101 protein-coding genes (1 of these 101 running past the window's edge) are annotated in these 115,343 nt (G+C 45.7%); 55 read left to right on the top strand and 46 right to left on the bottom strand.

Annotation, left to right across the window (positions count from 1 at the left end):
- The 5 genes from H579_RS0118700 to H579_RS0118720 form a co-directional block, all read left to right on the top strand.
- The coding region (locus H579_RS0118700) for an IS3 family transposase (protein WP_028301918.1) at window positions 1-299 on the top strand (299 nt) is incomplete at its 5' end.
- Between the two features lie 19 nt (window positions 300-318).
- Entirely contained in the window at window positions 319-522 is a 204-nt protein-coding gene (locus H579_RS0118705) for a hypothetical protein (RefSeq protein WP_028301919.1), read from the top strand.
- Window positions 515-2,368 (top strand): UvrD-helicase domain-containing protein, encoded by a 1,854-nt coding sequence (locus H579_RS0118710; protein ID WP_028301920.1) that lies wholly within the window; start codon window positions 515-517, stop codon window positions 2,366-2,368. Before H579_RS0118705 ends, H579_RS0118710 begins: the two co-directional genes overlap by 8 nt.
- Before the next feature lie 145 nt (window positions 2,369-2,513).
- Window positions 2,514-3,143: a DUF4145 domain-containing protein gene (locus H579_RS29750; protein ID WP_028301921.1), complete on the top strand. Its 630-nt coding sequence runs from the start codon at window positions 2,514-2,516 to the stop codon at window positions 3,141-3,143.
- A gap of 97 nt (window positions 3,144-3,240) precedes the next feature.
- Window positions 3,241-4,155 carry a restriction endonuclease gene (locus H579_RS0118720; RefSeq protein WP_211224755.1) on the top strand — a complete coding sequence of 305 codons (915 nt, stop codon included), beginning with the start codon at window positions 3,241-3,243 and terminating at the stop codon, window positions 4,153-4,155.
- A gap of 137 nt (window positions 4,156-4,292) precedes the next feature.
- Here H579_RS0118720 and H579_RS28770 read toward each other — a convergent pair whose 3' ends face one another.
- Complete coding sequence (locus tag H579_RS28770) at window positions 4,293-4,577, bottom strand: group II intron maturase-specific domain-containing protein (protein ID WP_245583308.1); 285 nt, start codon at window positions 4,575-4,577, stop codon at window positions 4,293-4,295.
- 166 nt (window positions 4,578-4,743) lie between these two features.
- Here H579_RS28770 and H579_RS0118725 point away from each other — a divergent pair, with 166 nt between their 5' ends.
- Window positions 4,744-5,103 carry a VOC family protein gene (locus tag H579_RS0118725; RefSeq protein ID WP_028301923.1) on the top strand — a complete coding sequence of 120 codons (360 nt, stop codon included), beginning with the start codon at window positions 4,744-4,746 and terminating at the stop codon, window positions 5,101-5,103.
- A gap of 151 nt (window positions 5,104-5,254) precedes the next feature.
- On the opposite strand, the gene H579_RS0118730 is transcribed toward H579_RS0118725, so the two are convergent.
- The 4 genes from H579_RS0118730 to H579_RS0118745 all read right to left on the bottom strand — a co-directional run bounded on the left by H579_RS0118730 (window position 5,255) and on the right by H579_RS0118745 (window position 7,210).
- A complete protein-coding gene (locus H579_RS0118730) occupies window positions 5,255-5,725 on the bottom strand; it encodes an RES family NAD+ phosphorylase (protein WP_028301924.1) in 471 nt (156 codons plus the stop codon).
- Window positions 5,725-6,177: a type II RES/Xre toxin-antitoxin system antitoxin gene (parS, locus tag H579_RS0118735; protein ID WP_028301925.1), complete on the bottom strand. Its 453-nt coding sequence runs from the start codon at window positions 6,175-6,177 to the stop codon at window positions 5,725-5,727. The genes H579_RS0118730 and parS overlap by 1 nt, the downstream gene beginning before the upstream one ends.
- Window positions 6,178-6,650: 473 nt before the next feature.
- On the bottom strand, window positions 6,651-6,929 hold the full coding sequence (locus H579_RS0118740; RefSeq protein WP_028301926.1) for a type II toxin-antitoxin system RelE/ParE family toxin: 279 nt from the start codon (window positions 6,927-6,929) through the stop codon (window positions 6,651-6,653).
- On the bottom strand, window positions 6,926-7,210 hold the full coding sequence (locus H579_RS0118745) for a type II toxin-antitoxin system RelB/DinJ family antitoxin (RefSeq protein WP_028301927.1): 285 nt from the start codon (window positions 7,208-7,210) through the stop codon (window positions 6,926-6,928). Before H579_RS0118745 ends, H579_RS0118740 begins: the two co-directional genes overlap by 4 nt.
- Window positions 7,211-7,439: 229 nt before the next feature.
- Between H579_RS0118745 and H579_RS0118750 the strand changes: the two genes are divergently transcribed.
- Window positions 7,440-7,922 carry an FKBP-type peptidyl-prolyl cis-trans isomerase gene (locus H579_RS0118750; protein WP_028301928.1) on the top strand — a complete coding sequence of 161 codons (483 nt, stop codon included), beginning with the start codon at window positions 7,440-7,442 and terminating at the stop codon, window positions 7,920-7,922.
- A 180-nt stretch (window positions 7,923-8,102) separates the two neighbouring features.
- Here the strand turns inward: H579_RS0118750 and H579_RS0118755 are convergent, their stop codons facing one another.
- Window positions 8,103-8,795 (bottom strand): TorF family putative porin, encoded by a 693-nt coding sequence (locus H579_RS0118755; RefSeq protein WP_245583309.1) that lies wholly within the window; start codon window positions 8,793-8,795, stop codon window positions 8,103-8,105.
- A 208-nt stretch (window positions 8,796-9,003) separates the two neighbouring features.
- On the bottom strand, window positions 9,004-9,933 hold the full coding sequence (locus H579_RS0118760; RefSeq protein WP_028301930.1) for an AraC family transcriptional regulator: 930 nt from the start codon (window positions 9,931-9,933) through the stop codon (window positions 9,004-9,006).
- Between the two features lie 142 nt (window positions 9,934-10,075).
- On the opposite strand from H579_RS0118760, the gene H579_RS26570 reads away from it, so the two are divergent.
- The gene (locus tag H579_RS26570) at window positions 10,076-10,375 is read left to right on the top strand and encodes a glutaredoxin family protein (RefSeq protein ID WP_051227902.1); all 300 of its coding nucleotides are present in this window, start codon (window positions 10,076-10,078) and stop codon (window positions 10,373-10,375) included.
- Between the two features lie 97 nt (window positions 10,376-10,472).
- Window positions 10,473-11,138, top strand: coding sequence for a cupin domain-containing protein (locus H579_RS0118770; protein WP_028301931.1), 666 nt, complete (start codon window positions 10,473-10,475; stop codon window positions 11,136-11,138).
- Window positions 11,139-11,199: 61 nt separating this feature from the next.
- On the opposite strand, the gene H579_RS0118775 is transcribed toward H579_RS0118770, so the two are convergent.
- Window positions 11,200-12,783, bottom strand: a complete 1,584-nt coding sequence (locus tag H579_RS0118775) for an ATP-binding protein (RefSeq protein WP_028301932.1) — start codon at window positions 12,781-12,783, stop codon at window positions 11,200-11,202.
- Between the two features lie 451 nt (window positions 12,784-13,234).
- Here H579_RS0118775 and H579_RS0118785 point away from each other — a divergent pair, with 451 nt between their 5' ends.
- Complete coding sequence (locus H579_RS0118785) at window positions 13,235-14,488, top strand: HDOD domain-containing protein (RefSeq protein WP_028301933.1); 1,254 nt, start codon at window positions 13,235-13,237, stop codon at window positions 14,486-14,488.
- Window positions 14,489-14,643: 155 nt separating this feature from the next.
- Complete coding sequence (locus H579_RS0118790) at window positions 14,644-14,994, top strand: RidA family protein (protein WP_028301934.1); 351 nt, start codon at window positions 14,644-14,646, stop codon at window positions 14,992-14,994.
- 230 nt (window positions 14,995-15,224) lie between these two features.
- Here H579_RS0118790 and H579_RS26575 read toward each other — a convergent pair whose 3' ends face one another.
- Entirely contained in the window at window positions 15,225-15,701 is a 477-nt protein-coding gene (locus H579_RS26575; protein ID WP_051227904.1) for a DUF3010 family protein, read from the bottom strand.
- Between the two features lie 473 nt (window positions 15,702-16,174).
- Here H579_RS26575 and nudC point away from each other — a divergent pair, with 473 nt between their 5' ends.
- Entirely contained in the window at window positions 16,175-16,990 is an 816-nt protein-coding gene (nudC, locus tag H579_RS26580; protein ID WP_051227906.1) for an NAD(+) diphosphatase, read from the top strand.
- A gap of 183 nt (window positions 16,991-17,173) precedes the next feature.
- On the opposite strand, the gene H579_RS0118805 is transcribed toward nudC, so the two are convergent.
- Entirely contained in the window at window positions 17,174-18,304 is a 1,131-nt protein-coding gene (locus H579_RS0118805) for an HD-GYP domain-containing protein (RefSeq protein ID WP_051227908.1), read from the bottom strand.
- A gap of 344 nt (window positions 18,305-18,648) precedes the next feature.
- Here H579_RS0118805 and H579_RS0118810 point away from each other — a divergent pair, with 344 nt between their 5' ends.
- Both H579_RS0118810 and H579_RS0118815 read left to right on the top strand, forming a co-directional pair.
- Window positions 18,649-20,031, top strand: coding sequence for an SLC5/6 family protein (locus H579_RS0118810; protein ID WP_028301936.1), 1,383 nt, complete (start codon window positions 18,649-18,651; stop codon window positions 20,029-20,031).
- Window positions 20,032-20,040: 9 nt separating this feature from the next.
- A complete protein-coding gene (locus tag H579_RS0118815; RefSeq protein ID WP_028301937.1) occupies window positions 20,041-20,949 on the top strand; it encodes a metallophosphoesterase family protein in 909 nt (302 codons plus the stop codon).
- A gap of 191 nt (window positions 20,950-21,140) precedes the next feature.
- Here the strand turns inward: H579_RS0118815 and H579_RS0118820 are convergent, their stop codons facing one another.
- Window positions 21,141-23,138 carry an exoribonuclease II gene (locus H579_RS0118820; RefSeq protein ID WP_028301938.1) on the bottom strand — a complete coding sequence of 666 codons (1,998 nt, stop codon included), beginning with the start codon at window positions 23,136-23,138 and terminating at the stop codon, window positions 21,141-21,143.
- A 370-nt stretch (window positions 23,139-23,508) separates the two neighbouring features.
- Here H579_RS0118820 and rraA point away from each other — a divergent pair, with 370 nt between their 5' ends.
- From rraA to H579_RS0118875, 9 genes are all read left to right on the top strand, one after another.
- A complete protein-coding gene (gene rraA, locus H579_RS0118830) occupies window positions 23,509-24,000 on the top strand; it encodes a ribonuclease E activity regulator RraA (RefSeq protein WP_028301940.1) in 492 nt (163 codons plus the stop codon).
- 403 nt (window positions 24,001-24,403) lie between these two features.
- Entirely contained in the window at window positions 24,404-24,670 is a 267-nt protein-coding gene (locus H579_RS0118835) for a hypothetical protein (protein WP_028301941.1), read from the top strand.
- A 323-nt stretch (window positions 24,671-24,993) separates the two neighbouring features.
- Complete coding sequence (locus H579_RS0118845; RefSeq protein ID WP_157834662.1) at window positions 24,994-25,596, top strand: TolC family protein; 603 nt, start codon at window positions 24,994-24,996, stop codon at window positions 25,594-25,596.
- Between the two features lie 38 nt (window positions 25,597-25,634).
- The gene (locus H579_RS0118850) at window positions 25,635-26,468 is read left to right on the top strand and encodes a TolC family protein (RefSeq protein WP_028301944.1); all 834 of its coding nucleotides are present in this window, start codon (window positions 25,635-25,637) and stop codon (window positions 26,466-26,468) included.
- Between the two features lie 142 nt (window positions 26,469-26,610).
- Window positions 26,611-27,807 (top strand): efflux RND transporter periplasmic adaptor subunit, encoded by a 1,197-nt coding sequence (locus H579_RS26585; protein ID WP_051227910.1) that lies wholly within the window; start codon window positions 26,611-26,613, stop codon window positions 27,805-27,807.
- Window positions 27,804-30,899 (top strand): efflux RND transporter permease subunit, encoded by a 3,096-nt coding sequence (locus H579_RS0118860; RefSeq protein WP_028301945.1) that lies wholly within the window; start codon window positions 27,804-27,806, stop codon window positions 30,897-30,899. The genes H579_RS26585 and H579_RS0118860 overlap by 4 nt, the downstream gene beginning before the upstream one ends.
- Before the next feature lie 227 nt (window positions 30,900-31,126).
- On the top strand, window positions 31,127-32,035 hold the full coding sequence (locus tag H579_RS0118865; RefSeq protein ID WP_028301946.1) for an NAD(P)-dependent oxidoreductase: 909 nt from the start codon (window positions 31,127-31,129) through the stop codon (window positions 32,033-32,035).
- Window positions 32,036-32,201: 166 nt separating this feature from the next.
- Window positions 32,202-33,464, top strand: a complete 1,263-nt coding sequence (locus H579_RS26590) for an SLC13 family permease (RefSeq protein ID WP_051227912.1) — start codon at window positions 32,202-32,204, stop codon at window positions 33,462-33,464.
- Between the two features lie 236 nt (window positions 33,465-33,700).
- A complete protein-coding gene (locus H579_RS0118875) occupies window positions 33,701-35,629 on the top strand; it encodes a B12-binding domain-containing radical SAM protein (protein WP_028301947.1) in 1,929 nt (642 codons plus the stop codon).
- A gap of 123 nt (window positions 35,630-35,752) precedes the next feature.
- Here H579_RS0118875 and H579_RS29220 read toward each other — a convergent pair whose 3' ends face one another.
- Window positions 35,753-36,010: a YkgJ family cysteine cluster protein gene (locus H579_RS29220; protein WP_425411358.1), complete on the bottom strand. Its 258-nt coding sequence runs from the start codon at window positions 36,008-36,010 to the stop codon at window positions 35,753-35,755.
- A gap of 250 nt (window positions 36,011-36,260) precedes the next feature.
- On the opposite strand from H579_RS29220, the gene H579_RS0118885 reads away from it, so the two are divergent.
- Complete coding sequence (locus tag H579_RS0118885) at window positions 36,261-36,545, top strand: peptidylprolyl isomerase (protein ID WP_028301949.1); 285 nt, start codon at window positions 36,261-36,263, stop codon at window positions 36,543-36,545.
- A 173-nt stretch (window positions 36,546-36,718) separates the two neighbouring features.
- On the opposite strand, the gene H579_RS0118890 is transcribed toward H579_RS0118885, so the two are convergent.
- The 4 genes from H579_RS0118890 to H579_RS0118905 all read right to left on the bottom strand — a co-directional run bounded on the left by H579_RS0118890 (window position 36,719) and on the right by H579_RS0118905 (window position 42,561).
- A complete protein-coding gene (locus H579_RS0118890) occupies window positions 36,719-37,057 on the bottom strand; it encodes a HopJ type III effector protein (protein ID WP_028301950.1) in 339 nt (112 codons plus the stop codon).
- 72 nt (window positions 37,058-37,129) lie between these two features.
- Window positions 37,130-38,755, bottom strand: coding sequence for a two-component system response regulator (locus H579_RS28140; protein WP_157834663.1), 1,626 nt, complete (start codon window positions 38,753-38,755; stop codon window positions 37,130-37,132).
- A 4-nt stretch (window positions 38,756-38,759) separates the two neighbouring features.
- Window positions 38,760-41,624, bottom strand: coding sequence for a hybrid sensor histidine kinase/response regulator (locus H579_RS0118900; RefSeq protein WP_028301951.1), 2,865 nt, complete (start codon window positions 41,622-41,624; stop codon window positions 38,760-38,762).
- Window positions 41,625-41,748: 124 nt separating this feature from the next.
- Complete coding sequence (locus tag H579_RS0118905; RefSeq protein WP_028301952.1) at window positions 41,749-42,561, bottom strand: phosphate/phosphite/phosphonate ABC transporter substrate-binding protein; 813 nt, start codon at window positions 42,559-42,561, stop codon at window positions 41,749-41,751.
- 355 nt (window positions 42,562-42,916) lie between these two features.
- On the opposite strand from H579_RS0118905, the gene H579_RS0118910 reads away from it, so the two are divergent.
- From H579_RS0118910 to H579_RS0118925, 4 genes are all read left to right on the top strand, one after another.
- On the top strand, window positions 42,917-43,267 hold the full coding sequence (locus H579_RS0118910; protein ID WP_028301953.1) for a c-type cytochrome: 351 nt from the start codon (window positions 42,917-42,919) through the stop codon (window positions 43,265-43,267).
- Between the two features lie 127 nt (window positions 43,268-43,394).
- Window positions 43,395-43,868 (top strand): DUF2947 domain-containing protein, encoded by a 474-nt coding sequence (locus H579_RS0118915; RefSeq protein WP_028301954.1) that lies wholly within the window; start codon window positions 43,395-43,397, stop codon window positions 43,866-43,868.
- A gap of 64 nt (window positions 43,869-43,932) precedes the next feature.
- The gene (gene sbcD, locus H579_RS0118920) at window positions 43,933-45,300 is read left to right on the top strand and encodes an exonuclease subunit SbcD (protein WP_028301955.1); all 1,368 of its coding nucleotides are present in this window, start codon (window positions 43,933-43,935) and stop codon (window positions 45,298-45,300) included.
- Window positions 45,301-45,403: 103 nt separating this feature from the next.
- Window positions 45,404-49,093 (top strand): AAA family ATPase, encoded by a 3,690-nt coding sequence (locus H579_RS0118925; RefSeq protein WP_028301956.1) that lies wholly within the window; start codon window positions 45,404-45,406, stop codon window positions 49,091-49,093.
- Between the two features lie 39 nt (window positions 49,094-49,132).
- Here the strand turns inward: H579_RS0118925 and H579_RS28145 are convergent, their stop codons facing one another.
- The gene (locus H579_RS28145) at window positions 49,133-50,851 is read right to left on the bottom strand and encodes a transporter substrate-binding domain-containing protein (protein ID WP_028301957.1); all 1,719 of its coding nucleotides are present in this window, start codon (window positions 50,849-50,851) and stop codon (window positions 49,133-49,135) included.
- Between the two features lie 415 nt (window positions 50,852-51,266).
- Entirely contained in the window at window positions 51,267-53,777 is a 2,511-nt protein-coding gene (gene hrpB / locus H579_RS0118935; RefSeq protein ID WP_028301958.1) for an ATP-dependent helicase HrpB, read from the bottom strand.
- Between the two features lie 233 nt (window positions 53,778-54,010).
- Between hrpB and H579_RS0118940 the strand changes: the two genes are divergently transcribed.
- From H579_RS0118940 to H579_RS0118990, 11 genes are all read left to right on the top strand, one after another.
- The gene (locus H579_RS0118940; RefSeq protein ID WP_051227917.1) at window positions 54,011-56,038 is read left to right on the top strand and encodes a transglycosylase SLT domain-containing protein; all 2,028 of its coding nucleotides are present in this window, start codon (window positions 54,011-54,013) and stop codon (window positions 56,036-56,038) included.
- Between the two features lie 151 nt (window positions 56,039-56,189).
- The gene (locus tag H579_RS28150) at window positions 56,190-56,846 is read left to right on the top strand and encodes a lytic transglycosylase domain-containing protein (protein WP_051227920.1); all 657 of its coding nucleotides are present in this window, start codon (window positions 56,190-56,192) and stop codon (window positions 56,844-56,846) included.
- Window positions 56,847-57,397: 551 nt separating this feature from the next.
- Window positions 57,398-58,333 carry a 1,2-phenylacetyl-CoA epoxidase subunit PaaA gene (gene paaA, locus H579_RS0118950; protein WP_028301960.1) on the top strand — a complete coding sequence of 312 codons (936 nt, stop codon included), beginning with the start codon at window positions 57,398-57,400 and terminating at the stop codon, window positions 58,331-58,333.
- Window positions 58,334-58,344: 11 nt separating this feature from the next.
- Window positions 58,345-58,635 carry a 1,2-phenylacetyl-CoA epoxidase subunit PaaB gene (gene paaB / locus H579_RS0118955; protein WP_028301961.1) on the top strand — a complete coding sequence of 97 codons (291 nt, stop codon included), beginning with the start codon at window positions 58,345-58,347 and terminating at the stop codon, window positions 58,633-58,635.
- A 27-nt stretch (window positions 58,636-58,662) separates the two neighbouring features.
- A complete protein-coding gene (gene paaC, locus H579_RS0118960) occupies window positions 58,663-59,427 on the top strand; it encodes a 1,2-phenylacetyl-CoA epoxidase subunit PaaC (protein ID WP_028301962.1) in 765 nt (254 codons plus the stop codon).
- A gap of 31 nt (window positions 59,428-59,458) precedes the next feature.
- Window positions 59,459-59,998, top strand: coding sequence for a 1,2-phenylacetyl-CoA epoxidase subunit PaaD (gene paaD, locus H579_RS0118965; protein ID WP_028301963.1), 540 nt, complete (start codon window positions 59,459-59,461; stop codon window positions 59,996-59,998).
- A gap of 78 nt (window positions 59,999-60,076) precedes the next feature.
- Window positions 60,077-61,174, top strand: coding sequence for a 1,2-phenylacetyl-CoA epoxidase subunit PaaE (gene paaE, locus H579_RS0118970; protein ID WP_028301964.1), 1,098 nt, complete (start codon window positions 60,077-60,079; stop codon window positions 61,172-61,174).
- 409 nt (window positions 61,175-61,583) lie between these two features.
- Window positions 61,584-62,072 carry a hypothetical protein gene (locus H579_RS0118975; RefSeq protein WP_028301965.1) on the top strand — a complete coding sequence of 163 codons (489 nt, stop codon included), beginning with the start codon at window positions 61,584-61,586 and terminating at the stop codon, window positions 62,070-62,072.
- A gap of 222 nt (window positions 62,073-62,294) precedes the next feature.
- A complete protein-coding gene (locus H579_RS0118980; protein WP_028301966.1) occupies window positions 62,295-62,765 on the top strand; it encodes a DM13 domain-containing protein in 471 nt (156 codons plus the stop codon).
- 183 nt (window positions 62,766-62,948) lie between these two features.
- Window positions 62,949-64,379 (top strand): coniferyl aldehyde dehydrogenase, encoded by a 1,431-nt coding sequence (locus H579_RS0118985; protein ID WP_051227923.1) that lies wholly within the window; start codon window positions 62,949-62,951, stop codon window positions 64,377-64,379.
- 247 nt (window positions 64,380-64,626) lie between these two features.
- Window positions 64,627-64,851 carry a ParD-like family protein gene (locus H579_RS0118990; protein ID WP_028301968.1) on the top strand — a complete coding sequence of 75 codons (225 nt, stop codon included), beginning with the start codon at window positions 64,627-64,629 and terminating at the stop codon, window positions 64,849-64,851.
- A 160-nt stretch (window positions 64,852-65,011) separates the two neighbouring features.
- On the opposite strand, the gene H579_RS0118995 is transcribed toward H579_RS0118990, so the two are convergent.
- Together H579_RS0118995 and H579_RS0119000 are read right to left on the bottom strand one after the other, a co-directional pair.
- Entirely contained in the window at window positions 65,012-66,994 is a 1,983-nt protein-coding gene (locus H579_RS0118995) for a hypothetical protein (RefSeq protein ID WP_028301969.1), read from the bottom strand.
- A 150-nt stretch (window positions 66,995-67,144) separates the two neighbouring features.
- Window positions 67,145-67,978, bottom strand: coding sequence for a 6-carboxytetrahydropterin synthase (locus H579_RS0119000; RefSeq protein WP_028301970.1), 834 nt, complete (start codon window positions 67,976-67,978; stop codon window positions 67,145-67,147).
- 234 nt (window positions 67,979-68,212) lie between these two features.
- Between H579_RS0119000 and H579_RS26610 the strand changes: the two genes are divergently transcribed.
- The 7 genes from H579_RS26610 to H579_RS0119035 all read left to right on the top strand — a co-directional run bounded on the left by H579_RS26610 (window position 68,213) and on the right by H579_RS0119035 (window position 73,309).
- Window positions 68,213-69,298 (top strand): metal ABC transporter solute-binding protein, Zn/Mn family, encoded by a 1,086-nt coding sequence (locus H579_RS26610; protein WP_051227926.1) that lies wholly within the window; start codon window positions 68,213-68,215, stop codon window positions 69,296-69,298.
- Entirely contained in the window at window positions 69,298-70,044 is a 747-nt protein-coding gene (locus tag H579_RS0119010; protein ID WP_036566827.1) for a metal ABC transporter ATP-binding protein, read from the top strand. The genes H579_RS26610 and H579_RS0119010 overlap by 1 nt, the downstream gene beginning before the upstream one ends.
- A 119-nt stretch (window positions 70,045-70,163) precedes the next feature.
- Window positions 70,164-71,009, top strand: a complete 846-nt coding sequence (locus H579_RS0119015) for a metal ABC transporter permease (protein ID WP_028301972.1) — start codon at window positions 70,164-70,166, stop codon at window positions 71,007-71,009.
- A 179-nt stretch (window positions 71,010-71,188) separates the two neighbouring features.
- The gene (hisI, locus tag H579_RS0119020) at window positions 71,189-71,632 is read left to right on the top strand and encodes a phosphoribosyl-AMP cyclohydrolase (RefSeq protein ID WP_028301973.1); all 444 of its coding nucleotides are present in this window, start codon (window positions 71,189-71,191) and stop codon (window positions 71,630-71,632) included.
- 214 nt (window positions 71,633-71,846) lie between these two features.
- The gene (yidD, locus tag H579_RS30005) at window positions 71,847-72,281 is read left to right on the top strand and encodes a membrane protein insertion efficiency factor YidD (RefSeq protein WP_084624230.1); all 435 of its coding nucleotides are present in this window, start codon (window positions 71,847-71,849) and stop codon (window positions 72,279-72,281) included.
- Window positions 72,268-72,702, top strand: a complete 435-nt coding sequence (locus H579_RS26620) for a DUF1289 domain-containing protein (protein WP_036566829.1) — start codon at window positions 72,268-72,270, stop codon at window positions 72,700-72,702. The genes yidD and H579_RS26620 overlap by 14 nt, the downstream gene beginning before the upstream one ends.
- Window positions 72,703-72,715: 13 nt before the next feature.
- Window positions 72,716-73,309 carry a MiaE family protein gene (locus H579_RS0119035; protein WP_051228026.1) on the top strand — a complete coding sequence of 198 codons (594 nt, stop codon included), beginning with the start codon at window positions 72,716-72,718 and terminating at the stop codon, window positions 73,307-73,309.
- 110 nt (window positions 73,310-73,419) lie between these two features.
- On the opposite strand, the gene H579_RS0119040 is transcribed toward H579_RS0119035, so the two are convergent.
- From H579_RS0119040 to H579_RS0119050, 3 genes are all read right to left on the bottom strand, one after another.
- Window positions 73,420-73,836, bottom strand: coding sequence for a SufE family protein (locus tag H579_RS0119040; protein ID WP_028301975.1), 417 nt, complete (start codon window positions 73,834-73,836; stop codon window positions 73,420-73,422).
- 77 nt (window positions 73,837-73,913) lie between these two features.
- Window positions 73,914-75,119 (bottom strand): M20 aminoacylase family protein, encoded by a 1,206-nt coding sequence (locus H579_RS0119045; protein WP_084624232.1) that lies wholly within the window; start codon window positions 75,117-75,119, stop codon window positions 73,914-73,916.
- Window positions 75,119-76,447, bottom strand: coding sequence for a tyrosine-type recombinase/integrase (locus tag H579_RS0119050; protein ID WP_051227929.1), 1,329 nt, complete (start codon window positions 76,445-76,447; stop codon window positions 75,119-75,121). Before H579_RS0119050 ends, H579_RS0119045 begins: the two co-directional genes overlap by 1 nt.
- A gap of 382 nt (window positions 76,448-76,829) precedes the next feature.
- On the opposite strand from H579_RS0119050, the gene H579_RS0119055 reads away from it, so the two are divergent.
- Window positions 76,830-77,840: a DNA-binding protein gene (locus tag H579_RS0119055; RefSeq protein ID WP_028301978.1), complete on the top strand. Its 1,011-nt coding sequence runs from the start codon at window positions 76,830-76,832 to the stop codon at window positions 77,838-77,840.
- A gap of 124 nt (window positions 77,841-77,964) precedes the next feature.
- Here H579_RS0119055 and H579_RS26625 read toward each other — a convergent pair whose 3' ends face one another.
- From H579_RS26625 to H579_RS0119080, 5 genes are all read right to left on the bottom strand, one after another.
- Window positions 77,965-79,026, bottom strand: a complete 1,062-nt coding sequence (locus tag H579_RS26625) for a DUF2157 domain-containing protein (protein WP_051227932.1) — start codon at window positions 79,024-79,026, stop codon at window positions 77,965-77,967.
- 76 nt (window positions 79,027-79,102) lie between these two features.
- Window positions 79,103-79,789 (bottom strand): DUF2161 domain-containing phosphodiesterase, encoded by a 687-nt coding sequence (locus tag H579_RS0119065; RefSeq protein WP_036566833.1) that lies wholly within the window; start codon window positions 79,787-79,789, stop codon window positions 79,103-79,105.
- Window positions 79,790-79,867: 78 nt separating this feature from the next.
- A complete protein-coding gene (locus H579_RS0119070; RefSeq protein ID WP_028301980.1) occupies window positions 79,868-80,602 on the bottom strand; it encodes a pseudouridine synthase in 735 nt (244 codons plus the stop codon).
- 134 nt (window positions 80,603-80,736) lie between these two features.
- Window positions 80,737-82,326: an ABC-F family ATPase gene (locus tag H579_RS0119075; protein ID WP_028301981.1), complete on the bottom strand. Its 1,590-nt coding sequence runs from the start codon at window positions 82,324-82,326 to the stop codon at window positions 80,737-80,739.
- Between the two features lie 220 nt (window positions 82,327-82,546).
- Window positions 82,547-83,380 carry a substrate-binding periplasmic protein gene (locus H579_RS0119080; protein ID WP_028301982.1) on the bottom strand — a complete coding sequence of 278 codons (834 nt, stop codon included), beginning with the start codon at window positions 83,378-83,380 and terminating at the stop codon, window positions 82,547-82,549.
- A gap of 206 nt (window positions 83,381-83,586) precedes the next feature.
- Here H579_RS0119080 and H579_RS0119085 point away from each other — a divergent pair, with 206 nt between their 5' ends.
- Entirely contained in the window at window positions 83,587-84,885 is a 1,299-nt protein-coding gene (locus H579_RS0119085) for a pyridoxal phosphate-dependent aminotransferase (RefSeq protein WP_028301983.1), read from the top strand.
- Between the two features lie 54 nt (window positions 84,886-84,939).
- Here the strand turns inward: H579_RS0119085 and H579_RS0119090 are convergent, their stop codons facing one another.
- Window positions 84,940-86,922 carry a RecQ family ATP-dependent DNA helicase gene (locus tag H579_RS0119090; protein WP_245583310.1) on the bottom strand — a complete coding sequence of 661 codons (1,983 nt, stop codon included), beginning with the start codon at window positions 86,920-86,922 and terminating at the stop codon, window positions 84,940-84,942.
- A 265-nt stretch (window positions 86,923-87,187) separates the two neighbouring features.
- Here H579_RS0119090 and H579_RS28155 point away from each other — a divergent pair, with 265 nt between their 5' ends.
- Window positions 87,188-89,674 (top strand): putative bifunctional diguanylate cyclase/phosphodiesterase, encoded by a 2,487-nt coding sequence (locus H579_RS28155; RefSeq protein ID WP_051227935.1) that lies wholly within the window; start codon window positions 87,188-87,190, stop codon window positions 89,672-89,674.
- 209 nt (window positions 89,675-89,883) lie between these two features.
- Here the strand turns inward: H579_RS28155 and H579_RS0119100 are convergent, their stop codons facing one another.
- From H579_RS0119100 to H579_RS0119110, 3 genes are all read right to left on the bottom strand, one after another.
- Window positions 89,884-90,924 carry a site-2 protease family protein gene (locus tag H579_RS0119100; protein ID WP_157834664.1) on the bottom strand — a complete coding sequence of 347 codons (1,041 nt, stop codon included), beginning with the start codon at window positions 90,922-90,924 and terminating at the stop codon, window positions 89,884-89,886.
- Between the two features lie 161 nt (window positions 90,925-91,085).
- A complete protein-coding gene (locus H579_RS26635) occupies window positions 91,086-93,155 on the bottom strand; it encodes an ATP-binding protein (protein WP_084624234.1) in 2,070 nt (689 codons plus the stop codon).
- Window positions 93,145-93,768 (bottom strand): heme NO-binding domain-containing protein, encoded by a 624-nt coding sequence (locus H579_RS0119110; protein WP_157834665.1) that lies wholly within the window; start codon window positions 93,766-93,768, stop codon window positions 93,145-93,147. Before H579_RS0119110 ends, H579_RS26635 begins: the two co-directional genes overlap by 11 nt.
- Window positions 93,769-93,972: 204 nt before the next feature.
- Between H579_RS0119110 and H579_RS0119115 the strand changes: the two genes are divergently transcribed.
- Window positions 93,973-95,058, top strand: a complete 1,086-nt coding sequence (locus tag H579_RS0119115; protein ID WP_028301987.1) for a methyl-accepting chemotaxis protein — start codon at window positions 93,973-93,975, stop codon at window positions 95,056-95,058.
- Between the two features lie 270 nt (window positions 95,059-95,328).
- Window positions 95,329-95,814, top strand: coding sequence for a GAF domain-containing protein (locus tag H579_RS0119120; RefSeq protein ID WP_028301988.1), 486 nt, complete (start codon window positions 95,329-95,331; stop codon window positions 95,812-95,814).
- A 160-nt stretch (window positions 95,815-95,974) separates the two neighbouring features.
- Here H579_RS0119120 and H579_RS0119125 read toward each other — a convergent pair whose 3' ends face one another.
- On the bottom strand, window positions 95,975-96,607 hold the full coding sequence (locus H579_RS0119125) for a hypothetical protein (protein ID WP_157834666.1): 633 nt from the start codon (window positions 96,605-96,607) through the stop codon (window positions 95,975-95,977).
- A gap of 296 nt (window positions 96,608-96,903) precedes the next feature.
- On the opposite strand from H579_RS0119125, the gene H579_RS0119130 reads away from it, so the two are divergent.
- Window positions 96,904-97,824 carry a DMT family transporter gene (locus H579_RS0119130; protein WP_028301990.1) on the top strand — a complete coding sequence of 307 codons (921 nt, stop codon included), beginning with the start codon at window positions 96,904-96,906 and terminating at the stop codon, window positions 97,822-97,824.
- A gap of 173 nt (window positions 97,825-97,997) precedes the next feature.
- Window positions 97,998-99,059 (top strand): hypothetical protein, encoded by a 1,062-nt coding sequence (locus H579_RS0119135; RefSeq protein ID WP_211224757.1) that lies wholly within the window; start codon window positions 97,998-98,000, stop codon window positions 99,057-99,059.
- 118 nt (window positions 99,060-99,177) lie between these two features.
- Here the strand turns inward: H579_RS0119135 and H579_RS0119140 are convergent, their stop codons facing one another.
- Complete coding sequence (locus tag H579_RS0119140; protein ID WP_051227941.1) at window positions 99,178-100,395, bottom strand: MFS transporter; 1,218 nt, start codon at window positions 100,393-100,395, stop codon at window positions 99,178-99,180.
- Window positions 100,396-100,514: 119 nt separating this feature from the next.
- On the opposite strand from H579_RS0119140, the gene soxR reads away from it, so the two are divergent.
- The gene (soxR, locus tag H579_RS0119145; RefSeq protein ID WP_084624236.1) at window positions 100,515-101,021 is read left to right on the top strand and encodes a redox-sensitive transcriptional activator SoxR; all 507 of its coding nucleotides are present in this window, start codon (window positions 100,515-100,517) and stop codon (window positions 101,019-101,021) included.
- Window positions 101,022-101,120: 99 nt separating this feature from the next.
- The gene (locus tag H579_RS0119150) at window positions 101,121-101,636 is read left to right on the top strand and encodes a deoxycytidylate deaminase (protein WP_028301994.1); all 516 of its coding nucleotides are present in this window, start codon (window positions 101,121-101,123) and stop codon (window positions 101,634-101,636) included.
- A gap of 18 nt (window positions 101,637-101,654) precedes the next feature.
- Here the strand turns inward: H579_RS0119150 and H579_RS0119155 are convergent, their stop codons facing one another.
- The 12 genes from H579_RS0119155 to pbpC form a co-directional block, all read right to left on the bottom strand.
- Entirely contained in the window at window positions 101,655-102,743 is a 1,089-nt protein-coding gene (locus H579_RS0119155) for a protein-glutamate methylesterase/protein-glutamine glutaminase (RefSeq protein ID WP_028301995.1), read from the bottom strand.
- A gap of 174 nt (window positions 102,744-102,917) precedes the next feature.
- Window positions 102,918-103,520 carry a chemotaxis protein CheD gene (locus tag H579_RS0119160; RefSeq protein ID WP_028301996.1) on the bottom strand — a complete coding sequence of 201 codons (603 nt, stop codon included), beginning with the start codon at window positions 103,518-103,520 and terminating at the stop codon, window positions 102,918-102,920.
- Window positions 103,517-104,380, bottom strand: a complete 864-nt coding sequence (locus H579_RS0119165) for a CheR family methyltransferase (protein WP_084624237.1) — start codon at window positions 104,378-104,380, stop codon at window positions 103,517-103,519. The genes H579_RS0119160 and H579_RS0119165 overlap by 4 nt, the downstream gene beginning before the upstream one ends.
- 119 nt (window positions 104,381-104,499) lie before the next feature.
- The gene (locus H579_RS0119175; RefSeq protein WP_211224758.1) at window positions 104,500-105,057 is read right to left on the bottom strand and encodes a chemotaxis protein CheW; all 558 of its coding nucleotides are present in this window, start codon (window positions 105,055-105,057) and stop codon (window positions 104,500-104,502) included.
- A gap of 29 nt (window positions 105,058-105,086) precedes the next feature.
- Window positions 105,087-107,303 (bottom strand): chemotaxis protein CheA, encoded by a 2,217-nt coding sequence (locus H579_RS0119180; protein ID WP_028301999.1) that lies wholly within the window; start codon window positions 107,301-107,303, stop codon window positions 105,087-105,089.
- Entirely contained in the window at window positions 107,303-107,629 is a 327-nt protein-coding gene (locus tag H579_RS0119185) for an STAS domain-containing protein (RefSeq protein WP_028302000.1), read from the bottom strand. The genes H579_RS0119180 and H579_RS0119185 overlap by 1 nt, the downstream gene beginning before the upstream one ends.
- Window positions 107,630-107,730: 101 nt before the next feature.
- Window positions 107,731-108,099, bottom strand: coding sequence for a response regulator (locus H579_RS0119190; protein WP_028302001.1), 369 nt, complete (start codon window positions 108,097-108,099; stop codon window positions 107,731-107,733).
- A 114-nt stretch (window positions 108,100-108,213) separates the two neighbouring features.
- Window positions 108,214-109,380 carry a methyl-accepting chemotaxis protein gene (locus tag H579_RS0119195; protein WP_028302002.1) on the bottom strand — a complete coding sequence of 389 codons (1,167 nt, stop codon included), beginning with the start codon at window positions 109,378-109,380 and terminating at the stop codon, window positions 108,214-108,216.
- Window positions 109,381-109,468: 88 nt separating this feature from the next.
- Entirely contained in the window at window positions 109,469-109,999 is a 531-nt protein-coding gene (locus H579_RS0119200; protein WP_028302003.1) for a chemotaxis protein CheW, read from the bottom strand.
- A gap of 66 nt (window positions 110,000-110,065) precedes the next feature.
- The gene (locus H579_RS0119205; RefSeq protein ID WP_028302004.1) at window positions 110,066-112,012 is read right to left on the bottom strand and encodes a methyl-accepting chemotaxis protein; all 1,947 of its coding nucleotides are present in this window, start codon (window positions 112,010-112,012) and stop codon (window positions 110,066-110,068) included.
- 150 nt (window positions 112,013-112,162) lie between these two features.
- Entirely contained in the window at window positions 112,163-114,289 is a 2,127-nt protein-coding gene (locus H579_RS28160) for a HAMP domain-containing methyl-accepting chemotaxis protein (protein ID WP_051227944.1), read from the bottom strand.
- Between the two features lie 249 nt (window positions 114,290-114,538).
- Window positions 114,539-115,343, bottom strand: the end of a protein-coding gene (pbpC, locus tag H579_RS26645) for a penicillin-binding protein 1C (protein WP_051227946.1). It continues 1,601 nt past the right edge of the window; only the last 805 of its 2,406 coding nucleotides appear in the window; its start codon lies off the right edge, out of view — the gene reads right to left on this strand; it ends in the stop codon at window positions 114,539-114,541.

Below are 115,343 nucleotides of genomic sequence, written 5' to 3' on the forward strand. Positions count from 1 at the left end.
ATCAGGGATCACAGTATGCCAGTCATGCGTACCGAAGGCTGATAGATAAGAATGGTTTTACAGGCAGTATGAGTCGTAAGGGGAACTGCTGGGATAATGCTGTTGCTGAGAGTTTCTTCGGCACATTGAAGCAGGAGCGGGTACAGTGGTGTCATTATCAAACCCGGCAAGAAGCCATAGCGGATATACGGGAGTATATCGTAATGTATTACAACGAAAAGCGACTTCACTCATATCTGGGTTATATGAGCCCTAATGACTGTGAACGGGAATTTTATCGACTACAGGAAGTCGCTTAACTGGACTGGTAGTATTTGCTTGACCACGTCACTTTACTCTGATGAAGAGTTAAAAAAATATCGCTATCTATTTTGCACCAAAAGCAAAGTTGCCTCACACTATCAGGCAATGGCAGATATATTAGAGCTTGATGGGGATGATATTGAGGCAGAATGCCCTGATTTTATAAAACGGCTTATCGAGAAGTGCTCTGTTCTATTGCGAGGAACAGAAGATGAGTAAATATCTATCTGCTGAATTTTGGGAGCCGAGCGACGGTTTCATAACAACGAAGACAGCAGAAAAAATTATCAAAGAAAATCAGAAAAACTTATCCATCCTTGCAGGCCCTGGCGCAGGGAAAACCGAGCTTTTAGCACAACGCGCAAACTTTTTATTACAAACTGGGGCATGCAAATCGCCTCAAAGAATATTAGCTTTGAGCTTTAAAGTGGATGCTGCTGCCAACATTAAAAACAGGGTAGATTTGCGTTGCGGCAAAGAATTGGCTCGCAGATTTGATTCATCGACATTCGATGCATTCTTCATCTCTGTTGCCCGCAGGTTTTCATCACTTTTGCCTGATTGGGTTGAGATGCAGGCAGACTTTGACGTCTATCCTTTTGATAGAAACTGGTGGGATGATTATGAGCGGACAGAATTGGGAGGCCAGCCCTGTAAGTACAGAAGCACCTTCAGAAATCCCGACTTACATTCTCCTTTGGATTTAAGTGACGAACCTGACGATGCAATGGTAAAAGTATGGGATTATTGTGCTGAAAATAAAATTGCCGACTATCCTATGTGCCGTTCTATGGCTTTTACCATCATTAAAAACCATAGTCAAGTAAGAAGCCTGATTTTATCGACGTATAAATATCTTTTTCTTGATGAGTTTCAGGACACGACGGACCCGCAATATGCTTTTGTGAAGGCTATTTTCAGAGATAGTGGCACTATAATTACAGCGGTCGGGGACACAAACCAAATGATAATGGGGTGGGCCGGGGCCAATCCTAAAAATTTTGAAAATTTTAAGAAAGATTTCAATTCAGAAATAATCCCATTGGCGGTTAATCATCGTTCCAATTCCAAAATTGTTGATCTTATAAATCATGTTATCAAAGACCTTACCCCTCCTAGTGAAGAGCCAATAATCTATGAAGGAACCAGAAAGGATCCGCCTCCTGCTCAATGTATGGGAGCAAAAGACTTTGATGATGCAGAAAGTGAGGCCGAGTATATTTCCAAATATATTAATTTTCTTATGAGCAAAACCCCCTCTTTGTTACCAAGTGATTTTGTTCTTATTTTGAGGCAGAAAGCTCAGGATTATTTTGACCAAGCAAACGAAACCTTTCAAAACAACGGTCTCAATCTTCGCAATGAAGATGCATTAGTAGTTAAAAATGGTGTCAAAATACAAGACCTTATGTCAGAACCTCTCTCCATTCTTTGGATTCTTCTCATAAGATATAAAACGGGATTTATAAACTACACTCAGGAAAAAGAACTTGAGAGAGTTGCTTCATATTTAACAGGATATGATTTAGATCAGGATCGAGATTATAAGAAGTTAAGAAAATACATTGCAGATTTAGCATCATGTATTGATCTTTCTAATCCTATAGAGAATGCCGTAGCCAAAATTGTAAAAACTGTCGGCAAAGCGAAGATAAAAGCTATTTTTCCTCAATATAGGTCACAGCACCTAAACAAAGTAGGCAAATCCTTCTGCCTTCTTTTCCAAGATGCGCTTGATAAAAACCCAAAAGATATAAAGCAAGCAATAGAAAACTATGAGGGAACAAATCAGGTCAAACTAATGACCATCCATAAAAGCAAAGGGTTGGAGTTTGATACAGTATTTTTCGTTGATTTCCATGATGATTCTTGGTGGGGCTTGCGTCAGGCGATACAACGAAAAAATGAAGAAAAACAAAGAGAGGAAAAAAACTCATTCTTTGTTGGTCTTTCACGAGCAGAAGAACGGCTCTTTTTTACTAAAAGCAAAGGAAGCTGGCCTCCAGTTATTACTGGACTGCTAAAGGGTTCGAGTTTGGTTGTTAGTATGCCAGATTTAGCATGAATATTCGATCCTGACCGAATTTGGACACAGAGATAATGATGCATATTACGTATAACAAGCGCAAGCACTCGGAACAATTTTCCACTTCGCTCCAAATTGTCCAGTGTTGCGAGCGTTAAGTGTCAAACCCACCCTGAGAGGAATGATGAGCAAATACTATCCACCGACTTTTAAAGAGAAAAAATTCCACTGCATTCTGTGTGGTGTGTACGCGCAGCAAAGCTGGATCGATTTAAAGTGGAGCAACTATCAGGGGACCTATAGCACGGACTTTACCTTTAGTCATTGCTCACACTGCGGTAAGAATTCGTATTGGCACAATGATCGAATGATAGTTCCCTCTGAAGCGCCTGTACCTCCTCCACACTTGGACCTACCAGAAACTTGCACCTCTGAATATGAAGAAGCTAGAGATATCGTCGCTCGCTCGCCACGTGCAGCTGCTGCACTTCTTCGTTTGTGTGTACAAAAGCTAATGGTAGAACTTGGAGAAAAAGGGAAGAATATAAACGACGATATTGGAGAGCTGGTTAAAAAAGGTTTACCGGTAGAAGTTCAGCAAGCTTTAGATTACTGCAGGGTCATCGGAAATAATGGCGTGCACCCTGGTGAAATTGAATTAACCGATAACCCTGAAATTGCTCATAGCTTATTTGAAATGGTTAATTTTATTGTAGAAGACCGAATAGCGAGACCTAAAAAGGTTGCCGAGCTTTACGGTAAACTACCACAAGGTGCTCTCAATGCAGTTGAAAAGCGAGATGCTGAGTCATAGAACACTTAACAAGCGCAAGCACACGGAACAATTTTCAGCTGCGCTTCAAATTGTCCGGTGTTGCGGGCGTTATGCAAAACCAGAAAGGATGTGAAATTTGGCAGCAAAAATTACTCCTAGATTGATAGAGCTTACGTACGAAGCTGCTTTGAAGTCTTATTGGCGCAAGAACGCGTTGAGAAAATTTCTCCGTGCATCACATGTGTCGGAGAGCTTTTTAGCCTCGTGGGCAGAAGCAGAATCTAAGCGTGATTTGCTAGATAGAATGTTTCTGACTCTGCAAAAAACTGATAAAGGTAAAGCTGTTATTTATCAGATGGCGAGGAACTTGTCGGAGCAGCGTACGTTTCCTGATCTTCGGAACTGGGAAGACTCCGATCAAAAAATACAGGATGCTCACAAGGCCGTACAGGAGTTAAAGCACTATCTTAGAGAGCAGGATGAAGAAATAAAAAGTGAAAGGGATAGAGCCGAAGCGCAGCAAAGGGCGCGTGAAGAGCGCGAGAAAATACAACGATCATTAACAGATAAAGCAAAACTACAGCAAGAACTTGATGCTATGCATACAAAAATCGGAACCCAGGAAGGGGGTTACGAATTTGAGGATTGGTTCTACAGAATGCTGGATTATTGCGAGATAACTAATAGAAAGCCTTACAAGACTGGTGGGCGGCAAATAGATGGGTCTATGACATTAGATGGTACGACTTATTTGGTGGAGCTAAAATTTCAAAAAGACCAGGCCGGTGCCCCGGATGTTGATTCCTTAAAGGCTAAAGTGAGCAAAATGGCTGACAACACAATGGGTGTCATGCTAACAATGTCAGGATACAGCAGCGTAGCTATATCAGATGCATCGGGGAATAAAACAACAATTCTTTTACTCGATGCTAGTCATTTGTACCTGTTTTTGTCTGGATCAATGAGTTTTAACGACATACTTTCAAGGGTTCGGCGTCATGCATCCCAGACTGGTGAAGCATACTTACCAGTAAACAAATTCAGCGGATAGCAGTGCATAATCGGGTAGCCGAGGGTATCTAGCCCTCAGCCCCCACAACACCCTGCATGCGGGTCCGCACAGGGCGTTTCACTCAGGATAGTGAAGTTTAATCCAACCATCTCGTAGCGAGTAAAGTCCCTCGGATTTCAGGTAGCCCAAGGACAGGGCCTGATTAATCCCCGGAGTTTTGCGCTACGCCACGGTCCTTTGCTGGTCATGCCACGCGCAACTGCGGCTTGAACATGGACACCAAGCTTCATCAGATTCCTTACTTTGGTACGTGGTTTTCGCCATTGACGCCAATAAGCCATCCTTACTCTGCGTCGTATCCAGTGATCCAGATCGACACAGCGCTGATAGCCATTGGCGATACCAAAATAATTAATCCAGCCACGTAGATACTGACTGATTTTGAAGAGCTGATATCGCATTGACACACCCAGTTACGGCTCGTTAAATGTCGAACCCGCTGTTTAAAGTTCTCCAGCGTTTTCGGGTGTCACTGAATGCGCTACACTCGAACAATTTTACGCCGTGCTCCAAACTGCCGGTGAATGTGGCGTTATGCGCTAATTGGAAAAATGACAGGAGTTAACAATGAATCAGCATGAAAAGCTTAATTATGTAGAATTTGCAGCGAAAGACTTAGAGTCAACGAAAGCATTCTTTTCAAAGGTTTTTGGCTGGAGCTTTGTTGACTATGGCCCTGAATATTCAGCATTTTCCAATCAGGGTTTAGACGGTGGTTTCTTTCAATCAGACTCTTGCAGCCAGACACAAACGGGTGGGGCTCTTTTGGTCTTCTACAGCGCAGATATAGAGTCTACATTGGATAAAGTTGTGAACAATGGCGGCGATATTATCCGTCCAATCTTTGAGTTTCCTGGTGGTTGTCGTTTTCATTTTGTAGAGCCAAGTGGTAATGAATTTGCTGTTTGGTCTGAAGCACGCGCATAACAAGGTATTCGAGAGGTACTCATGCCGCGTGGCATGTTTAGTTTGCGCTGATTTCAGTGGTGAAAGCGGTCTGCGCAAACTTGGTTTATGCGGCGTTCATCCCTTAACTCGGCGTTAGGGCTTATATAGAGTTGGCGATGATCCTACGTAGCTATTTGAAAATTCTTGGATCAAAGTCAAACTCTAGTTTTTCATGATTCTTAAAGCTTTTTTCCATCGCTGGATGGTTGGGATTAACGACGTAGTTGTTGTCTCTTGGGGAGATTGTTGATGGAACTTGTAGGGCGGCATATTGAGGCTCTACTGCATTTAGAAATTCATCACCAATTTCCTGTGTTTCTTCACCAGCGGGAATATTTCTCCATGTTGCAGGTAGGTCTTCTTCATCCAGTTTTACGATAAGCTCGTCTGGCACATCTATGCGATAAAGATCGTATTGATCAACAATGTTCGGGTCGTTATGGACATGAACAAACACTTCCAGTGAGCATAAGGACTCTGATTCTGCGAAATATAGAGCCTCTGTACCCTTGGAGTTCCACCGGCCGCCGTACAGTTTTGCTCCCTCGGGGCTGAAGGGCGTATCTGCAAATTTTTTCTGAGTTAAACGGTAAAGCTTCATTATGAGAAAACTCCGTGCTCAACTCTGCCGATAAGATCTTTTACAATTTCAAAGTCCACGGTAGTCGACACCATATCCAGTGGTCTCTTGCCACCTAAACCATAGACGCTCTCACGTATCCATTCTAAAGCTCTTTTCTCGTCATTAAACAGGTCGGTAGCAAGCTTAATAAGCATCGCTAATCTATAAATGGCATCGCTTTCTTGAGTGCTAAAGCGCTCTCCATTTTTAAGTCGGCGTTTGATCGTGCTAACGGGAATATGAGTGACGTTATGAAACTCACTTTGAGATAGCTTTGTTCTTTCTATAATGTTGCGGTATACCTGTGGCTTAAACCCTTGGTGTACAGCGTCTGTTCGTGCTGTTTTTGCGTCTTCAATCCCAAGGCTAAACCAGAAATTTGTTTTGTTGCCTCGTTTAGGCTTAAAACTTTTTAATTCGGCTGTAGCCATAGCAAGTCTCCAGTTTTTAGCTCATTTGACCTTGTCATGTTGGCTCAAATGGGCTGGTCATGCAACTGCCGCTTGAACATGAACACCAGGCTTCATCATTTTGTTTATCAGCTCGCAGTTTTACTACTGGTTTCCTCCAGATCTTCTTTAACGGGCTTTCTTTACCAGCCCGCTGTGTCAGGATAGTTGTCCAATAAACCTGTACTGAATAAAAATGAACAGTGGGCGGTAGTTTTCAAGATAGTTGTCCAATAAGTCGAATAGATAAGTCAGCGAATGCTTCAATCTGTTGCCTATTCATATCTGCCTATCCTTAGCCATTACTGGTTCAAATGATAGGCAGCTACACAGTTTTATCTACAGTCTCGTACCTGACCGCATACACTCAGCTCGCTTTGTGCTGTACTCTACGCTAGCACAAAACAGCTCCACTCCAGAGGCGTCTGAGCAAGGACTTTACCCATAAAACCCAACTATTCAGCCGGAAATTTTTGTTTTTGATGAAGAACTCGCATTATTCGAATAACTGAACCTTCAACCGAATAAGATACGATCATGGATATTTCAGGGATAATTAACAGCCTGCCGCGAATACCATCACGTTGAACACCCATTAACGGTTGCTCTAATAAATGCTCAACTTTCTGCTCAATAAGGTCGTCTGTTTTTTCAGCAGCCGCGGGATTGAAGTCATAGAGAAACTCAAAAATTTTCTCCCGATCATTTAGTGATTCTTCTTCCCATAGAATCATATTTGTCCTTGTCTTCGAATTTTTGCTTTACGCTCTGCCATTCTATTTTTGGCTTTATCATGTTCTACAAATACCGATGCTCCTGAGTCAAGCTTCTCAAAGGCAAGGTTAACTTGCTCTGTAAGCCAAGAGTCATGAGACAATACTTTGCGCTGTTGCTCGGCAAGCTGCTCAGTCAGTTCACGGCATGCGTCGCTTATTGTGCGGCCTTGGCTTTCAGCCATAATTTGGGCTAAACGCTTAGTCTCTTCGTCAATGCGAAACTGGATTCTGGTATCCATAGTCAGCTCCTAATACTGTGTGTACAAATGTTAGCACTGGGTATGTATAAGGGCAACTAACGAACGGCTAGAGGAGTTGGCTCACGTGGCCGTTTTAATATGCGTTGGGTTAGTGCGGAAACCCTTAACGCAGGATTGTCGTCAAAATGTAAAAGTGTGGGACAAACGGGCCATTGTGGGATAATCTTCTGGAAAAATAGAAGATAACCCCTTGAATTGTGGAGTAGTTATGCCAATCTCCGATGATATGGTTGTACAGTTTTTCTACACGGTAAAAGATGAGAATGGTCAGGCTTTAGAGTCTAATGTCGGTGATGAGCCTGTGGCCTATCTGCATGGTCATAAGAATATGATGCCGGGTGTTGAAAAGGCGCTGGCTGGTCGTGAAACGGGTGAAAGCTTTTCTGTGACTTTGCCACCTGAAGAGACCTACGGTAAGCGTGTGGAAGGCAGCGAGCAGCGTGTACCTGTAAAACATCTGATGGGGGCTAAGAAGTGGAAGCCGGGTATGATGGCGGTTATTCAAACGGAGCAGGGCCAGCGTCAGGTGACTATTTTGAAGGTGGGTAAGTTTATGGCGACGATTGATACCAATCACCCTATGGCGGGTAAAACGCTGACGTTTGAGTTGCAGGTGGGTGATGTGCGTGATGCGACGGCGGAAGAGAAGGCCCATGGTCATGCTCACGGTATTGGTGGCCATCATCACTGATTGGTAGGTGGCGCTTTGACTTGCGATGTTTATCTGAAGTGTGGTGTTGTGATCACTTGAGATAAAAAAGCCGCCTGAATCTACAGGCGGCAATGCGAAACATAAGTGAGTCACGATTGAAACATCAGCCCTGTCATGCTGAAGAGTAGAGTGGACAGGGCTGAGATAGCGCTGAAAGGATTATAGAGATCGGGAAACGGATAGGATCAGGGTGTCATCATTACGGAATGCGCCTTTGTCTGTCTCATCTGCGTCATCGATATTGTTGATCAGGTATGAAGCGGTAAGATCCATACCGGCCACTGAACCGGAGACGGAGATGGATGCGTCCTGATAGTCGTCGATATCGGCTTTACCCCAGTAATCACCAAAAGAGTGGCCTACGTGCAGATCAACAGAGATATCGTCGTTGACGGCAAGGCTGTAGTCTAATGCGATGTATTGGGCGGACTCATCCAGATTGGCGTAGTCGTTTGAGTAGGCAAAAGTGGCCGACAGATCGCCGTAGTAAAGCCCTGCGATAATCTCTGCGTAGTCTGCATCGGCAGCGTCATACCCTGGATAGGTGTAGTAGTTGAAAGAGACGTCGTAGCTCAGATCGTCGTTGATATCTGCGCCGTAACCGATGTAGTAATCGATTTCCAGGTTAGCATCGTCACCCCAATCAACGTTACTGCCCCAGGCACCGATATAAACACCGTTATCAAAAGCCGCATCAAGGCTGCCTTGGATCGCTGCATCACCGGAGGTTTGAGAGATACCACGGGAACGATAGTCTGTGGTGAACCCTACGGTACCAGACATCTCAGCAGCTTGTGCTCCTGTTACTGCAAAAGCCAGGGCCAGACCGGAAAGGGTTTGCTTCATATTCATGCTTATTCCTCATTGTTATTATTCAACCGAGGACCTTATTCTCTGTTGCAGCGCGAGAGTTGGGTATATCCCTCAGGAGGTATCCCTCAGTGGGTAGAACTGAAAGTCCCAGGTAAACATGTCGTAAATAAGCAAGTGTCAGAGCAAACTCCCTTTAATGGCTTATAAAAAGAGCTTATGACTAAAATATGACGACATTCAGTAATATCTACTTGCCCTGACGGCGAATAAATCCCGGCGTTTGTTCAAAATGCTGTTTAAAAGCTTTACTAAAAGCGGATTCGGAGGAGTAACCGGATGATTCTGCGATGGTAAACATACTGTCGTCACCCTGCTGCAAACGTTGCTTGGCCTTTTGCATGCGCCAATCAACTAAGTAGCTTTTAGGTGGCATGCCTACCATTGCGGAGAATTTTTCGGTAAAGGCGGTGCGTGATAGTGCCAGTTCACTGGCCAGGCGTTCTACATTCCAGTAAGCCTCTTCATCCCCATGGATCAGGTTCAGTGCCAGGCCGATTTGGGGATCAGCCAGGGCGGAGATATAGCCCAGATTGCCCTTGTGCTGATTCATATAAAAGCGGATCAGCTGAATAAAGAGGACTTCGGTCAGTCTATCGACCATGACAGATGAACCCGGTGATGCAGTATGAGATTCATTGGCCAATACCATAGCGATGGTTCTTAACCAGTCCAGATCGGGTGTTTCAGATGCTTTAATATGAATAAAGCAGGGCAGGTCTTTTAGGAATGGATGGTCAAGGGAAAAATCGTAGTTAAAAGAACCGCACAACAAGGTGTGAGTCACAGGATGCAGATCATGAGGAGAGAAAGGGTTGCTACCGGATTGTATCTGTTCCACCACTTGCTGAGCAGGCAGGCGATGACTTCTGGAGTGAGAGCCGATCCAGTGGGCGCAGCCGGTAGGGAAGGCGACGATATCGCCCTGATCCAGATGCAAGGGTTGGCTTTCATGGTGCTGCTGCAACCAGCAGCGTCCCCGAACAACCACATGGAATAAACCGTTTTGGTTATAGTCGATCTCCATGCCCCAGGGAGAAGCAAAATCGGAACAGAAATAGCTATCTCCTTTAAGACGTATGGTTTTTAATACATCCGCAAGTGCATCACTCTGCTCCATCGCTGTCTCCTTTGTATATGGGTTGTACAGAGTAGTTTAACCTGATGTTTTGAACAAAATGACAATTATGGTCAACAAAAAATCATATTTTGTTCGCTAAAACCCCGGCATAATATCAGCATTCGTTAAAGGAAGTAGATTTATGAGTACATTAGACCAACTTACCCCTGAAACAGTTGCCGGTTTTTCTTTATATCACTATGACTCTTGCCCATTCTGCGTGATGACGCGCCGGGTGATTGATCAGACAGCATTGGATATTGAGCTGAGAAATATTCAACTGAATCCGGAGCATCGCGCTGAGCTGATGAAAAATGGCGGTAAGTCTCAGGTGCCTTGCCTGCGCATCGATATGAAAGATGGCCGTAGTGGCTGGTTGTATGAGTCAACGGATATTATGCACTTTGTGCGTGACTATGCTGACAAGTTCCAAGCGGCATAAGCTGGCTTGATTACGCGCTTGATTTTGTGATTGATAGATATCCGGGTTCAATCCGTAACCTGGATATTGAGATAATGCCTATGTCAGAGGTTGTTTGATGCTTAATATGGATTTCAGTAAAAGAGTGGTGCTTGATACCCGAGATCAGAATTGGGTCGCCAGTCCGATGGCTGGAGTCTGGCGAAAACCTCTGGCGCGGGAAGAGGCCGAGCGGGGTCATGCTACCAGCATTGTTCGTTATGAGCCCGGAGCCCGTTTTTCACCCCATGATCATCCTAAGGGTGAAGAGATTCTGGTATTAGAGGGCACTTTTTCTGACGAAAGTGGCGATTATCCTGCGGGTTCTTATTTTCGCAATCCAGAAGGGTTTCGTCATGGCCCTTTCAGTGAAGAGGGCTGCATTATTCTGGTCAAACTCCACCAGTTTCAGCCGGATGATAGCGAACATGTCTGTATTGATACGCAGATTAATGGGCTTGGTTCCTGTGATTTTGGGGGATCTGACTCAGCTGAGCGCCAGCGAATACCTTTGCATCGTCATAATCAAGAGCGTGTTGCCCTGGAGTTCTGGCCAGCAGGTACCGAACAGGATGCGGCAGAGTTATCTGGTGGTGAAGAGCTCTACATCATAAAAGGGGAGTTGATTGATGATGCGGGGCGTTATACCGAAGGCCATTGGGTGAGAAACCCTATAGGTTTTCAGTGTGGAGCCCGTAAAGTTGAGCAAGATACCCTGTTTTGGCGTAAAACAGGGCACCTGTAAGCGGGCTGGCTAAGGGCGTTTAAAGCCAGGTTTTACTCACTGAACAAAAAAGCCCGGCTGATCAGGAAAGAGAAGGGGACGGCTCAAGTGGCTCCCAATCCATCTGAACCAGTCTGCGTTCATGGCTGTTAAAGATCAGCCCCACATAAAATACCGTTTTACCGGAATGGCGGTATTTTTCCCCATAAGCTTTTTCCTTAAGTTGCACCAAAGCCGGATTGGGTTCAAAAGGCGTAAACTCTTTTCTTTCATCCCGCTTGAATTCCATCACGTAAATATAATCCCCCAGCATTACCGTCATATCGATCTGTACTCTGTTTCTGGTTGATTCAGGAATAACTGTTGCGTTGATATTGGAGAAAAAAGCATAGGCAACCGAGGTGTAAAAGCCTTTAAACTCTTCAATGATCTGAAGCTTATAACTGCGCCAGGGGATCAGGTCAAAAATATAGATCAGCTCATGTTTTAAGGCGGGAAGGTCACCATCGCTTAATGCCCGATAGAGGTTTTGACGCAGTGTTTTGCTTTCCTCTTCGATACTGGCATAACCGGCAATCAGTTGATTGCCCAATGCACTGCGCACATCACGGTTAGGGATTTTAAGCTTGTAGCTTTGTTCGCCCAGTTCATCGGTGTAAACCTTATCAAGAGCCAAATAACCTTTTTGGAACATCAGGGTGACGGGGTTGATATGCTCAACGTCAAATGAGTCTAAGATATCGTCACTGACCTCCAGCTGTTCAAAATCAGGCAGGAAATAGCGATGTCGTTGCAGCAAGCGCAGTAAAAAGGAGGGTCTTCCGGTTTCAAACCAGTAACTGCGGTATTGTTTGTCTTTCGCTGCAAATAACATCACAGCGTAAGGGTTGAAGATCTCTGTACCAAGGAACTGGTAGCCGCCGTACCAATCTCTGAGTTGCTGCCAGTCAACGCCAGAGAGGTGTTCTGCCATCTGGGTTTCAAGTTCTACCTGAGTAAAACCACAAATATCGGAAAAACGTTGGTCCAGTGATATATCCACCAGTTGGTTAATCCCACTAAAGAGCTTCACCTTGGTTGACTTGGTGATACCCGTCATAAAGATAAAGTGGATATGAGCATCCTGAGCTTTCAGGACGGAATAGAGGCCTTTAAGGCCAGATAAGATTCCATTGGCTGACTTGGGGGTGTTTAAGTTATCCAGAATATTCCTGTCGTATTCATCCAGCAGAACAACCACTTTCTGCTGGTAATGATGGTGCGTTTCCCTGATGAGTTGCTCGAAATAGTTGATGCTGTCCTCACAGGGGGCGAACTCAAGTCCCAGACGCTGTTGGTTATTGGCCAGCAACTGGTGCATACGGCGATCCAGTTCTTCACGGTTGGAGACACTGCCTGAAGAAAAGTCGAGTTTGATAACCGGGTACTTAGTCAGCCAGTCCCATTTGTTCGCGATATAAAGCCCCTCAAACAGAGCTTGGTTACCCTCAAATAGTTGTTGCATGGTATCCAGTAATAAGCTTTTGCCAAAACGTCCGGGGCGAGACAGGAAGTTGGCCTTGGCAGATTGCACCATGCGTAAAATATGCTCGGTTTTATCGATGTAGAGGTAATTGTTCTCACGAATTTCTGCAAAGGTTTCAATGGCAAGGGGGAGCTTTTTCATAACAGTAATCCGTTGTGGCGGTTTTGATTTAGTGTAGTCAAAACCTGGCCTCGGGTAGGATCATTAAGAGGAATATTGAGTTGTCTTAAATTTATATAAATTAGCCTGATTTTGTTAATTTATTGGAGTGACAGTAAGAATATTCTGATAAATATGCTGCAAATCACTAATATCAAAGGCGTTTCTGTCGTTTTTGCTTTGCTCGCTATAGGGGGGGAACGCTATAATAAAGCCGACAATAAGCTTCGTAATGTCAGCAGGCTTCACTCCTGTCAGGGACGATGGCAAGCTTGTTTCGACCTGAAGGGATAAGTCAAAACGTGGCATATTGAATTAGGACGTTTTAGCACAATGTTTAATTTTGTTTCTCACGCAATTGACCGGCCAATGCTATGCTGTCCCTTCAGAACTACTGTTGTGATTGAGTTTTGGCATCAAGCGGATTGATATAATGGCCATAGAACCAAATACACTGGCTCCTGAAGTATTAGCCAAGTTCCCTGTTTTTGCAGAACTGCCTGAGGAACAGCGTATTTTCCTTAGCTATAATTTACAGTTGCTAAGAATAAACGCCGGACAGCGTATTATCAGTAGTCCAGTTCATGACCATCTTGAGTTCTTTGTTGTATCGGGTTCATTGGCTATTGAACTAAACGCAGGGGAGCAGAGAAGGGTTGCCGCAGACAGTGAGCTTAGCTCTATTCAATTTGAGCAGTTTGATAGTGGTTTTGAAATAGTTGCCATCGAAGATACAGAATACTTTTCGGTACATAACGAGTTGCTGGAGCTGTTGCATGGGCGTGATGATAAGTCATCTGAGCATTACCTTACGATCCAGGCAGGCAGCGACAGCCACGAGATTGTGCATGACTTCTATCAATCACTGGCCAAAAACAGGGTTACCTTACCCAGCTTGCCGGAACTGGTCAAAAAAATCAGTCATCTGATGAGTGATGATAAGTTGGGGGCTAACAAGCTGTCCCAGCTGATCGCCTCTGATGCTAATATCACTGCCCGTTTGCTGCGTATGGCAAACAGTCCTTTCTACCGTGGTTTAATTGAGATTACCCAGCTCAGTGATGCCATCACACGGTTGGGGTTAACAACTACCCGCCATTTAATTACGGCGTTTACAGTAAAAGATGCTACTGATAGCCAGTTGCCTAACTGGATTAAAAAACGTCAATTAAAGAGTTGGAAGAATAGTATTCAGTTAGGCGCGTTATGCTACGTTCTGGCAAAACAATGTGATCGCCTGGTGCCTGAAGAAGCGATGTTAGCAGGCTTATTGCACAATATTGGTGAACTGCCGTTATTGAATTTTGCCGCGGAGCACCCTTATCTTGAACGTGAACCTGAAATTCTGGATGAGATACTGGCCGATGCGAGTAGTCGGGTAGGGGCTATTATTTTGCATAAGTGGAACTTGCCGAAAGCTTTGGTTACGGCAGTTCAACACAGTGATACCTGGTTCTTTGAGCCCTATGAAAGTAAACCTACCTTAACCGATGTGTTGATTGTTGCTCGTCTTTACAGTTTGACTATGCATAAGAGTGGTGTGCACTGCAGTAGTTTACCTACATTTGACCAATTACCTTCCTACCGCAAGCTCTGTTCAGGGCAGATGGACCCGGATGCGACTATTTCTATTCTGGAAAATGCCCGTGAGCAGGTGGCTGAAATGAAAGCGCTGCTTAATAGCTAAGCAGTGTTTTACAATTTACTTTTTGCCTTTGGTCAGATGAATAAACCTTTATTTTCTTTAAATTCAATATCATAGCCTGATTTTTACTCTTAATTCAGAATAGAGTTTGTTCTGGTCTTGCTAAAATATGGTTTTTCATCTTTTCGGAGTTAGATATGACTATTGAGCGTATTGAAGTAGGTCAGCGTATGAGCCGCATCGTAAAACACAATGGTACGATTTACCTGTGTGGCCAAGTTGCTGCTGATGCAAGTGCAGATATTGCTGAACAGACACGCACAACCCTGGAAAAGGTTGAAAAACTGCTTGAACAGGCGGGTTCTGACAAAGAGCATATTTTGTCTGTGACTGTTTATGTGCGCGATATGAAAGATTTTGCTGCAATGAACGAAGTATGGGATGCCTGGGTACCGGAAGGTTTTGCTCCAGCCCGTGCCTGTGTTGAAGCTCGCATGGCTCGCCCTGAGCTGTTGGTTGAAATGACTGTAGTTGCGGCCGAGAAGTAATACGCCAGCCCTGCAGTATCATACGACATCGTTAAGCCCTGGCTGTTTTTGATGATGCCAGGGTTTGTTTGATGGCACCAGGGTTTAATTACCTTTTATTAAGACCGTTTTTACAGATCCCGCTACAGGATATCGTGACAGATATTGATATAAAGACGCGTTGATCAGCTGTCATAACAAAAGGGGCCAATCAGAATTCCGACTGGCCCTGTACGCATTGTTAGGCGTTGTTAATCTTTGCTACCCCAAGGGTTTTCCTCAGGCCTACTGCCCTTTGCTTTTTCAGGCTGGCTTAAAAAAGCAAAAGCCGTGGTAAATGCTGGCTCCTGGAACTGTTTCAGGCCCGTTTCACGAAAATCAATTGGCAGCGGCGTTTTCTTCAACTGCTCCTTGATGGCACTAGGCGTCAGGATCGTCACATCCACATCAGTCAAAGCCAGAAGAGCACCTTCCATCTTAAAGCCTACGGCACCACCGGCAAACTTGCCTTTATGTGGGCGTTGACGAATGACCACATGATCAACTTTATAGTCTTGCATCAGTTTGGCAAAGGCTTGCTGAAAATAGCGCATCTGATGCTGGTCGTCACTGTCCTTAATAGTAAAGCGGACCTGGCGGCAATCAGGAATGTCAAACAGCTCGCCTGACTTGGCTAATAAACTGATTAAAGCTTCACTGCCTTTTAGTTCTACACCACAAACTCTCATAACTCACCTTCACACTAAATGAGCGCGTATTATAAACAGAAATCCACTGTCTCGCAGGGTTTAAATCATGCCACATCATTATAGCCACCATATTATTCGCTTTGCGTATCAATGTTTTTACGGGAGCCATTTCTATCCAAGATTTTCGGATCTTTGTGATTGGGTGGCGAGTCACTGGGAAGGCTGTTGCGGGAGGATTGAAAAGGTATTGTGGGACGGTTTTGGTTTAGACGGTTATAATGGCTTTAATGTGTCAGTGTCAGCAGTGGAGTAAAATGATCATCCTCCTTAGCGGGTTACATGGGCGGGTTACATGGGCGGATCATTAGTGCCGCAGTTTTTCGGCATTTTGACTTAGCCACTGGGCTCTAGACACAAGCATCGGTATCTGAATCAAGGACCAAGCTCCCATCCTGCGAGATGAGGCTTTATCTATGTTGATCAGGCCAGATTTTATGATTTAGGAGAGCAAAATGGTTTGGAATCGCCACTGCAGCACTGATCAACTACCGGCCAATTGTCAGTTATTGATTTTTGTCGGTCATGATCTTGTTATCAATGAAGCTAAAGCCCCCTTGTTATCAGCCGCTGAGATGGCCGCTACGTTACCCGATGAACAGTGGCGCTATGTGTCAACTCTTGAGGGTATCCCTGTTTATGCCAGCCGGGGCGGGCAGTGGGTGCACTGGCTGAGCGAACATAATGAGTTCGGTCTGATTAATTTCCGCGCTTTACTGATGGATCTGGGGCGGGTGATGTTTGAGTTAATAGCCAGTGCCAGCCAGTTGTTGACCTGGGAGCAGGAACACAACTTCTGCTGTCGCTGTGGTTGTAAAACACGTATTCACCCTGAAGAGAACGCCATGTGCTGTGATGCTTGTGGTTATCGCCAATATCCTAGAATTAATCCCTGCGTTATTGTACTGATCACGCAGGGCGATAAGGTGTTGCTGGCAAGAAACAGTAACTTCAAAGCAGGTTATTTCAGTTGTATTGCGGGGTTTATCGAACCCGGTGAAACAGCTGAGCAGGCGGTGCATCGTGAAGTGGAGGAGGAGATCGGTGTTCAGGTGGATAATATCCGCTACTTCTCCAGCCAGAGCTGGCCTTTCCCTCATTCTCTGATGCTGGGTTATATTTGTGACTATGCAGGTGGTGAGATTCGGGTTGATGGTAAAGAGATTGTTGAAGCGCGCTGGGGGCGTCTAGAAGACTTCCCTTTAAGACCCGGTGAATTTGCTATTTCCGGTCAGTTGATGAAAGCGTTTGAACATTCTCTGCAGCAATAATTTTTTATGAAAAGCCTGTAATAAAGCGCTGGTCGCTTGATAGGTCTTACGGGGTTGTCGGGGAGGCGGTGCTATCTGCCACCACACAGCCTGTGTTAGAGTGCCCGAATAAACACCACCCAAGGCGGTGATGGTTTATTCGGGAAAGCTGGTTGCGGACATCTGTCTCTGATTTGTAAACGACTATTCTTCTACTGTGTTCTCATCGCTATAGCGGGTTGCAATAGCTTTAACCTCTTCTTCTACTGCCAGGAACGCCGCAACAATACGGGGATCAAAATGGCTGCCGCTGCCATCCCTAATAATTGAAACAGCTTTATCATGAGGGAAAGCCGGTTTATAGACCCGTTTCGAAATCAAAGCATCATACACATCTGCGACAGCCATTAGTCGTGCAGACAGTGGGATATCATCACCTTTTAAGCCTTCTGGATAACCGCTGCCATCCCACTTTTCATGATGGTAATTGGCAATTTCGCGGGCGAAGTGCAGGAAGGATTGACCACCTAAAACGTCATGAATGGCTTCACCCAGTTCACTCTCAGCTTTTTCAATGGCCAAGCCACCCAGTTGGGCATGGGTTTTCATAACCACGAATTCATCATCATCCAGCTTACCCGGTTTCAGCAGAATATTATCTGCAATACCTACCTTGCCAATATCATGTAGGGGGGCTGACTTATAAAGCAGATCAATAACACGGTCACTGTCGAGGGCTTCTTTAAAATCATCATGATGACGTAGGGTTTCTGCCAACAATTTTACGTAGTTTTGAGTACGACGGATATGATTACCCGTTTCGTTATCACGGGTCTCCGCCAGGGAGGCCATCGCTAAAGTGGTAATATCCTGAGTGAGCTGAATTTCCAGTGTCCTTTGACGTACAGCATACTCTAACGCCAGATTTTGTTCCTGCAGCGCTTGTCGCGCCTTTGACAAATTAAGATGAGTGGCAATTCGGGCCTTTGTAATTGCAGGTGAGATAGGCTTGTTAATGTAGTCAACGGCTCCGACCTTAAAACCTTCTGACTCATCTGCTTCCTCCCCCATGGCGGTGACAAAAATGACAGGTATCGGATTTGTCAAAGGGTTACTTTTTAGTAGTCGACAGACTTCCAATCCATTCATTTCAGGCATCATTACGTCAAGCAGAATCAGGTCAGGTAAAGGACCTTTCTCTATTCGTCCCAGTGCTTGTGCCCCGGACTTGGCAACGAAGGTTTTATAATCATTACTGAGTAATCCGACTAGCACATTAAGATTAAGAGGCTCGTCGTCCACAATTAAAATAGTCGCTTGTTTTTCCTGATCCATTCGTTCCACTCCGTGCAGTTATAAGAGCTAAAAGGTCTCAAGCAGCAGTACAGTTGATTCTAGTTCAATAAGGCCATTGCTTTAATAATACATTAATTATTAAGCTCGTCCTGAAAGAGTTCGTCAAATCCAAATCACGTTTCGATACGTGCACAGTGATAATAGGGTTCAATCAGCTGGAATCATGTAATCACGCTAAATTTACCATGCTATATAATACATCAAAAATACCTGTTTCGAATGTGATTTATTTTGCATCCAACCCAATACTCTTTGCGTACTAGAGGTTAGAGGGCACACCAGAATGCCCAAAAATATCAATCTGTTACGTCTGGAGTGACTCTATGGATTATCAGCTGTCCATTCTTGTAGCCTTTGTTGCTTTACTTTCTGTACTTTTATCTCCCAGAGCAAGAGGGGTTAACGAGTTTTTTCGTGGTGAATCAAACAAAGGCGAGCAACCGAGTCTGTTGACGCTAACTTTTTCTCAGGTCACCACTTGGATCTTTGCCCGTTCACTAATGAATGCTGCTATTCTGGGATTCTATTACGGTATTTGGGGAACTCTCGCTTACGCGGCTTACTATTTATCCTTTTTTACCGGTGCCAAAATTATTGATCGTCTCCGCTTTGAGCTGGGCTACGGTAGTGTGCAGGCGTTTTTGTCTGATCGTTTTGGCTGCTGGGGCACGCGCTGCTATAACCTGATAATCGGTGTGCGGCTGGTGAGTGAGGTTTTTGCCAACCTGTTGGTTATTGGCATTCTGTTTGGCGCAGCAGGAACAGGTTCTTACACGTTGGCTGTGGTAGGGCTGGCATTGATTACCCTGGCCTATTCTATGCTCGGGGGACTACACGCATCTCTGCGTACAGATCTGTTCCAGATGATTATTTTCCTGGCTGTTCTGGGGCTGCTATTGGTTATGGCCCTGTCTTCCGGTGGTATGACCACAGAGATTTTTGCTTTTAAGCCATTTGATATTACAGAGCCAGGGCCGGTTTTATTGCTGGTTGCACTGTTACAGGTTTGGAGTTATCCGATGCACGATCCGGTCATGATGGATCGTGGTTTTCTGGCCGACCGGGAGACAACCCGTAAAAGTTTTCTGTATGCAGGCTGGATCAGTATTATCTGTATCACCGTTTTTGGTTTACTGGGTGTGATGGCTGGGGCTGGCGCCTTGGAAGGCGAGAATATGAATCAGGCTCTGACTCGTATTCTGGGTGAACTGCCAATGCTACTGTTTAGTGCTTCTCTCGTCATTTCTGCCATGTCTACTTTGGACAGTACTTTATCCAGTTCAGCTAAACTTATGGTTGTAGACATGAAGATCATGCAGCCAAATTTAGCTAATGGCCGCATGGTGATGGCTCTGTTCATGTTGTCCGGTGTGCTCTGCGTATTCTGGGGTAACAAGGATCTGTTCAGCGCTGTGGCGGTAAGTGGCACTGCATCTATGTACCTGGCCCCGGTGATTTTCTTCTCACTATGGCAAAATAAAAAAGAGATTCCGGTGTGGAGCTATACGGCCAGTTTTATTCTGGCGCTGACCGGTGCGGCGCTCTATTTTACGGAATCCTCGGGTTACAGCGCATTATTGGGCGATGCTCATAAATACACCAAACTGTTATGGATCTCAGCCACGGTTATGGTCGTTGGTTGCGCCCTGTTCTGGCTGGGTGACAAGCAAAACCAGAAAGTGAGCGCTGATATGGTTACCGATTAAGGACAAATGATGGATTTAGGTAAACAGGACAAACCGCTGCTGATCTTTGGTGGCCCGTATAGCAACCTGCAAGCGACTCAAGCGATGCGACTTGAGGCTGAAAGGTTGGCTATTCCACCAGAGCGGGTAATCTGCACGGGAGATTTAGTGGCTTACTGTGGGGATGCGGAGAAAACAGTTGATCTGATACGAGAGTGGGGCATCCATGTTGTTATGGGAAACTGTGAAGAGTCTCTTGCTGCTGATGCAGATGACTGTGGGTGCGGTTTTGATGACAACACAGCTTGTTCTCTGTTATCTATCACTTGGTATCGCCATGCTCAACAGCAGATGCGCAAAGAGCAGAAGCAGTGGATGGCTGACCTGCCAACAAGCATCAGTTTTGAGTTGGCCGGTAAACGCTGCCGTGTCATTCATGGCGGATTAGAGAGTATTAATCAATTTGTCTTTGCCAGTACTGAAGATAAAGAGAAAGCGCGCCAGTTTATTGCCAGTGGTACCGATGTACTGATTGGTGGCCATAGCGGTTTACCTTTTGGGCACTCTGTACCTCTGCAATCAGAGTCTCAGATGGGTTTTTGGTTAAACGCCGGTGTGATTGGTATGCCCGCTAATGATGGCACGGTTAACACTTGGTATATGGTGCTTACGCCTGATACACAGCCGGATTCGAATACAAAAGATGTGGTCGCTGACACAAAACCTTCTCATAAGGCTGATATTAAATTTGACGTAAATTGGTATCCGTTAAATTATGATTATCTGGCAGCACAGTCTGCAATGGATAAAGCGGGTTTACCACCAGATTATCGTCAGGCACTGGGAACTGGGTTATGGCCAAGCCTTGATATTTTACCGGAGCAGGAAAAGTCTGAGATGGGCAAAACATTACAGCTTGATCGTTTGCAAGTCTATTGAGGAAAAGCGAGCCAGGTTTTGTAACTAAGGTTTTATAGCTAAGGTTTAAAACTAAAAAGCCACTGTAATCTTGATCAGGATTACAGTGGCCAGTTTTTCTCATGGGAAAATGGTTAATGCAGGTGCCTAAAACAGCAAACTCTTATCCAAATTGGCGTATGTAGGCGTATGCCGCTATTTTCCCTCTCTGTTTATTCCGCAGCCGGTGCTTTTTCTGCTTCTGCATTCGCCGCTTCAGCGTTTAATGGTTGCGCTGGTTTTGCCAGTAGACTTCTTCTTTCTTCATCAACCTTTATCAACTGAACCTGGATCTTATCACCCAGACGATAGCGCACTTCACCCTGAACAAACACCTGACCGGAGTTGTTATCCAGTGTCATCTCTTTACGCTCTTTGTGGATCATACTGCCAGGGATAAAGGGTGATGCACCATTTTCCAGCAGGCGTACGCGCATACCGCCACGGCTGATATCAAAGATTTCAGCTTCAAACAGAGTCTCTTCCTCCACCGCCGGTTTCAGGAACTGACAGTACAGCCAGTTGTTAGTGTCTCGTTCTGCCAGGCGGCTGAACATGCGTTGCTGATCCATCTGTTCCAGCAGAGCATCGCTCAGACTCTCGGTATTCAGTGCGGATGCATCCGTCAGGGCTTGCTTGATCAGGCGATGATTAACCATATCGCTGTATTTTCGGATAGGGGAGGTCCAGGTCGCGTAACCTTCCAGGCCCATTCCGTAATGAGGTGCCGGTTTGGTGCTGGTTTCTACATAGGCCTGATAGCGGCGCAAACGGGAATCCAGCCAGGTGTTCTCTTCTGCAATCAGCTGACGACGGAAAGCTGAAAAGCCGCTCAGTTCACCTAACTGTTCAGCCGTTACTTCATAACCCTGATCAGTAGCTACCTGTGCCGCTTCTTCACGTTTTTCAACTTCATAACCGATATGGGTGTTGTACAGGCCAACCCCAAAAGGAGCAAGGAAACGTGCAGCACAAATATTCGCCAGTACCATCGCTTCTTCAACCATCTTATGGGCGATACGGCGCTGATCAGCAAAAATCGCGACTACTTTACCCGTTTCGTCCAGCTTAAAGCGATAATCAGGGCGATCAGGGAAGATCACTGCATTGTTTCGACGCCAGTTCATGCTGGCTTCAGCCAATTCTTTCAGCGCTTGTAGTGGAGCCAGTAGCTGCTGATCGTGGCCGATCTCTTCTTCCTGTTCGAACCAGTTCGAGATCTCTTCGTAGGTCAACTTGGCTTTTGACTCGATCCAGGCAGTGAAAAACACAGGCTCACCGGCCAGATGACCGTCAGAACCGATATGCACCTTACAGCACAGAGCTGCACGTTTCACACCAGACTGGAGCGAGCACAGCTCATCACTGAGTACACGCGGCAGCATAGGGATATTACGGCCAGGCAGATAAGTGGTGTAACCCCTGGATTTAGCGATGTTATCTACTTCACTGTCTTCCGCGATATAGGCGGTGGGATCTGCAATGGCTACAGTCAGCATCCAGCCGCCATCTTTATGCTTTTCTGCATAAAGAGCATCGTCCATATCTTTGGTGGTGGCACTGTCGATAGTGAATAGAGGCAGATCAGTCAGATCCTGGCGGGGCTGAGAATCAGGCAGTTGCTCAAAGCTTTCCTGTTCAATGATAGGGGCACTTTCAGGCAGATTATGTCGGGCAAGAGAAACTAACCAGGATTGGTCAGGAGAGTCTGCAGTACATATCTTACGGATAACCTCTGTTTTAAAGCGGCCATCCTTTAAGCCGTGCTGTTTCAGCTCTGCAACGACCCAATCGCCCTCTTTCAGATCAGCTTTGCTAACGTCAGCTGCTGTGGCAGCAGGTAAGGAACGTTTGATCTGAGGCAGATCCGGTTGTACCTGCAGTTTATCTTTAAAGAACGTAACACGGGCGATAAAGCGATCCAGATTGGTTTCTACCAGTGAATCCAGTTCGACAAACTCCTTGTCACCATCTTTGTTCAGGGTGGCAACTACACGATCACCGTGCAGTACTTTTTTCATCTGTGGAGGCGGAACAAAGTGTGATTTTCCTTTGTCCGTTTCCAGAAAGCCAAAGCTCTTTTCAGTAGCCTTGATAGAACCCTCAATCTTAGGGGCAGATTCGTGCAGCTCTTTTTTTAGCTGTTTCAGTAATTCTAGATTCTGTTGCATTTGGATCGCATTAAATGTGGTCTATTTTGGCGCTGATGATAGTAGTGTTGAGTGACAAAACCAATAATTTTTCTTGGTTAAGTGTCGATAGATGAAACACTTTGGGCCTGAAAACTGCTTTTTCATCATAGAGTTGAGCTTTTTATTGGACAACTATCTTGAAAACTACCGGGTGATTTCCGCTCATCCATTGGTGCTGGCTTTTACCTTAGAAGCAGTGACCCAAATGATAAGCTATGTGACAATGCATGAGCACGCGGTAATCGGGTATTGGCGCAAGTTTATTGTAATAGTCCTTAGATTACTGATAGTTATAATTCTGTGAAAGTCCGGCACAGACTGCCGCAGAAGACAAAAATGGAGTCAAAAAATGAAATTAGTAACACCTGATCTGTGTGATGCGTACCCGGAGCTGGTTCAGGCGGTAGAGCCTATGTTTTCTAACTACGGTGGTGTGGATTCTTTTGGCGGAGAGATCGTAACCGTTAAATGCTTTGAAGATAACTCTAAAGTAAAAGAGCTGGTAGATGAGCCCGGTAATGGCAAGGTGATGGTGGTCGATGCCGGTGGGTCTTTCCGTTGCGCAATGCTGGGCGATATGCTCGCCGAAAAAGCGGTAAAAAATGGTTGGGCCGGTATTATCATGTACGGTTGTGTGCGTGATGTGGATGTTTTGGCTGAACTGGAACTGGGTGTTCAGGCTCTGGGCTCTCATCCCATGAAGAGTTTGAAAAAAGGTATCGGCGAAGTGGGTATCGATGTGACCTTCGGTGGGGTGACTTTCCGTCAGGGCCAATATGTTTATGCTGATAATAACGGTGTGATTACTTCTCCTGAGCCGTTGAAAATGCCAGAAGAGTAAGTGAGAGCGAGTGTAAGATAAGAGCATTTGCTCCCGAGCAATTATGAACACGGCTTTAACACTAGGCACTGACACAAGCACAAGCACAAATATATTTTGATATTTACCCTTATCCTATCCGGGCACTGGCCGGATAGGATAGATATTAGGGTAGAAATATTTATGTAGGTGTGCCTTGCAGTTATCCGGGTTAACTGGGCTTGGTAGCCAAGATAATCGGGAGAGGGCGGCCTTCACTGTAGAAGCCGCCTTTTTCTAAAGCTTTCCAGCCAGATAGCCCAGGTTATTGATAGTCATACTTTTTGACGTGTGAAGTGTTTGCTTGCTTCTTGTTTTTCCGCATTGCAATAAATATTCAATATTGAAGACTTAAGCTTCCTCTTAATCAATAAGAGGGATTCGTATGAACAGCGTAAATCAAGCCTGGGGGCAGGGCCGCCCAGTGGCAGACTCAGATATCCAGCACCATCAAGGTAAAATTTTGAGCGAAACATCTGCACTGGCAATCAGCACTGCTTTGGCATCGACTGCTATTAGTGCAATTTATACATCCTACAATGCTGCGGCCATCCGGTTACAAGCCAATGTTATGATGCAGGTTACTGCGATTGAGGCTTTTCATAAGATGATGGAGGTCACTGTAAATAGCCAGGTGTTGCCAAGAGACTGATACCATCAACAGGTGTGGAAGTGGCTCAACCTGTGTGGTTCTGGTTGAGTTCACTGAATCAGTTAAACTGAATTTCTTAATGCGCCAAAAAAGTTATAAATTTCTGCACTTTTTCTCATCCCTAAAGTCTATTTATGCGTACTCTCTAATGGTAAAAACATCTTTTTCACTGCATTTCACTATAATGGTGGAGTCACAGAAAATGAGTTATTTTGCTAATGATTTCAAACCTGTAAAAAAACTGTAAATCTGCTATCTGCCCTTTTAAGAGTACTTTATGATAGCGACTATGATTATTCTAAAAAGATATTCCGGAGTCGGGATTGAGTGATTTAACTGCAAAAATCAGAATGCTGGTTGCTGGCCTTTTAGGTCTGGGGTTGGTGGGGTGTTCGTTATATCACAGAGGCGAAAATGATTCTGATGATAGCAGTGTCAGGAGCAATCAGCACTCAGAGGTTGCCGCTGATACAGTTCAGGAAAAATCGCCTGTTCGGACGAAGGCTTTATCTGATCAACAAGCTGCCGTTTATCAAACCGTAGCGGGGAATCAACCCGCGCAAGATATTGATCATCCCTTATTTACTACGGAACAGACCCGCTGGATTTTCATGTTTAATGATCCGGCACTGGTCGAGTTAGTAGAAAAAGCTCTGGAGCACAATGCTTCTTTGCTGGCACAAGCGGCCCGGGTAAAGAGTTTGGAAGATCAGGCCAGAGCCGCTCGCGTTAAAATGTACCCTTCCCTGTCACTGGGACTCAATCAAAACCCCAATACAGCACGATCCCTGGCATCTCCAGAAGAACTATCTCAAACGGCTAAACTTGAACTTCAGCGCTGGCAAGCATTAAGTGACGAAACACAAGCTCTTAGCCTGGCCTTTGCCAGGGAAAAAACGCTTTTTCTCAACAGGCGCTACATCTGACAAAAACTGTCGCGACAGCCTGGTATAAGCTGAATTATTTGCGCAAGCAATCAGAGCTGGTACAACAAAGAATTGATACCCTAAAGAATGCGTTACGGGTTGTAGAGCAGGGCATCAGTTCCGAACAGTATAGTTCTCTTAATCTGGCGCAAAGACAGGAAGCTTTATCAGAAGGGCAGGGGCATATGCAGTTTCTGCAGCAGTTGATTACTGAGCAGGTTGTGCTATTGCAGTCGTTGACCGGTGTAACGCTCGATCAAAAACAATTGGCAATGCCAATGCTGCCTGCACTTAATGAATTACACTCTTTTTCTTCATTGTTACTGGCTCAGCAACCGCAGTTACAGGACCACTGGCTAACGTTGCTGCAGCATTATCCTGAACGTGCAATCGTTAATAAAGAATATTTTCCTGTTCAGGTTTTCTCTCTTGGCGAGCCTCCTGCCGATAAGACGATTGACACACTTGATAACGCATTATCGACCTCAATAATGCCAGCTTCTGCTTTACTGAGTAATGAGGTCAATAAGAAGTACCTTATTTCCGAGCAGGAAAGAAAATATCAAAGTAAATTGTCTGATACAGTTAATAAAATCAACACGTTGCTAGGTGATGAAACAGCTATGACCAGACAAATTGAAACAGGGCTGCAGAAACTGTCTGAGCTGAGAGAAAATACCCAAAAAGTACTGAGACAGTACACAGTGGGACAGATTAGTCTTCAGCAACTCCTGAATAGTCAGAAAGAGATGTTGGATCATGAAGCCAATATCTTATTTTCGAGGCATCAGCAACTGCAGAACAGAGTTATTTTAAATAGTTTGGTGGGGGGGTTACCCACACAGACTATTCGCTCAAACCAGGCATTATAGTAGTGAGCCGCTAACCCCTTTGCCATTATGCTCCAGGTGGTGTACCCAGGTAAGCCAATATAAATGAAAGCTTAAAGTATGTTTATTTGGCCTACCGCTGCCACAGCTCAAATACCGTCTGTCGATTAAAAATGGAAGACCTATGTTAAAAAAGATATTACCCGTTGTTGTCTTAGCGGCTTTGATTGCACTGGCATGGGCGGTCACAAATAATCCCCCGGAAGTGAACAGGCAGCATAAAAAGCCCCAAGCGACCATGACAGTGAACACCCTGTCGTTACAAGTCGAAAATTATCAAATTAAAGTACGCCGTACGGGGCAGGTCCAGGCCAGCTTAATGAGCCAGTTAGTGAGCCAGGCCAATGGTCAGATCGTTTGGGTCAGCGACAGTTTTACCACGGGAGCATCTTTTAAATCAGGAGACTTTTTAATCCAGCTGGATGATAGTGAATATCGCAATGAGGTCGCTATACAGCAAGCGGCTCTCACTGAAGCATTGCAAGCCTTAGAGGAGGAAAACGCCCAGGTTGAGCAGGCGTTACGGGCCTGGAAAATATCGGGACGTTCCGGTGAGCCTAATGACAGAGTAAAACGGGTCCCCCAATTAAAGGCCGCACAGGCAAAAGTTAAATCCGCCCAGGCTAGTCTCCGTCGTGCTAATGAAAATCTGCAGAAAACAAAGATTAAAGCACCATTTGATGGAAAAATTGTCAGTACCAATGCGAATCTTGGACAATACATCAATAGCGGCAGCTTATTGGCGCAATTGATATCCGATCAGCCCCCGGAGCTACGGATTGCGATCAATCAACGGGAATTAAACTATATTGACCTGCCAATTGATGGCCGACCTGGAGCTATGATTCAACTGTTACAAACAGATAATTATTTCAATAACAAACAGAGCGGTATTACAGGGCGTATCACTCATGTGGAAACAGGAGTTAATGCCGCAACCCAGCAACTAATCGCGCTGGCTCAGTTAGACAGCCATGTTGCATTACTACCGGGCCAGTACGTGCAAAGTGAAATTATCGGGCGTGAGTTGCAAGGTGTTTTGGTTATTCCCAATAATGCCATTTATCAGGGCAGTTATGTCTATCTTGTGATTGATGGAGTTTTACAGCGTCGAAATATTACTTTGGGCTGGCAGGATGAGAATAATACAGTTATTGATTCAGGACTTAATGCAGGTGAACAGCTTGTAGTGACACCATTAGGTCAGATTACTTCAGGGACTCCAGTTAAAACTCAGCAGCTAGCGAATCAATCAAGGAAAGCTGTTGGACAGGTAGAGACGCCTGCTGATAAGGCGCGTCAACAGGAGACTGAGGCATGATCGCTTGGTTTGCCCGTAATCATGTTGCGGCTAACATATTAATGGTTTCGATCTTTATTGCGGGTCTGTTTTCCCTGAGCCAAAAAGTGCCGTTGGAAGTTTTCCCTTCCATAGAATTTGATATGGTCAGTGTTTCTGTCTCTATGCGAGGAGCAAGCCCTCAGGATATGGAGCAGGGCGTCGCCATCCTGCTGGAGCAGGCTATTGAAGATCTTGATGGTTTAGAAAAAGTTGTAAGTCGTTCTGTCGAAGGCCTTGCCACTTTAAATATCGATATCAGTGATGGCCATGATGCCAAAGAGATACTGACAGATATTAAAAACCGTATTGATGCTATCAGCAATCTGCCGTTAGCTGCTGATAGACCTGTTGTGTCTTTATCTCAACGCCGCCGTGAGGTGATATCGGTAGTGGTTGCAGGTGAAGTGAGCGAGTTGGAAATTCGCCAGAAAGCAGAACAGGTAAGAGATGAGTTGGTCAGTCGACCGGGAATTTCCCAGGTTGATCTTGACGGTGTACGCAATTATGAAATTGCGATTGAAGTCTCTCAGTTTAAGCTTCAGCAGTATCAAATGACCTTGCAGGATGTTAGTACTGCGGTAAAGAACGAGTCATCGGATCTGACTGCGGGTAATCTTAGAACCAGCGGTAGTGATATTTTGATCAGCTCCCGGGGACAACGCTATAGTCGACCTGAGTTTGAAGATATTGTCGTTAAAGCCAGCAGTGATGGGGGCATCGTCCGCCTGAAAGATATTGCTGTTGTACACGACGGTTTTGAGGAAACGCCATTACGGACCCGTTTTAATGGTAAGCCTGCTGCTATGATCGATGTATACCGTATTGGCCAGGAGAGTGCGATCTCAGTGGCAGATCAGGTTAAACAATATATTCAGGAACAGCAGGGTAATTTGCCCCAGGGCATGGAGCTTAGTTATTGGGACGATGATTCAGAAATTGTTAAGAAACGTCTCAATACCTTGTTGGTTAACGCTGCTCAGGGTGGGGTCTTGGTGTTGGCTCTATTAGCGTTATTTTTACGACCAGCCATCGCTTTTTGGGTATTTATCGGGATTCCAATCAGCTTTATGGGAGCCTTTGTGTTTATGCCATTGCTAGGCATAAGCCTGAATATTGTCAGCCTCTTTGGCTTTATTCTCGTGCTCGGTATTGTGGTCGATGATGCCATTGTCACGGGTGAGAATGTATATCGCCATTTAAGACAGGCTGAATCCGGCCTGGATGCTGCGGTAAGAGGCACCCAGGAAGTAGCTGTCCCTGTAACTTTTGGTGTACTGACAACCGTTGTTGCTTTTTTGCCGCTGGCTTTTATCGAAGGGCACAGAGGTGCAATCTTTGGTCAGATTCCTGCGGTAATTATTCCTGTATTGCTATTGTCCCTGGTAGAATCCAAGTTTGTTCTACCTGCACACCTGAAATATATCAAACTCCGCCATGAGAAAAATGATCAGGGTCGCCTGGAAAAACTGCAGGAAGCTTTTGCTGATGGTTTTGAGCGTATCATTCTTGACTATTATCGCCCTTTACTCAAAGTTACTCTGCGTTATCGTTATACGGCATTGGCTGTCTCGATTGGGATCTTGATCATCATTCTGGCCGCGTTAAGTTCCGGTTGGATGCGTTTTATCTTTTTTCCAAAAGTCCCCAGTGAAACCGCCCGGGTTACGGTCACCATGCCGTCAGGGACGGCTTTTGAGGTCACGGATCAGTTTGTCTTGCATATCACGGAAAAGGCTCAGCAGTTGCAAGAGAAATATCGTGATGCTGAAAGCGGTAAAAGCGTTATTCAACATATCTTTGCCACTACTGGTTCGGCGGGTAGCTCTTCGAATATTGGCCGGGTACGTTTTGAAATCACCCCGGCTGAGGAAAGGGAACTTGATATCACCAGTATTCAGTTAGTCAATGAATGGCGTAAGCTAATCGGTCCTGTTCCGGGTGCTGAATCACTTGCTTTTAGAGCAGAAATAGGGCGCTCCAGTGATCCCGTTGATATCCAGTTATCGGGTAATGATCTTAAGGTGCTGGAAGAGGTGTCAGAACAGGTTAAGAAGCGTTTAGCAACTTACCCTTATATCTTTGATATTACAGATAGTCTGGCCGATGGCAAACAAGAGCTGAGAGTAGAATTGAAACCTCAGGCCTACCTGTTAGGCCTGAATCGCACTCAGGTCGTACAGCAGTTACAACAGGCTTATTTAGGGATTGAGGTTCAGCGTATTCAAAGAGGCCGGGAGGAGATCAAGGTATTAGTACGTTTACCCGGCGAGGAGCGTGATTCCGAGGTCGAATTAAAAGACTTCGTGATTTTCAATAACGAAGGGCAAGGGGTGCCTCTTGATCATATCGCTTGGTTGAAACCGGCGAAGAGCCCTTCCGCGATCTACCGTATAGGCGGTTTCCGTACACTGAATGTTACTGCAGATCTGGATAAATCCACCGCTAATACTACAGTATTAACAAAAGACCTGAGAGAATATCTGGACCAGTTAACCCAACAGTATCCATCAGTCAGCTATGAACTGGAGGGGGAAGCCAAAGAGCAGGATCAATCTTTCGGCTCTCTGTTTTGGGGGCTTTTATTGGTACTGGGGGCGATCTATACACTCCTGGCGATCCCTTTTGCCAGCTATATGCAGCCGTTTATTGTGATGTCAGTGATTCCTTTTGGCTTGATTGGTGCCGTCATTGGTCACTGGATAATGGGTATGCCTCTTACCATTATGAGTGTGATGGGTTTGTTGGCGCTTACGGGTGTTGTCGTAAACGATAGCTTGGTTCTGGTCGACTTTGTCAATAAAACCCGGGGGCGGATGGATTTGAAACGTGCTTTGTTAACCGCTGCTCCAGCCCGTTTCAGACCTGTAATGCTGACATCAATGACCACGTTTATCGGTTTGATGCCTTTGCTGTTTGAAAAATCCACCCGGGCACAGTTTTTAATTCCAATGGCTGTATCGCTGGGATTTGGGATTTTGTTTGCTACACTGATAACATTGCTCTTGATTCCTGTGAATTACATGATTCTGGAAGATATCAAGGCTTTGAAAAATAAGCTATTTGCAAACTAAGTAATAAAAAAGACATACTGTAGCGACTTATAAGTCAACTTAACTAAAATTGTGTATACCAAACATTTCTATTTGTCGATGTTACAAATGCTAATATTTAAACTCAGAGAGGTGATCCATAGTTAAGTATCAGGCGGGGCGGATCAGAGGGAGTTCTGCCCTGTTTATGCAAGATAGCTGTTGGCAGGAGGCCATTAGTTATGCATAAGGATCGGTAAGATAAAATAATGAGAATATTGCTTTCTACTCCTGAAATGGATCAGGGTGCATACTTGGCTGCTTTGCAAAAATATTGCCCATATGCAGATATTCGAGTTTGGCAGGATGTTGTCGAGACAAACTGGCAGGCAGAGTATGCACTGGTTTGGAAACCAGAAAATGAGCTATTCCAGCACCAACAATCATTGGTTGCTGTTTTTAATCTCGGGGCAGGAATTGATGCCCTGGAAAAACTCAAGGATTTACCACAGGACGTCCCTTTATATAAGCTGCGTGAAGCAGGCATGGGCCAGTGGATGCTGGAATATGTGCTTTACGGTTTAATTCACTTTGGTCGCCACTTTGACCGTTATCATCGTCATCAAACGGCTGGTCGCTGGGAACCGAAAAACACCAGAAGTTTACGCGAGAAACGTATTGGTATCTTAGGGCTTGGTCCTCTGGGGCAGTATGTCGCTAATAGCTTGCACGATATGGGCTATAACATTGCGGGTTGGAGCCGCAGTCTGAAGAATGATCTGCCCTTTCCTCAATCCACCGGTCTGGAATCCCTGAATGGTTTTTTAGCGCAAAGTCATTTTCTGGTGAATTTACTACCCGCAACAGATGAAACCTTTCATATTCTTAACGCAGATCGTTTGATGCGCTTACCCCGTGATGCAGTGGTGATCAGCTGTGGCCGTGGCAGTATTTTCGATGAACACGCACTATTACTTCAGCTTCAAACCCATCACTTAAGAGGAGCTTTGTTGGATGTATTTGAGCATGAGCCTCTACCCATAGAACATCCATTCTGGAAGCAGGATAATATTATCGTAACCCCTCATATTGCCGCTCCCACACAAGCGGATGATGCCATTAAACAGGTTTTAGCGGATATTTTAGATATTGAGCTGGGAGGCGATCAGTTGTACTGATATTGAGACGATTACTTCAAAATAGACTTACACAGGATTACCGGTTTAATTAATTTAGCCATAAAATATCACAGTTCTGACATTAGTTTTTTTATAGAATCCCCCCAAATCCTGGGGGGATTTTTATTTCTGAATTCTCAGATCGTTTTCAAATTAAGGAAAAGTTATGTTAGAGCCAGTGACACTTGGCTGTTTAATTCTTTTGATTGTGGCTGCCCTTTGGGTCACGGAGTGGATTCACGTCAGCCTGACAGCACTCTTAGTACCTGTGCTGGCAATTATGAGCGGGATCTTCGATGTTAAACAGGCTTTCAGTGCCTTTGCTAATCCTATTATCTTTATTTTTTTAGGGGGCTTTGCGCTGTCAGCAGCCTTACACAAGCAGGGACTGGATGAACGCATCGCACAGATTATTCTCAATGTTTCCAATGGGCAGTTAAGCAAAGCCAGCTACCTGATCTTTGGCACCACTGCGATGTTGTCCATGTGGATCTCTAACACTGCTACTGCTGCCATGATGTTGCCGCTGACACTGGGGGTCTTGTCTGCCCTGGATTCGGCAGAACATCGAAAAACCTACATCTACTTTCTGCTGGGTATCGCATTTTCCGCTAATATCGGTGGTATCGGCACCCTGGTCGGCAGTCCACCTAATGCCATTGCAGCTGCTGCGGTCGGTATGAGCTTTACCGAATGGATGTGGCTGGCCTTGCCGTTGGTGGCGGTATTAATGCCGGTGATGGTGGTGATTTTACGTTTCTGCTGCCGCCCGGATCTATCCCAGCCTGTTCGCTATCAAGTTACCGATGTGCAACCACTCAATAAGCAACAGTTGTTGACGATTGGCGTTTTCCTTCTGACAGTAATGGGGTGGATCTTTAGCAAACCTTTGGCAGAAATGCTGGCCATTAAAGGCAGTGTGGATGCCGTAGTGGCCGTTAGTGCTATCTTGCTGCTCAGCGCGCTGCGTCTGTTAAGCTGGAAAGAATTGAACGAGCAAACCGATTGGGGCATTCTGTTGCTGTTTGGTGGTGGTTTAACCCTGAGCGCAGTGCTATCCACATCTGGTGCCAGCAGCGCTATTGCGGAATATATTATCACCATGATTCAGCATACACCGCTATTAGTGTTCCTGATCTGCCTGGTGGTGTTTGTTATGGTTCTGACTGCGGTAGCCAGTAATACGGCCAGTGCCGCGCTGTTATTGCCAATCTTCCTGCCACTGGCAGAAAATATCGGTTTGAGTCATACCAGCCTGGCGGTATTGATCGCTATGGGGGCATCCTGCGCCTTTACCTTACCCGTTGCGACACCGCCTAATGCCATTGTTTTTGGCAGTGGTTTTGTGCCACAAAAAGAGATGTTGCGGGTGGGTTCAATACTGAGTCTGGCTATTTTGCCAATCCTCGTGGGAGTAGGGCTGCGTTAGTTCAAGCTAAGTTGCTTCAGGTGATGCCTGATTCTACGCTGAGTCGTTGTCAGGCAAAACTAACTATACCGCCTACCTACCGCCTACCGTAAGCTTGGGATAGTCTGGTTTATTAATCAGATCACTATATCCCCTGCAGTTAGAAAATGTTTGTCTGACAAGCGATAGGAAAAGTGCAGGGGCTTTTGTTACACTTGCGCGCTGAATTTCACTCTTATTTCGGCCAGACTTGCACCATGAAAATACTTCTGATGACGCCCCCTATGACCCAGTTGAATACGCCTTATCCTGCGACGGCGTATCTCACCGGTTTTTTACGCCATCAGGGCTATCAGGCGGTGCAACGTGATCCGGCTATTGAGCTGTTTCTGGAGATGATGACTCAGAATGGCTTAAACGTCATTCGGGATATCGTTGAGGAAAACTATGAAGCCTTTGAAGATGATCAGCTGCCGGATGTGATTTTCACCTTTCTGGCTGAGTTTGAGCGTTATGCTCAATGTGTCGAGCCGGTAATTCGTTTTCTGCAGGGCAAAGATCCTAGCCTGGCACTGCGGATTATCTCCCGTCGCTTTCTACCGGAAGGGCCCGCTTTTCAGACGTTGGCTCAGATGGAAGAGGTCTCAGGTGATGTATTAAAAGCTGCCTTTGGTGATCTGGGTGTACAGGATAAAGCAAAATATCTTGCCACGCTGTTTGTAAATGATCTATCTGCAGTGATTACCCAGGGTGTAGATCCCTATTTTGAAGTCAGCCGCTATGGCGAGCGTCTGGCCGCAGCCAACCCTTATTTTGATGACCTGTATAATACGCTATCGGCTGGACCTAGCTTTACCAGTGAAGTACTGGAACAGTTGATTGAGCAGTATCTGGAAGAGGAAAACCCAGATGTTGTAGGCCTGACCGTACCTTTTCCTGGCAATATGCTGGGTGCATTGCGCATTGCTGAAACCTGTCGCCAATTACGGCCTGAGATGCCGATTGTGATGGGGGGAGGGTTTGTTAATACCGAACTTCGGGCATTAAAAGATCTGCGTTTGTTTGAATTTGTCGACTTTATCTGCCTGGATGATGGTGAACGACCTCTGCTGACCCTGCTGGAATACTTGAAAGGGGAGCGGGAGGTTGAGGAACTGCACCGCACTTATCTGGTGGCTGAAGATGATCAGGGTGAACCTTTTGTTTATCTGAATGAAAACCCTCAGCTGCATGATATTCCACAGGTGGATGTCGGAGCGCCAGTGTATGAAGGTTTACCACTGGATGAGTATCTGTCCCTGTGTGAGATGCTTAATCCTATGCACCGTATCTGGAGTGATGGCCGTTGGAATAAGCTGACTATTGCCCATGGCTGCTACTGGCGTAAGTGTAGTTTCTGCGATATTTCGCTGGATTATATCGACCGTTATGATGAAGCCGGTGCGGATATTCTGGTGGATCGTATCGAACAACTGATTGAAGAAACCGGGCAGACAGGCTTCCACTTTGTCGATGAAGCAGCACCGCCAAAAGCGCTGTTTGCTTTAGCGCGACGTTTAATTGAGCGTGGGGTGGTGATCAGTTGGTGGGGGAATATCCGCTTTGAAAAGACCTTCACTCCAGAGCGTTGTCAGCTATTGGCTGATTCCGGTTGTGTGGCTGTGAGTGGTGGCTTGGAAGTCGCCTCAGATCGGCTGCTAAAATTGATGGAGAAAGGCGTTAGTGTAGAGCAGGTGGCTCGTGTCACTAAGGCTTTTAGTCAGGCTGGGATTCTGGTTCACGCCTATCTAATGTATGGCTTCCCAACACAGACGACAGAAGAAACTATCGATTCCCTGGAACGTGTACGCCAGCTGATGCAAAACGGTTGTTTCCAATCTGCTTATTGGCATCGTTTTGCTGCGACCATTCACAGCCCAATTGGCATGTACCCTGAGCGTTACGGCATTGAGCTGCTGCCGCGACCTGAAGCCCAGTTTGCGGAGAATGATCTGGAGTTCTTCGACCCGGTTAAGACCGATCATGATGCATTGGGTGAGGGGCTAAGAAAAGCGCTGTACAACTATATGCACGGTGTAGGTTTTGATCAACCTATGCAGTTCTGGTTTGAACAGAAGATTCCTAAAACATCCGTATCGAAAAACTTTGTCAGAAAGGCGATTGAGGGCATTATAGCAACTCATTAAAGCCATAGCAGAAAGCCCTGTTTGTCAATATCTGGCGTCATACCGTTCTATTCCAGGCACGGTCAGGTATTTGACCATGGCTTCTTTTATTCGGAACTGTATTCAGAACAGGGCTTTGTGCGCTTAAAGAGTGCTTGTTTCAAGAACAGTGATCAACTCCAGGGCCTGTTGACTGTCTGTGCCACAAACATAGTCAGCAGCCTGAAAATCACTGCACACTTTAGGTCGTTCTGGTTGGCCAAACAGTTCACACAGCTGGTTGTCCATGAGGTGGGCGCAACGCATACCGGCAGGTTTACCCTGGGGCATTTTAGGCATAGGGGTTGTGATGCTGGGCGCGATGCAGCAGGCCCCACAGCCAGGACGGCATTCCATAGTCATTCAAAAGTTGCTCAATAGCTAAAACACACCGGCTATTCTAGCGGGCAAAACACCTGTGAGCAAAGTATCCTGCAGGTGGATATTTCGCTCACAGAGGGCTTATTAATGTCACAGAGGTAGAACTTTTTGTAACAAAATTGAACTGGATCATAAAATAGTTATCGAAGAGATCTCAGATGTCATATTTTTGCTGCAGGATATGCCAATATGATGTTGATGGATTTATTCAGTTAAATGACAGGAGCCACATATGCCACAAGCAACCGCCCGCCACATTCTGGTGGCCAGTGAAGAACATTGCCTCAACCTAAAGGCAGAAATTGAATCTGGTAAAGATTTTGAAGCTGTTGCTCAGGAACATTCCCTCTGCCCGTCGGGTAGCCAGGGTGGGGATTTGGGTTCATTCAGACCCGGACAGATGGTTCCTGAATTCGATAAAGCGGTATTCTCCGGTGAGGTCAATACAGTTATGGGGCCGGTACAAACTCAGTTTGGTTATCACCTACTGGAAGTAACCAGTCGAAGTGAAGCGTAAGAGTCTCTATTTGATACTGAATAGATAAACAGTATAGCGCTTTGCCTATAAAAAAACGCTAACACCTGAGAGATATTGAGCTTCAGTTCAATTGTTTGAACCTTCACTTACTCAAGATAACTTTAAGGGTTAGCGTTTTTTCTTGCGGATCAACTGATCCTCATAAACAGCAATTAACGAGCTGTCAGCGCTGTAGCTTCAAATCGGATGCCAGACCAGCCGCTGCTCATAAAATTACGGATATTACCGTGGTCTGTACCTTCTGGTGTGGCCAGTACATCCTGGTAAAAACGACCAAAGCAAGCCAGAGTCTGCTGCTCATTCAGGTTGTTCAGTTGAGCAAAGGCAAAAATTTTACAGCTGCCTTCGTTTTGGCCCGCTTCGTTGTTGACTTCACCATTCTGGAATGCCGTTGGGGTATAGTCATAATTTTCGCTGATTACAGCGATGGTGTCTTCAAAATCCAGTTGGGTGTTTTCGCCAATTTGAGTCAGAAATTCGTTTAAAGTCATCTGTTTTCCTAATATATAACTGCAGTGTAAAACTATAAGTTAAGTGCCCCAGAGTGTTGTGTTTGACCGCGACTAAGCAATACGCACATCAGATTTACCCTGAGTTTTAACCTCATACATCATTTTATCCGCGAGGTTTATCAGTTCATCAATATCTATTCCGTTATCGGGGTAACGAGCGATGCCGATACTGGCTGATAGTCTGGCATTATCTCCGTCAAGCTCATAGGGTGCGCTCAGTTTATCAATCAGACTCCGGCTCAGCGTGTGCAGATCTTCCGGTTGACTCTGGCCGTTCAGAATGATGGTAAATTCATCTCCGCCTAAGCGAGCGATCAGACTGTCCCCCGGTAGCGCATTTTTCAGCCGTTGGGCAACACATCTCAACACATCATCACCGCTGTTATGGCCGAGTGTATCGTTAACCGCTTTAAAACCATCCAAATCGATAAATAACAAAGATAGTGGCTGATCAGCATCAATTTTTTTGTGCAGCTCAGCCATAAACATCGCACGGTTAGGCAGCTGAGTCAGTGCATCATAGTGGGCTTGCCACCAGATCTTTTCTTCAGCAGCTTTACGCTTACTGATATCGCTAAAAATGGCGACATAGTTTTTGGCTTTATTACTATCACTGTCACCTACGGCACAGATAGATAGCCATTCACTATAGGTGCGGCCATCCTTACGCTTGTTTATCACCTCACCCTGCCAGCGTCCTTTATCATTGATGTTTTGCCACATCTGTTCATAAAAAGCTTCGTCATGAGCAGAGGAGTTGAGAATATTCGGATTACGGCCAACGACATCTTCCGCTGTAAAACCGGTAATATGGCTGAATGATGGATTCACTGCCTGAATAACATTGTTTTCATCACTGATAATGATGCCTTCATTACAGAAATTAAAAACAGTAGAGGCCAGGCGAAGTTCATCTTCATAGCGCTTTCGTTCAGAAATGTCATGCAGCATTGCAGTGGTGATCAGCTCACCATCACTTTCCAATTGTGAAATAGCCAGGGATACCGTGTATTTATCGCCCTGTCGATCAATAGCCAGAGTTTCATGACGCGGACTTAAGCCGTTTTTTTGCAGATGCTTCTGCACCAAGGTGCGGTAGACCAGTTGCGAATAGTCCGGTAACAGGTGCTCTATTTTTATCCTGGCCTGGGCCTGCTCTTTGCTATAGCCAAAGAAGGCTTCCGCAGCGGGATTAAAGTCGACAATTCTCCCGTTGGATGTAGTGCTGATGATGCAATCCAGAGCGTTGTTGATCAGTGCGCTTTTACGGGCCTCTGCCTGACGAAGTGCGAGACGGTCGCGGCGAGTTTGCAACAGAAATTTGACCCGGTTACGCAATACTGCCCAGTTGATAGGCTTAGTGATAAAATCCAGAGCACCGGCATCAAAAGCACGGTCGATGGAGTTTTCATCGTCGAGGCCGGTCACCATTAAAATGGGCAGCAGGTTACCATGTTCCTGGTAGAGCGCCCGACAGCACTGAAAGCCATCCTGTACCGGCATATTGGCATCCAGAAGCGCGAGGTCAATAATATGTTCATGGGAAAGGGCCAGAGCCTCTTCGCCATTTCCCGCACAGATCGCCTGATAGCCCTGTTGCTCGATAAAGCGGCTCAGCATCATGCGTGTGGTGATATCGTCTTCAGCGATTAGAATCTTTGCAGTTTTATCATTCATAGGGTTATTCAGCAAAATACTCTGCTATAGCAGACTCTGTGTCCTTACTGATTGTTTTTAGTTGTTGGTAACCATCGTGCCAGTTTTCGCAGGCCTGATGGCTAAGGGTCTCCATTGTAAAGGCTTGTTCACCGAGAGCATCCAAGCCCAGATTGCGGCTGCTGCCTTTAATGCGATGGCTGATCTTTTGTACCGTATCGCTATCCTGTTTATTTATCGCACTGTCCAGCTCGTCCAGGGTTGCTGGCAGAGTTGAGACAAATTGATTGTAGATAGGGGAGAGGTTGCCCCCCATCTCTTTTTCCAATCGCTGCAATGTCGATAGGTTAATCAGTGGCAGAACTTCATCAATACTACCTTTGCTAACTGTATCGCAATCTGACGGAGCTTGCTGCAATGTGCCAGAAGGGCTGTTTAAAGCAGTTGGAGTAGAAGGTAGGGGCATTACACTGGCCTTAAATGAAGCCGGCTCATGCGCTGACACACTCTTGTCTGGCTGAATATGCTGTTGAGATAAAGACTGATGAGAGTGAGCTGACTGTTGAGAGGTGTGAGGTTCTTTCGTCCAGTGATTAATGGTTGAAATCAGTTTATCGGCGCTAATGGGCTTGGTCAGATAGTCATTCATACCCGCTTCATAACAGCGCTCCATGTCTCCTTTCATTGCGTGTGCTGTCAGTGCGATGATTGGCGTTGCTGGCAGATGATTTTCTTCCTGGTACAAACGAATCGCCTGGCTGGCCTGATAACCGTCCATGATCGGCATCTGAATATCCATCAGTACCAGATCGTAATAGTTGTCCTTAACTTTCTCGACCGCTTCCTGTCCATTTTGCGCCCAGTCTGCCGACAGACCGGACTGAGACAGCATGCCTTGAACCACCATCTGATTCACCAACACATCTTCAACCAGCAGGATACTGAGTTCTTGGCTATCTCTATTATTCGCTTCTCCGGCTAATGATGCTCTTTTGGTCGATTTGGTCGATGATACTTGGGATGTGGCACCATTCTCCAATAGATGAAACACTTGGCGCAGCAGAGCATCTTTACGGATCGGCTTTGGCATAAAACAATCCAGCAGAGCTTTGCCCTCTTCATGCAGTTGATCCTGATCGGCTGAGGAGAGCATCAACACCTTGGGTTGATGTTGAATGTTCTTTTTAGTCAGCTGCACCAGCTCCAAACCGTCGGTTCCGGGCATCATATGGTCGGTGATTAAGAGATCCACAGGATTGCCTGTTTCAACGGCTTCATGAAGCAGATCCAGTGCTTTATGAGCAGAATAGGCAGAGCTGATGGTCACTGCCTGATCTTTCAAAATATGTTGCATCAGCTCAATATTGGCCGGAATATCATCAACTAAAAGGATATGAGTATTTCTGTCCAAGACCTCTATTTTGTCATTTGCAGGTATTTTTCTGGATTTGTCCAGGATCAGCTCAAACCAGACCCGTGTGCCATGGCCTAAGGAGCTTTCAATACCGATCTCACCGCCCATCAGTTCAATCAACTGTTTGCAGATCGCCAAGCCAAGACCTGTCCCACCGAACTGTCGGGCGGTTGAATGATCCGCTTGCACAAACTTGTTAAACAGCTTGTTCTGCACTTCGGGTTTAATTCCAATGCCGGTATCCTGGATATCAAAGCGAAGGCGATAACCAAGCTGCTGCTCTTCCAGCACTTTAAGGCGGACATCGACCTGACCGCTTTCAGTAAATTTCACTGCGTTACTGATTAGATTTGACAACACCTGTTCCAATCGACCCACATCAACTACGACAAAGTGATCCAGACTGCTGGGCGGCAGTGCGATAATCTCGATCCCTTTGCTGTGAGCGTTCTGGGTGAACAGCTGGCATGTGTGCTCCATTACATCGACAAGATGGCACTCGACCGGTGATAAGGTGAGCTGACCTGCTTCGATTTTTGAGAAGTCCAGAATATCATTTAGAATATTGAGCAGGGATTCACCGGAGCTTCGGATCACCTGAAGGTATTCCTGCTGATCATGCTCAAGCGGAGTGCTGGCCAGAATATCTGCCATACCTAACACACCGTTCATGGGGGTACGGATCTCGTGACTCATCATCGCCAGAAATTGACTCTTGGCTTTCGCGACACCTTTGGCTTCCTCTAATGCTATTTCAAGCTCTTTATTCTTTTGCTCAATAAAGTGGTTTGCCTGCTGCAGTTTACGGGTGTCGTCAGCTGATTTTCTCTGTGCTTCCTGCAAAGATAAGCGCATTTCATCAAAGGCATGGGTCAGTTCACCAATTTCATCCCTGGATGAATCGGGCAGGGGGGCATCAAAGTTACCGGCTCTCAGCTCCCGGGTCGCTTTTGCAAGGTCAACGACCGGCTTGACGACGATACGACGGTTCCAGATTGCAGCCATCAATATCATCAATAGAATCATTCCGGCAACCAGATACTCAAACTGCCGAATCTGTTTTTGGATGCGCTGTTTAATTGGTGCGATATCCATCTGTAAACGCAATAGACCCAGTGCTTCATCAGACCACTCAACGGCTTGTTCAATTCGAACGTAATCGATATCAGTCGGTGGCATGGGTTTATCAAACGGATAGAGCAGCAGCTGGTCATTATCGATCAAGCTGAGAGCAGCCCATTGTTCTGAATAACCATTTTCGGCCTTTTCCAGAATTTCGTGAATGCGGGCGATATCGCCAGAGAGCATCTCTTCACCAATAATGGGTGACAGAGTCTGCAGGCGATGGGTTTCCTGCTCAACGGCAAGCTTAACCTGCTGCTCAATTTCAACGGGCAGTACGAACCATCGTAGCACCAGCATTAGTGCGGCAAAGGCCAAAAGAGAAGGCAGGATAATCTTGCGCTGTAACTTCATTTATAAACCTTAATAGTCAAAATGTGGCGGCTCAAGGCGGCAGATTTAGCATCAATCGGGCTCAGGATAAATAGTCGATAGCTATAAATACCTGAACTCTCATATCTGGCAGACCCTTTATTTTTTAGTCCCCTTTATGAAAAAAGTTTTCCAGGTGCATACCTCTTAAAGGTTCATAATCAGCCGGTACAGCTTCACCCAATTGCTTGAAGGGCACTTTACTGAGCAGCTTGGCTCCTCGTGGCGTTTTAGCCATAGCTAATAGTGCTTCTTTAATGCGCTGAGCGACTTCAGGTGGCAGGGTTTTCTTAACCACAATCGGATGAGGAGAGACCTTTTCTGTCGAGTAGAGTACCCGCAGGCGATTTCGTATATTTTCCGGCTGACGACTCAGGGTTTTCTGAACACCACCTCCCGCTTCTGCTTTTCCAAGCGCAACATTAAGGTAGACGGAGGAGTGGGTTTTTACATATTGGGTGCTGTAGTCAATTTTATAATCATTGGTCATTGCAGCTCGGGTCATCAGTGAGGCGCCGAGGGCATTTGGTGCGGGCAAAGCAATGCGTTTACCATCAAGATCCGCCAGCGATTGATAAGGACTGTCTTTAGCCACTACGACAATCCCAAATAGCTGACGCCCTACGTCGCGTACCATAGGGGTATAGATCTCTTCCGCAACAAGGTAGTGATAAGGGTTCATATAGGCCAGATCAAATTGACCTGCCATAAACTCTTTTTCATAAGTGGGAATATCCGGAGAGCCCTGCAATTCGAATGTGTAACCGGTTTCTTGCTCAAGGGTATGAAGAATTGGCCGCCAGATAGAATGGAGCTTTTTGACCTGAAACTGTGGAACAATGCCAACAGTGATCGTTTGTTGAGCGTGGGCACCTGCCGACATAACGAAGGTTAATAGAGCCACAAGTATAGAGCGCATTCTTTTCTCCCTAGGGTTGTCGATGGCAAATCACATGGCTAAAAAAGTTTTACACGCAAGACAGTCGATTGGTTTCTCTTGTTGAGTGAAGCCTTCTCTTAGTTAATTAGCCATGATTAATCGACATATTGTCCTCTTGAGAGGGCAAAAGAACAAGGGGTAAGCTGTATTTTACAAATCTCAATCGTTTGAAAAAAAAGCATTTTTTCCTGTTTATAGATACGGATCAAATAATTAATCTACTATGCGAAATTTAATGCCTTGCTTGAGCAGTTAACGAAAAAGAATTTGGGACAGAGTGTTAAGAACGCTACATTATAAACAGGACACCTAAGAATGTGATCAAGGAGCTGTAATGAACATTGTTTATCTGAAGCGTTTTATCATTCTTCTCCTACTGATGATCGTAGCGGTCTTTGTTTTTTTAAGGTTGATGTATAACCCGGCAGTCCCTTCTGCAACAGCGAATGGGCAACAGCTCTATACCGAGTATTGCTCGGGTTGTCATCGGGCTTCAGGAAATGGCAATTTCTTCCTCGGAATTCCACCGGTTTACGATCACAAGATCAGTCGGGCTAAGGTGGTGCGTATTATCCGCAAAGGTGATCCCGAGTATTCCCGTATGCCTGTTTTTCCTCAGATTAGATTCAGTCAGGCGCAGAAAATTGTTGATTATCTGGAGCAGTTGGAAGCTAATCAGCGTTGAAACTTTGCCGCTTTTAAATAAATTTTCCCGATACAGCATGACTTTTTCTGAGTTTAAGCTGATATACTCACGATAATTAACTATCTGATATTACAGATTAAACCGAATTATCGGAGAACAGCTGTCGATGAGCTATATCCCCTTTGAAGAATACTCCCGCCGTTGGATTTTTAATCACAAAGATCTCCCTGTTACACCTGAAGATAAAGCACAGATTAAACCGATGACGGCAGAACGTTCTCTGCAGTTATGGCGTGCCCAGATCAGCGAAAAAAGTCTGGATCATAGCTTTTTCCAAAAGGATGATTGGGCCGGTAACAGTAAGAGCTGGTTGGAACAGGAAGATTGGCAGAAGGTCTGGGAACGTCCCGGTAATGAACTGCCGGAACTTTTGGCGCAGCATTTTCAGTGGGAAGATAACACGGTCGTTTATTTCTGCTACGACAGTGAAAATGTAATCGAAACCACCTGGGGCGTGTATCGTCGCTGTTGGAAAAACTTTCTGTTTTTCGATGATGGCCCTTTATTGATCGGTAAAAAAAGAAAGCAAGTCGCGCAATTCTTTGACAATGGTCAGGTGCGTATTGGTCTGAAACCGTAAGCCGGGCTCGGGTTGTTTTTATCAGTGCACTTTTTCTACGTCTCGTTATCTCTATAGGCAGTGTATGCGGATTCTACACACTTCAGACTGGCATCTGGGGCAACTGTTTTACGGTAAAAGCCGAGAGCAGGAGCAGGCTCATTTTTTATGCTGGTTAGTTGAGCAGGTTAAGGCTCATCAGATTGATGCCGTAGTGGTTGCCGGTGATCTGTTTGATACCGGTACACCGCCCAGTTATGCCCGTGCTCTGTACAACCGTTTTGTTGATCAACTGACTCAAACAGGCTGTCAGTTGGTGTTATTGGCGGGCAATCATGATTCGGTAGCGGTTCTGAACGAATCCCAATCCCTGCTAAGTCGTCTGGGGGCTTCTATTATTGCAGGTTCTGGAGATAACCTTAGTCAGCGTCTGCTGGAATTGACGGATCATACCGGGCAGGTGGGTGCTATTTTATGCGCTATCCCGTTTTTACGTGCCCGGGATCTGGTAACCAGTCAGTCCGGCCAATCCTCCCAGGATAAACAGCGCGAGCTACAGCAGGCCATTGCTGATCATTATCAGAGTTTGTATCAGTTAGCTAAAGAGCGGGCAGAAGCGCTTACAGCGGATCAGCCTGAGCCTGCGATCGTAATGACCGGACATCTCACTGCACTGGGGGCCAGTGTCAGTGACTCAGTACGTGAAATTTATATCGGAACCTTGGAAGGTTTTCCCGCAGATCTATTCCCTGCGGCAGATTATATCGCTTTAGGCCACATTCACCGTAGTCAGAAAGTGGCTAAACGGGACAATATCCGTTATTCCGGTTCACCCATTGCCCTGAGCTTTGATGAAGCCAGGCAGAGTAAATCAGTATTATTGGTTGAGCTCACCAAGGAGCAACCGGCTGAGGTAACGCCGCTTGAAGTACCTTGTTTTCAGGCGATGGCTCGAATCACTGGTAATCTGGCTCAAATTGAGCGGCAGATAGAGCAGGTTGTACAAGAATTTCTTGACTCAGGCGTTGAATATGAAGAAGGCGGTGAAGAAGGGAATAATCAGGTTACGAGGCAGAATGGCAGTAGCCTAGTTGATCGTCATATCAAGCAACTGCAAGCCGAAATGCTCTGGCTGGATATTGAAGTTGATAGCCAGGAGTTCCTATCTGATCTGCAGCCCCGTATCGAAGCGATGTGTCAGGATAAACCCGTTGAAGTACTGCGTATCAGACGCCAGCGTCAACTAAGAAAGCTGCAGGGCACAGAGCCTGACAAGTTACAGTTGCATGAGTTAAGCGTGAGTGATGTTTTTCAGCGCCGTCTGGAGCTGGAAGATTGGCACAGGGAAGAGGTGTTAGACGGGGAACAAAAAGAGGAACAGACCGGACGTAAACAGCGACTGGAATCCTGTTTTCAACAAGTGCTTGATACCTTGTCTAATCCCATCGAATAGTTTATCCCTTCATAACATATTTGGCTGAGTCCGTGCATTGGGTTTGGTTCTCATCCCCAAAGCACGAATTATCTGAGTAAACACGGCTGTTGCAGATCAAATCATGAAAATCCTGAGTGTACGTTTAAAGAACCTGAACTCTCTGAAAGGGGAGTGGAAAATAGACTTTCGTCAACAGCCATTTAATACCAGTGGCTTATTCGCCATTGTCGGTGCGACCGGCGCGGGGAAAACCACCCTTCTGGATGCCCTGTGTTTAGCGCTATATCACCAGACTCCCAGGCTGAAAAAACCGCAAAGTGGTGAAAACCAATTGATGACTCATCACACGGCTGAGTGTTTGGCCGAAGTGGAGTTTGAAGTCGATGGTGAAGGCTATCGTGCATTCTGGTCTCAGCGCCGTGCTCGGGGTAAAGCCGACGGTAAACCTCAGCCGATCAAAGTCGAATTGGCCAAGCTGGATGGTGAAATTGTTGCCGATAAGGTGAATGAAAAGCTTGAGCAGATGGAACGACTCACGGGGCTCGATTTTGAGCGCTTTACCAAATCCATGCTGTTATCTCAGGGGCAGTTTGCGGCGTTTTTAAATGCTTCCTCTTCTGATCGTGCGGGTTTGCTGGAAAAACTCACGGGGACCGAGATCTATGGTCAGATCTCGCAACAGGTTTACCAGCAGTTTAAAGAGCAACAGCAAGCGTTGGAAAAGTTGAAAGCCAAGCTGGAGGGGGTAGAGCTGCTGACTGCGGATGAGATTGAGGCCATTGAGCAGCAGCTGGAACAGCTGAGCCAGCAGATTGAGCAACATAAACCCCAGCTACAACAACTAGAGAAAGAGCTGGCAGCCTGTATTCAACAAGAGCGGCTAGAAACCTCTATCAGTCAGGGAGAGCAACAGCTGCTGGAGATTGAAAAACAGGAAGCTGAATCTAAGCCCGATCTTGAACGCTTGATGTTGCATCAGCCTGCATTGTTGATTCAGGGGGATTATCAAAAACTTCAGGATGCTCAGCAGCAGCTAACGGATTGGCAGCAGCGGGTAGAACAGCAGCAAACACTGTTTGATCAATGTCGGGAACAGAAAGAGAAAGATCAAAAACTGGCAGAGCGGGCTAAGGCTCAGCTCACAGCAGACCAACAGCATAAGCAGGAATCCGAGAACCGCATCATTAACGAGATGCTGCCCCTGGATAACCAGATTGAACGGTTACAGCAGCAATGTCATGAACTGGATAGTCAGCAGCAAAAACTACAGCAATCCCTGGCAGAACTGCAGGCACAAACACAAAATAATCAGCAACAACTGACCCGTCAAAGTCAGTTATTACAGCAAACTGATCACTATCTTCAGCAAAATAGCCATAAACAGAACCTGAATGAGCAAATCGGTGGTTGGTCTCAATTGTTTGATCAACGTCGGGGCAATAAGCTTCAGTTACAAGCCAGCCTTGATCAGCTCAGTCAGTTCACCAACGCTATAGCTCAAAAACAAGCTCAGGCAACGCCACTTAAGCAGCAGTTAGAGCAGGTAAACACACAGCAGAGCGAGTTGTCTCTGCAGCTACAAGCTATCGAGCAGCAACTGCGATCCCATACGATTCAAAATGACTCGCAGGCAAGAGCGGAACTTCACAGCTTACAGCAACAACAAGGTAGCTGGCTTCAGCTGGAACCGGTACAGCAGCGCTGGCTGGAAGTGACAGGGCAAATTAAACAGTTTGAGCAGCAACTGTCAGAGGTCAATCAGGAGCTTGAACCGCTGCCTGAACAGCACGCCAGACTGAGGGAGCAATACCGGCAGCAAAAAGATCATTTGATTGATCTTGAGAATCTGTGGCAACGGGAGAAACAGATCCACCAGCTGCAATATGAACGCCAGCGCTTAATAGAAAACGAGCCATGCCCTTTATGTGGTTCGACTGAACATCCGGCGGTACAAAGTTACAGTGAGATTCAACCTGAGGAAACCGAGCAGCGTCTGGAGCAGAAAAGACAAGAGCTGGCACAGTTGGAAGAGCAGGGGAAAAAGACCTCTCTAAGACTTGAGCAGCTTAAAAACCTGCAACAACAGCAGCACGACAATTTGCAGCGTTTACAGCAGGAAGCTCTGCAACTGCAGGCCAAGTGGCAGCAACTGACGGGAGACTTAGGTCAACTCAATTTTTCTATTGAAAATGTTGAAGGCTTAACAGCCGCTCTTCAGCATTTCACGGATCAACTGGTTCAGCAGCAACAGTGCTTAGCGGAGAAGGATCAGTTACAGCAAAACAAGCAACAATTGCTGGAGCAGCAACACCAACTCTCAGCTCAGATCCAGCAGTTAGAAAGCCAGTGGCAGAAAAATCAGCATGAGGCAGCTCTGTCGCAACAGAATCAGCTGGCCTGTCAGCAGGAGGTTGAGCGATATCAGCAGCAGGAGCAGCAGCTGGAAAATACTCTTAACAGCCAGCTACAGAGCTATGGTTATGCTGTACCTGATCCTGAGCAACAAACTCAATGGCTACAGGATATCAGTCAAGAGTGCGAGAAGATAAAACAGTACCTGCAGCAACAGCAGGAGCTAAAGCAAGAGATTGCTCAACTACAGACCACTCAGTCGTTGCTACAGCAACAACTGGAAAGTCAGCAAGCGAGTGTTCAGCAAGTCGATGAGCAGTTAAAACTGCAGCAGCAGGCATTATCCGCTAAACAAGATGAGCGTCGTATTACCTTTGGTATGAAAAGCGCTGATGAAGAGCGTCAACGTCTACAGCGTCAGCTGGAGCAATCTGAGAAGAACCTACAGCAGCAGTTAAAACAACAGCAGACGAGCCAGTCTGCATTTGATGAAGCTAAAGCCAAGCTGGAGCAACAGCAAGCACAAGTGATTCAACAACAAGGGTTGCTCACAAGTCATCAACATAAATGGCAAGAAACATTAACGCAAAGCCCTTTTGTTGATCAGGATGCCTTTGAACAGGCACTGCTGGATAAAGATACCGCTCAACGATTATCTGAACTCAAACAGCAACTGGAAAAAGAGCGTCATCAGATAGAAGCCCGTAATAAAGAGTACCAACAGCAGATGCAGCAGCATCTGGAACAGTTCCCGAATCTGGTTGATAAAGTGAAATTGGAGCAATTGCTGTCTGATGCTCAGGCTGAGCATCAGCAGTATCGTGATGATCTCACCAAACAGCAACATAGGTTACTGCTGGATAAAGAGAAGCGCCAAAACCAGCAGCATCTGGCAGAACAGATCGACCAGCAACAAAGACAAGTGGGTGACTGGGATTATCTCAACACACTCATTGGCTCTGCTGATGGGGCGAAATTCCGTCGTTTTGCTCAAGGTTTAACGCTGGACTATCTGGTGCAACTGGCCAACAGGCAGCTGCAGAAGCTGCATGATCGCTATCGGCTGCAGCGTAAATCCTCGGAGGAGCTGGGGCTGGAAGTGATGGATACCTGGCAAGCCGATGCAGTGCGTGATACCCGAACCTTGTCAGGAGGGGAGAGCTTTCTCGTCAGCTTAGCCCTGGCGTTAGGCTTATCGGATCTGGTCAGTCATAAGGTCTCGATCGATTCACTCTTCCTTGACGAAGGCTTTGGAACCTTGGATACAGAAACCCTGGAGATTGCCCTGGATGCTCTGGATAGCCTCAACGCCAGCGGCAAGATGATTGGTGTGATCAGCCATATTGAAGCGATGAAAGAGCGTATCCCGGTGCAAATTCAGGTACGAAAGATGAGTGGCCTGGGAGTGAGCCAGCTGGAAAGCCGTTATCGTTTTAATGCTCAAGAAGCCTCTTTATAGGCTTCTTGAGCGGTCTCAGAACTGGTCTGAGCTAATACGTTAGTTATCTTCTTGCCATATCGGGGCATTAATAGGCAGGGTTATCGTAAAGTGACAACCCTGCCGGTTTTCTACCGTGATTTCACCGCCTAATAACCCAGTGACTAAGGTATAGACAAAATTAAGCCCTAAACCTGAATTTCCTTGACCGATCTGCGTGGTGAAAAAAGGGTCAAAAACCTTCTTAAGGTACTGATCCTCGATCCCGCTGCCGTTATCGTGGAACTCAATAACCGTCATTTCTCCTTGTTGATGGGCACTGATGTCTATAATGCGGTGTTCAGTATCATTGAAGGCATGACGCAGGGAGTTAACAATTAAATGTCCCAGAACTTCAGTCAGGACTCCGGGGAAACTATCTAAATCAATCGGTGTATTTGTTGTAACAAGGATCTCTATATTTTGCTGTTTAAGTTGGCTACTGTGCAGTGTAGTGGCTTCATTGATAATATCGGCTAAGTGAAATGTTTGCCGCTGAGCTTTTGTGTGATCAAGTGCTACTCTCTTGAAACTGTTAACCAGTTGCACCGCTCGCTTGAGGGAGCGGGATAGCATTTCACCTGAGGAAAGCTGCTCATCAATATACTGTACCAACTCCTGATGTTTCAGGTTGCCTCGCTCAACCTTATTCTTTAGTGTTTTTGTTTCTTCATCCATTACACTGGACAAAGTAACTGAGATCCCAAGCGGTGTATTAATCTCGTGGGATAGACCCGCAACCAGAGTGCTCAGCGCTGCTACTTTTTCTGATTGTACCAAACGGCTTTGGGTTTTAGTCAGAAGTGACACGGTTTCTTCCAACTGTGCATTGGCTTGTCGCAGGGACAGGGTTTTTATATTGACCTGTCGTTTCAGTATTACAATGGCAGTCAGTGCGAGGAAGATCAAAACGCCTAGTAATGTTAGGCCCAGCATGTAATAGATCGATGTCAGCCTTTCCTGAGTCAGATAAACAATCTCATGCTTTTCCCATTGCCGGGTCAGGTATTCGACAGTGCCATCGCGGTGCATTCTCTTGATTGCCGTGTCTAAAGCCTGTGCCAACTCCTCATTTCCCTTTGCGATACCCAGATGAGTCGGTTTAATATGAATCGGAGGCTCAACAAACTTGATGCCGTCCAGATGATGTTTTTGGATAATATAGGCGCCGACCCATTTCGTGGTGGCCAGGGCGTCGATCTCGCCGTTTAGCAGCTGTTGGAAACCGGATAGATGATCTTTTATAACCACTTGCTCGGCCTGACTGTTCCGAGTAAGCAGGTTTCTAAGATAACCGCCTTTACTGACCCCAGTTCTAATGCCTGCCAAATCATCTAGGTTATGTATCGTCATATTATCGCTACGGACAAAAAGACTCAGTTCAAACCTTAAGAAGCCATCGACAAAATCATAATGCTTACTGCGTTCCGGGTTAGGGCTAAACACCGTTAGAACGTCGGCTTCTCCTTGTAAAACAAGCTGTTGTGCTTGTTTCCAATCAGTAAGCTGATAATGAATTTTTCGATTTAGCGTTCTGGCCAACTCTGGAAGAATGGATGGATAGATCCCTTTGGCTTTACCCTCTTCCAGCCATTCAATCGGAGCGTAATCTTTGTCGCCAACAATACGGATCGGTGGAAGGGGGCTGGTTTCCGGGCCATAGATAATTGTACTCTCTTCTGCAATAGCGAATGTGGAGTACAGGTATATTGCTATTAACACAACCAGATGTTTGAGCATATATCACCCCTCTGGCAAGCTACGTTCACATGTGAGTATAATTCGTTTTTGGGGGGTATCGGGTAAAAATTAAAAAAACGATAAGTTCGTCATCAGAGCATTTCAGATTGCTTCTTAATGCGGGGTTAAATCTGGTGAGCTATCTGACTGAGGCTCAAAGTGGGCAGTGGTACCAGTTAAAAGACTGTAGATCTGTGTCTGAACCATGTTTATGCTTCGTAATAAATGACTTAGGGCTGCCACTAATCAGGAGTTCCAGTATTTCATCATTTAAGTGATCCGCATAGTTTATAAATGCTCAGAGGGAAGGAAAAGTGGTGACGGTGACAGGAGCTTTGTAGGTTATGAGAAAAATACGCCTACTGTAAATAGAGGCGTATAGTTCTGATACAGGTCCTTTTTGTTTTGCTATGTATCAGCTTTTCAGTTGGCGCTTGGTTTTATGGGTCGCTTCAGCACTTAATGGATCCTCGGGCCAGGGATGTTTTGGATAGCGTCCACGCATTTCCTTACGGACTTGCGGATAGACATCCTGCCAGAAGGTGGTCAGGTTAGCCGTAACCGCTAAAGGGCGACCTGCAGGGGAGAGTAGACTGATGTTAACGGGACAGCCTAAAACCTGAGGTACATTTTCAGTACCAAACATCGCTTGCAACTTGATATGCATGGTTGGCCGGTGTTCGCTGTAGTCCAGCTGCACTTTCTGGCCTGTGGCGGCATTAAAGTACTTAGGCACCAGTTGATCCAATTGTTGCTGTTGCTCCCACGGAAAAATAGAAAGCAGCATCTGTTGTAGCGGTAAAGCCTGCCACTGTTTTGTGCTACTAATATCGCCAAGATAAGGGGCTAACCAGTTTTTTATCGTCGCTAACAATGTTTGCTCAGATGTATCAGGCCAATGTTCCGGCTGTTGCTGATATGCAAAACGCATGCGATGCAGTAATTTATAGCATTCTTCGTTCCACGGCAGAGCCGCTAAGCCCTCTTTCTCTACGCGATTTAATCCCGCCTGAACACGATGTTCGCTATTAATATTCGTTAATTTGATGGTTTTTAGCAGCAATTGACCGAGTCGAGTCTGACGTTCATTGATCAAGCGTCCCTGCTGCCATTGGCAAAAATCCAGTTCCTTAATCAGGTGTCGCTCTTGCAATAGGGCGCTAAGGTCCGAGACTTCTGCAAACAAGCTGATTTTCTCTTTTTGCTGTCCTGTTCGTGAATAGGTCTGTAATGCAAGGATGTAGGGTGATTGACTTTGTGTGGTCAGCTCACCTTGTCGACCATTAGCCAGTTTATAGCTTTGAGACACAGGTGTAGCCGGAGCTGCAAGCTGCGAGGGAAAGCCCAATAACAGAGCACCAATTAACTTATGGCTAAACTCATCATTGTGATAATCATTGACAAAGTGCTCGGCATTAAGCGACGAGTATGTCTGTTCAACTAAACGAGCGGTTGTATTCAGACAACGCTTAAGCTGTGGGTTTCGTGCTGAAGGCGTTTGTTTGTAGAAACTTTCAAGGCTGCTTAAAAGTTCGGGAGATTGCGGTTTTATATCTTCCTGCAAAAAAGCAATACAGGCAGCAGCGGCTTGTTGCTCTGTGATATTAAGGTTCAAACGCTGCAATACTACCCAACTTTTTGCCAAATGGGGAGCCAGGGGAAGTTGGCGGGCAAGTTCGCCATGCTCAGTAAATTGGTGTTGTCCGTTGACGGATTCAATCAGGCCCAAACGTTCCAGTTGTTCGATTGCGGCCTGCCAACGACTGGCATTAGGTTCAGTGACCCAATCGAATTCCTGATAATCATCGCTGCCCCATTGAATCAACTGATAGGCTAGGGACGCTAAATCCTGGCGATTGATCTCAGGCTCTGTTTGTTTTGCTAAAGCCGCATGTTGTTCCTGATTCCAACAGCGATAAACAGCACCTGCTTGGGTTCGGCCCGCACGACCAGCCCGTTGAGTCGCTTCCGCCAGAGTGACAGAACGGGTATGCAGTTGGCTGAGCCCTGTGCGTTTATCAAAACGGGCCTCTCTGGCTAAGCCACTGTCGACAACCAAGGTAATGCCACCAATCGTCAGGCTTGTCTCTGCGATGGACGTCGCCAAAATTACTCTGCGTTGTTCGCTCATGGCCAGGGCTGATTTCTGCTCTTGAAGCTTCTGCTGACCATGTAAAATTCTTAAATCAATATTATGTCTGTTGCAGTAGCTTGCCAGGTTGCGTCTAGCCTGTTCAATCTCATAAACACCGGGCAGGAAACAAAGCAGGTCACCTTCGTGCTGCGATAAGGCTAGTTCACATTGTTCACTTGTTACTGCAACCCGTTCAGAAAGTGGGATACTCTGGCGAGTAAAGTTTTCTTTGATAGGGAAGGTACGCCCAGGACAGAATAAAACCCGGGTATCCAGCGCCTGTTCTAATTCATCCTGAGCCAGAGTAGCTGACATAATTAACAATTTAGCAGGGTTATCTTCCCTAAAAAGTTGGTTCATTTGTCGGCATAAGGCAAGAATCAGATCACTTTCCAATGTCCTCTCATGAAATTCATCTAAAATGATTAAGGCAACATCGGACAACATGGGGTCAGATTGCAGCATCCTTAGCAAAACACCTGTAGTAACCAGCTCGACCCGAGTTTTTCCACTGCAGCGACTTTCTCCCTTCACCCGATAACCTATGGTTTCACCGACAGTTTCACCCAGTTGCTGTGCCATGTAGCTCGCTGCAGACTGAGCCGCCACACGTCTAGGGGCTGTCATAATGATTTTTTTATTTGCAAATAGTGGACTTTTCTGAAGATAAACAGGAACCTGTGTAGTTTTACCCGCACCGGGTTCTGCACTTAAAAGGGTAATTTCTTGTTGGGCAACTATCTGTTCAAGTTCTTCAATTAATTGATAAATAGGCAGCGCTGGCTCAGTCATGACAGGAGTAATATTCGTTTCGGGAGGGCTGGCAAGGATACTATGTAATACCACTGGAACCAATATACAGGACTGTTAACGTCCTAATTTTCTTAATAGAAATTTGTGGGGAGCCATTATTTGAATTACAGTAATAAACCACTATCGTATTTTCAGGCACAGAATAAGTCTGGGCCACCAGCTTTAAATTAAAACTTCTGCCTTGTGCGCACTGGCAGTAAAGGAGAGGCTTTATGCCTGGTTTGCCGCAATTGATTTCCCGACAAGCTGGTCTGTTGATTACCTGTACCAGTCTATCCTTTTTTTATAGCCATCTGGCACATGCGACATTAAGTACCGAACAAACCCAGAATCTATCACTGCAAGAGCAAAGGGTGCTGTACTTAAAAACGCAAAATGATATTAAGAACGGTCAGTTTGAAACTGCACGCAAGGGTTTAAGAAACTTGGGCGATTATCCCCTAAGGCCCTACCTGCAAGCGCAGTTGATGGGCAAAACCCTCACAGCGTTGCCTGCAAAACAGATAAAGCAATTCATTGCTGAAAACAGAAAATTACCTGAAGCAGAAAGGTTGCATAAGACCTGGCTCAGCTCTTTAGCAAGCAATGGGCAATGGCAAGACTATCAGGAAGCCTATAAGTTATTGCCTGTTCGCAGTAACCGCTATCTGTGTTGGTCTATTCAAGCAAAAGTAGAACTCAAATACGCTAAAAAGCCACTAAGTAATAAACTCAAACAAGATATTGCAGCAATTTGGCAGCAGGGATCTTCTATGCCAAACAGCTGTAACAGTATTTTTTCCCGTTGGGAAAAAGAGCAGGGACTCAGCTCAGATATTGCAGAAACCCGCTTTTGGAATGCTATTGAGGAGCGTAACTTTGAATTAGCCCGTTACGCTCAGAAAAAGATCAGTGACAAGCAAGCATTAAAAGATGTGGAGCTGTTCTGGCAGGTCAGGAAAAATCCTGGCAAATACCTGAAGACCTCTTATTTCCAAACCGGAAACTCAAACCATAATGTGACAGTTAATTATGCGGTGCGCCGTTTCTCCAATAAAGACTTGGCTGTAGCAACTGAAAGCTGGTTAGCTCTGCGGGATCACCTGAAGTTTTCCAGGAACACTCGCGATGCGTTGGATCGATATTTATCTATTCGTCTGGCAGCCCGCTTTCACGAGCGGGCAGAAGAGCTGTTAGGTTTATTGGATCCAGAGGATAACAATCCGGAAATTACGGAATGGAAGATTCGCCTGGCTATGGAGAAGCAGGACTGGGCACTCGTTAATTCGAGAATTGAAGCGTTACCATCAGGTTTGCGCCATTCGAGTCGTTGGTCTTACTGGATGGCCGTTGCTCAGCAGCATCTTACCGGGAAACGACAGGATGATATTCTCTATCAGATATCACAAGAGCGAAGTTATTACGGCTTTCTGGCTGCAGACTTGCTGGGTATGCCATATAGCATGAACTATGAGCCAGCCAATATTCCTGTAAGTACGAAAAGTTCACTGATGGAAAACCCTGCCATTCTGCGTATGAAAGAACTGGTTCATCACCAGGAATGGTACAACGCCAGAATGGAGTGGAATCGTCAGTTTCTGCGACTAAACGAGAAACAGCGTCATGCAATGGCATATCTGGCCAAAGATTGGCAATGGCACAGTCAAGCCATTATCGGTGCAGCCCAACTGAAAAAGTGGAATGATCTGGATCTGCGTTTTCCACTGGAATACCCTGATTTGTATCGCAAGTATACAGAGCGTAGCCAAATCCCGTTCAACTGGGCGCTATCGATTACCCGTAAAGAGAGTGCATTTAACCCTCTGGCGCAATCAGGTGTTGGCGCAAGAGGGTTAATGCAACTGATGCCAAGAACCGCGAAAGAAACCGCTAACTATATTCAGCAGCGTTATTCAGGCAAGCGAGATCTATACGAGCCTGCCACAAATATCTCTTTGGGTACTGCTTACCTGGCCAAGATGCGGGATCGCTTTGGTAGTCGCATTTACGCCACAGCGGCATATAACGCGGGCCCACATCGAGTGAAGAGATGGCTTCAAGATAGAGGGAATTTACCACTGGATATCTGGATCGAGCTGATTCCATTCAAAGAGACCCGCAAATACGTGCAAACAGTGCTGGAGTATGGCGTTGTTTATGACACCTTAGCTAACCTTGAGGCACATCTGATGCTCGACAATGAGCAGCAGATGTTGGCACTGAATCAATTAAAGGCAGAGCAGGGTACAGGGGAGTTATAGCTTTTATTTCACAGCGGCGGGGAATTTTTCTAAGCAATAAGGTCTAAAGCCTGGCAACAAACACTGCCGGGCTTTTTTATTTGGACTCAGCTACTTGTATGCGCAGACTGGAAAATAACATTCCAGATTAAGGTACTTCACAAGGTGATCTATGATCAAATATTTGGCAAAGAAAATACTGAATAAATGGGTGAAAAAAAAGGCAAAAGGAGCTCTGCAAAAATCTATACAGAACTACCTGAAAAAGAAATTATGGGATAAGGACTATTCAAGATCAGCCGGATCGAATCCAGGCTTTCACGACAAATATCAGAAAAAAGCCAATGTGGATTCTGCAAAGAAGGGACTTGGTTTAAGCAGTGAGGGCCATAAAAAATCAGGTAATCGCCGTTGGCAACCACCTGAAACGGCAAAACCTTATCTCTCTAATATCCGTCAGGCAGAGAAACATCATTGCATGCCGGAAAATTTGCTGGCACGTTTGATTTATCAGGAATCCCGCTATCGCAAAGACATTATCACTGGTAAAACGGTGAGTTCTGCCGGTGCTGTGGGGATTGCCCAGATTGTGCCTAAATGGCATCCAGATGTAGATCCGCTAAACCCTGAGCAAAGTATTCACTATGCAGCCAAATATCTCAGTCAACTGAAAAGACAGTTTGGTGATTGGCCAACAGCATTAGCGGCCTATAACTGGGGGCCTGGTAATGTTAGTAAAGCGCAGAAAAAACATGGCCGTAGCTGGCTTGATAAAGCACCCAGAGAAACACAAAACTATGTTGGTCAAATCTGGGGGGATGTAGCCTGACGCATATCATTTTGAAAATTAAGTCATACAGCTTCAACGGTAGCTAAGGATATATAGATCCAACTCTGTTATCAAAAAAACAGCATAATGTATATTATGTTAAATAGCATAATAAGCATCGTAAGTCATTTATCTATTGTGGAAGTTCAGGTTCAGCCTCTAACCCGCACTCAAAGCTCTTACTCTCAGCGCTAATATTTCAATACAAGAATTCTATGCTATGCAACCCGTACCTTGAGCCAAATCACTGAAATCTTAACTACACTTAAGCGAACCAGGAAGCATAACCTGCGTAAGATCACAAAACGATGACATAAAACAATATGTGATACATGGCTTCCATTTTCAAATCTTGTTATGTATCATTTGGCCTACATCGCAGGAAACCTGATTATTACAGCCTGCAGTTTGTGTATCCAATTTATGCAGACACCCCTGCTATTCCTGTTTACTGCCGTTTGGTTAGGGGTACGATACAAAAAAGCATCACATGCCTTCGTTTTTAGTGACATGGTGATGTGACCAATAACAAATGATCGGAGAGCAAAAGTATGACGCCTGAAGAAAATTTCATGCGGAAGATCGAAGCGGAAGAAAAGATCGAGCCAAAAGACTGGATGCCCGATACTTATCGTAAGAACCTGATTCGTCAGATCTCTCAGCACGCTCACTCTGAAGTGATTGGCATGCAGCCAGAAGGTAACTACATCACTCGTGCGCCTTCTCTGCGTCGTAAAGCGGTACTGATCTCTAAAGTTCAGGATGAAGCCGGTCATGGGCTTTACCTGTACAGTGCTGCTGAAACACTGGGTATTTCTCGTTCCGAGATGATCGAAGCGCTGCAAAGCGGTAAGGCGAAGTACTCTTCTATCTTTAACTACCCTGTGCTGACCTGGGCAGATATCGCTGCAATAGGTTGGCTGGTAGACGGTGCAGCTATTGTGAACCAGGTGTCACTGCAGCGTACCTCTTATGGTCCCTACTCCCGCGGCATGATCCGTATCTGTAAGGAAGAATCTTTCCACCAGCGTCAGGGCTACGAAGCGATGCTGGCACTGGCTAAAGGTTCTCCAGATCAGAAAGCGATGGCTCAGGATGCACTGAACCGTTTCTACTGGCCTGCACTGATGATGTTTGGTCCACACGATTCTGAGTCTGCTCACTCCCAGAAATCTATGGAGTGGAAGATCAAGCGTGAGACTAACGACGATCTGCGTCAGAAGTTTATCGACCAGACTGTACCTCAAATTGAAGTACTGGGTCTTGAGCATCCTGATAAAGCGCTTAAGTGGAATGAAGAACGTGGTCACTACGACAGCTCTGATCTGAACTGGGATGAGTTCTGGAGTGTGATTGCCGGTAACGGCCACTGCAACCGTCAGCGTTTAGAGCACCATATTGCCGCTCACGATGAAGGTGAATGGGTTCGTGATGCGATCACTGCATACAATGAAAAGAAAAAAGCAAAACAAGCTAAAGCTGCGTAAGGGGATCTGACATGTCTGTAACAGAAAAACTGGAATTATTTGAAGTATTTGTACGCTCCAAGCGTGGCCTTGACCACAAACATGTTGGTAGCCTGCACGCTGAAGATCACGAGCAAGCACTGGAATACGCTCGTGACTGCTACACCCGTCGTAGCGAAGGCGTAAGCATCTGGGTTGTTAAGTCTGCGGATATCTGTGCTTCTCAGGAAGATGATGCGGATTGCTTCTACGATCCAAACGATGACAAACCATACCGTCATGCGACTTACTACGTCCTGCCTGATCCAGTAAACAACATGTAATCCGGATTTGGTGAGGAGAGATTAAGAATGAGTGATGCAATTAAAGCCGCTACGCTGGAATACGCGACCCGTCTGGGTGATGACTCTGTAGTACTGGGTCACCGTATTTCCGAGTGGATCAGCTACGGTCCTTTCCTGGAAGAAGATATTGCCTACGGCAACGTTTCTCTGGATTACATCGGTCGTGCACGTATGTTCTACACCTACGCTGCTGAACTGGCTGATGACGGTCGTGATGAAGACGATTTCGCTTACATGCGTAATGATCGTGAATATCGCAACCTGCTGTTATTTGAAATGCCGAAAGGTGACTTCGCCTACTCTCAGGTACGTCAGCTGTTTGCAGATGTTTACTACACTGTACTGCTGCCTGAGCTGCTGCAATCCAAAGACGAAACACTGTCTGCAATTGCTGCTAAAGCGATTAAAGAAACCAAGTACCACCTGCGTCGTAGCCGTGATTGGGTTCTGCGTTTGGGTGATGGTACTGAAGAAAGTCATAAGCGTACTCAGAAAGCCGTTGATGCTCTGTGGGGCTACACTCACGAGCTGTTCGATATGGACGCCACTGAGCAACTGCTGGCTGACGAAGGTATCGGCGTAGACGTTTCTAAACTGCGTGATGCCTGGTTACAGCGTGTTACTGAGATTCTGACTGAAGCGACCCTGACTGTTCCGGAAGATTCCTGGGAAGTCAAAGGTGGTCGTATCGGTTACCACACTGAAAATCTGGGCCATATGCTGACTGAGATGCAGATCGTTCACCGCTCTCATCCTGGTTGCAAGTGGTAATCCCCGGTTAACGATTAAGTGGTAAATCGCTATGAATGAAATCTCACTGATGCCAGTCGAGGAGTATGAGCGTCTACAGCAGCGCAGCGCTGAAGATGTGAAGGAACTCTGGGATATTCTCGACGAAGTTAAGGATCCTGAAGTACCCGTGCTGACGATCTGGGATCTGGGGATCTTGCGCGATGTCCAACGTCAGGATGGTCAGATCGTAGTTACGATCACCCCGACCTACTCTGGCTGCCCGGCGATGGACAATATCACCAGCGATGTTAAGCAGGCACTGGGTAATGCGGGTTATACCGATGTAAAGGTACAAACCAAACTGGCCCCTGCCTGGAGCTCTGAATGGATGTCGAGCAATGGCCGTAAAAAATTAAGAGATTACGGTATTGCCCCACCAGAAGATGCTGAGCTGGATGAAGACGGTTTAACACCGGATGCCCACGCGCAATGTCCACATTGCAGTTCCCGGAATACTCGCCGGGTCAGTGAGTTTGGCTCTACGGCCTGTAAGGCCCTGTTCCAGTGCAATGACTGTAACGAGCCATTCGACTATTTCAAAAAGATCTAAGCCTCAGAGTTTCAGAGTATTAGATTCAGCAGAGCCGGGCTGAAAGGTCCGGTTCGTAATGGATATAAAGGTGAAGCAATGTCTGACACCAATTTTTACACGCTGAAAATTGCTGATGTTCAGCCAGAAACCGATACCGCGATCTGTGTCAGTTTCGCAGTTCCTGATGAACTGAAAGACAAGTTTAATTTTATTCAGGGTCAGTTTCTGACTCTGCGCGCCATGATTGATGGCGAAGATGTACGTCGCTCCTACTCTATCTGCTCTGGCGTGACAGACGGCCATATGCGTGTGGGTATTAAGCGTGTTGACGGTGGTAAGTTCTCTAACTACGCCAACGACGAGTTCAAACCGGGTATGTCCGTTGAAGTGATGCCACCTCAGGGTAGCTTCTACACCGAACTGAACGCCGACAACGCTAAGAACTACATGTGCATCGCTGCTGGCTCCGGTATCACACCAATGATTTCTATTATGAAATCTGTGCTGGATATCGAACCAAACAGCACCGTAACTCTGATCTACGGTAACCAGCGTAGTAACACGGTGATGTTCAAAGATGAGCTGAACTTCGTCAAAAACCGTTATATGAGCCGCTTCCAGTGGATCAATATCATGGATTACGAAGATCAGGGTGCTGACCTGCTGAATGGTCGTATTGATAACAAGAAAGGCTACCAGCTGCAAAAGAGCGGCCTGATTGATATCAAGAACACCGACGAAGCTTTCATCTGTGGCCCTGAAGCTATGATGTCTGAAGTATCCCGCGGCTTCCGTATGGAAGGTCTGAGCGATGATCAGATTCACTACGAACTCTTCTCCAGTTCCTCCGCTGATTCTGAAGAAGCACTGAAACGTGCTCAACAGCGTATTGCTGAATACGGTGAAGAGAAAACCAGCAAAGTAACCGTTATCGCGGATGGTCGTGCGGTATCTTTCGATCTGGCTACAGTGGGTGAAAATATCCTGGATGCGGGTATCGAAAACGGTATGGATCTGCCTTACTCCTGTAAAGGCGGTGTGTGTTCTACCTGTAAGTGTAAGCTGACCAAAGGCCAGGTTGAGATGGATATCTCTCACGGTCTGGAGCAACACGAAATCGATGCGGGTTATGTTCTGAGCTGTCAGGCGCATCCAATCACTGACGAAGTGGTTCTGGACTTCGATCAGCGTTAATCGTCGCGCAGCACTCAGGCAATTCCCCCTTTTTGTCTGAGTGCTGATTTTCCAACCAGGAAGCTGGATATCTGCCGTCGCACTCTACCTGTCTTTCTTTTTCTCTTTTCACGCTTTTGATACCTTCCCTAAGCCTCACCCATTCTCTTGCCCTATGCACTTTAGATATCTTTAACCCGTTGTTATTTTTGAATAAATAACCTTGTGTTCACATCTATTTATCCGACAAAAAGCTTCGTGTAATAGCGTGTAATAGCGTCGTCTAAAACTTTCGACCACAATAGAAGTATTGAATATACACAGTAAATAATCGGTGTATTAAATCGTATCCAGGGAGGATAAATAGCATCTTTTTACCTCTTGTCAGCATAAAAACAGAGGTACTTAAGGTTGTAGAGAGGTCATTAGCATGAACCCTATTAATCAAAGTCTATTGCAGATTTCTGTAGAAAATCACAGTGAACCGAGTATCCAGGGTCCAAGCCAATTAACCTGTGCCATTCTGGACTTTGATGGTGGTTATTTAAGAGATGGATCTGATGCCACGGATACTTGTCTGCCTGCCCCCTACGACAACAATACACCGAAGGCCTCATGGTATTTGCAACCTGACACCGATGTATTGGAAACTTCACTGACAATTGTAATTTTCAGTACAGATAATCCCGACTTTCCCGCCTGCCCAATTAAAGTTAATGCCAAAGATGTGCTGCGTTGGAGTCAAAACGTAGAGCAGAACTGTTTACCAGAAGAAAGAACCAAAACGTTACAGCTTAAAGCTTCGGCCAGCAACAATGACTATCAGGTTTATCATCAGGGTCGCTACACTATCTTAGGCCACGCCTCTATCGGCGACTGCGGACCCGTCTATACCATCACTGCAGGGCTGTCGCACTAAAACAAGAGCGCACAAAGAAATTCGAAAAAGCCCATGACTTTCCGGTTCAGCTATTTATTAATAATCTCGACAAGGTAAAGTAGATTCAGGGGAGATACCCGGCTAGCTGCTTTACCTGCTTTTCTATCTTTTCTGAGACTGTGATAAAGACAACAGATTTCACGGAAGCTTTAGTTCAGAATCCCCATCTCATTGAGCTATCAACATTATTCAGGATCTTTTATGAATAGGATTGTTTTTCTTGTTATCTCTCACTGCGTGATGATCGCCATCGGTTTTGCTGGTGGCATTTATGCTTTACCTATCCTTACAGCTCCACCCGCACCTACTACGTCTGAGGTGCAAATGCTGAATCAGAATGCAATCTTTACAGCGAAGTTCCGTCGTGACTTACAAGGCAGTGATGCGCTTCACTGGGGGGACGGTCAGGTCTCCATCGGTAAAGATACGATCTCTCTTATGGGAGAGCTGGCTCCTGGTCCTGACTATAAGCTGTATCTATCGCCTGATCATGTTGAAGCTGAAGCAGACTTTCTTCGGTTGAAAAGCAGGATGGTTAAAGTAGCCGATATTAACACCTTTGATAACTTCATTGTTACAGTGCCAGCAAGTATTGATCCGACTCGTTACACCAGTGTGATTATCTGGTGTGAAACCTTTGAAGAATTTATTACGTCAGCAAAATATCAATAGTCGCTGCCAGATATATTTCCCCTAAAGCCTGCGTAAAGCCACTCCCTGTCAGCTGTCCTTTGGTGCCAAAGTCGTATCTTGACAGGACAGCAGGCAAGAGAGCCATCAAATATCCAGTTCAATCTTTGACCCTGTTTTTATGGCATGCAACGATAGATTACAAAATAGCTATTGAGGCCCAGAATGAATATACAGGCGTCCTTGCAACAGTCCGATGAAAGTCAGGCTCAGTTAAAGAGTGAGTTTCAACGTTTAAAAACGGCCTTTACTCTCTCCCCTTACCCGGTGATGTCCGACCGACGCAGGTTGTTAGATCAGCTTAAGCGTCGTTTGTTACAGCGAGAACAGGTGCTTTATCAGGCTCTGAATCAGGATTACGGTTACCGCAGTGAGTTTGATAGCCTGCTGGCGGATCTGATGCCTTCCGTGCAGCAGCTGAATTATGTTTATAGAAAGCTTCCTAAATGGCTAAAACCTTCGCGACGCCATGCAGGACTGACACTATCCCCCTCCTCTGTTTCTGTGCACTACCAGCCATTAGGTGTTGTCGGTGTGATTGTCCCCTGGAACTTCCCTATTTTTCTGAGTCTCGGACCCATCATTACAGCCCTTGCAGCTGGGAATAAGGTGATGGTTAAGATGAGTGAGTTTACTCCATATACCAATCAGGTGATTAGAGAGCTGTTTCAACCTATGTCTGACGATGTCGTCATTATTGAGGGGGAAAGTGAAACCGCTGCACAGTTCAGCGCCCTGCCCTTTGATCATCTGTTCTTTACCGGATCAACGCAGGTAGGTCGTTATGTTGCCAAAGCCGCAGCGGACAATCTAACCCCCATTACTCTGGAATTGGGTGGTAAATCACCAGTCATTATTGCCCAGGATGCTAAAATGTCGGCTGCAGTAGATGCCATTATGCTGGGGAAATCCATTAATGCCGGCCAAATCTGTGTAGCGCCGGACTATATTCTGCTACCAGAATCCTGTCGGGATAAATTTATTGAGACCTATAGGCAAGCATATAAGAAATACTTTGCCGATGATAAAAACCAATGCCGTTTTAGTAACGTGTTGGATCAACGTCAATTTACTCGGCTGCAAAGCTATCTTGAAGATGCAAAGACAAAAGGTGCCAGGATTGAACCCGTCCTAACTGAAGGGATCAATCACGACAAGCATTGGATGTGCCCACACCTGGTCATAGATGTGAATGATGAGATGGCCTTAATGCAAAATGAGATCTTTGGTCCTATCCTGCCAATTCTGACTTATCAGTGTATTGATGAAGCCTTCCACTATATTCAGGCTCGACCGCGCCCCTTGGCACTCTATCTGATGAGTAGTGATAAGTCGTTACAGCAAAGGGTGAAGCGTACAACTCATAGTGGCGGCGTTTGTATTAATGATACTCTGATGCATGTGGCTGCAGATGATGCTCCTTTTGGGGGCATCGGTGAATCTGGTATGGGCCATTACCATGGTATTGAAGGCTTTAAGACCTTTTCCCACGCCAGGACTGTATTGCATTCACCCTCCTGGCTTCCTCGTAGCAATGTACTTTTAAAAAACAGAGATTTAGTGGTTAAAGTCTTTAGAAAGCTATTTCTGCGTTAACAGCTGCGAGCCAGCTCAAAGAAGAAGGCGCTTTCTTTCCCATGGGAAAATGCCTTCGATATCGTTTATTTCCACTGGTGTCATACGCACCTTCACTATCAGTAATACTCAGACTTTTAAAAAGGCCTATATCTCAGGCCAATTTAGCTTGTGAAATACAGTCCATAAATATACGATTTGCATACAAAACGCATACTTAACATATTCTTTAAGTATATAAATCTGCGCGATAGAAATAGGCTGTTGAATGGGTGTTTTAAAGGTATCCGAAGAGTTACACGGTGAGATTCGTAAAAGCAGTTTCGTAATGTCACGCTCTATTAATGCTCAGGCGGAGTTCTGGCTTAAGATGGGCATGCTGTGCGAGCGCAATCCAGAGATGACATTTAATGAGATTATTCTGCAGCAGCTAAAGCAGGAGCAGATTAACCCTCAAACACTTTTGAGCGGGCAGCAAGGCAAGAGAGAATAACGGCTAAATGAATCAGTGAGTGATCTTCACTATAAGAGAGTACACGCAGGAAACAGGGGCTGATTGATAGCCCCTTTTGTTGAAGTTGCTGATGCTACAACATAGCTTGGATATTTAGTCGTGGCAGATCTGGTCTGAACCGATATGGCTAAACAGAGTCCTACTTCGCGGCAGCAATAAACTGCTCCAAGTCAGCCCGCATCGGACTGCCTTCATCACAGACAGCCCAAGCCCACATCTGACTTAGCGCATTGGACTCTTTTGGCAGCAGGCCAATTTTCAGGAAGGTGTTGTAGTAAGGAAAATCCGCAAAGGATTTTTGAGGCTGTTTCAGGATCTCAACGATCTCCTTATCCAGATCAGCACGGGCCTTAAAGTACAACTCAACGGCTTCGGTGATATCGTCGTAGGTTTTACGTAGATCACTTTGCAGTCCCTGCCCTGCCAAAATCTGATCTTTTAGCTCTGTATCAACCAGCTGGTCTTGCCAGTTCATCATGCGACCATTCTGTACATAGAACAGCTCAATCGAACGACCGGCAGAGATACCCGATAGTGCATTAGCGACCGTAGTCACCGACATCTGATGATAAGCCGGATTTTGTGGTTGCCAGCTATCATTACTGGTGACCTCAGCATCGGCAGCCACACCAGCACTGCTGGTATACAAACCCTTAACCAATTGCTCAAACGGTGTCACACCATTGTTATCCGGCGTATTGTCGAAGATCTGAATCAGACTTGTTGCGATAAAAGCAGAGTTCGTTGGGTCTTTCTGCTCAGCGGTAAAAGGCTGGCCAACACCTGTCTTCTCATTAAAATTGATACCAAACAACGGTGCGGCCTGACCGGCACTGATCACCTTGCCCTTGTTAACCGTCAGCGGTGTACTGGTATTATCAAATGCCAGCAGATGCAGCGACTGCTGTTGAGCTTCTCCGGTATCCGTCTGCGCAATAGCCCCCAGAATACCGGTGTTTTCCAAAGTACCGCCATCAGTAAACAGCAGCTCTTCGTTTTTGCTATCCTCAGTCACAGGCCAGTAGTTATAACGCGGTACCACATTACCGATGCTGGACAGCACATAATTTTCCAGGTGCGCGCCAATAGCATCAAAAATATCTTTGATATCACCGCCTATTTCATGCAGCAGACCTTTTTTATGCTCATCAGATAAACGAGCTTCAATATCCTTTAACAGCCCTTTCTTGCTGTCTTCATCCTTCAGATGGGCTTGAATAAAGCTCGCAATTGCTTGAGCAAAAAAGGCACTGGAAGTACTGGCAATATCGATCAGGGAATAATTCTGCTTCAGTGATATAGACACTGGAGATTGGGTCGCATCGGTTTGCTCCACATCAGAAGCAAATCCCCAGGACTCCACCAGACCACCGCCGACGATCGCTTTATCTGGAGTTTCCCCCCTTACACCCGATGCAACCGGCGTGACCTGATCTGGCAACTGTACAATATTGGAGATCTTGCGATCGGCATCATCCACCTTCTGCATGATGTTATTGTTCATCACGATAAAGGGACGCTTCGGACGCACATAATAGAAATTCTGATCAGAAGGATTTAACTGCGGGAAAGTGGCTTGCGCATAATCCTGAGACAGGGAGAAAGAACGGGTCGACAGCCAGGATGCCTCACCTTTGGACCTCAGGTCATAATGATCCAACACCTTACTGGCGATAATATCCGCCCATAACCACTGACTGTTTTTACCACGATTCTCAGTGATAAATTGACCGGCAGTCACCAGAAGCTCGTAGATATCTAAGCCTGCCGGTATATTGCCGTAAACCTTCTCGCCTAGTTTATCCAGATTAAGCTTACCCGCAGCGTCTTTTAGACTCAGATCAGCAGGCTTAAAATACTGGCCCAGCAGATCCTGATCAGAATAATTCTGCGGCAAAAACGTATAGATACAGGATGCCCAGGTGCCGCCGGATACCGATGAAATATAACGCGGTTTTTCCATCAAACCCAGAGTATCCAAACCCAGCAACTGACCCCAGGCACATGTCAGCGCTCTGGAACCACCGCCGGAAAAACATAAACCCAAGTTCCCCCTACTGCTATCAGAATGCTCAACAGCTGTGCTCGCCTTACCTGGATAAACATTAACCTGCTTTGTCATCGCCAAATCTCTTTTAGTTAGAGTGATAGCTAGACGGTAATGCAGTATAGAAAGGAAGGGTATTACGGATGATTACGATAATAGCGACAGGGGATATCTATAACGTTTTTGCATAAGGCCAACAGTAGCTGGCCTTTGCGGCAAAGCCGATTACTGAGAAAAAACAGCCCCTTTCTCGATCCCTTCATAAGCGTAAACCTTAGTACCCTCCTCCCCTATCTGTTCGCAGATAAAACGAGCGATCAGCTCTACGGTGCTATCAGTATCCATCAGAGTACAGATCTGTTTGGGTACGGTGATTTCAAATTCACCCTGGTTGGCGGTGTAGGCAAAGGAGATGCTGGTCTCATCCTCAGATACGATATCTTCACGAGTGCCGATATAGCTATCGTGTAACTGGTTCGCCCATTGATTTTCCAGTTGCAGGTTACGTTGGCCGTTGCTAAAGATTTCGATTCGGGATCTATGGCCGTGGGCGATACGCTGGCAGTTACCGTCGTGTTTTTTCAGACCGTGGCTGTAATGATAGTGTGCTTGGTCTGCTGGCATGATTTCATGGTGCAGATTAAAGCGAACCGCTTTTACGTTTTCCGGTAATACGGTCGGTGCTACTTTTTCCAGCCATTGGGCGACGGCTTCTGGAGTGATGCTTTCAACCGGTAGGCGCTGGATAGCACACAGTGGGCTAGCGTGTTTAAACTGGCCAACATGGCTGTTGAATTCCAATGCTACTCGGTCGTTATCTTCACTGATCAGTTTATAAGCTTCAGTTTCTGTTGGAATCAGCAGGCCATGATCCACTGTGCTATCGATCAGTTTCTTCAGTGTTTTTTTCACATGGCCAAAATCAAATAACACTCCCTGTTCGTTCAAATCGCCATCCAGCTCTACGTCAACATGCCAGCTCTCTCCCACCAGTCCACGGCGGGCATCCAGGTAAGAGCAGTCAATAACGGTCAGTTTGCGAACAAAAAGGGTGGTCATATATTGGATAATCCTGAGTACTTTGCTGTGTTATACCCAATTATATCGTAAAATTTGTGATATTCCTTTTTCAAAGCGGGATATTTTTCGCAATCAGATCAATTAGATGTCGTGTTCAGGCTGTCTCAGAAAGCCTAAAAATGATATGTTATACCTTAACAAGTAGAGTTATACTTATGGCTAAACCGCTTTTGTAGTCTTTCAGTTGTTTTGATACCCGGAGCCCTATTCCTCATGTCAGCCTCTTTTTCTACCCGCTTGCTAGTAACTGCAGGTGCTGTCGCACTATCTACACTCAGCTTCTCTGTTCTGGCAAAGCCTTTGGTGTATGTCAGTGTTTTGCCACAGAAATATATGATTGAGCAGATTGCTGGTGATGCCGTGGATGTTGAGGTATTGGTTCAGCCGGGGCATAACCCTCACAGCTATGATCCGACCGGTAAGCAGATGGCACAATTAAGCAAAGCAAGCCTCCTGTTTACTACCGGTGTGCCGTTTGAGCAAACCTGGTTGCCGCGTATTAGCAAGCTGAATCCTGATCTGGTTCTGGTGGACTCGGTTAAGGGTATTAAGCGCTCTGAGATGGAAGGTCATAGCCATCATGATGAAGACAAGCATCATGATGATCATGGTTACGAAGAGGCACACCCTGCTGCTGACGAGCATGATCACGATGAACATCACGACCATGATAAACACGACGATCATACTTCCCATGATCATGAGGAGCATGGCCATGATGAGCACACAGAACACGATCATGACGATGACCATCACGAAGATCATGCCTCTCATGATCACGAAGAGCATGACGATCACGATGATCATAAAGGTGAGTTAGACCCACACGTTTGGATGAATCCAAAATTGGCGATTCAGCAAGCAGATAATATGACCCACGCGCTGGAGAAGGCTTTCCCAGAGTCTGCCGAACAATTTGAGCAGGGTTTTGCTCAGCTGAAGAGCAAATTTAAAACTCTGGACCATAATATCCATGAAGCGTTGGAAGATTATGAAGGTCGCACCTTTATGGTATTCCACCCGGCTTGGGGTTACTATGCGCAACAATATCACCTGGAGCAGGTTGCCATTGAATTTGAAGGCAAAAGCCCAAGTGCACGTAAACTGGTTGAACTGACCAAAAAAGCGGAAGAAGAGCAGATTAAGGTGATCCTGGTACAGAGCCAGTTTAACCGTAAGCCTGCCGAGCGTATTGCCAGCCATATCGGGGCAAGGGTCGTGGATGTTGATCCAGTGCCTTATGATCTGCCTGCTGAACTTGAAAAACTCACTCAACAACTGCTGGAGTCCTGGCGCTAATGGGGCGTTTTGCAAAAAATATTATTGAGTTTGACCGCGTTAGCTTTCGCTATCAGTCGGTTCCTGTACTGGACAATATCACCCTCGCCGTGCGCGAGGGTGAGTTTTTAGGCTTGGTCGGACCTAATGGTGGTGGCAAAAGTACTCTGCTAAAGCTGATTATGGGTCTAATCACTCCCGATGCAGGCACAGTCAAGGTGTTTGGCACGGCGGCCAAAAAAGCCCGTGCCCGTTTAGGTTATGTACCTCAATTTGCCCGCTTTCCCTCTGATTTTCCGATTACGGTCGAAGAAACCGTTTTGATGGGCTGCCTGAATCCAGGACGCTTATTGCAGCGATATACTCAGAAAGACCGTGAACTGGCACGAAAGTGTCTGAAAGAAACAGGGGTAGCCGAGTTTGCGGACCGCCCTATTGATCAGCTTTCTGGCGGTCAACTACAGCGGGTTTTGATCGCCCGTGCTCTGGCATCAGAGCCAGATCTGCTGCTGCTGGACGAACCCACTGCCAGTGTCGACTCTCATCAAGAGAAAGGTGTGTTTGATCTGTTTAAAGAGTTGAACAAACGCATGTCCATTATTGTGATCTCCCACGATATCGGCTTTATCACAGATTATGTGGATCGTGTCGCCTGCTTAAATAAAGAGCTATTATGTCACGAAACCCATTGCATCACCCCAGATGTGATTGAGCAGATGTACGGCGGTCATGTACATGCCATTCACCATCACTCTCATGCGATCTAAATGGACGCGATGTTTTAATAGTTGAGCTTTTTTAGTGCTTAAACTTTAAAGCTGTGCCCAATCACGTTATAACGCATCTTTGCTCCTGATGAGCCAACAACCATAGTGATAAATCGGACATGATGGAATTTTTTACCGCTCTGGCAGAACAGAGCTTTTTACAGAGTGCAGTGATTGCCGGTGTGTTGGCCAGTATCGCCTGCGGCCTGATCGGTAGCTATGTCGTAGTGATGCGTATCAGTTACTTGGCCGGAGGTATCGCGCACTCGGTAATGGGTGGTATGGGCATCGCCTATTTTCTCGGCGGATCTCCTTTTGTAGGTGCTTTAATCGCCGCAGTGATCTCTGCCCTTATTATCGGCTTGGTAAAACTCTACTGGCAGGCACGGGAAGATACCTTGATTGGTGCCTTGTGGGCCTCAGGTATGGCCCTGGGTATTATCTTTATCAGCCAAACACCGGGTTATCAGGTTGATCTGATGAGCTATCTGTTTGGTAATATCCTGCTGGTGGCAGAAGACGATCTGTGGTTGATGGCCGGTATGGATGTGGTGATTGTTGGTGCCATCGCCCTACTCTATCGTCCTTTTCAGGCCGTGGCGTTTGATCCTGAGTTTGCCCGTTTAAGAGGCTTGCCGGTTAATCTGCTTTATCTACTATTACTGTGTATTGTCGCATTAACGGTTGTGTTGCTGATTCAGGTGGTGGGTTTGATTCTGGTAATTGCCCTATTGACGCTGCCTGCCGCCATCGCCGGACATTATGTGCGCACTCTATCCTCTTTGATGGCACTGGCTACATTATTAGGTCTTGGTTTTACATCGACCGGTCTTGCGTTATCCTACGGCCCGGATTTACCGGCGGGCGCTACGATTATTCTGCTGGCGGCAGGTTGTTTTGTGATTTCCAGTCTGTTTTCGGCCAGAAAGAAATCGATGCAAAGCCCTGAAACACCCCGTAAGTAGATCCTGGTAACTGACAACGGGTAAACCAAGCAAAACGAATTATTAAACAGCACTGCCACTTTCAATTTTTAGCGTGAACTTTGTTAACGTAACACGGTTACCGTAATCCCGTTAGCAAAAACCTGTGGCAGCCAGATCATATGCTGTAGAAGCCATTAACAGATAAAAGAGCAATCATCGTGAGTGATAACTTTAGCTGGAAAGCCATCGAAAAATCAGAACTGAATCAGACTTATGATCTGCAGCAGGCGCTGGAAAACATCAAATATAATGAAGATGGTTTAGTGCCTGCCATTGCTCAACAGCATGATACGGGTGAAATTCTGATGATGGCCTGGATGAATCTGGATTCTATTCAGGAAACCTTACGCACAGGCAGGGTCTGTTACTGGTCCCGCTCCCGTCAAGCGTATTGGCGCAAGGGCGAATCTTCCGGTCAGGAACAGCATCTGAAAGAGTTCCGCCTGGATTGTGATGCGGATACGATTCTGATGAAAGTTGATCAGACGGGTCCGGCTTGTCACACCGGTCGTCGCAACTGCTTCTATATGGTTGTCGATGGTGACGAGTTGAAGGTAGATTCTGATCCGCTGATTGATCCATCTGAGCTATATAAGAAGTAAGACTCTCTGCTTTTTGCCGTACAGTGCCATTTTTACGGTCACATGTATTTTTATACAGTCTCTTTGTTTAAGAGTAATATTGTAGGTCGGAAAAGCCGCAAGGCGCCTTCCGACAATTGAGATTGATGTCCGTTGTCGCTTCGCTTATCCAACCGACGTCCTTCATAATTACGATAAGTACATAAAAGGAACTGGACTTGATTGAGATAGCATTATGAAATGGTTGCTTAAATTACTGGTAAAATTTTATCGCTATTTTATCAGCCCAATGCTGCCTCAACGCTGTATTTACTACCCTTCCTGCTCAGAATATGCCCTGGAAGCCCTGGAAACTCACGGCGCGATTAAGGGATTTATCCTGACGGTAAAACGGATTTTACGTTGTAACCCTATGGCCAAAGGCGGTTATGATCCGGTACCAGAAAAAGGCTGTTGGCATAATGGTGTGAAGCCTATTGCAAATACAGAAACGACAAGCGATTCAAAAGCATCTTGTTGTGGCCATAGCTGTAGTGAACATCACTTCCAAGATGACAACCACGAACAGAAAGCAGCGAACAACAACGCATTTAGCAAAACAAAATTATCCAGCACCACTAATGAAAAGTTAACGACAGAAAATGAGACAAAGCGTAATGACGCGAATTGAATCCCCCTGTCTTGGGGTATGCAGTACCACTCAAGGTGATGATATCTGTCGTGGCTGTAAACGAAATTCTGATGAGATTTTACGCTGGGGTGCAATGACCTCAGAGCAGCGACAGAATATTATGCGCCGTACGGAGTGGCTGAGTGTTGATGTTGTACAAGAATATTTTCAGCTGATTGATAAAGATCAATTGGAACAGCAACTTATCAAACACAGAATCCGTTATACTAAGCACTTTGATCCTCTGTGCTGGGTGATTGATCTGCTGCGTGCAGGTGCAGGAAGAATCCAGCAAATCGAGGCTTATGGTCTGGCTTTCAAGGATCCGATGCATAATGAGCTGCAATTGGAGCAACTTTACCGGACCATCAACAAGCAGATTATTGAAAATACAGACAGGCTGATTCGTGAAAGACACTGATTTATTAGAAGAGATGTTTGAGTTCCTACCTTGCCGCACTCCGGCGCTGTGGATTGAGCAAGCGGTGCAGAATCTGGATATTCTGCTGATTGATCATGCTCAATGCGAGAAAAAAGCCGCTTCCACTGCGATGAATCTGATGTATCGCTACGTAGATCGCCCTGATCTGCTGAAAAAAATGTCTCAACTGGCTCGTGAAGAACTACTCCACTTTGAACAAGTGGTTGGCATCCTGGAAGAGCGTGGCATCAAGTACGAACATATCTCTGCAGCCCGTTACGCATCTGGCCTGCGTGAACATGTGCGTAAAGGTAAAGATGAGCTGATTGATATTCTGATTATTGGTGCCTTTATCGAAGCCCGTTCTTGCGAACGCTTTATGGCGCTGATTCCACATCTGGATGATGCACTTGCGAAATACTATCGCTCATTAGTTCGTTCCGAAGGCCGCCACTATCAGGATTACTTGATGCTGGCGAAGATGTACGCCGAAGAATCGATTGATGATCGTATCGCTTTCTTTGCTCAGGTTGAGAAAGAGCTGATCGAATCAGATGATGATACTTTCCGCTTCCATAGCGGCCCGGTGGTAAAACAAGCGGCTTAAGTCGCTTGTGCGAATTTGATTCGCCCCTGCTCCCCTTCAAGTTTAAAAAGAAAAAGCCCTGATCAGATAAATCAGGGCTTTTTTGCAGCTATTTAAGCCAGTTTCTGCCGTTAAGCCGCAGAATAAACCACTGCCAACTCAGAAATTCGCTTCAGCATCGCATGCAGACCGTTGCTACGAGTTGGACTCAGGTGTTTATCCAAACCCAGATCCGCCAGAAAAGTCGGTTCTGTTGTCAAAATCTCTTTCGGGCTACGCTCATTGTAGATTTTCATCAGCAGAGCAATCAGACCTGAAACAATCGCTGCGTCGCTGATCGCCTGCAGCTTGATTTTACCATCAGTAAACTCATGGTGAATCCAAACCTGAGACTGACAGCCTGTAATTTTGTTTTCGTCAGTTTTCAGCTCTTCAGGGAATTCAGGCAGCTGCTTACCCAGGTCAATGATGTACTGATACTTGTCCATCCAGTCATCAAAAAAATCAAACTCTTCAACCAATTCCTGCTGGGCAGTTGCAATAGACATAGATAGCCAGACTCCATAAAGGTGTTAATTTTCAAAGTATTATAACAGTCACTTCCGATCAGGTGCGGCTGAATCTGTTATTTTTTCCGACTGCTTAAACCGTGCTGGTACACCAGAGACACCCACAAGCTGGCTCCGGCCGCCAGAATATCATCATTAAAATCATAGTGCGGGCTATGTAAGGTACAGTTACCTTCTGTAGGACCATTGCCCAGCCAAAAATAGCAACCCGGCACATCCTGCAGAAAGAAAGAAAAATCTTCAGCCCCCATACTTGGTGGCAGCTTACTATGCACCTTCTTTTCACTAAGCAAGGTACTGGCAACCCGCTCTAAAGCAACAGTGGCTGTACTATCATTGACCGTCGCTGGATAGGTTCCGCCAAAAATAACAGAACCAGTAGCACCAAACCCCGCGCATAAATTTTCAACCAGATCGCTCATACGTTTATGAAGGAAGATATGTGTATCGTTATCCAATGCACGGGTTGTACCTTTTAATACAACATGATCAGGAATAATCGTTGCCATAGTACCAGCATCCATCTGGGTCACGCTAATAACACCGGACTCCAGCGGACTCAAATTACGACTGACAATACTCTGCAATGCAGTGATCAGATGCGCAGCAACGATGGTTGGATCGGTACCCAAATGCGGCATCGCCCCATGAGTGCCATTACCTTTTACTTCAATTTCAAAGGTATCCATACCAGCCATTACAGGACCATCATGTACCGCCACTTCACCCGCTGCAAGGCCCGGCCAGTTATGCAAGCCAAAAACATAATCCGCAGGGTATTGTTTAAATAAGCCCTGCTCAACCATTACCCGGGCACCGCCTTCCCCCTCTTCCGCAGGCTGGAAGATTAAAACAACTTCACCGGCGAAGTCCGGGTGTTCTGCCAAATATCGCGCAGCCCCCAGCAGCATAGTAGTGTGGCCATCATGACCGCAAGCATGCATCTTGCCTTGGTGACGGGATTTATGTTCAAAGGTATTTTTTTCATCCAAAGATAGCGCATCCATATCTGCGCGCAATGCAATCACAGGACCAGGACCACCTCTACCCTTAATCCGGCCAACCACGCCGGTTTCGGCCCAGTTCGTTGTAATCTCTATTCCCCACTCTTGCAGCTTTTCCGCTACCAGGGCTGAAGTTTGTTGTTCCATAAAAGCCAGCTCGGGATGTGCATGGATATGACGCCGCCATTTAATCATCTCCATATGGCGGCTGGAACCCGGTGTAATCACAGCAGAATTAAGTACTGATTTTGGGCTCATTAAAGTGCTTCCTTATTATGTTGTTTGTTGACTGCGTCGTGCCAAGCTTCGTCTTCAGCATGGAAGTAAATTGCAGTGGTTTCCAGCTTGCTATGACGTGCAGTTTTACTGACTAATCTCAAGTCTACACCCTGGTCCGCCAGGTGGGTAATGGCGGTGTGTCGAAACCAGTGAGTAGACGCTTCCAGCATTCTTGCGGCTTGCTCGGGTCTTGATGCTTTTATAGCGTCTGCTGCATCACTGAGCATTTTTTTACTCAGCCGATACACCATATTAGCACTGATCCCCTTAGTGCCATTAATGGAACGGATAAAAGGCGAATCATCATCAGGTTCTGGCAGATCGGTTAGTCCCAGGTGCTTGCGGTATTTAACCAGCTGTTTCAATAATGGATCAGGCACTGGAATTTCAGCGTACTTTTTACCTTTGCCCATCACCCGCCACCACCAGCGCCCCCGGCGCTGAAAAAAATCATTCATTTTGCAATCGGCCACTTCACTGGCCCGAGGTGCCAGGTAATAAAGGAAGTAAAGTAAAGTGTGTTGCCGCATCCACTCTTTGTGAATACGGGGTGATTCAAAATCATCAGGAATCTGGTTGAATAGCAGCTGGATATCCTCCAGCTCAAGATAGCGTTCGATTTTTTTCACTACGGCTTTTTTATGAGGACTTTTAATCAGCGCTAAGGGATTGCCGCGCAGATAATCCGCGTCACGCAGATAATTAAACAGTCCTTTTAATATAGTCAGTGTCTGTTTTTGACTGGATGGACTTAAGCCAGCTCGGAAGGGCTTCCACTGCTCGGAGTTTCTGGGCCGTTTTTCACCACACCAAAATGAACTTGGCTGCGGATCTTTTAAGAACTCCTGGTAATCAGCAATATCCTGACGATTCAGATCAGACAGTGCTTTGCCCTGCTTATGCCAGCACCATAATAGTAGGCGCTCTGCTTCCCGACGGTAACTACGAAAAGTCTCTTCAGAATTCTGATATTCCAGCAACCAGCTTTGTACAGCATCAAGATCGTTATTGGCGGCAATTTGCGGCTCGTGATCCAGACGATTTCTGCCCCACTGCCCTGTTAACACTTCTGGCAGTTGAGCAACCACATCCTGCATATATTCAATAGGTAGCAGATCAGTATTAACCGCAATAGAAGTGGAAACATCCGCCGCCGGATACCCAGTCTCTGCAGTACCTGCCGTTGCAACATCGACTATAGCTTTTGACCTTGTGTTACCGGTTTCATTATTTTTGCGCTGAAAACCTTCCTGCAGTAATTCACTGTCTTTTACTGATAGAAATTGCTGATCATCGTTATCAAACATGGCCTTCCTTAATTTCGACTGGTTTTGCTCTAAAACAGCCTTAACCGACTTTTTAAGACAACCACCAGCCCTCTGCTTACTTTTTAACCATACGCGTTCTATTTATTACGATTTTTTTTCGCTCGAGCGCTTTTAAGCCGTTTCTCGCCTTATTTTCGGCACCCTTGGTGGTGACAAGGCTATTTAGGTTTGTTTTGCAGGGCTTTTCTACTCTCGGGGCTAACTTGACCTCTAGTGTAACACTGTAATTTTAAAAATTCATGGTTATAGCCGTTACCGTGAATTTAAAATAATTATGATATTTTATTTAACGTATTACGTAATATGTAATATAATATACAACGCAATTAGCAATACCTATAGACGTGGGAAAACATTAAAAATGGCAAGAATTGGCATCAGTTATGACGAAGTGAAACTGGCTATCGACGAAATGCTGTCTGAAGGCCTGAATCCGACAATTGCCGGTTTAAGGGAAAGGCTGGGCACGGGCAGCTTTACCACCATTTCAGAACACCTGAAACGCTGGCGCGGTGAGCGTCAGGAAAAACCTGTTATCGCAACAGGCACCCCTGCCCCGGATGCATTAAGTGGAATGATGCAAACCTTATGGCAGCAAGCGCGGGAAGAAGCCAATAAAGAGCTGGAGCAATACAAGGAAAAAATTGATGTCGAAATGAAAACGGCATTAGATGAGAAACAAAAAGCACTGCAAACAGCCCTGGATACGGAAAACAAAAACCGCTGGCTGGAAGAGAAAAATAACAGCCTGCTTGAGCAGATCAGTGAAGTACAGAAAATCAATGGTCTGCAGGAAGCTCAACTGATACAAAAGCAGGAACAGCTTGAGCTTGCGCAACAGCAACTCGTTTCCGTAAAAGAAACAGCAAAAAAACAACACGAAGAAATTCAGCAGGAGAAATCCGCCCTGAATGATCAACTGAAAGAACATCAGGATAAAGTGCTGGAACTAAGTAAAGAGTTCCAACAGCAATTAAAAGAGGAAAGAGATCGCGGCGAGAAAAGTGAGCAACACTGGCTGGCACAGCTGGATAGCGAACGCCAGAAAGCCAAGCAACTGTCTGAACTCTTGAGTGCAGAAAAAGAAACACAGCAGAAAGTCTCTGCATTGATGGAGTTGCTGAAAACACGCCTGGAGCAGATCAATAATCAGCAGTCAAAACTGGCCGAGCAAATTACAGAGCAAAAACAGGCTATCAGCAGTGAACTGGAACAATACAAACAAGACAGCCAGCAAGCTCTTGAACAACAGCTGCAGCAACAGTTACAACAGCAATTAAAACAAGAGCTGGGAGAAATCAGTGCTCAGCTGCAAAAACTAACGCCACCCTCTTCAACGATATGGGGTGTAAACTGGCAGGATATTTCTTAATGTACTGAGCTAACACAACAAAGCTCTTGCAGCTAAACAAAGAGCAGAACAAAAAATGGCTCTTAGCAAAATTGACTGAGAGCCATAGCGGCGTTCGTTAAGATAGCTTTACCGTTAGAAGCCATTAATCCTGATTTGGCTTTTTATTCAGCCCCAGCATATTCAGATGCCAGATCTGTTCTGCTCGGCTACCCAGATACCAGAAGCTAATACCTAAAATCGCAAAGAAAATCGCCTTATGAGTGCCATCCCAGAAATACTCAAAAAAACGGGTATATAGATTTATAAAAATAAAGGTGATTCCAAAGCCACGAGTCATACCATCATCAAACTTGATACCGTGCCAAATTGCGCCAATAGCCGCTAACCCAAATAGCAACGACCAATGAAATAGCTCAATTTGTCTTGCCCTTTCCCAGCTATCCACATCGCCGTAGTTACCAAAAATCGACATAAGCCAAAGTGCGATAAATAGATACAACAGCCCTACGGCTCGGGTCGGCCGTAGAAATCCAGATCGGCTTTGCCACTGAGTGAAGACAAAATTGCCCGCAAAAATCAGGACCAAGCCCAAAAGCACAAAACGCACGGGATAGTTCATGCCCAAATAATAGGCACCCCAGCCGGAAACATACCCCGTCCTGGCACCGAACCAACTGGCCAGAGAAACCAAACAAAAAATCCAAACCAGTTTCGAAGGAAACCACAGCCCCAGTGCACCGTAGATAATCACCCCTAATAACAGCAACATGGAAAAATCATCCGACTCGGTTTCAAGCGCCCCGCCAAAGAAATAGATGGACATTGCAGTAGCAACAACCCCGAGGAAAAATATCGCCTCGTTACTGAATACTTTTTCAGGAGTGATATTTTTACGTCGAATACCCCAGGTATATAGAAGAGTGGCAATGACAACCATGCTGATACACTTGGTGGCCTCGGTCGCATTGAAAAGTTTTTCCACCAACTCCATTAGCCATTCGTCAGCCAGAGCAGAAAAGAAAGCAATCAGGGTACTAAAGATGGCTAACCAGAAAGAGTATTGGGCTGCACGCTGCCAATCAAAAGTACTGACTTGGTAGGATTCACGCAGTTTTTGTTCATCTTCGGCACTGATCAGCCCCCTTTCGGACCACTGCTCCAGCGCTTTATTGAGGGTTTTACCCTCTTTCTTCGATACCTGCATAGCGAATTCCTTGTCTTGAGATTGCTTAAAGATATGTGATTAGATTTGATTGCGCTGGCAAAACGCGTTAGCCGTATTATTGGCTTGTTTTGTTATCACTTTCAGCCAGGCGTTTAACCCAATCATCAATCTCATTTTTACCGCGAGGCGATAAGTGGTAGATGCCTTTGCCTTCACGATCAAACCAGCCATACACATCACGGTAAAGAATATCCCGTGCCTTTTCAATTCCCAGAGTTTTGGCAATATTCGATGCTTTAACGGATCCGTTTTCCTTAAGGTATTGGGCAATCGAAACTGCTTGCTGACGATAAGCTGTTATCGTGCCTGTGCGCTTATTTACACCGCCAAGATTTGGATCGCCTACCCGCTTGGCAAATTCTCCTAATAAGCGCTCTTTTTTGTGCCCCACTTCTCTGGGTTTATATTCCGCCGGATCAAGCAGGGTTTTAACATTGTTTCGACTATCGACTACTAATAAACCAATAGCCAACATTTTCAATAACTTGAGAATGCGCTTGTATTGGTTATTCAGGCTTTTGCACTGCTTGGGAGCTGCGATATACACCTTAGAGCTGAAGGCTAATCGATCAACAGATTGCAAAATCACACTCAGATTAAAACTCAGTTTCAGCTCGACTATGACTGGGGTTTCTCCCCCTCGCACCGCTACCACATCGCAGTTATGAATTTCGCTTTTGACCTCATAGCCCTGGGCTTCAAGAAAGGCTTTTACTGGTAGATAAAGATCAGACTCTTTCAAAGCACCTCCTTCAATGAGACTTTATTGAAAACTGTATATTTAAACAGTATTCGATGAATTCGCAATAAAACTACTATTTCAGCATTCCATAATGGTATTAGGCTCTTGTTCCAACAGCGCAAACTCTTCTTCCTTTAAAAAACGCCACTGTCCCGGCTCCAGCTCACTATCCAGCTCCAGCATACCTATTGAATGACGATGCAATTCAATGACCTGATTACGAAAATGACCAAACATGCGCTTAATCTGATGATAACGGCCTTCAGTCAGCGTGATAATAGCTTGATAATCATTGAGAATTTCCAGCTCGGCTGGTCGAGTGGTGATACCTTCGTAAGCAAAATAGATACCCTGCTGGAAAGTTTTGCGGTAACTGCCATAAATGGGATTCGCTAAGGTAACGTGATAACGCTTACTGATATGGTGGTCGGGATGGGTGAGTTTTTTCGAGAAGCGGCCATCATTGGTGAGTAGTAACAAACCAGAAGTATTAAGATCCAAACGCCCCACATGATGCAGCTGATCTTTATTGGGATGATCAATCAGATCCAGAACCGTTTTGTGCTCATCATCTTTAACAGCAGTTACGACACCAGCTGGTTTGTACAGCATAATATACAGCGGCTGATTATCCTGCAGTACCCTATCGTCCAGCTGGACATGAGTAAACTCATCAATAGGCTGACTAGCACTTTTTGCGGGTTGATGATCAAGAAAGATACGCTTTTGCGCCAGCAACAGCCTGATATCTTTGCGATTAAACTCAGAATGCTGACTGATAAAACGATCCAGACGATGACGCTTGGCAGACATGATTCTTATAAGATATTGAGCTACTTTAAATAGCGAGTTTGTGTAGAAAGAAGAACCTGTAATAAGCACAGGCCTGATAAAACTAAGCCCGCAACTGATATCAGCTACGGGCTTTTAGACTTACCTACCGGATATTACTGAATACCCTGACTCTTCAGGTAATCATCATATGTACCATGGAAGTCCACAATACCTGTCGGCGTCAACTCGATAATACGAGTTGCCAGCGAGGATACAAATTCACGGTCGTGGCTGACAAACAGCAGCGTGCCTTCGTAGTTTTCCAGCGCCAGGTTTAAGGACTCAATGGATTCCATATCCAAGTGGTTGGTTGGCTCATCCATCAGCAGGATATTGGGGCGTTGCAGCATGATCTTACCGAACAGCATACGCCCCTGTTCACCACCGGAGATCACCTTAACGGATTTATCGATCTCTTTCTGGGAGAACAACAGACGACCCAGAGTACCACGAATGACCTGCTCGTCATCACCTTCCTGGCCCCAATCGCCCATCCAGTCCAGCAGTGTTTTATCTTCTTCGAAGTCTGAAGCATGATCCTGAGCGTAGTAACCCAGCTTGTGGTTTTCAGACCATTTCACCTCACCGGCATCCGGTGTCAGATCACCCACCAGACATTTCAGCAGGGCGGATTTACCGATGCCGTTAGGGCCGATAATGGCGATACGCTCACCCACTTCAACCATCAGGTTCAGATCAGAGAACAGTGGCTCTTCAAAGCTCTTTGCAACACCTTCTACCTGAAGGGCCAGACGGTGCAGCTTCTTCTCTTGCTCAAAGCGGATATATGGGTTTTGACGGCTTGAAGGCTTGATCTCGTCCAGTTGAATCTTATCAATCTGCTTGGCACGAGAGGTGGCCTGCTTAGACTTGGAAGCGTTTGCAGAGAAACGGCTTACGAAGGCTTTCAGTTCAGCAATCTGAGCTTTCTTCTTAGCGTTATCTGCCAGTTGACGCTCACGGGCCTGGGTCGAAGCCGTCATGTACTCATCGTAGTTACCGTGGTACAGACGCAGTTCACCGTAATCCAGATCAGCCATATGAGTACAGACACTGTTCAGGAAGTGACGATCGTGGGAGATGATGATCATGGTGCAGTTACGCTCGTTCAGCACCTCTTCCAACCAACGAATGGTGTTGATGTCCAAGTTGTTGGTCGGTTCGTCAAGCAGCATGATATCAGGATCAGCGAATAGTACCTGGGCCAGCAGTACACGCAGCTTCCAACCCGGTGCTACCTCGCTCATAGGGCCATAGTGTTGTTCAGTAGGAATACCCACACCCAACAGCAATTCACCGGCACGGGATTCCGCAGTGTAGCCGTCCATTTCAGCAAATTCGCCTTCCAGCTCACCGGCACGGATACCGTCTTCTTCGGTCATATCTGCTTTGGCATAGATAGCATCGCGTTCTGCTTTAATCTTCCACAGCTCGTCGTGCCCCATGATTACTGTATCAATCACACTGTATTCTTCGTAAGCAAACTGATCCTGTTTCAGTTTACCGATACGTTCATTGGGGTCTTTAGACACGTTGCCTGCTGTAGGCTCCAGATCACCACCCAGAATTTTCATAAAGGTGGATTTACCACAACCGTTCGCACCAATCAGACCATAACGATTACCCTGGCCAAATTTAACGGAAACGTTTTCAAAAAGTGGCTTAGCGCCAAATTGCATGGTGATATTTGCAGTGGTTAGCAAGGCTTAGACCCCATAAATTCGTGATTCAACAGCCGTGTACATAAAGATGATAGAAACGGACTGCTATTGAAAGCGCGCTATTATGCCAGAATGCTCTTGATATGTCAGAGGTGTTGCCGAGATAAAAGGAATTTCCGGGGTTATTTTTCCTCGGTCTTTTCTTTGGTAAAGTGCAGATCACTATCATTCGAGACCCCAACCTGCAGGCTCTGCTCAAAATTCAGGATGATTTGCTCCAGCTCGCCGCTGTCCTTGAGTGCATCAAACGCTTTAGTGAACTCGCGAATAAAATCAGACCGGTAGGGATATTATCGAAAGAAAAGGCAAGATAGCCCTGCTGAGAGCTTAAAACACTCATCTGGACAATCTGGTCTGGTTTTATATCTGCCGCTTCCTCAACCAGATTTTTCAGATCCCAGAATACGGACATGCGTGAATTTACCAGACAGCTCATTCTACCGGAAGCCAACTTTAATAGGTTGCCGCGGTTACTAATACCCTCTTCTATATGGTAAAACCCCGAATGATGTTTACCCCAGAAATCATCCTCCAACAGCAGGTAACCTGGATTAATACCGACCACAGCCCCTGCAAAATCTTCTGGCCAGTGCAATTTGACACGATTTAGGCTTTTTTTCAGACCCTCCACATAGCGTCGACTGCAAAACAAAGTTACCTGCTCCTCCAATAAGGGGGGCGAGTAATCAGAGAGATAGGGCCTTTTATCCGGGAAGTAGTACGGTGGAAAAATGGCAAAGCCTGTGCCCTCTTGCATCATGGCCAGCCCCCGACGCCAGGGTAAAGGCCGAACAATCACTTTATATTTAGGCATCCTGGCAAACACCGCAGTCAAGATCTCTGGGTAAAGTCCAGCAGGCTTAAACCCCTCGCGATAGGAAAACGGCGGATAATTATCATCGGCTATAATCTCAACCTGAGTGACAGCATGAGCGCTGCTGTATGGCAGGACTAACAATACAACCATCAGCCCCCAACGCAGATAGCGACCCAATAATCGCTGCTGCAGAAAATAACAGAGTAGATTTAACTGCATATCCGCTCCTTTCTGATCAATCTATTCATTCTTGCCATAGAAACGTCCACAGATAAAAAATCAGCATTGAACCCATTTCAAAACATGCGCAAGCCAAGTCTTATCTATACTGATCACAGGTAAATCAATATGCTTACCTGGTGTCAGTAACAAATATTGAGCTATCTTTTTCTTATTATTCAGCATAGCCCCAAAAGGATTTAAGTATGGATCTTGATAGAGCTTTTTCTCCAGCAACGCATATTAATCTGAATATTCGCGGTATGCGTCAATCTGCGACCGTTGCGATAAACGACCTTTCTAAACAGATGCTAAAAGACGGCCATGAGGTATTTAAGTTGGGTCTGGGTCAGTCTCCATTCCCTGTGCCTGAAATTATGACTCAAGCTTTACAGGAGAATGCCTTTCAAAAAGACTACTTGATGGTGAAAGGCCTGCCTGCACTCCGGCAGTCCATTGTTGATTATTATGAACGCACTCAGGGTCTGGACTACAACCCTGATCATGTATTAGTTGGTCCAGGTACAAAAGAGCTGATGTTTATTCTGCAGCTCACCTATTATGGTGATCTGGTGATTCCAGCGCCAAGCTGGGTGTCCTATGCGCCCCAAGCAAGAATTATTGGTCGTAAGTTACATTGGCTGCCAACGGCGATAGAAACCGGTTTAGGTGTCACGCCCGACGAGCTGGAGAAACTGTGTCAAACTGATCCCGATCTGCCCCGTTTGATGATTCTTAACTATCCCGGCAACCCTACAGGCATGACTTATAGCGAGGATCAACTAAAAGAGATCGCAGAAGTCGCTAAAAAATATCGGGTGTTAATCTTATCTGATGAGATCTACGGCGGCGTCACTTTTTCCGGTAATCATGTCTCTATCGCCCGCTTCTATCCTGAAGGCACCATTATCAGTAATGGCATCAGTAAATGGGCCGGGGCCGGAGGTTGGCGTTTAGGTGCCTTTGTTTTTCCTGAAAGCCTCAGCTGGCTGCCGGAGCCTATGACGTCTGTAGCCAGTGAGACCTTTACTTCCACTTCAGCACCGATTCAGTTTGCAGCAATCAAGGCCTACGAACAAAGTGCAGAAATGGATAGTTATCTGGAACATTGCCGGGAAATTCTGGCCGCATTGTGCACGGATGCCTGGCGTCAACTCACTGCGATCGGTGTAGAGCTGGCAGAGCCAAAAGGTGGATTTTACCTTTTCCCGAATTTTGAACCTTTAAGAACGGCCATTGAAGCGAAAGGCATTACCAGTAGCATGCAGATGTGCGAACGCCTATTGGCTGAAACCGGGGTGGCTTGCTTACCGGGCAGTGTCTTTGGCCGTCCCGATAATGAGTTCTCTGCCCGTATTGCCTGTGTCGACTTCGACGGGGCTGAAGCTTTGAAGGCAGTAGCAAGGGGCAACCCGGTTGATCAGGCGTTCCTGGAAATTTATTGTTACCCCGTTGTAGAAGCCACTCGACGTATCTGCCAGTGGCTTACACAAGATGATGCATGATCAAGAGAATGGTGAATAGCCTCAAGCGACCTAATCAGCAGAGCCATACTGACGTTACAACACATTTATAGCGAGCACTTTCTCTCGAATCTCAGTATATCTCTGCGCTTCACAACTGCCAAAACCGGGTGATTGGCGCACTTTGTTACGAGTAAACACCGGGCCGGTCAAACCAGCCAGAAAGCGACAACAGCTTTCCAGGCTGGTTTGCTCTCCTGTCTTAGAGGACAGATGCTGAATAAATCCGCTCAGGTTAGATATCAGCTGAGAATCATCGGGCCATCTTGGTGGCTGGCTATAATCCAACTTGGCGACCTGACCACGACAAACCGAGCAATGACCACACTGCTCCGGTGCAGCTCTATCATCAAAATAACGGGCCAGGTTATAACTCAGGCAGCGATCTAACTGGAAAAAGCGTACTAAGGTACCGATACGCTGGATCTCTTTTGTTTCCTTATCATGGAAGTACTGCTGTAACTGTTGCGCCAGATCTTCCGAATGGATTTTTTCACTATCAACCCGAAAAACCTCTGTCATCTTGCTGGCAGACATCTCTATCATGCCTTTTTCCTGTAGATACTCCAGCGCACTGATCACCCTTGCCCTGTCTGCACCATAATGCTGGTAAATAAGGTCAAAGTTTGGTTGTCCCCAGACCTTTTTCATATCGGTGTTTTTAAAGACAGCCTGAAGGAATGCCTGACGCTCCCCTTGAAACTGTTGCAAGATATCCTGCTGACTAACAGAAAAACGATACTTAAACTCGGCAAAATAAGAGTAAAGCGACTGCAAAACGCCCATCAACTCAAGTTGAACCAAGAGTGTTTTTAACGGCAGCTGGCGTACATTGGTAGCATTAGACAGAGTGACAAGTTGCAATTCCCATTTATCATCTGCCGCTTCAGTACGGATATTATTGATTACGGCTTCAACCGCATTAAGCTCTGGCGTATCACCGTAGACAAAGTTCTCCAGCACCGGAATACCATCCAGCTCAGCCAGAGTAATGCAGTGAGACAACTGACCATCACGCCCCGCCCGACCAATCTCCTGACTGTAGTTTTCAATGGATTTTGGCAGATCAAAGTGGATGACAAAGCGAATATCGGATTTATCAATGCCCATACCAAAGGCAATAGTCGCGACAATCACCTGGGCATTACCAGACATAAAATCCTGTTGAATCTGCTGGCGTTTTTCATCGGGCAACCCCGCATGATAAGCCTGCGCATTGATACCTTGTTGCGCTAAAAAATCAGCAATCTGCTCAGCACTGTTTTGCAGCGTAACGTACACAATACCACTGCCCTGTTGCTGACTCACCAGTGACAATAGCTGCTGCTTTTTGCCACCAGCGCCAGTATTAACAGGCAAAACAGTTAGATCCAGATTATTGCGATAGAAACCTGTCTGAACGATATGCTGTGGCAAAATATTAAACTTCTGCGCCATATCCCGCTTAACCTTGGCTGTCGCCGTAGCGGTCAATAGCAACACCAAAGGAATCTTTAACTGCTGCTGATAGCTGGGTAGCTTCAGATAATCCGGACGGAAGTTATGACCCCACTCCGAGATACAGTGAGCTTCATCAACCACCAACATAGAAATAGGTATGGTTTCGATAAACTGGCGGAAACGCTCGTTTTTAAAACGCTCGACCGACACCATAAGAATTTTTAGCTGACCGGAGCGAATTTGCAACATCACCTGCTGATGCTGTTCAGAACTTAACGTCGAATCGATACTCGCAGCTGGAATGCCTTTTTTCTGCAAAAACTCAAGCTGATCTTTCATCAATGCTAATAATGGCGATACAACCAGTGTCAGATTAGGTAACTGCAACGCGGTAAACTGATAACACAGGGATTTACCAGAGCCGGTGGGAAATATCGCTAACGAAGAATGCCCCGATAACAGCTGTTGAACGGTTTGCTCCTGCCCATGACGAAAACCATCAAAGCCGAAAACCTGCTTTAAGTCTGCTATCCATTTAGGTGCCACTAAGCGATTAGTCGCCATGTCGATGTTTTCCATGCAATTCTACTCTTTTAGTGTTTCGAGGGTAGCCACTCAGTTTCTAGGGAAGCTTGTGATATGCGCTGTCATTCCAGATAAACACAATGTTTAGGTATAGAATGTGTATCGTTCTTTAAGATGGGAAGTTAAACCAAAGTTACAAAAAACATACTTTTTTCGCCGGAATAGTAGCGACTAAATCGGTAGAATTAATATGCCTAAAGCTTAATGCAATTATCCCTAAATAATAAAAAACCCCCCTTATAAAGAAGCCATAAGCCTAATGACACGTTATCTATCCATTAAAAGCAAGATTCACCTACTAACTATGCTGTTAATTATTTTTACAGCAATTGGTACTTTTGCTATCCAGACCTATCAAATGTGGCAGGATATGGAAGAACGTCAGTTTACGCAATTGCAATCCATGACAGAGTTACTGGATCAGCAGTTATCAGGCTATCAAAGTTTGATTATACCAGAGCAGTTAGCATCATACGAAGAGCAACAGGGTCACCTTAATCAGCAGTTACAGCCTATTATTGAGCAACTACTTCAGGCGTTTCCTGGCTATGGTGCAGGTTTTTACAGCAAGGGCCTACAGAGTATTGTTGCATTCGGGCCTAACTTCGATCGTCTTGGATTGAAAGATATCCGAGAATCTTCCAAGGCACGTATTGTTTATGACACACTGCGCCCTTATCGCTTTACTTCTTTTTCCCAAACCCGTCAGGCGAGAGTATTAGCTATTATTCATCCGATTATTCGTGATGGGCATGCTATTGGTCACATCTGGGCTAATGTAGCAGCACAGGATTTTCAACAGATGTTCTGGCAGGTCATGCTCAAGCAGCTGCCAGTTTTCTCTCTGATTATCCTGGTCGGACTGTTGGGCACCCACCTGGTGGTTGGCCGCTTTCAGGAGAGCTTAAGTGTTTTCCTGCATCGGGTTAAGGGCCGTGATTTGGATACCAGAGGTGCGCAGCAGTTTACGGGAGAATTACAGGAAATTTACACCGAGGTGTCCAGGGCATATCAACATATTTCAGACAGTGAAAAACGTTTTAAGGATGTTATTGCTGCGTTTGATGAGATTGTGTGGGAAACCGACGCTCAGGGGTGTTACACCTATATTTCCCGGGATGATCAACAGTTATACCGGCATGCCTTAAGAAATGAAGCGCTCTCCTATCATCCGACGCCCAAAAACTATATTGGCCATTCCTGCTTTCAGCACGTATACACAGAAGATGCCGAACGCGTGAGATCTGCCTTTAAAGATGCCATCAACGAAAGGCGTCCTTTCTATGATATTGAGTTCCGTTGCTCAACGGGTAAAGGTGAGATTCGATGGTACAAAAGTAGTGCCGTCCCGATCAAAAATACCCATGGACAAGTACTGGGCATGCGCGGCGCGACACGTGATATTACTCATAGCAAGCAACAGGAAGAGCAGATTCGCCATTTGGCCTACCACGACCCGCTGACAGATTTACCCAATCGTTTAGATTTTGTGCAGACGTTGGCCAGCTTGATCAGTCGCAGGCAAAACCTGGCCGTGCTATTTATTGACGTTGATCGCTTTAAAACCATTAACGACTCTTTGGGACACCCCTTTGGCGATGAGGTTCTCCGAGTGGTTGGTCGAAGACTGCAAAACCTATTACCCACAGGTGCTCTTTTAAGCCGTTTCGGCGGGGATGAGTTTCTACTTGTTGTCCCCGACTGTTTAAAAAAACAAGCAGAACTACTGGCAGAAAGCCTGATCAATGACTTTCATTACCGACCTATGGCCGTGAAGGATCGCAATGTTAATCTCACGGTCAGTATAGGTATCTCTCTCTATCCTCAACACGGCACCAGCTCCGAAGAGCTAGTAAAGAATGCTGATGTAGCCCTGTATCAGGCAAAACAGTCAGGACGTGATGGTTATCAATGCTGCCAAGCAGAGATGACACAGAGAGCCAACGAAAAGCTGGAACTGGAGCAAGAGCTGCGCAGTGCGTTAAAACATAACCAGTTCTTCCTGGTTTACCAGCCGCAGGTTAATCCTGAAACAGGTGCTGTCTATGGTGTAGAGGCCCTAATCCGCTGGCAACACCCGGTAAAAGGCGTTATCTCCCCTTTCCACTTCATTCCTATTGCAGAGGAAAGTCAGCTCATAGTCTCCATTGGACAATGGGTGTTACAACAAGCCTGTTTACAGGCAAAAGCCTGGCTGGATGCCGGGCACCCGGTCAAGATGGCTGTCAATGTTTCCAGCATCCAGTTCAATCAGGATAATTTTATCGAGCAGGTTAAACACACTCTGGAACAAACAGAGCTACCTGCAAAGTGGTTGGAACTGGAAATTACCGAAAGCGTGGCGGTAAAACATTTGGATTGGGTAAGAAAACGCCTGTTATCCCTAAAAGCTTTGGGAGTTAACCTGGCTCTGGATGATTTTGGTACCGGCTTCTCCTCTCTCAGTTACCTGAAGCAGTTTCCAATCGATAAACTTAAAATCGATCGCACTTTTATTATGGACATCTGTCATGACAGTGATGAAACGGTGATGACAGAAGCGATCATTCAGATGGCCCACGGTTTAGGTATGCGTGTTGTTGCGGAAGGGGTTGAAGAGAGTATTCAGCTTGATTTTTTATTAGCCAGACACTGTGAGTTAATTCAGGGTTACCTTTATAGTCCTCCCGTAGCCCCCGACCAGTGTTTAGCATTAATACAAAGTGGCTTTAGCTTAGATTCCACAAAAGCAGAGCACGTAATTTAACGTTACCAGTAGAAGCCCCACTTAGCCGATGCATCCAACACGTTAGGACACCGGCATAAATATTTCTGTGCTTTCTGGCCTGCGGCCCGGAGAGCACAAGGATATAAATGTCAGAATTTTTTGGTTAGTGCCTATATAAATGGACTCAAAACAAGCAGTCAAATGACCGCCTGTTTCGTCATAACGCATTTATCAGCTAACAAGCAGAATCAACTATTCAGAATCTTTAGCGGCAGGCCTAGAATGGAGTCTCCTGTTCCCGCCAGATAGATAATAATGCCGACCAGACCTGAAACAGTCGCCAGATACCAGATAACCGATACAATCTGGCCATAGCGATCCAGTGGTAACAGGTGGCTTTGATGCCTATGCTTCCATTCAAAAAAGATTTCAACACTGCCAATCAGCAGTAAGAAACCTAACAATGCTAAGCCAAGGCTATAACTGATTAAGACACCCAGTCCTGCCCCGAGTGCACATAACACTAATCCAACCACACTATTCATGGAAAAGCTGACGCTTTTTAAGATGTGACCACCATCCAAGGGCAAAATTGGTAGCAAGTTAAATAAATTCAACAGACTGTTAAATGCAGCTATACCGGCGAAAAAGATCTCTCCTGTGATCCAGTAAGCCAATAAGGCTAACACAGACATTCCCAGGCCAAAAAACGGCCCCATCATAGAGATTACGACATCCTGCCAGCGGGTATTAATCTTGCCATCACTTAACGCAAGTCCTCCCATAAATGGAATCAGATAGATCCCTTTTGTTGGCATGCCAAAGTACTTCATTGCCCGAACATGGCCATATTCATGTACAACCAAACAGGCGATCAGACTGAGAGCAAACGGCAGTGAAAATAACCAGGAATAGGCTGCAAGGCTGGCGCCTGCCAGTACTACCTTGATCACCTTGGCACTCTTGAACAGCTTAAACCCCAGAGAAAGCATACCGATCATACTGGTATCCCTTTTCACCTTTGGCTTTACCGTCGGAGTTTGACGCTCAATATCCTGTACACCACGCTGGCCTTCTGTAACCAAGCCATCGTTGACCGTTAACTGGTAATTAAAGTCAAAGGGTTGCCAGTTTAAGTTAAAGCGCAGGCTGCAACTGATCTTCTGCTCGTTATCACCCTGTCTTTGCAGCAGCTCGAAATTCAGTTCAAAATCACCGTCAGCGTTACCATCCGCATTTTTTCCAGCGACAGGTTTATTATCCCAATATAAAACCTGCCAGCCTGCCATTGAGGCCTCTAAACGTAAAGGGCGCCCCAAAAACTCAGTATTTAATAGTTCCACATTAAAACCGTTATCTATTAAGGAATTGCGTCCGCTATTATGCCGAAAAATGCTTCGTTCGGCAGGTTTAATCTGCCGTTACCAGATCACTTAAGCTAATGACCCGGTTACGCAATATCCAGTTGTTGGTGCAAAGCTTGCAGTAACGACAGTGCCTGATCAAACTCGAACTGATTCACCTCGTTGGCAATATCTTCGATAGTTTCCTGCCAGGATGAACCACTGCTGGACTTTTGTAATTGCCCCATTAACTCAAGGCAATCAGTATCACCAGACTCAAGCATTTCAATCAGGTGAGGGATTTTATCTTCAAGCAAACGGCCAAGATCATTATCAGCAGAAGGATCAATTTCAGGTTGCTCTTGACTCTCCTGCCACAGCTCAACCTGTTCAAATACCGTAATAAACTGCTTCCAGGCTAATACTAACTGCTGCAAACAGGTACCAACATTTGAAAAGTGTTCTAAAGATACTTTTTCTATCTCTTCGGCAACTGTTGCCAACCCCTTTGCGCCAATGGAGGCTGCTGCGCCTTTAAAGCCATGTGCGACTGCTTTTATCTCAACAGGATCTTGAGCTTGCATCAGCTGATTAAAGCGCTGATCGATACTGCGATACTCAGTGGCAAACATCTCCAATAATATTAAATAGAGGCTTTCATCTCCTCGAATTCTTTCCAGTGCTTGCGGCACATCCAGCACTCTAGTATCAATATTGAGTTGTAACAGACCCGAACTTTCCACTTGTGCAAACTCTTCCGTAGTTGTGGTTGATTGTTGAGGTTGATCCGGTAACCATTTTCTTAGCATATTAAAAAGATTTTCCGGCTCTAAGGGTTTACTCAGGTAATCGTTCATACCCGCTTCCAGGCTTTTTTCCCGATCACCAGAAATAGCATTTGCAGTCAGCGCGATAATAGGTAGTTGTTTAAACCGGTCTTGTTTCCTAAGTTCCTGTGCAGCCGTATAGCCATCCATAACGGGCATTTGAACATCCATCAACACCAGATCAATCTGCTCACTTTTCTGCTCAAGTAACTCCAGGGCCTGGATACCATTTTCTGCACAGATGACCTCAAAGCCATACTTTTTAAGCAGAGCCACACTGACCTGAGTATTTATTGCATTGTCTTCAACTAACAAAATAGTGTTATCACTGCAGAGAGGTTCTTCAGCCCCATCTGAGCGGTCATAAGAAAACTCTCTGGCGCTCTGAGTCCCGGAGATAACTGAACCTGCACTGACATCCTGACCATGCAACACACCTACGGTATCCGAGGCAATTTCAAAAGGCATATCAACCGTGAAAACACTACCTTTACCTTGTTCACTGGATACCTGGATATCACCATTCATCAAAGCACACAACTGCTTACAGATCGCCAGCCCCAGTCCGGTGCCTCCATAATGACGGGTTGTACTGTCATCTGCCTGAGTAAAGGCATCAAATAACTTTTCTTGCTGAGCTTCACTGATACCAATACCACTATCAGTAACACTAAAGCGTAAGATGAGGGTTTGTTCGCTTTGCTGTAACGGTTTAACACTGATATTAACCTGGCCGTCAGGGGTGAATTTGATAGCATTGCTGGCCAGGTTGGTCAGAATCTGGCTTAGGCGCAGAGGGTCACCAATCAGATGGTCAGGGATTGAGCAATCCCGGGTAATCAGAAAATCAATTCCCCGCTCTTCAGCCTTCTGCTGATTGACGGTAAAGATCTGTTCAAGAATATCATCCAAGTTGAACTCAGTGCGTTCAATAGCCATATGGCCGGATTCAATCTTAGAGAAGTCCAGAATATCGTTAATTAATGCCAGCAAGTTCCGCGCTGACAACTGGATTTTCTGCAGATAATCTCTCTGCTCATCATCCAGATGGCTATCCAATACCAGATAGGTTAAACCTATAATGGCATTCATTGGCGTACGAATTTCATGACTCATATTGGCAAGAAATGAGCTTTTATGCTGATTAGCCTGCTCTGCACTTTGCAGGGCTCGCTGTAGCTCTTCCGTACGCTCCGTAATCAGAGACTCCTGAGACTTTAGCAGGGCTTTCAGACTTTCATTGGCCATAAAAAGCTCAGACGCTTTGGCTTCCAACAGCATCTCAGCTTCTTTCCTGGCGGCTTTTTCCCTCTGTAATCTGCGCTTATAACGCTCCGCTTCATCCATCATAACTGAGCATAATCACAAAAGTGGTAGAATAGTAGTCATCAGTATCTGACGATGAGTAACTGACTTCCACCTGTTGCTTAAAATGTTGGGCACATCCCTTGATTAACCCTAGGGCTAGCTGAGAGAAAGGCCGTTTAGAGCGATATGTCATCTGTAATTGATCTGGAGATAAGCGTTCAGTGGAAAACTTGGGGAGTTCAGCTTGAGGATAGAGCTTTAGCACTTCCTTATGTACGACAGAATCGATGGTTTCCAGAAAATCCAGTACATTATTCTGGTCTTCCACTAATACAGGGTACCTGGCAACTAATTTACCAAACAGGTGTTCGCCAAAAGCAGAGATCAGATCATCAATGGGGACGTTAACTGTTTTGCTTAATGTCACTACCATCTTAATCATATCGGTATGTTCATAGTAGCCGACAGAGGTATAAGCTCCTGAGGTGCTAAGATCTGGCGTATCCAACACATCATCCAACACATCGTCGGAGAAACGTTCCTCTACCATTTCAACAAATTCAGTAAAAACAATACCTAACATATTCACCCCACCCTGGATAAAAGTTCGCTCTAAGCGCTCAATGCCATGGTAGTCATGACAATTTAACTTCACTCTGATTAAGCTTCTTCAATATAGCCAAATATTTTTTGACCTTGATCAATAAAAGCATCACTATTAGTAAGCGTAGGTAACAATGAGTAAAGACACCAAGCTCAGTATCTATTCTAATACGTACGTAAGGCAATAAAATATAAATAAAAAACATAATTGCGCGACTTTATTTACACATAACCTACTTTAGGGTCAGAGGATATCATGCTATTCAACGGTAAGCTCAAGCAAGAAAACGACCGGCTGAAAGAAGAGCTGGCGCAACTCAGAAAACAGCATCAGGATGAGATCAATCAGCTTCAGGAGCTTATTGCCGAAAAGGAAAATCATATTCGCCATGTTCAAAAGACCTCAGAAGATTATAGCCGGGTTATGCCCTGCATTCTAAAAGGCGGTGCCATGTTGGGCACTATTCGTGAAGGTTTGGCAAGTACCGCAGAAAATTTGGTAGAAGAGCGTAAAGAGCAGAAAAAGCTTGACGGCATCTTTGAACAAACCCGTCAGGCATTAGGCAGACTGCAAACCCGAGCAAATCACATCAATGATCACGCTGGTAAAAGCATGTCCGCCGTGTCAGTACTGGATGAAACAGCAACTTCTATCAGCAAGCTGGTTTCATCCATTCAGGAAATATCGGATCAGACGAACCTTTTGGCGCTTAACGCTGCCATTGAGGCTGCGCGAGCCGGTGAAGCCGGACGCGGTTTTGCCGTAGTGGCTGATGAGGTACGTCAGCTGGCCGCAAAAGCCCACGAAGCAAGCAGCGGCATTGAAAAGCTTGTGATGCAGGTTATCACTCAAACTAATGGTATTAAAACCATGGTTGATGAAAACCAACAAAGTGCTGCGGAGGTATCGGCCTCCTCTGCTCAGATTGATCATGTTGTTGAAGAGGTGCTGGATCGCTCTCAACATATGCAGGCTGTTATTAGCAATGCGACCACCGCAGCATTCCTGAATACCGTTAAGCTGGATCATGCTGTATGGAAAAACCAGGTGTATAGCCATGTCGATCGACAGGCATTTGACGAAGTGGTTAATGCACACACAGAATGTCGCTTGGGTAAATGGTACTTTGAGGGATATGGCGCAAAACATTACAGTCATTTACCCAGTTTCCGTAATCTGGACGAGCCTCATAAGATGGTACATCAGTCGGGTCGTGATGCACTTAAAGCGGGTTTGGCGGGCAACACAAAAGAGATGTTGCGTCATCTGCAAATTATGGAAGATGCCAGCCTTAAAGTGGTGAACTGTATTGATCAACTGCTAGCCGATACGTCCAAGTAGTTTTTCACTTTTAGGATAGAACAGCCATTCTGGTGTCAACAGACGCCAGAATAAATATTCACCTTATTGACTCCTCTTACCTCATTGATTTTACTGACTTCTAACTGCATATCCCTTGCTTTTGTCTTGTTTGTCTACTGTCATTTAGCTTATCAGTACTGTCCCCCGCTAGCTTTGCGGATCCGGGGTTAAACGAGTATTATCGTCTTGTTTACATTAAAGTAACTGCTCCAATGGGCAATACTCACAGTCACTATTAGAACGATCCCCATGACAGAAACACTTAATTTTGATAATAGCGCGGATAAAACCAGCCAATATCAGCAACTGCTTCCACAGCTTGAAGCTCTGATTTCAGGTGAAGACGATTTGATCGCTAATCTGGCCAATATCGCAGCAGCCCTTAAGCAGAGTATGAATTTTTTCTGGGTTGGTTTTTATCTGGTGAAATCAGAAGATATGCTGGTACTGGGTCCTTTCCAAGGCCCGATCGCATGCACACGAATTCCCAAAGGGCGTGGCGTCTGCGGAGCTGCTTTTGAACAGGGTCAAACAATACTTGTACCCGATGTGGATGCTTTTCCGGGTCATATCGCTTGCAGTAGTGATTCAAAATCTGAAATTGTGCTACCTGCATTCAAAGATGGAAAGGTCGCCCTCGTGTTGGATGTCGATAGTGACCAGCTGAATGATTTTGACAATACCGATCAACACTATTTGGAACAGCTTATGGAGATTATCTCCCGTAAGCTGTAGATTTGTCTTTTCTTTAGCCAGGAAGAATCGTGTATCAGGGTATTCTTCCTGACTTGCCATCCGGACTATTCATACTTGCCAACGCCTTTTCCTTCAATTTACCCGAACAGCTAATCGAGACTGTTCACTCTATCGGTATCTGCTACTTTCTGGTGCAATATTAGCTATGCCAATTGGTACAACGGGCTTGCTCTGATCGGTAGTTATCAGGCGTATCTATCTCACCATGACGACGACGGCGCTCACTTACCATAGGTTTATGTAATTGGGCCATCTTTTGACCGAGAAGCTGTTTTAGCCGTTTATTGGTCTCTTTCGGTGAGCGTGTATACAAGGGCCCAATACTATTGGCATACTGCTTAAGTTGTTGAAGAATTCTTGGCGCATGGTAATCCATAGCGTCGTGATTAATTCGAACATGCAGGTTTTCATGGCGCAGAATGGAGTCATACTCGCAAGTCCCTCTCAGGTATTTGCGGTTCACATAGACTTTCATCTCTTTGTATCCAAGACCCAGTTGAATTTTATCCAGCATCACGCAATAGCCGCCATTCCCCAGGTCGATAGCCCGGACCGAGAGACGCAGGCTGTATTCTTCCTTCGTCTTGGTTAAGCCCGCTTGCTCCCAATTAGCTCCCGGTAAAGGCTTGCGGTTCTGAGTTAAGCTTCTGATCTGATTGGCACTTAATCTATGGTTGTAGCTGACAGGCGCTGAGTGCATTTTCAGCTCAACATCAACCTGTGCGCCAGACTCAGGGCATTGGCGTTGTTGTGCCCACGTCAGACTACTCATCAGGGATAAACCGAGGGTAACAACGAAACAGCTAAGGGACTTGGAATTAAGCAAATCAACCTCTTTTAAGTGGGTCAAACGGATAACGTTATGGCAGTACTGGGCCATATTCTCATGTCTATCTGGTCAATCTTTTATCTCCAACCCAGATTTAGTGCAGTGCAGTGCAGTGCATTGAAAAGACTTACGGCTGAACAAAGCTTGCTCTGAAACCTTCTATGCTTCTGGCCCGGAGGGGTATACTGACAACCCTGCATTCCGGGGTTAAACATCTTACAATGAAACAGGAGAGCTCTGTGAAAAAAACTTCCATCAACCCCGCACTTGTGGGCTATCTTTGTGCTTTAGCCGCCACTATTATCTGGTCTGGTAATTTTATCGTTGCCAGAGGGTTGATGGATACGATACCACCTATCGCATTAGCCTATTGGCGCTGGCTGGTCGCCATCACCTGTTTTCTACCTTTTGCATTAAAGCCAACCATTAAAGATTGGGCGATCATTCAAAGCCACCTTCCCTATCTTATGGTCTGTGCTTTACTTGGCGTTACCGCATTTAATACGCTGATCTATATCGCAAGCCATAGTACAACAGCGATCAATCTCTCTCTGATTGCTATTACATTCCCTATTTTCGTGATCATCCTGGCGCGCATCTTCCTGACAGAAGTGTTAAGCATGAACAAAATTCTGGGTATTATCCTGGTGATTTTTGGGGTCTTATTGCTGGTAAGTAAAGGTCAGCTTGATAACCTGTTGGCACTGACCCTGGCCAAGGGAGATATCTGGATGTTACTCGCTTCTATTTGTTTTGCCGGGTACAGTATTCTAGTCAAATATAAACCTCAGGGACTGAGCAGCATAGCGTTCCAGTTTTCGACTTTTTTATTAGGTATGTTGCTCCTGTTACCTTTCTATTTATGGGAAGCCCAGACTCACTCCTTTAGCATTACCCAAATGACAAGCTCAGGCCTCAGTGCCATTTTCTATGTCGGCTTTATGGCATCACTGGTTGCCTTTATCGTCTGGGGTCAGGCCATAGAAAAAATAGGGCCAACCCAGTCCTCAGTAACCTACTACACCTTACCTGTGTTTAGTGGTCTGGCTGCATTCCTGTTTTTGGGTGAACAAATCACAATGCTGCACTTCTTCAGTATGATTTTAATTATTGCAGGTGTTTTAATCGCAGCCCTGAGAAAGAAGCAGAGTCGTAATTAACGAAAATAGAGTCCAGGCCTGCACTAAACTCATCCGCAAAACTACCTGAAGATAGGTCAAATACCGCTTAGTCGAGAAAAAGCTTTAAAATCAGATAGTAATTTATAGATTTTCGCGAATATTCCGGTATCCTAGCGCCTTTTTTGCAGGAATCTCTTCTCCTGCAGCTCACTATGGTCAGAGATAGCTATTCCGAAATGTTATACAACGACAAGTTACCCGTTCGATATCCCAAATCAACATTTGCTATGGTGGTTGTTTATTTCCTAACCAGTGCCTCAGTGCTGACCTCCATTTTCTTTTCTTTATTGCTGTTTTTATCCATCGATGATGATTGGGTGATGATGGCACTGTTTGGCAGCCTGGCGATCATCTTTGAGCTGGGTAAGTTTTTTGCGTGGTATGAGTTCGGCGAACGTCGCTCCAGAAAAAACTTTGGTGGTGCCCTCTCGGCATTGGTGTTTTACGGCATTCTGGCGGCCATCTCTATTGGCGGCTCCGTCGGTGGTATCAATAGTGCTACCAATAAAGCGCAAAATCATGTCAATGTACAGCAGGCTAAAGTGAATGCGTTCAATCACCAGATTGAAACCATTGAACAACAGATTCAGCTGAACAATGAAGCGGCGAAAAAATATATTGAGATGAGCCGTATCGCCGTAGGTTTAAAACGCATCCAGAGTGAAAATGAACAGCTGCGCCTGAAGCAGCAAAAGCTGGCCCAGGAGCGGGATAGCCTCCCCGTGGTAAGCCAGGGTTCAGTACTGGGGTTGATCGACAGTCTGGCCAGAGCGCTGAATATTGATACTCAATCTGCCAGGCTGGGACTGGTGGTTTTCCTGTCTGTACTACTGGACTTCTTTGCTGCATTCTTTATTGGCCTGATTGGTGAGGAATATCGCTTCCGCCAGGGTTTTCGTCAGGTAAAACCCATTACCATCGATAACGATGATGAGCAGGATGCACCGAAACTGCTGACCCATCAGGTTGTTGTAGATGATAATGTGGAAGATGCTGTTGAAGTAGAAGACGTTATTGAACCGCCAAGCCTTTATCAGCAAGCAATTGATGCACTGGAAAATAATAAAGTCAGTTGTACCAAGAAAGCCCTGACTTCTTTCCTTAAGATTGACAGCGAAGAAACGGATGCCCTATTCAAGCGTTTTATGGATGAAGGTTTAGTGAGCCAGAAAGCCAATAAGCACTACTGCTGGCATGGTTTAAAAGTGGATTAACCCCACCAGGTTCTAACGTGTTTACACTGTGAAACGATAGATCAAACAAGAATGCGGCTTTTAAGGCCGCATTCTTGTTTTCAGTCACTATCAGCTTCCAGGTTCAGGTCTTCTCAGGTCAATCATTACAGCGCAGTGGCTCCTGTACCGCAATATCTGATGCTGTAATATAGCGCTGCATGCTGATCCCCGCGCAAAACATCACTATTGCGATCACAGCAAACCCCCACTCTGTAATCTGCCAGTGAGCCAAAAAGGCGATAACGACATAGCCTAAACTCTGTGACAAAGTAGAAAACATCTTCAAGCCGCCATCAATTCTGCCCCTTTCATTGGTGTCAATCACCAGGTTCATCTTATTAATCCGGGCAATACGGTTCAGTGCATTAAAGAATCCTATCAGTAATGTCATCACAACCAGAACCCAGGGTAGAGGTGCGAGCGTCATAATAGACAGCACAAAGGCGATGGTAAAAATAGCAGATAGCATTAATTTCTCATGGGAAAACCGGGTCATTAACATCACTACAGCCAAACCACACATCATGGCACCAAAGCCATAACTTGATTTCCACAATGCAAACCACTCGCCACTGAAACCTTTATCAGCCAGAAAAATAGGGACCAACTTCACCAGATACATCAACACGGGATATGATAAGCATGACATCGCCAAAAATAGCATAAGTTTGGGCTGTCTCAGAAAGAGGGTCTTACTCTCGGTTAACTGCTTAATAAACCTTCTTTGATGATAATGACGAAGCTTCCTGCGATAAGGCATAAGAGCATAGCTTATTGCCCCCATTGAAGCGGCCAGACAGGCAAATAGTGCAAAATAGTGTATCGGCCAAAGTTCAAGTAGAAACACACCCAGGGCACCTGAAAGAAGCATTACGCCCTGCATCAATACTTCCTGATAACTACTGATTCTGGGATATTCCTCTTCAACAAAGTTTTCCTGAATAAATGCTCCGGTACAGTTCCAGGCGAGATCAACAGTCACCCAATAGATCAGCTGAGCACTTGCCATCATCAGAGTCGACACTTCCCCATCGAGACTAGCTAGCATCAGCAAGAGTGCCGTTAAGGCTTGAGCAAGCTGAACACAGACCAATACATATTTTCGGGAAAAGCGATCAATAGCAGTAGAAAAGATCGGAGTTAATAAAAATGACGCCAAAGTACAGACCAGGGCAATAAGTGCAACTAAGGTGGCGTTATCGCCTTGCTTTAGCATCAACCAAGGCAAAGCCATCATGAACAGTCCCGTAGAGACACCTTCGAAAAAAAGCCCAGTTAATAGCCGGTAAACCCGAGCATCCTGCAAGAAAAACATAGTCAAGCTCCTGTTAAATAAAGTACAGGAAGTCACTTTAAAACCTCAGGTTAACTTGAGGTCAAGCAGGGAATATGAGAAATTTATCGTTACTGACTGAAAGGCTGAAGGATAGAAATATGGTCGCCAGAAATAAACCTGACAATAGAGAAAAAGAGGCAAAAGCCGTAAAAAAGATCAAGCCTCAATCCTCTCTGTCTGTCGGTGCTGTAGCAGAAAGATCCGGGGTTAAAGTTTCTACTCTGCACTTTTACGAAGAAAAGGGCTTAATCACCAGCTGGCGTAATAACGGCAATCAACGACGTTACAACCGAGGCGTTCTGCGACGGGTAGCCGTAATTAAGACAGCACAGAAACTGGGCTTTACATTAGAAGAGATAAAGGCCGTATTAAAAGAGCTTCCAACCAATAAGGCTCCAAACAAAGCGGATTGGCAGAAAATATCCGCCAGTTGGCGCAGCAGTATTGATGAGAGAATCCGGCAACTGACTCAGATGCGTGATGAACTTGATCAGTGTATCGGCTGCGGCTGTCTGTCATTGGAATATTGTCCGATCCGAAATCCAGATGATGTGTTACAAACAGAGGGCACTGGCGCAGTACTCTGGCCTGGTACAAAAGAATGATTAGTATTGTAATTACTTGATCATAAAAAGGTTTTACGCTAAAAACTAAAGCCATCTATCGCTTTCTATCGAACACAGGAATTATCGGCAGGCTCCGTTATGAAAAAAGAATCCTATCTCTCCTGGCCCAGCTATTTTATGTCCATTGCAGTACTGTCAGCTTTTCGTTCCAAGGACGCCAAAACCCAAAACGGGGCCTGTATTGCGGATAAGAACAATAAAGTGATCGGTATTGGCTACAATGGCCTTCCCACTGGCTGTGACGATAATGATCCCGATTTTTGGGCTGATAACGATGATGATGTACTGCAATCAAAACATACCTACGTCGTTCACGCTGAACAGAATGCCATCTACAACTGCATGCTTAATGACTTCGAAGGTTCTACCATTTACGCAACCCAATTTCCCTGCCACTCCTGTGCGCAGGCCATTATTCAGGTTGGTATCTCAAAAGTGGTTTACCTGCGAAGAAAGGAAGGTGACAACCATGAGAAATATTTTCAGGCCGTGTGCAAAATGTTTGATCAGGCTGGCGTCTATTACCAGCAGATTGAAGATATCGAGGGCTTCGATCAGCAGTTCCTGGATGGTATTGTGAATTTAGCGCCTTAGCCGCAGGCCCATAAACCACTACGAGTAGGCCTTCATAATAATCTCAGGAATCAGCTGCAACGGAACAATCTGATCTACAGCACCTAGTTTAACCGCTTCTTTAGGCATCCCATAAACTACACAGGTCTTCTCATCCTGAGCGAAGGTTTGGCTTCCGGCATTGTGCATCTCTTTCAGTCCACGGGCGCCATCATCCCCCATTCCGGTCATAATAATACCCACTGCATTGGGGCCAGCAGATTGTGCAACTGAGCGGAATAGCACATCAACAGATGGCCGGTGACGACTTACCAAAGGACCGTCTTTGATCTCTACGCGATATTGAGCGCCACTACGTCGCAGCAACATATGTTTACCACCGTTAGCAATCAGTACCTGACCAGGTATTACCCTATCGTTATTTTCCGCTTCTTTTACATTAACCCGACACAAACGATCCAGACGCTCTGAAAAAGCGGCGGTGAATTGCTCCGGCATATGCTGAACGACCACAATACCTGGTGCATGACTGGGCAGCTGAGTTAAAACAGCCTCAAGAGCCTGTGTGCCGCCTGTAGATGTGCCTATAGCAATGATACGGTCAGTCGTCTCAAAAAACTGTTTTGGTGCTTTAGACGCCATAATAATCGCATCTGCTGTTAACTTGGGAGCAGGTTTAGTGGGATGTTCTGTCCTGACTTTTGCCAGCCCTGTATTTACAGCCTGCATACGGGCAGCCGCAGCGGCTTTAATTGCATTGATCAGCTGCGCTTTGCTCTCCTCCAAAAAAACTTTTAGCCCCTCTTTGGGCTTGGTGATGATCTCTACCGCACCAGCAGACATCGCCTCCATCGTCACCTGAGCACCTTTGCCCGCAAGCGTAGAGCAAATTACTACGGGGGTTGGCCGTTCCGACATAATTTTCTTCAGAAAGGTAATACCATCCATTCGGGGCATCTCGATATCAAGAATAATAACATCGGGCCACTGAACCGCCATTTTTTTCATGGCAAAGATAGGATCAGGTGCCACAGCCATCACTTCAATGGCGGGATTATCACTCAATTGACGTGTTAACACCTGTCTGACAACTGCTGAGTCGTCCACTATAAGAACTTTGATGGTCACCCGTTTAACACCCGATCTGAATTTTATTTACCAAACAGCTCACAGTTTTTTAAAAAATTGTGTTGCGCATTCGCATACAGGTTTTCGATATTTAGATTTTATTTCATCCCCGGCACTGGCAGGAGTGGATAGAAATATTCATGTTGGCGTGTTTATATTGCATCTGAAATACTTTTACCAGAACTGTATCGAATTCTCCTTCTTCTTTCTTTCCTGTTCGGATATCTCATGCTGGTAAAAACGTCGCTCTTCTTTAGCGAGGCCTTGTGCTTCTGATTGCCCGATACGTTTCATATAGACTGAAAAATCATTAGCCGCAAAGTGAATGATACGGCCAAAGTTACCCCCAAGATTGGAGCTAACCAAGGGAATCTTTTCATTGCTCAAGAATTCCGTAATAAAGCGGCAATTCACATCACCAATGGCAAAATGACTATCGCCTTGATTCACGCCCATCAGTACATTACTGCCACCAAATGCTTTAGCCTTTAACAGATGCCGATTGGCCCCTTTACGCTGCATGGCATTGATCAACAGTTCCGTGGCATGAATACCATACCGCCCCGCCTCTGATGCAATCAAGGGTATATCTCTACTATAACGCTTATTCGCCAGTAGAAAATGGTTCATACCGACAATATGATTCACCGGGTCCCAAAGGCAAGCAGACACACAGGAACCCAGTAACGTTGAAATAATTATATCTTCATCACTGACATAGTATTCACCGGGATCAATAATGAAACGCTTCTTTCCAGCATGACTGGCCAATCTCATAGTACTTTCCGGTAAATGGATGGCTTCAGCATAGTAACGCTATTGCTAATGCCATGCAGTGTCTCTGAATGGCTGACAAACAGCAATCCCCCAGGCCTGAGATGATTTAACAGCTGATTGATTACCTTCACCTTGCCCTGATTGTCAAAATAGATCATGACATTACGAATAAAAATAACATCGAATAATCCAATATCAGGCAAAGCCTCCATTAAATTAATTTGATGAAAGTAACAGCGAGAACGCAATGACCTGTCAATTAAAAACATCCCTTCTTGAGAACGAACACCTTTGAGGCAGTACTTATGCAATAATGCCTGAGGCATTTTTCCTGTTCTAGCCAGGGGATATATACCCCGGCGGCAACTCTGTAATACCTTAGAACTGATATCAGAGCCATGAACCTCCCAGGGGCTTTGACCCATAATATCTGCCAGCAGCATTGCCAGACTGTAGACCTCTTCACCAGAAGAGCAAGCGGCACTCCAGACTCTCAGACTGTGCGAGGATTTATATTCACTCAGCTGTTCTCGCAAAAAATCAAAATGTTGCGGTTCACGAAAGAAGTAGGTTTCGTTAGTGGTTAACAGATCCACCATAACCTGAAACTCTTCTGGGTATTTATTCGACTGTATTAATCGGTAATACTGGCTAAAATTTTTGAGAGAATAATGGGCGACTCGTTTTGCCAAACGGCCAGCCACCAATGTTTTCTTTTCCGGCGACATGGCAATACCTGCCACATCATAGATCAGAGCTCTAAACCGATTAAACTCCCCCTCAGAGATGGGTTCTATAGCACCATAACCTGTTGACTGCATGGAAGCTGGCACTGTTGAAGATAGAGATGACTCAGACATGCTGAAAACTCAGTTTCAAACTCTGGAAACCTTCCAAAATACGCCTCTTGGTATTACCTTTGATGCCAATGGGACACCCTGGCTGTAAAAGGGAGGTGCGATCTGTCAAATTGATCTCACTAAAGGGTGGTTGCTGAGCTCTGGTGCATCCTCTTCAGCTGCTCCAGGTTGGTGATCTGCTCATTGGATAAGATATTTTCAATATCAAGCAGGACAAAAAATAATTCATCAACCCGTCCCATTGCTTTGATAAAACGGGTATCGATACCATCTCCCATGGCAGGGGCAGGTTGGATATGGTCCTGCGAAATTTCTACAATTTCATTCACTGAATCCACCAGCATACCCACAACCTGGTACTGGTTATCACTCAGCGGAGTTTCAACCAGTACGATGCAACTACGTTTATCCAACTCACTTCTGCCTCGCTCCATGCGCGCAGCCAAGTCGATAACAGGCACAACAGCACCACGTAGGTTGATCACACCACGAATAAATTCGGGCATCATAGGAACGTCGGTCATCTCACTGACTTCAATAATTTCATTAACATCCAGGATGCCAACGGCAAAAGTCTCCCCTGCAATCAGAAAGGTCAGATATTGAGCGTTGCTCTCATCATGACTCTCCTTGGTTTCTTCATATTCAATATTGTATCCCGTAATCAGTTCAGCCACAGAGATGCTCCTCATATTGATTTGAAAAATCAGGCATGATCCACCAGCCCTTGTTTATGGCCACCTCTTTGACTGGCTAAACCAATGACACCCTGCACATCCAGAATCAGGGCAATATCACCACTGCCCAGCACAGTAGCACCACTGATGCCTTTTAATCCCTGGAACAACTTGCCCAATGGTTTAATTACCGTTTGCAGCTCTCCAAACAGTTGATCGACGACCAAACCTGCCTTAGTACGACCAAAACGCACCACAACTAAACTCTCTCTTCGGTCAGAGTGATCGCCAACTTCATCGTCGGGCACATCAAAAAACTCCCTTAGGCGGAGGAAAGGCATTACATCGCCGCGCAGGTTTACGTAACTGCGTTGTTCATCCAGTTGATGATTATCTATCTCCACGCACTCTTCCACCATACTCAGAGGAATCACATAGCGCTCACCGGAAACCCCAACCATAAAGCCATCAATAATTGCCAGAGTCAGTGGTAGATGAATGGTCACCACAGTGCCTTTATCAACACTGCTATCGACCTCAACCGTGCCCCGCAGGGCATCAATATTCCGCCGTACCACGTCCATTCCCACTCCCCGACCAGATAAATTACTGGCTTGGGTTTTGGTACTCAGGCCCGGTTCAAAAATCAAGCGCAGCGTTTCACGATGACTCAATACCTGATCCGGTTTAACCAGGCCGATCGCTTCTGCTTTGGCCCTGATTTTTTCCACATTAAGACCGGCTCCGTCATCGGCAATCTGAATCACAATATGACCGGAATCATGCAATGCATTTAAGCGCAACACCCCCTGAGCCGGCTTCCCCTTGGCCAAACGTTCTTCCGGTGATTCGATCCCGTGATCCAATGAGTTTCTTACCAGGTGAGTCAGAGGGTCATTAATCTTCTCGACAACGGTTTTATCCAGCTCTGCTTCGCCCCCGGTAATGACCAGCTTGATATCTTTATTCAGCTCCTTACTGACATCCCGTACTACGCGGCGAAAACGAGAGAAGGTATCCCCAATCTGTACCATACGTAATTGCAGGGCGTGATCACGAATATCTTCTACCAGATTATCCACTCCCGCGACCACTTCCTGGGCTTCCTGAATCTCGTATTTATCTACCATCAATTTAACGGCAGCATTGGAGATCACCAGCTCGCCTACCAAGTTGATCAGCTGGCCCAGACGATTGGCGTCAACCCGGATATACTGTGCATCACGGGACGCTTTTTCCCGGTTGTCTTCCTGTTTTTTCAGTGCTTTTTCAACCACCGGCTTAGCAACCACATTGCGCTCAACCAGAATTTCACCCAGAGGTTTAACCTTCTGCTCTGGATTAGCTACCGCCTCATCAATGATAGCTTCCTGCTCGTTCAGCGCACCTTCCAGTTCCTGTTGGGTTACCGCTCCGATACCCACCAGAATATCACCCAAGCGCTGCACGCTCTCAGGCTCAACATCTTCCAGTAATTCCAGATAGGTTATCTGCTTGGAGTGCGGTGGCAGGATACGAATATCACAATCATCAACTGCGAACTCAAATACCGACTCAATCTCATCCTTATTTGAGTCACTGTGCAACGCGATACGAAACGACAGGTAACAGGTCTCGGGGTCCATCTCATTAGCCGCTGGCATATCATGGGTAAAGGTGATGATGTTAACGATCTCACCTAAACGCTGCAGGTACCGAATAAATGACAGAGGATCTAAGCCATTACGCAGTGCATCCTGTTTAAAGTCCAGTGCGATAACCCAGTTATCATTGGGGGTGGCTTTTTGAGGCTCTGCCTCAATAGGACTACTAGCACCTGCTACCGAAGGTGTGGCCCCTTTAACACTGTTGTTCTCACTGCCTTCACCGGTCAGACGTGCCAAAATTTCACAGCCGTTCTCTAACAGCTCTGCCGGCACGTTGTCTTCATTATCGGATGCCACCGTCTGAACCAGATTCGCGGTATGATCCTTACACTCCAGCAACAGCGCCACCAGATCAGAATCGACGCTGCGATTGCCGCTACGTACCTGATCCATCACCGTTTCAACAGGATGAGTAAAGGACACGATAAAATCGTAGCCAAAGATACCAGCAGCCCCTTTGATGGTATGCATAGCACGAAATACGCTATTCAGATGCTCCTCATCATCGGGAGCCTCCTCCATCGCCAACAAAGCATCTTCCATCTGTTGCAGTAGCTCCTCGGACTCCTGCAAAAAGGTGAGCTTCATATCATCAACCATTATTGAGCCTCTCCTGCAGGAAGAACGATCGGATCACCGAAGTGAGCCACCAGATCTAAAATCTCTAAAACATCGATCACTGCCTGACTGTGTTTGACAAAACGCAGCTCTTTCTTGAGCTTTTGTTCCTCACTTTTCAGCAGTAGCATAAGTTGTAAACCTGCACTGTCCATCTCACTGACATCTTGCAGAGAAATTTCCAGTTCATCACAACGAGTCAGCTGATCCATTAGATCAGTTTTCATGGCAGCAGCCGTGTAAATGGTCATTTCATCTTTGACAACCACTCGGCATACACCGTTATTATTCTCGACGTCTATGCTCATGGGGCAGATTGTCTCCTGCAGGTTTACGGTTGATGACGTTGTTAAAAACATGGCGCGTTTTTTAAACGCAGACATGTTTAAGTAACTGATTAAGATAACCGTTAAGGTAAAACCAGTTTGGCCACTGCATCCAGCATCTGAGGTGGCTGAAAGGGTTTAACCACCCAGGCTTTTGCACCTGCCGCCTTGCCCTCTGCCATCTTGTCTCTACCCGCTTCTGTAGTCAGCATAATCACTGGGGTAAACTTATATTTCGGGCTGGCCTTAACCTGCTTTAGAAAAGTAATACCATCCATATTAGGCATATTGACATCACTGATGATCAGGTGAATTTTTTGCCCCGTCATTTTTGCCAAAGCATCTTTACCATCACAGGCTTCGATCACATCGTACCCCGCCCCTTTCAGGGCGATGCTAACAACCTGCCTGATAGACATGGAATCATCAACAACCAGAATTGTCTTTGCCATTATTAAAACCTACTCTAAAACATGAAATGGAATACGGTGCTTTGCTCTGTTAATACTGAACACAAAGCACAATCAAACCGGAGTGATCCACTACACCGAGCACTCAAGCCAATACTAGAAAAAGTTAATTGAGCCACCTGCCGCAGATTCGTTATCAACCTGCGTATCTTTGGGATTATGCTGACGGTGTTCTTCTACGGTGGTGTAGTTTGTTTTCATCTGCGCCAACACACCATTCACATCAATCGTCATCGAGTGATCTTCACTGGCCTGACGTAACTGTACGGAAAGACTGTCCATACTGGTCAGTACCTGAGATAAAATCTGACTTACTCTATCCTGAAACTGAAGTTCAACCAGGACCTGCTCGATCTGTTGTTGAATCTGCTGATTGACCTGCAATAAGCTTTCGCCTTCTGTAATCAACTCACGGGCAAGATTCTCCAGATGCTCAATAACCTCATTGATGTAGGACTCACCTTGATCCAAGGTTTCATCTTCCTGGTCTCTTGCTTTGTTGGCAGACTCCAGGATATTACCCATTACAGCTTTTACTTCACTAACCTTATGAGCGATCTGCTCACCAGTACCACCGGATTGGGAAGAGAGTTCACGCACTTCCTGAGCAACCACGGCAAAACCTCTACCAGCATCACCGGCACGGGCTGCTTCAATTGCAGCATTTAATGCCAACATATTGGTCTGTTCCGCAATATTGGCAACAGCCAGTGCCATCTGATCAAGGTCATTAGTGAAGCCCTGTAATGACTCGATCTTGTCAAATAGCTTATCAGTGGCTGCATCGTAATCTTTCAGACGATTGAAAAACGTTGTCAGCATCTTCTTATCATGGGCAAAGCCTTCGCCATTGTCCGTCTGCTGATGAGCCAGTGCCACGTTACGAGTATCGACAATTAGGGTGACTAAGTGGCTGAAACGCGCACTTAACTCATTAATCGCACCTTCTGACAAGTCACGACTACTAATCAGGTGCCTTTGCCAAACAGGAACTATTTGCTCCCAGACCTGACGATGCTGGTCTTCTACGCGGCTATTCACCTGACTTTGCTGCTGCAACTCTTTTAGCTCAATTTCAATCTCTCTGTTACGCGTACTAATCTGTTTTAACTTGTTATAAAACATCAAGCCTATGACAGCCCCTGCAACCGCCCATAGCACCGCAAAATAAGGGATATAGGCGTCAAAAAAAACCGCTCCAGCCCCGAGCAGTACTGCAATGATAAAGGGCGTCACCAAATAAACCTTCAATTCGCCGTCCATTTTTGCTCCCGTTTTTTCTGGCTAGATATCAAGTACATACACACAATAAAGCCTAAAGTGATAATCCGTTTAAGGCCTTTTAACTGTCTTACGACAAATTATCCAAGGCCAGGTGTTGCTGAACCTTCGTTGCGGAAAGATCGTCAATTGAAAATACTCTGGCGATATTTAATAAGATGATAAATTCATCATGATAACGCGCCATCTTATCAATGAATTCGTTATCAATATCAGTACCAAAGTCTGGGGCTTTTTGCAGATCGGTTTCTGGAATTTCCAGAATTTCATTAACCATATCCACCAACATCCCCATGGTTTGATACTCCTCTTCAACCTTAACCTGCACCAATACAATACAGCTGCGTTTACTTAACACAGAAGGCTGGTCTGCCAAACGTGAGCGTAAATCAATCACTGGCACGACATTGCCCCTTAAATTGATGACGCCACGGATGCAGTCCAACGTCATTGGAATACGGGTCATACTGCCGACTTCGATAATCTCTTTGACATCAAGGATTCCAATAGCCATCAGCTCACCTAATACAGTAAAAGTGAGGTACTGCAGTGTTTCTTCACTTTCAACTGAGCCAGGTTGTCCAGCAACTATATTGCCCATTTAGCACTCCAAAATCTTTCCACACTCAAATTTTATTTGCTAAGCATGAGTACAAAGAACTTTGTTTCAGAAACGCTCAAAGTCACTATCATCAAAAGCAGAGTCCACTTTAGCTTTAGATAAGGGTTTGAAAGGTTGTGTGTTCACTGCCTGATCAGCCTTTTTCCCAGCTTGATGGCCACTTTCTTTGACCCTGAAAAAGGCGACTGCTTGCTGTAGTGATTCTGCCTGAGCATTCAACTCTTCAGATGTAGCCGCAAGCTCTTCGGAAGAAGCCGCACTTTGTTGCGTTGTTTGATCCAGCTGCAACATAGCACTATTAATCTGCCCCACACCTGAGGACTGCTCATCAGAAGCTGCCGCGATCTCCTGGACCAAATCCGCAGTTTTACTAATACTAGGCACAATCTCATCCAGCAACTTACCCGCTTCCTCGGCAATTGAGACGCTGTTAGTCGCTAGCTCATTAATTTCCTGTGCGGTAATTCGGCTGTTTTCAGCCAATTTTCGTACTTCCGCCGCAACAACTGTAAAGCCTTTGCCATGCTCACCGGCCCGGGCTGCTTCAATGGCAGCGTTAAGCGATAGCAGGTTAGTCTTGTAAGCAATATCTTCAATTAAACCGATCTTATCTGCGATATCCTTCATGGCATGAACTGTTCTTGTCACGGCTTCTCCGCCCTTTTTAGCCTCAGATGCGGCTGTGGTCGCCATGCTATCGGTTATACGTGCATTTTCTGAGTTTTGCTGAACAGAAGCGTTTAACTGTTCTACAGATGCTGTTGTTTCTTCTACACTGGCCGCTTGCTCAGTTGCCCCCTGACTCAGGCTTTGTGCTGTTGCACTCACTTGCTGTGAAGCGCTGACTAAGGCATCCGCGTTGTTACGAACCTGATCAATAATATCACTCAGACGCTCCGCCATATCCTTCATAGCGGCATAAACCCCAGTAGGGTTCTGGTTGTTAAACTCAAAAGCCAGATTTCCGTCTGCAATCTCTCTGGCGATACTTTCCATCTCCCTAGGTTCACCACCCAGAGGCCGTTTAATCACACGTACTAAGATTATTGAGAGAAGGATGCTGAAGAAGACCGCAGCGATTGACACCCAAATCACGATTGAAATCGTAGTTTCATTATCTTTCTTGACCTGAGGCCCTAACAGGTCCTGATCCGCTTGAACAGAAAGTTTAACCTCTTCGCTGGCATCAGATACTCGGGGGCCAACTTGATCAAGCTCATCTGCAATGATTCTGTTTCTCTCTATGACAATTTGATTAATATCATCAAATGCCTTGGCATAAACCTCTTTAGCTAGAAGAAATTGCTCCAATAAGCGGCGACGTTCAGGATTTTGTAATTGTCCATCCAGTTTATCAATACGCTGAGACAGTGCTCCATCTAACTCCTGATGTGCTCGGTCTGCGTCAGCTTGAATATTGGAGGTCAGATATTTCGCCACATAAAGACGGGCTAACAGAAGAGATTCCTGAGCTTGTCCCGCCAGAAATGCAGCCTCCGGATCTTCATCCTGATAAGCCGATTCCATAATACGGGTCATAGCCTGACGCATTGCCAAGCCGTTTGGATCAAGCTGCTCGTAAACAACTTTATTTCTTCGCTCCATCAGCGCAACAATCTTTCCAAACGCCAGGTTATATTGCTCCATTGAGCCTAAAACCAGATCAACCTTCTCTGCTCTCTCAGGCTTTTGAATCTCTTTGTCCGCTTGAGCTACCAAATCTTCAAGTAAAGAGAAACGCTCCTTAAGCGCAGCAATAGTCTGCTCATTGTGTTCCAGGATATAGTCTTTTGCATAAAGCTGAACCATAAGCATGTTGGCCTGAACTCGCCCAGCCAGGTTGGCATCCCGGGCAAGTTCACGATAGCTATCAAAACCAGTAATCGCTTTTGATTGGCCAAAGTAAGCGGTAACCGATACACCGACCAACATCAACATTACCAACGCATAGCCTAAGCTCACCTGAGTGCTTAATCTTAAGTTTTTGAACATAAAAACAGTCTCCCTTATCGCAGTGCTGTTTACATTAGCTTATTGGATACATTGTTTCAGCCTAAGCCATGTGTACTTTAAATAGCCGCACCAAACCTTGGCCTTGCAATAAGGTTCAGCATTAAGCCTCTATGCGCTATCAAGTATTATTTAAAAACGCTCAAAGTCCTTCTCATCATATAGACTATCTTCCACAGAGCTTTTATTGGCTAGTGAAGAAGGTCGTTGAGATTTTGAAATCTCGTGGACTTCGTTGCCTAAGTCGTCTTCTTTGTCCTTGTTCTGCTGCTTTTTATAAGACAATGGCTCGCTGATCGCCTTTGATGACTCATTCAACTTGAAAAAAGCAACAGCTTGTTGTAATGCTTCTGCCTGAGCACTCAGTTCTTCTGATGTTGCAGCCAACTCTTCTGAAGAAGCTGCATTTTGCTGGGTTGTTTTATCCAGTTGGTACATAGCATCATTGATTTGCGCCACACCTGAGGATTGCTCATCAGAGGCCGCTGCAATCTCCTGTACCAAATCCGCTGTTTTACTGATACTCGGTACAATCGCTTCCAACAGATGCCCTGCTTCTTCTGCAATAGAAACACTGTTTGAAGCCAGTTTATTAATCTCTTGGGCCGTCACACGGCTATTTTCAGCTAACTTTCGTACTTCAGCGGCCACAACGGTAAAGCCTTTACCATGCTCACCAGCACGGGCTGCTTCAATGGCTGCATTTAACGACAGTAGATTCGTTTTATAGGCAATATCTTCAATCAGGCTAATCTTATCAGCGATCTCTTTCATCGCTTTCACAGTGCGACCTACTGCCTCTCCACCCTCTTTTGCTTCAGAGGAGGCCTGTGTTGCCATACTGTCAGTAATTCGTGCATTTTCTGCATTTTGCTGCACAGAAGCATTCAACTGCTCAATAGATGCCGTGGTTTCTTCTACACTAGCCGCTTGTTCAGTGGAGGATTGACTCATGCTCTGAGAGGTTGCACTCACCTCTTTAGACGCACTGGCCAAAGAATCAGCACCGGATCGTACTTCACCTACGATCTGGCTTAACTGATTTTGCATATCCTGCAAGGCATTAAGAACCTGACCTGTTTCATCTTTGCCACCTACAGGAATTTTAGTGGTCAAATTACCCTGAGCGATGCTCTTACACGCATTAACGGCTTGTTGTAATGGATTTGAAATGCCTCGGGCAACCAGAACAGCAATGGCGATACCAATTAGTGCAGCAGCGGAGAACAATGCCAGCAAAGTATTAATAGCAGTACTGGCGGTACTGGCAGCGTTATCGTTAAATTCAACAGCCTTGTTGTCAGCAAAATCACGAATTTCGGTCAGGGCATTGTTCAACTTAGCCAGATGAGGTGCACCTTCGACACGGGTAATCTCTCCTGGGTTTGCAGCCACCTGAGCCAAACGCATCTTAATCACTTTATCCCGGATCTGTTTCCAATCAACAAATAAGGTACGAGCTTGATTGATCTGGGCTTTATCACCCAGAAAACGTTCGTTGAGCAGTTCAAACTTTTTAATCGTTTCTTCTGATCGCTGTGCAACCAACTTTGCTATACGTTCAACCTCTTCTGGTGAGCCTGCGACTGAAAGATCTTTCATATCTTTAAGAATTGTCATGGCATCTGCCTTAATGGACACGGCAGTAGTCGCGACAGCAAACGGGTGCTTGTAGAACTTTTCTACTAAGCCGCTGGTATCAATACCAAACTCACTACTTTGTGAGCTTAGGTAAAATTCATGAGCCTTTCCATTAGCGAACTCAATCAGAGTATCGAGACTTTTAAATATTTTTGCGACATGAGGAGCACCTTCAACACGGGTGACCTCATTGGCATCGTTTTCCAGCTGGATTCGACGTTGGGTAATGACTTTGTCACGAATGGGAGCCCAATCTTCAAAGAGCTGCTTCGCTTGATTGATTTTACTTTTATCACCCAGAAAACGTTCATCAAGCAGGGCAAACTGCTGATAAGCACTTTGAGCGTATCCATCTACCTTCTTAACATTTTCATCAATCTGCTCCAGAGAGTTCACCATGGCAATATCTTTCATACTGCGATGAATCGCCACCAGACTGGTTTGAATCTCGCGAATACTGGTTCCCACGGCCAGAGGGTGCATATAAAGTTTCGAGGTCAGATTGGCCAGAGTAGATGAGGTATCAACTGCCTTTAGTCCCCCCACCACCATCAAAACGATGACTATACCAAAGCCAATACTCAGTTTTTTTGCGGTTGAAAGGTTTCTCCAAGACATATTGATCTCACAGCAATTTAGTAGGAATTAAAATACATCATTCTTATTTAGTATGCCGAGAAAAAGGCAATTGATCAATTATTAATCAGAGTAATTTCACTTTGTTTTCAGTAAGATGCAATTAGAATTTGTTTAATTTCAGCACTTGGATATTTTTGCACCAATTAAAAAACATTAAGCAAAAAAACCTCTCTTATCTCAGCTTTATTATCCTGTTTTCCATTGAAACCATTGAAACAGGACTCCCACTTAATCTTGTTTGTAGACATAGAATGGAAGTCTTATCATCCATCCATCCTGACCAATAACCAGCAATTCATTATGCTCAGGTGTTTCCAGGGATAGCTTCAGTTTTATTTGGCTAGCATTTCCAGCAATACGATTGCCATTTAGATACCAGTGCCGTGCGACAAAGCCCTGTTCCAGCTTAACAGGTACAACTAGGCTATCTTTTTTAAGCAGAAAAACCTGTCCTGGCTTCACGCCTGACAAGTGAATATCACGTTTATCATTTAGATAAGAGAGGCATTGCCCTGCCCACTCCGGTAGGCGTGTTAGTACTTTCTTATCAGACGGCAGCCATGGTGCAAGAAAATCAGGCCATAGCGATACCTCTGCTTTTTCAACCTCCCCCTGTAAACAAGCCCGATTAACTCTAAGCCCGGTATTCTGATCCAGTAAAATAGTATGACTCGGATCATAAAACAGTTGCTCAGGGTTGAGATCCAAAGTCCTTGGAGTGACACCCCGGATAGTCAGTGCCAGAAAAGATTGGTCACACTGTCTTACAACGGCTTCTGAACGACCATCAGGCCAGCAAATAACATGCTCCTGAATCCCTTCCGGTTGTTTGACTGGACTTACTCTTGGACTAATCGCGCGAAACAGATCAAATAAAATCGGACCGGAGGTGTTATAACCCGTACGCCCCTTAGTCATAGGTCTTCCATCGGCACGCCCAACCCAGACACCAATAGTATAGTTCTGAGAGACCCCTATAGCCCAAGCGTCCCTATGCCCCCAGCTGGTACCGGTTTTCCAACCTATTTGACCA

The organism is Oceanospirillum beijerinckii DSM 7166 (genome assembly GCF_000422425.1).
Taxonomy (GTDB): Bacteria; Pseudomonadota; Gammaproteobacteria; order Pseudomonadales; family Halomonadaceae; genus Oceanospirillum; species Oceanospirillum beijerinckii.

Bases quoted from the DNA above. Each gene is read 5' to 3' on its own strand.
- H579_RS0118710 (WP_028301920.1), top strand. From the start codon at position 515: ATGAGTAAATATCTATCTGCTGAATTTTGGGAGCCGAGCGACGGTTTC.
- H579_RS29750 (WP_028301921.1), top strand. From the start codon at position 2,514: ATGAGCAAATACTATCCACCGACTTTTAAAGAGAAAAAATTCCACTGC.
- H579_RS28770 (WP_245583308.1), bottom strand. From the start codon at position 4,577: ATGCGATATCAGCTCTTCAAAATCAGTCAGTATCTACGTGGCTGGATT.
- H579_RS0118725 (WP_028301923.1), top strand. From the start codon at position 4,744: ATGAATCAGCATGAAAAGCTTAATTATGTAGAATTTGCAGCGAAAGAC.
- H579_RS0118730 (WP_028301924.1), bottom strand. From the start codon at position 5,725: ATGAAGCTTTACCGTTTAACTCAGAAAAAATTTGCAGATACGCCCTTC.
- parS (WP_028301925.1), bottom strand. From the start codon at position 6,177: ATGGCTACAGCCGAATTAAAAAGTTTTAAGCCTAAACGAGGCAACAAA.
- H579_RS0118740 (WP_028301926.1), bottom strand. From the start codon at position 6,929: ATGATTCTATGGGAAGAAGAATCACTAAATGATCGGGAGAAAATTTTT.
- H579_RS0118745 (WP_028301927.1), bottom strand. From the start codon at position 7,210: ATGGATACCAGAATCCAGTTTCGCATTGACGAAGAGACTAAGCGTTTA.
- H579_RS0118750 (WP_028301928.1), top strand. From the start codon at position 7,440: ATGCCAATCTCCGATGATATGGTTGTACAGTTTTTCTACACGGTAAAA.
- H579_RS0118755 (WP_245583309.1), bottom strand. From the start codon at position 8,795: ATGAATATGAAGCAAACCCTTTCCGGTCTGGCCCTGGCTTTTGCAGTA.
- H579_RS0118760 (WP_028301930.1), bottom strand. From the start codon at position 9,933: ATGGAGCAGAGTGATGCACTTGCGGATGTATTAAAAACCATACGTCTT.
- H579_RS26570 (WP_051227902.1), top strand. From the start codon at position 10,076: ATGAGTACATTAGACCAACTTACCCCTGAAACAGTTGCCGGTTTTTCT.
- H579_RS0118770 (WP_028301931.1), top strand. From the start codon at position 10,473: ATGCTTAATATGGATTTCAGTAAAAGAGTGGTGCTTGATACCCGAGAT.
- H579_RS0118775 (WP_028301932.1), bottom strand. From the start codon at position 12,783: ATGAAAAAGCTCCCCCTTGCCATTGAAACCTTTGCAGAAATTCGTGAG.
- H579_RS0118785 (WP_028301933.1), top strand. From the start codon at position 13,235: ATGGCCATAGAACCAAATACACTGGCTCCTGAAGTATTAGCCAAGTTC.
- H579_RS0118790 (WP_028301934.1), top strand. From the start codon at position 14,644: ATGACTATTGAGCGTATTGAAGTAGGTCAGCGTATGAGCCGCATCGTA.
- H579_RS26575 (WP_051227904.1), bottom strand. From the start codon at position 15,701: ATGAGAGTTTGTGGTGTAGAACTAAAAGGCAGTGAAGCTTTAATCAGT.
- nudC (WP_051227906.1), top strand. From the start codon at position 16,175: ATGGTTTGGAATCGCCACTGCAGCACTGATCAACTACCGGCCAATTGT.
- H579_RS0118805 (WP_051227908.1), bottom strand. From the start codon at position 18,304: ATGGATCAGGAAAAACAAGCGACTATTTTAATTGTGGACGACGAGCCT.
- H579_RS0118810 (WP_028301936.1), top strand. From the start codon at position 18,649: ATGGATTATCAGCTGTCCATTCTTGTAGCCTTTGTTGCTTTACTTTCT.
- H579_RS0118815 (WP_028301937.1), top strand. From the start codon at position 20,041: ATGGATTTAGGTAAACAGGACAAACCGCTGCTGATCTTTGGTGGCCCG.
- H579_RS0118820 (WP_028301938.1), bottom strand. From the start codon at position 23,138: ATGCAACAGAATCTAGAATTACTGAAACAGCTAAAAAAAGAGCTGCAC.
- rraA (WP_028301940.1), top strand. From the start codon at position 23,509: ATGAAATTAGTAACACCTGATCTGTGTGATGCGTACCCGGAGCTGGTT.
- H579_RS0118835 (WP_028301941.1), top strand. From the start codon at position 24,404: ATGAACAGCGTAAATCAAGCCTGGGGGCAGGGCCGCCCAGTGGCAGAC.
- H579_RS26585 (WP_051227910.1), top strand. From the start codon at position 26,611: ATGTTAAAAAAGATATTACCCGTTGTTGTCTTAGCGGCTTTGATTGCA.
- H579_RS0118860 (WP_028301945.1), top strand. From the start codon at position 27,804: ATGATCGCTTGGTTTGCCCGTAATCATGTTGCGGCTAACATATTAATG.
- H579_RS0118865 (WP_028301946.1), top strand. From the start codon at position 31,127: ATGAGAATATTGCTTTCTACTCCTGAAATGGATCAGGGTGCATACTTG.
- H579_RS26590 (WP_051227912.1), top strand. From the start codon at position 32,202: ATGTTAGAGCCAGTGACACTTGGCTGTTTAATTCTTTTGATTGTGGCT.
- H579_RS0118875 (WP_028301947.1), top strand. From the start codon at position 33,701: ATGAAAATACTTCTGATGACGCCCCCTATGACCCAGTTGAATACGCCT.
- H579_RS29220 (WP_425411358.1), bottom strand. From the start codon at position 36,010: ATGACTATGGAATGCCGTCCTGGCTGTGGGGCCTGCTGCATCGCGCCC.
- H579_RS0118885 (WP_028301949.1), top strand. From the start codon at position 36,261: ATGCCACAAGCAACCGCCCGCCACATTCTGGTGGCCAGTGAAGAACAT.
- H579_RS0118890 (WP_028301950.1), bottom strand. From the start codon at position 37,057: ATGACTTTAAACGAATTTCTGACTCAAATTGGCGAAAACACCCAACTG.
- H579_RS28140 (WP_157834663.1), bottom strand. From the start codon at position 38,755: ATGAATGATAAAACTGCAAAGATTCTAATCGCTGAAGACGATATCACC.
- H579_RS0118900 (WP_028301951.1), bottom strand. From the start codon at position 41,624: ATGAAGTTACAGCGCAAGATTATCCTGCCTTCTCTTTTGGCCTTTGCC.
- H579_RS0118905 (WP_028301952.1), bottom strand. From the start codon at position 42,561: ATGCGCTCTATACTTGTGGCTCTATTAACCTTCGTTATGTCGGCAGGT.
- H579_RS0118910 (WP_028301953.1), top strand. From the start codon at position 42,917: ATGAACATTGTTTATCTGAAGCGTTTTATCATTCTTCTCCTACTGATG.
- H579_RS0118915 (WP_028301954.1), top strand. From the start codon at position 43,395: ATGAGCTATATCCCCTTTGAAGAATACTCCCGCCGTTGGATTTTTAAT.
- sbcD (WP_028301955.1), top strand. From the start codon at position 43,933: ATGCGGATTCTACACACTTCAGACTGGCATCTGGGGCAACTGTTTTAC.
- H579_RS0118925 (WP_028301956.1), top strand. From the start codon at position 45,404: ATGAAAATCCTGAGTGTACGTTTAAAGAACCTGAACTCTCTGAAAGGG.
- H579_RS28145 (WP_028301957.1), bottom strand. From the start codon at position 50,851: ATGCTCAAACATCTGGTTGTGTTAATAGCAATATACCTGTACTCCACA.
- hrpB (WP_028301958.1), bottom strand. From the start codon at position 53,777: ATGACTGAGCCAGCGCTGCCTATTTATCAATTAATTGAAGAACTTGAA.
- H579_RS0118940 (WP_051227917.1), top strand. From the start codon at position 54,011: ATGCCTGGTTTGCCGCAATTGATTTCCCGACAAGCTGGTCTGTTGATT.
- H579_RS28150 (WP_051227920.1), top strand. From the start codon at position 56,190: ATGATCAAATATTTGGCAAAGAAAATACTGAATAAATGGGTGAAAAAA.
- paaA (WP_028301960.1), top strand. From the start codon at position 57,398: ATGACGCCTGAAGAAAATTTCATGCGGAAGATCGAAGCGGAAGAAAAG.
- paaB (WP_028301961.1), top strand. From the start codon at position 58,345: ATGTCTGTAACAGAAAAACTGGAATTATTTGAAGTATTTGTACGCTCC.
- paaC (WP_028301962.1), top strand. From the start codon at position 58,663: ATGAGTGATGCAATTAAAGCCGCTACGCTGGAATACGCGACCCGTCTG.
- paaD (WP_028301963.1), top strand. From the start codon at position 59,459: ATGAATGAAATCTCACTGATGCCAGTCGAGGAGTATGAGCGTCTACAG.
- paaE (WP_028301964.1), top strand. From the start codon at position 60,077: ATGTCTGACACCAATTTTTACACGCTGAAAATTGCTGATGTTCAGCCA.
- H579_RS0118975 (WP_028301965.1), top strand. From the start codon at position 61,584: ATGAACCCTATTAATCAAAGTCTATTGCAGATTTCTGTAGAAAATCAC.
- H579_RS0118980 (WP_028301966.1), top strand. From the start codon at position 62,295: ATGAATAGGATTGTTTTTCTTGTTATCTCTCACTGCGTGATGATCGCC.
- H579_RS0118985 (WP_051227923.1), top strand. From the start codon at position 62,949: ATGAATATACAGGCGTCCTTGCAACAGTCCGATGAAAGTCAGGCTCAG.
- H579_RS0118990 (WP_028301968.1), top strand. From the start codon at position 64,627: ATGGGTGTTTTAAAGGTATCCGAAGAGTTACACGGTGAGATTCGTAAA.
- H579_RS0118995 (WP_028301969.1), bottom strand. From the start codon at position 66,994: ATGACAAAGCAGGTTAATGTTTATCCAGGTAAGGCGAGCACAGCTGTT.
- H579_RS0119000 (WP_028301970.1), bottom strand. From the start codon at position 67,978: ATGACCACCCTTTTTGTTCGCAAACTGACCGTTATTGACTGCTCTTAC.
- H579_RS26610 (WP_051227926.1), top strand. From the start codon at position 68,213: ATGTCAGCCTCTTTTTCTACCCGCTTGCTAGTAACTGCAGGTGCTGTC.
- H579_RS0119010 (WP_036566827.1), top strand. From the start codon at position 69,298: ATGGGGCGTTTTGCAAAAAATATTATTGAGTTTGACCGCGTTAGCTTT.
- H579_RS0119015 (WP_028301972.1), top strand. From the start codon at position 70,164: ATGATGGAATTTTTTACCGCTCTGGCAGAACAGAGCTTTTTACAGAGT.
- yidD (WP_084624230.1), top strand. From the start codon at position 71,847: ATGAAATGGTTGCTTAAATTACTGGTAAAATTTTATCGCTATTTTATC.
- H579_RS26620 (WP_036566829.1), top strand. From the start codon at position 72,268: ATGACGCGAATTGAATCCCCCTGTCTTGGGGTATGCAGTACCACTCAA.
- H579_RS0119035 (WP_051228026.1), top strand. From the start codon at position 72,716: ATGTTTGAGTTCCTACCTTGCCGCACTCCGGCGCTGTGGATTGAGCAA.
- H579_RS0119040 (WP_028301975.1), bottom strand. From the start codon at position 73,836: ATGTCTATTGCAACTGCCCAGCAGGAATTGGTTGAAGAGTTTGATTTT.
- H579_RS0119045 (WP_084624232.1), bottom strand. From the start codon at position 75,119: ATGAGCCCAAAATCAGTACTTAATTCTGCTGTGATTACACCGGGTTCC.
- H579_RS0119050 (WP_051227929.1), bottom strand. From the start codon at position 76,447: ATGTTTGATAACGATGATCAGCAATTTCTATCAGTAAAAGACAGTGAA.
- H579_RS0119055 (WP_028301978.1), top strand. From the start codon at position 76,830: ATGGCAAGAATTGGCATCAGTTATGACGAAGTGAAACTGGCTATCGAC.
- H579_RS26625 (WP_051227932.1), bottom strand. From the start codon at position 79,026: ATGCAGGTATCGAAGAAAGAGGGTAAAACCCTCAATAAAGCGCTGGAG.
- H579_RS0119070 (WP_028301980.1), bottom strand. From the start codon at position 80,602: ATGTCTGCCAAGCGTCATCGTCTGGATCGTTTTATCAGTCAGCATTCT.
- H579_RS0119080 (WP_028301982.1), bottom strand. From the start codon at position 83,380: ATGCAGTTAAATCTACTCTGTTATTTTCTGCAGCAGCGATTATTGGGT.
- H579_RS0119085 (WP_028301983.1), top strand. From the start codon at position 83,587: ATGGATCTTGATAGAGCTTTTTCTCCAGCAACGCATATTAATCTGAAT.
- H579_RS0119090 (WP_245583310.1), bottom strand. From the start codon at position 86,922: ATGGAAAACATCGACATGGCGACTAATCGCTTAGTGGCACCTAAATGG.
- H579_RS28155 (WP_051227935.1), top strand. From the start codon at position 87,188: ATGACACGTTATCTATCCATTAAAAGCAAGATTCACCTACTAACTATG.
- H579_RS0119100 (WP_157834664.1), bottom strand. From the start codon at position 90,924: ATGGCAGGCTGGCAGGTTTTATATTGGGATAATAAACCTGTCGCTGGA.
- H579_RS26635 (WP_084624234.1), bottom strand. From the start codon at position 93,155: ATGATGGATGAAGCGGAGCGTTATAAGCGCAGATTACAGAGGGAAAAA.
- H579_RS0119115 (WP_028301987.1), top strand. From the start codon at position 93,973: ATGCTATTCAACGGTAAGCTCAAGCAAGAAAACGACCGGCTGAAAGAA.
- H579_RS0119120 (WP_028301988.1), top strand. From the start codon at position 95,329: ATGACAGAAACACTTAATTTTGATAATAGCGCGGATAAAACCAGCCAA.
- H579_RS0119125 (WP_157834666.1), bottom strand. From the start codon at position 96,607: ATGAGTAGTCTGACGTGGGCACAACAACGCCAATGCCCTGAGTCTGGC.
- H579_RS0119135 (WP_211224757.1), top strand. From the start codon at position 97,998: ATGGTCAGAGATAGCTATTCCGAAATGTTATACAACGACAAGTTACCC.
- H579_RS0119140 (WP_051227941.1), bottom strand. From the start codon at position 100,395: ATGTTTTTCTTGCAGGATGCTCGGGTTTACCGGCTATTAACTGGGCTT.
- soxR (WP_084624236.1), top strand. From the start codon at position 100,515: ATGGTCGCCAGAAATAAACCTGACAATAGAGAAAAAGAGGCAAAAGCC.
- H579_RS0119150 (WP_028301994.1), top strand. From the start codon at position 101,121: ATGAAAAAAGAATCCTATCTCTCCTGGCCCAGCTATTTTATGTCCATT.
- H579_RS0119160 (WP_028301996.1), bottom strand. From the start codon at position 103,520: ATGAGATTGGCCAGTCATGCTGGAAAGAAGCGTTTCATTATTGATCCC.
- H579_RS0119165 (WP_084624237.1), bottom strand. From the start codon at position 104,380: ATGTCTGAGTCATCTCTATCTTCAACAGTGCCAGCTTCCATGCAGTCA.
- H579_RS0119180 (WP_028301999.1), bottom strand. From the start codon at position 107,303: ATGGTTGATGATATGAAGCTCACCTTTTTGCAGGAGTCCGAGGAGCTA.
- H579_RS0119185 (WP_028302000.1), bottom strand. From the start codon at position 107,629: ATGAGCATAGACGTCGAGAATAATAACGGTGTATGCCGAGTGGTTGTC.
- H579_RS0119190 (WP_028302001.1), bottom strand. From the start codon at position 108,099: ATGGCAAAGACAATTCTGGTTGTTGATGATTCCATGTCTATCAGGCAG.
- H579_RS0119195 (WP_028302002.1), bottom strand. From the start codon at position 109,380: ATGGACGGCGAATTGAAGGTTTATTTGGTGACGCCCTTTATCATTGCA.
- H579_RS0119200 (WP_028302003.1), bottom strand. From the start codon at position 109,999: ATGGGCAATATAGTTGCTGGACAACCTGGCTCAGTTGAAAGTGAAGAA.
- H579_RS0119205 (WP_028302004.1), bottom strand. From the start codon at position 112,012: ATGTTCAAAAACTTAAGATTAAGCACTCAGGTGAGCTTAGGCTATGCG.
- H579_RS28160 (WP_051227944.1), bottom strand. From the start codon at position 114,289: ATGTCTTGGAGAAACCTTTCAACCGCAAAAAAACTGAGTATTGGCTTT.